The following is a 115,343-nucleotide window of genomic DNA, read 5'->3' as shown; positions in this document are numbered from 1 at the left end:
AGCCGCAGTCTCTCATCGATACGCTGCACGAATCCATCGATGCCCCCGTGGTGGAAGTGGCCGATGCTGCCTCCACCCGCGGTGCCACTCTCGTGCCGCTGGTAGAAGATGTCTCGCTCGAGGCAATTTGGCTGGGCCTGCGTATCAGCGGCGCACAACAGCGCTCTTCTGGAGTGGATTTCCGCATGGTCTCTGCCGACGGACCAGGTAACGCCGCGGCCTATGTGGTCTCTACCTTCGGCACCCCGGAGGTCCTTTTTAACTCGGCCGATGGCATCGATGAAAAAGAAGACTCAGTGACCCTGCCGGCCAACGCCCACACGCACGTCTCTTGGGGGTTTTCCCAGCCAGGCATCTATCACCTCGGGTTCCAAGCAGAGGGCACCGACGTCCAACACCTCACTGTGGCCGTGGGAGTAAACCCACCTAAAGGCATGCAAGTGATAGATTCCGGACACCTGGATATTGCAGGTGACCTAGCCAAGCACAGCATTGACTTGCGCGATCAGGACAAGCGTTTCGACCCTGCCACCACCGTGGTGTCCATCCCCTCTTCAGTGCTGCAGCCCATTCCGCCTGATCCTGCCTACCGCTTCCTGGGCAGGCCGGGCGCGGATACCTACCTATTGCCGCAGGCGGTCCTAGGTAAGCACATCCACGGCGAGGTGGACCCGCACCTATGGCACAACGTGGACAACGCCATCGCCTACGTCGATGTCATTGCCGAGGAAATGGCGCAAGCAGATCCTTCCCACGGGGCGTCCTACCGCCAACGGGCGGAGGCCTACACCCAGCGCTTGCGGAATACGGATACCTATGTTGACCGCGCCATTTCTTCTATCCCTAAAGAAAACCGGCACCTCGTGACGACCCACCACGGCTACGCCTATCTGGAGCAAGGATATGACATGTCGGTGGCCGGCTTCGTCACTCCCAATCCGGCCATCGAGCCTTCCCCACGCGAAGTCATTTCCTTGCGCCGCACGCTGGAGAACCTACATCTGCCAGCGGTGTTTGTAGAACCCGTGCAGCAGGCAAGCGCCGAGACATTGAAGCAGGCTGCCGCGGAGCAAGGCGTGGAGCTGTGCCCCATCTACGGCGACACGTTCGATGACACCGTCAGCTCCTACATCGAACTTATGAAATTTAACGCTGATTCCCTTCAGCGCTGCCTCACCCCCACCCCCACCGATGGAGATAAAAATGCTTAAATTCGCTACTCGTACCGCCACCCGCACCGCCGCCTGCGTCCTTACTGCAGGCCTGGCATTTTCTACCAGTCCTGCTTGGGCGGGCGACCTCGCCCAGGTAGTCGGTGCCGATGAACACGTTGCCCCACAAGGCCAGGAAAAGGTCATCGATACCGGTCACGTAGACGTTGGTGCCCTGCTTGATGGCACGGATTCTGAGCTTATGGCCCGCGATGATGCCGGCGATAAGCCAGTCTGGCGTCACCTGGATGACCTCGTGTTTTCCGTGGGCGATAAGGCACAACAAACCCTTCCCGATACAGATGACTTTGGCTTCGTTGGCGCTGAATCCGGCGATAAGGTCTGGGTAGTTCCCCAAACCGAACAAGTCGGTGTTCCCTGGCTGGGGTGGAATACCCAGGCGCCCTCACTTGTCGACGCCGCCGATCGTGGAGTCACCATGGAATTTCTCGGCCATTCCGGGCCAGGCGATTTCTCCCTCTTCCTGCAAAACGGCGGCTTCGAAGCGCCACAGCTCTTGTGGTCCACCGCGCAGAAGAGCGACGAGGACTTCTGGGTAGACCTCAATACCCACACCCACGCCAACTGGACGTTTACGGAGCCAGGCACCCATCAGGTAGGCATCAGGGTAAAGGGCAAGACCAAGGACGGTGCCGATTTCAGCACCGATGGCGTACTCACCTTCGCCGTGGGCGATGATGCCGACGTCCAAGCGGCCCAGGACACCACCTGGAATCCAGACGATGCCCAGACCGCGGGCTCCTCTATTCCCACCTGGGTCTTTGTCCTCGCCGGTGTCGGCGCCGTAGTACTGCTACTGGCCCTGGGACTCGCCCTGCGTTCAGCCAAGCGGGGCGATAACCGTGGCTAAACCGCTTATTTCCGTTGCTGATCTCAACGTCTCGCTCTCGCACCGCAGCGTCATCACCGATGCCAACCTCACTGTCTGCCCGGGCGAATTCATCGGGCTCCTCGGGCCCAATGGTGCTGGTAAGACCACCCTCATGCGCGCGATTTTAGGGCTCATTCCTTCCTCCGGAACTCGCAGCATCTCCGGCACTGTGGGGTATGTTCCCCAGCGCCACGAGGTGGAATGGGGCTTTCCCATCAATGTCTATCGCACCGTTCTCAGCGGCCGCACCGGCCTTATCGGCTGGCTCAAGCGACCGCGCGCCACGGACCACGCCGCGGCGGCAGAGGCGCTTCGTTTGGTTCACATGGAAGAGTTTTCTACCCGCCCCATCGAAGAACTCTCCGGTGGTCAACGCCAGCGCGTGCTCATCGCCCGGGCACTCGCCACACAACCACACGTGCTGCTGCTCGATGAGCCCTTTACCGGGCTAGATGCGCCCAATACCGAATCACTCCTCGAGCTTTTTGAAGAGCTTTCCCACCGCGGCACCTCCATCATTATGTCCACTCATAACCTTTCTGAAGCCGCACATTCCTGCCACCGCCTCATTCTTTTTAACGGCACCGTGGTAGCCGATGATTCCGCTTCGCGCCTTCTTCGCCAGACGGATCCGTGGACGCACACCTTTGGCGTGCGTGCCGGTTCGCCTTTGCTTTCTTCCATTGGAGTCTCCGCATGATAGAAATTTCCTTCCTCGATTTCCTGCGCGACCTGGTTAATCCCCACCTTGACTTCCTCGCTCGCGCGGTAGGCATCTCCTTGCTGGCGGCCATCGTGTGCGGCGTCATCGGCTGCTATGTCGTGCTGCGCGGCATGGCCTTTATTGGCGATGCCGTCTCCCACGCGGTATTTCCTGGCCTAGCCATTGCCTTCGCCCTGCAAGCCTCGGTGCTCGTGGGTGGCGCAGTCGCCGGTGCGGTTGTGGCCTTGCTCATCGCCGCCTTTTCGCAGCGTCGCCACGTACGAGCGGATTCCATCATCGGTATCTTCTTCGCCGCGGCCTTCGCCTTGGGCATGGTGATCATCTCGCGCACCGATGGCTATAGTGCCTCGTTGACAAGCTTCCTCTTCGGCTCACTCACCGGCGTATCCCGCACCGATATCATCATCGCGGCCTGCGTATGTGCCGTGGTTATCGCCATCGTTATAGCCTTTGGCCCCCAGCTCAACGCCACGTGCTTGGACCGGGAAACCGCTCGCGCGATGGGCTTGCCCGTCTTTGTGCTGGATATCATTTTGTACCTGTGCGTCACGGCCGCAGTGGTCATTTCCGTAAGCACGATCGGCAATATCTTGGTCCTCGCACTGCTTATCACTCCGGCCGCGACGGCACGCCTACTTAGCGCAAACCTCACGACCATGATGTGGCTATCCGCCCTCATTGGCGCGCTATCTAGCTTCCTCGGTATCTACCTAGCATGGGCCATTGACCTGCCAGCCGGCGCCACCATCGTGCTCACCCTTACCATAATTTTCTTGGGCGTTTGGGCCATCCACCCACTGCTCGGCGCCCGCAAGCACGCAGGTGCCTCGCTTTCCGACGCCCCACACCCCACCCCACGAAAGGAATCCGTCTCCTCATGAAACCTGTCTGCCGCACCGCGGTGGCCCTTGGCGCCGCCGGACTTATTAGCCTCGGCGCCCTTCCGGGAGCGGGAGTAGAACCCTTCGAGCCCGCCACCGCATATGCCGAAGAATCCACCGAGGAATGCTCTTCCAGCGACTTCGACCTCATCACCAAGGGCCACCAGGACATGGCGCTCAGCGGCGATTCCGGTGATCTCAGCTTCACGGTGAAAGATGATGACAAGGGCATCAAGCATGACTCTGAGTCCTTTGCCATTGAGGTATCTGATGACCTTAAACAACCGCTATCGGAGCTCGGTGATTCTTCCCTGCCCGATGAAGGTTGGATTCTGCCGCAAACGCAAGACCCCGATGCTCCTTGGCTAGGTTTTAATACCCAAGAGCTGTCTCAGGATCTCCTCGCCACTGGAGATACCGCTAACTTGAGCATGGCTATCGCACAGGGCCCCGAAGATGGCCGCATCCTGGCCTACCAGGTGAATCTTGGTGACCCCAAGGTGCTTATGGACACTGCCGATGGCTCTGCCTGGGACTACCCCGGCAACTCCCATTCCCACCCGGCCTTTGCCTTTACCGAGCCGGGTACTTACGCGGTGAGCTTTACCTTCGAGCTTCCCGACGGCTCCCGCCATCACCTCCATGCTGGCTTCCTCGTCGGCGAGCAGGCAGATGCGAAAGATCTATGCGGCGTGGACTATACCGATGCGGACGCTGCTACCGGCAACGGTGGCGACTCAAATAGCCGCCCCAAGCAACTGGAAAAAGACATCAAAGACGTAGACAAAGCCATCGCCGGGCTAGACAAAGAACTCGACAATACCCTGCAGGAGGGCCAGAAATTCCTAGAAGGTGGCAAGCCACAAGAAGACAAGAAGGGTTCTGACGAGGACAGCGCGGGCAAGCGCCAGCAGCCCTCCCGCACCAAGGAAAAAGACGCTGGGAAGGATGGAGCGCCACATAAGACGCCGTCCACGGGTTCGGCTCACGCCTCTGGTACTACGCGAAAGTCTGGTGCTGGTTCTGGGGCTACGACCCACCATTCGGCTAGCCGTGTCAATGATTCTGCCTCCACTGCGAAATCCGGAAAAAGCGGAGGCGCTGGCACGGGCTCACACCGTTCTGCTTCCACCAGCGGTTCTTCCCACTCGACGGCCAAAAAGTCCACCGGCTCTCGGGACGCAAAGTCCGCAAAGCGTACCAAGGGCAAGGCCGCAGGCACCGCTGGTGCAGAGAGGGTGCCGGATGCCGGCGCTGCGGAAGGCAAAAACACTGGAAATGTACTGACTAATGCCGCTGCGTATACCGCCACCCTGGCTAAAAGCAGCTTCTGGGCGGGCCTTTTAGCCGGACTAGGCGCATTCGCTCTGGTGCTCGGAATCGGCCTGCTGGTCTATGTCCGGTTCTTCCGCAAGAAGAAGGCCCCAGCGCAGCAGCCGGCCGATGATGCCACGGCCCACTTGCCGCGCGTCGACTAGCGCAGTGCTAGTTATCGGCCAACCATAGAACGAGGCCCAGAGGATCTCTCCTCTGGGCCTCATCCGTGGCTAAGAGCCGCTGTTTTTATACCCTGGTCTTGGACGAGAGGAAGTCCCAGACCACCTTTGGAGTATCTGGCTGCCAGAACCAGGTGTGGTCCTGCGGAACCTTGACCAGCTGTACGTCCTTCTGGCAACCATTGAAGTTCAGGCGTTCGGAACCGCCAGCCTCTGGAGTCGCCTGGAAGGTCATGTCGCATCGATTGCGTTTCAGGTAGCCGCCAAGCACCGTGCGCACCGGTAAGTAGCCAGCCTCGTGCCGGTCACCGCCTTCATAGGTCATCATCTTGTCATTGACGCCATGCATGATGAGGGTATTCATCGGCGCATCGGCACAGTTAACCTCCACCGGGTTATAAAAAGCACCCGAGACCATGGCTACAGCGGCAAAGGTGTCCTGCGCGTGGCAGCCCAGCACTGAGGTAAAGCCGCCACCATTGGACATACCCATGGCATAGACGCGGTTGCGGTCAACGTGGTAGTCCTTGTCCACAGAGTCAAGAATGCGTTTGATGAAGCGGATGTCCTCACCATCGTGCGTCTTGGCATAAGGTGCTGCCTCCCAAGCACGCTCAAAACCCTCCGGGTAGACGATGATTGCCTCATTATTAGCTTCAGTAGTCTGCATACGTGCGTAGCTGGAATAGTTTTCCGGGGAATCTCCCCATCCACCGAAGCCGAAAAGAACAGGCGCAGCCTTTTCCGGCGAATAGTTATTGGGAATGCGCAATAGATACCTGCGGGTCTTTCCCTCGTGCTCCATAGTGAGCGACTGTATAGAGCCCGGCTTAAATGGCGGGTGGGGGTTGATGCTGGTATCTACCATCGCTGGCCGCGGTGCCGGCTCCGGAAGCGATGATCCCTCAGGAGCAGGTGCCGGGTTGTTTTGGTCAGCACCTTTATCTGCTGGTGCCGGGGTGGATTCTTTCACGCCTTCTGGAACGAGGTGGGATCCATCTGGCTGCGGAATAACCGGCTTCGCGTTTTCGGGTGCCGGCCCCGGTGCAGGTGCAGGTGCAGGTGCAGGCGCTTCTTGCGCGTGGGCAGGAGACACGCTCAGCAGCGCCCCGCAAGCCAGCACACCAACAACAATCAGGTAAAGGAAATAGCGAAGAAAATTAGTAACATTAGCCACAAGGTTAAAACTAACCACATTTTTCACTAGAGACACTGTTTACACGCCCAGTGCACACTCAATTCTGTAAGAAAAGCCCAAGGCATTAAGCTATATTTTCATGCACGAAGACAGACCAAGCACCGCCCCCGATTTTTTGCTCTCACGGGCAACGGGGTCTGTCCGTACCCAAGGGGCGCGCCACACTTTTAATGACGCCGATGCGGCAATTTCCGCTCTCCGCAGCAAGGATGTAGAGATGGTCGTCGGTGCGATCCCCTTCGATTCGGACACCCCCGCGGCACTAACCGTACCGGAGGCCATCATCCGCGAAGAGGGCCCGCTGGAACCGCACGCTTATTATCGCAACCAGAGTTTAAGCTCCCGCGTAGTTGGCTTCGATCCAGAACCTGAGGAACACCTTCGCCGCGTGGAGGCAGCCATCGGCACGATTGAAACCTCCAAACTAGAAAAGGTAGTTCTAGCCCGCGCGGTAGACATCGAATTCCCTGAAGCCATCGATCCGCGCCTCGTGGCGGCGCGCCTTATCGATCTCTCCGCCAACCGTGACGGGTTCATTGCTGATCTCTCTCCCGCTGGAAGGCCGGGCGCGATGCTTGTCGGCTCCTCCCCGGAGGTTCTAGTCAAGCGCCAAGGCTTGACTGTGTCAGCCTTTCCCTTGGCGGGTTCGTCTCCGCGCCGCGCCTTGGCGGCCGAGGATCACCTCGCAGGACAGGACCTCTTGCATTCTTCCAAGGATCTCCACGAACACGCTTTTGTGGTCGACCACCTGCGCCGGGCGCTCACCCCATTGTGCGAGCGACTAGATATTCCGGACGTCCCACAACTGATAAGCACAAATGAAATGTGGCACCTTGGCACGCCGATTTCCGGAACGCTCAAGGATAAAGACTTGACTGCGCTCGAGCTTGCCCTAGCGGTCCATCCCACACCGGCTATCTGTGGCACCCCGGCCGAAGCCGCCCAAGCCCTTATTGAGACTGCGGAGACTGACCGTGGTTTCTATGCCGGCGCGGTCGGCTGGTGCGATAGTTCAGGTGACGGCGAATATATGGTAGCCATTCGCTGCGCAGAGGTTGCCGGCGATGGACTCTCCGCACGCGCTTGGGCTGGTGGAGGCATCGTCGGCGATTCTGATGCCCAAGCGGAGTTGGAAGAAACCACCGCTAAGCTGCGCACCATTTTGAAGGCGCTAAGCCTCTAGCCCACGCGCTTGGCGACGAGCACGACGTCGGTGCGGTGGTGCGCACCTGCACTTTCAGCCAAGTGGCGCTCCCGGCGGGCTAGGGTGACAGTTTCCAATTCGCGCAGGTTGTGCGGCAACCATTCCGGCATCGCCAGTTCTGTGGACTCCATATCGTGGTGAACAAAAAGCAGTGTTCCCCCTGGAGCTACCAAGTGCTCAAGCTTTTCGACCTCTTCCGACGTTGCGCGTATCCCACCGTAGTGGACGCTTACCAAGTCAAAGGGCTCATGGCTAAAGCCACTAAACATAGCAACCTGTGCGGCAACGCCGAGGGCGCGAGTGCGGGCTACGGCCGTCGGGGCGAAGTCAATGCCCAACACATCCTAGCCGTGGTTTTAAGCCAGAGCGCGTCCGCGCCTTCTCCGCAGCCAATGTCCAGGGCAGAGCCAGGCGCAAGCTCCGCAGCATAATCGACAAGGGTGGAGTTCGGCTTTCCTGACCACACGCGATCAGTGCTGCGGTACCGCTCCTCCATTTCCGCGGGAGTGGGAACGTAGGGGCGATGCTCGCTCTGGTGGGAGTTATGCACGGTCGATGGAATTGCGTAGGGTTCCCAGGCCTGGGATCTCGATTTCGATGGTATCCCCCGGGACCATCGGAGCGGTGCCGGCCGGTGAACCAGTAGTAATGACATCGCCGGGAAGCAAGGTATAGGCGGCGGAAATCTCTTCCAATATGCCGCCCATCTTCACAATCATCTGGTCCGTATTGGAATCCTGCTTTTGTTCACGAGAGCCCTCGTGCGTCAGGTAGGCATTAATCTTCTGGTCATCCAGATTCAAGCTATCCAGATCCGTCTCAATCCATGGGCCGAGCGGACAGAAAGTATCGATCCCCTTGGCACGAGCCCATTGTCCGTCCTTGAACTGCAGGTCACGGGAGGAAACATCATTGCAAATGGTGTAGCCCAGTACGTGGTCTTGCCAGTTCTCGGCCTTGATATTCTTCGACGGTTTGGAAATGACTACGGCAAGCTCGCCCTCAAACTCTACATTGGTGGCATAGTCTGGGATCTTGATCGCGGCATCCGGGCCGATGACCGCGGTGGACGGCTTAATGAAGATGGTGGGCGGCAAGCTATCGGCAGATTTCTTGAAGACTTCCGCAACGTGGTCCGCATAGTTGCGGCCCAGCGCCACAACCTTGGTAGGCAGGGTCGGCGCCAAGAGGCGAACCTCGTTAAGCTTCCACTCGCGCCCGGTTGGCTCCGGCGGAGTGAAAGGCGTGCCAGCAATTTCTTTTGCTACTAGCTCTTGCATCGGGGCGTCTTTCGGCCCATCGATAATGGCGAAACAGATTCCTTCTGGGTGTGCAATTCGTCCTAAACGCATAGCGGTAATCCTACTCAATCGCTCCCTTTACATGTGTGCAAAGGTTACGGTGTTAATTAGTTAATTTGAGTAAATTGCGGTGTTCTTTCAAACGCCATTGCAAGCCCCTGGAAGAGGGGATGAAAGCAACCGTTCAGATCCGGGGGCGTCGGCAAGCGCATCGTGCAGGGCAGGTTTGCTCCTATGTAGCTAGGGCGCGCGAAATTCGGTCGCCGACGTCAGTGGTATTCACCGGCCCATCGCCGCGTTGGGCAACGTCTTGCGCCACCGCATCCTCTATCCGTTGCGCATTGGCTTCATCGCCTACGTGTCTAAGGAGCATGGCCGCCGACAAAATAGCAGCCGTCGGATCCGCAATTCCCTTCCCAGCGATATCCGGCGCAGAACCATGGACCGGCTCGAACATCGAGGGATTCGCTCCTGAAGCATCAATATTTCCGGAGGCAGCAAGGCCAATGCCACCCACTACGGCACCGGCAAGATCGGTAAGAATGTCTCCAAAAAGGTTATCGGTGACTATTACGTCATATCGCGCCGGATCCGTAACCATATAAATGGTCGCAGCATCAATATGTTGGTAATCCACCTGAACCTCTGGAAACTCAGCGGCGATGTCATCGACAGTGCGCTGCCACAGCCCACCCGCATTGACCAATACATTGGTTTTGTGCACCAAGGTCAGGTGCTTGCGACGCTGCTCAGCCCGCGCAAAGGCATCGCGCACTACGCGCTCCACGCCAAAGCGGGTGTTTTGTGATACCTCACTAGCCACCTCATGCTCAGTGCCCTCGCGCAAGGTACCACCGTTTCCGCAGTACAGCCCCTCGGTGCCCTCGCGCACCACCACAAAATCAATGTCTCCAGGATCGGCCAACGGCGAAGAAGCAGTGGGATACAGCTTGGAAGGACGGAGGTTTACGTAATGATCCAGCGCAAATCGCATCTTGAGCAATAGCCCTCGCTCCAATACGCCAGGAGGCACTTTACCCGGGGCACCAATAGCCCCCAATAAGATGGCATCGTGTTCGCGGAGACTAGCTAAATCCGCATCCGTGAGAAGCTCCCCGTTGCGTAGGTAGCGCCGGGCACCGAGGTCATACTCGGTGGTGTCAATATCGGAGCGAACGGCATGCAGCACCTTGAGAGCCTCAGTCGTCACCTCGGGCCCAATACCATCCCCACCAATTACCGCAAGTTTCATTATGTAGGATTCCCTTCTCATAGAGTGGATTTAACCAACTCTATCAAAAAGGACCCGCGCAGCGCAGGAAGTTACCTGACACTACGCGGGATATGCTCCACGGATTCTGCACCAGCAGCTTTATGCGTCCATATCTAACTGTTCGCACTCTGCACCCAATGCCGCATTAATCTCAGCAATGACCGACTCCGGCACCTCGGTATCCACGCGCAAAATAAGGACAGCGTCAGACTCTTGCTTAGCGTGAGTAAGCGCCGCCGCCACGATATTAATTCCAGCAGCACCTAGCTTGGTGCCCACCGTTCCCAACGCGCCCGGAGCATCTGCATAGCGGAAGAAAAGATTGCGACCAGTAGCGCGCATATCGACGCCACGACCGTTAATACGAATAAACTTTTCGGTTCCATCGATACCAATAAGCGCACCGGTCAGCGAGGAAGTTTCTCCATCAGCCCCGATAACCTTCACCTGCAAGGAGGAGCGGTGCCCCTTGGATTCCGCGTTGGTAGATACCTCCACCTCTACCCCACGGCTCTGCGCAATCTGCATAGCATTGACAAATGTCACCGGTTCCGATGTCACGCCACTAAACAGACCCCGCACGGCAGATAGACCTAGTACTTCTACGTCTTCGGTGGACAACTCGCCGCAGACTTCTACCTCCACAGCGACGGGTGCCTGCCCCAACAGACGCCCAGCTGTAAGTCCTAGCTTGCGTGCGAGATCCAGCCAGCCAGCAACTTCTTCTCCTACAGCACCACCGGAGACGTTTACCGCATCTGGGACAAACTCACCGGCGAGAGCTTTGAGCACCGAAGCCGCCACATCGGTTCCTGCTCGGTCCTGGGCCTCTACAGTGGAGGCTCCCAAGTGTGGGGAAACGGTGACCTGCGGCAGCTTAAAGAGCGGAGAATCAGTGCATGGTTCCGTACCAAAAACATCGAATCCCGCACCTCGGTGATGCCCCTGTTCGATAGACTCAGCCAAGGCCCCCTCATCCACCAAACCGCCGCGAGCCGCATTAATGAGAATCTGCCCCTTCTTCGCCTTAGCCAAGAGCTCTTTATCAAACATTCCGGCAGTCTCTGGGGTCTTCGGAAGGTGAATGGTCACAAAATCAGAACGAGAAATAAGCTCTTCCAATTCGACCAGTTCCACGCCCAGTGCCGCCGCACGAGCCGGGTTGGCATAGGGGTCGTGGGCAATGATGGTCGTTTCAAAAGACTTCAGACGCTGTGCGAAGAGCTGACCAATGTGTCCAAAACCAACAATACCGATGGTCTTTCCATATACCTCCACGCCCTTGAAAGAAGAACGCTTCCATTCCCCCTCGCGCAGCGACTGGTCGGCTGCTGGTACCTGGCGCGCCGTCGCCAAGAGCAACGCAATGGCCTGTTCGCACGCCGAGTGAATATTAGACGTAGGTGCATTTACCACCATGACGCCCTTTTCCGTTGCCGCCGGAATATCAACGTTATCTAGGCCTACTCCTGCACGGCCCACAATTTTTAGCTTTGGAGCTGCTTCTAAAACCTCTGCATCAACAGTAGTTGCAGAACGCACCAGCAAAGCCTCTGCATCCGGAACTGCGGCGAGCAACTCCGCACGATTTGGACCGTCGACCCAACGAACCTCAACTGAATCCCCCAAGGCCGTAACTGTGGATTGAGCTAATTTATCGGCAATAAGGACTACCGGCTTCGACATATCTTCCTTCGCTTAAGTGTGATGCGGTGCACGCGGAATTCCCGCGTGTCAAGGAAGTGTAGTTCAGGAAGGAGTGCCCTGCTTGATTTTTGCCTTAAATTCTTTCACTCGACCGAATTCCGGTCCAAGGGCTACTAAAGCACCGTCTGCAAGGCCTGCAACAGCGGCCATGCTGTGCTTATCCTCCAATGGATCAACAGTCGGCACCACCAACACCTTGCCGCCATAGGCTGCCGCCGTAATGACGTTCGCGATGGGACTGTCTTTTGTCGCGATGATATTCGGCGCCATCTGGGCATCCCTGCGGGACTGTGCTGGGACAGGTTTCTTCTTTTTCCCATCAGCCTCAGGTTCGCCTTCATACGGCACCCATGCGGGCCGCAGCTCCACTTGGGGAGTCTTGTCCAATCGCGCAATATCTTTGACCATTTGCTCGGGGGAAGCTACCACCTTGGAGCCGTATTGGAATGCTGTAAACTCTCCCAGCGCTTTGTGCGTACCTGGATCCTTGATCACCTCAAAGTCCCCAGATGTTTGTGTCCACGGCACATCGCCGACAATCACCAAGCGTCGTACTCCCAGGTCCGTGAGTAGCTTATGGATTTCCAAACGCCTAGCGTCGTCATACTGCACCGCAGGCAAATGCTGGTTTACCGCCAACGTTGCTGCGCGCAGAATAGATTTATCATCCGCGGTAAAGAGGACGAGCGAATCGGAATCTTCAAAAAATAGGCGGCTAGCCTCGATGCCTATGGGGTCATTGACGATGACAAACCTGCCGTCAAATTTCGGGTCAATCAGCCGGTTTTGGTTCTCCGCTTTGGCCTTATTGAGGTCAATTTCTGACTCATCCAAATCAGACAATCCCCGCCTGACCAGTTTGGTCTCAGTAACTGGTGTGCCACAGGCAGCTAATGCGAGCGATGCGACAAGCACTGTGGCAGTCAGGCGCACAGAATTAGCGATCAAAAGCTTGCGGGCCTTCCTCTCCACCAAACAGGTTTGCTTCATCCACATCACGGATGACAGGTTTACCTAAAGCATATTCCACGATGTCAAGGAACCGTTGACGACGGTCTGCTAGGAATTCTCGCGGCTGTGACGCCCGCAGGTAATTCAAATTCATATCGTGGGACGCTAGTACCTCATCAAATTGCCTGTCTTCCATGATGGACTTGGACTGAACGCGCGGCAGGTAGCGATCGGGAGCGAAGCCATCGAGTACTACCTCAGTTCGCTTGCCCATTGGGGTGTAGTTCATCACGGACTCCGCCAAAACGGGGTCCACTCCGTGGCGCTTGCACCAATTCAGCGGGAACACCGGGAAAAAGCCCGGCTTAAGCTCTTCAAATGTGCGCCTATTAAACGCCTTTCCTGTGCGCCAATCCTTTGCGCCGCGCGCCATAAGGAGGGCATAGAGACCATGCCAAACACCGTCCTTATCATCTACAGAGAGCAAACGGGATTCCCGGAAGGTGGCATCGGTGACAGTCTTCGGGGCCTCATCCGTTGCGCCCGCTACCCACTCGGTGACCTCATCCACGTCGCGAGCGGCGCGCAGCTGCACTGCAGACGAGCCATAAAGCTCGCCGAAGACGCCGCACCAGAACCATTGGTTCATGCGGTCCCACGATTGCTGGGTAGACAGCGCTCCCCCGCGTTTAGCCAGGCGGGCAATGATGACGGCTAGAGGAACAATCTGTTCATTAAACGGAACCTGATCCGTATTAAGGATGCATCGTTCCGCCAAAAACTCAGATACCTCACGGAAAGTAATGCGTAAATCATTGGCCGCCGCCTTATACTCCGTTAGGGACAGCTTTAAGATGTCCTCGCGCTGCCCACCAGCACGGCCCTTTTCTCCGGAGACTAAAAGCGATACTGCAGAAAGAAATTCTGTGCGCCCAATTCCGTCCAAAGCTGGGGACTTACGCAGATCCTTTTCCACTTCTTGCCAATCAGTGGCCAGGTGGAACGTGGGATCCTCGGAAGCAAATACTGCGGTGAGTAAATCGAATACGTCCATTTGCAGGCCTGCCGAATTTGCCTGCGCGAAAATCGACCCGATGCCGGCTCGCTCTGTTTCTCGGGAAAGCCGAATCATCGGCAGGTCATAGCCGGACAATGGCCTAACGATGCGGTTATTAAACGCTGCTAGCTCCGCGCTGTATTCCTGTTTGGTCGCTGCAAGCTCAAAGAGCATGCCAACGCCAACTTCACTCAATAGTGAAGCAACAGGAATGCACATATTCTCTAGGGCGTCTTCCCGCGAAAGAATGTCCCCCTCAATCGTCGGTGCGAAGTGCGATCGAATTTTTCCTTTGTGATCGACTGCAAAGATGGCGTCATCCGGCATAATCTCGCCCCGCACGGCAGCTCGAATATCAATGAAGAAACGGCGATGAACTTTCTTCTTGCGGAAGTCAGTTGTGTCTACAAAGCCCTCGCCGTTGAAGCAGTGATACAGCGTGGTCAAACGCTGCTGTCCATCTAAAAGGAGCAAGCCGGGGTCAACGCCGGTATCCGGCGCGCCGGCGAGGGCACGGGGGCGAAAGCGCATCTTTTCGTTTCGAGTATCAAGTGCCATAAGCGCCCCGATGGGATAGCCGCGCAGCACAGAAACAATGAGTGAACGGATGCGATCTTCATCCCAAGCATAGCTGCGTTGGAAATCAGGTAGCTGGATGTCCCCGCGATTAATCCGTGCAAAAAGGTCTTTGAGATCATAACTTGGCGTCGTAAAGCCCATGCCCGACATCCTACCCCCAAGGATTAATTCTTTCCTGCCGAAAATTCAGGAAAACCCACGGTGAACACCCCTAATTCACCGTGGGTTTGGCGCTATTCGCGCGGCCTTATGTGCTAGGCCGTAGCATCCAGTGGATTCTTTACCCAGCTCATCAAATCGCGCAGCTTAGCGCCGGTCTTTTCAATTTCGTGCTGTGCAAATTCCTCGCGCAGGTCCTCCAATTCCTTGTTGCCGCCCTCAATATTGGCCAGCAGGCGCTTGGTGAAGGTGCCATCCTGAATATCAGACAAGATGTCTTTCATGCGCTGCTTGGTATCGGCATTGATAACGCGGGGACCGGAAATGTAGCCGCCAAACTCTGCGGTATCAGATACCGAGTAGTTCATATTGGCAACGCCACCTTCAAACATCAGGTCCACAATCAGCTTCATCTCGTGCAGAACCTCAAAGTAGGCCATTTCTGGCTCGTAGCCAGCCTCAGTCAGAACCTCAAAGCCGGTACGAATCAGGTATTCCACACCGCCACACAAGACAGCCTGCTCACCGAAGAGGTCAGTAACCGTCTCTGCCTCGAAGGTGGTCGGGATAACGCCGGCACGCGCGCCACCGATGGCTGCGGCATAGGACAAGGTCAAATCATGTCCTTCACCCTTCGGATCCTGCTCAGTAGCGATGAGGCACGGAACTCCCTTGCCATCTACAAACTGTCGGCGAACCAAGTGACCAGGTCCCTTAGGAGCAACCATTCCGACGGTGACATTGGCCTGCGGCTCAATCAGCTTGAAGTGAATATTCAAACCGTGACCAAACAGCAGTGCATTGCCATCTTCCAGGTTAGGGGCGATTTCCTCTTCAAAGATCTGCTTCTGAGAGGTATCTGGCGCCAGCAGCATAATGACGTCTGCCCACTTAGCAGCCTCTGCCACGGTCTTAACCTCAAAGCCTGCTTCCTCAGCCTTGTCCGCCGACTTGGAACCCTCGCGCAGGCCGATAACAACCTCAACGCCGGAGTCACGCAGGTTTTGCGAGTGTGCATGACCTTGGGAACCGTAGCCGATGACGGCTACCTTGCGGTTTTGAATGATGGACAGATCCGCATCATCGTCATAAAAGGTCTCAATTGCCATGTCCTAATCCTCAATTCTGTAGTGATTAAAAGTTCAATGAATCAACGTCCCACCCACTATTGTATCAGCGTGTGGGATTTAATGCCCACCTAGTGAGACATTAATTTCGGGGTGGAGCTAATGCTTTGGGCCCACGCCCTAAGGCCACGTCACCCGACTGCACCAGCTCGAGTACACCAAAAGGTTCTAATACATCCAGTAGCGCCGCCAGCTTTCCCGGGGTACCAGTAGCCTCTACCACCACGGATTCTTGCGCCACATCTACCACGCGAGCGCGGAAGATATTGACGGCATCGACAACCTGGGGCCGGTTGGTATTATTTGCAGCCACCTTGACCATCATCAGAGCTCGCGCCACGGTTGCGTCAGCCTCAAGGTCAACTATCTTGATGACCGGAACAATTTTATTGAGCTGCTTAGTTACCTGTTCCATAATTGTCTCGGATGCATCAACCACGATAGTCAGCCGGTTGATACCCGGATTTTCCGTTTGGGCGGAAACCAGGGAAATGATGCTATAACCGCGCCGCGAAAACATTCCGGTCACCCGCGACAGGATTCCCTCTACGTCTTCCACCAGGACCGACAAGGTATGCCGGGAAACGTCAGTGGGTGCCATGCCTATACCTCCTGGATGGTCTCGTCGATATCGGCAGGACTTTCTGCTGCCGATTCAGTTTCATCGAATAGCGGGCGCAAACCGCGGGCGTATTGAATCTCTTCGTTAGACGCCCCACCGCCAATCATCGGCCACACCTGGGCATCTTCTCCAACGATGAAGTCAATAACCACAGGGCGGTCATTGATTGCACGGGCCCGTTCAATCGCTGGCACCACTTCTTCCTCGCAGGTGACCCGGATGGCTTCACACCCCAATGCTTCTGCCAAGCGGACAAAGTCCGGGGTATAGACATCGCGCTCTCGCAGCTTGGTATGGGAGTAGTTCTCATTAAAGAACAGGGTTTGCCACTGGCGGACCATGCCTAGGTTGCCGTTATTAATAACGGCAACCTTGAATGGAAAGCCCTCCAAAGCTGCGGTGGTTAGCTCCTGGTTGGTCATCTGGAAGCAGCCATCACCGTCAATCGCCCATACCTCTTTATCTGGGCATGCTGCTTTGGCGCCAAGGGCTGCTGGTACCGCGTAGCCCATGGTTCCAGCTCCGCCGGAGTTAATCCAGGAACGCGGCTGTTCAAAGTCAATAAACTGTGCCGACCACATCTGGTGCTGCCCCACTCCGGCACAATAAATTGCCTCGGGGCCTACGGTTTCACTGAGCTTCTCCAAGACAAATTGAGGATTTAGCTGCCCATCCGGAGTGGGAACATAACCACGGGGAAACCGCTCTTTGAGTCCGTCAAGGTAGTCCCGCCATGGACCTGTCTGCGGCAGATCCAGAGAGGAGTTTTTACGGTATTCCTTTAAAAGTCCCGCTAGTACCTTTTGCGCATCACCCACGATAGGCACGTCCACCTCACGGATTTTGCCGATTTCAGCAGGATCGATATCCGCATGAATCACCTGGGCCTCAGGGGCAAAGGTTGAGATATCCCCAGTTACTCGATCATCGAAGCGCGCGCCGATGGCAATGAGCAGATCCGCACGCTGCATCGCCGCGACCGCCGGAACGGTGCCGTGCATGCCCGGCATGCCCATATGCAGCGGATGAGACTCTGGAAAGGACCCCAAGGCCGTGAGTGTGGTCACGACTGGAATTCCGGTACATTCCGCAAATGCACGCAGCTCCCGTGCCGCCTCTGCCTTGATGACACCACCTCCGGCATAAATAACCGGCTTTTCTGCTTGCGCGATGAGTTCAACCGCTTGCGCGATTTGACGGTGGTGTGGCTTGGTCGTTGGCTTATATCCGGGCAAATCGAATTCGGTTGGGAAAGAGTAGTCCAAGTGGCCATTTTGAACGTCTTTCGGAATATCCACTAGGACCGGTCCTGGGCGCCCTGTAGAAGCCAAATGGAATGCTGCAGCAATAGCAGCGGGAATCTGGCTAGGCTCCGTCACGATGTAGTTGTGCTTGGTGATCGGCATTGTCACGCCACGGATATCAGCCTCCTGGAAGGCATCGGTTCCCAAAAGATTGCTTCCCACTTGGCCGGTGATAGCGACGATGGGGACGGAGTCCAGGTTGGCGTCGGCAAGCGCTGTCACCAAGTTAGTCGCACCCGGCCCCGAGGTGACAATGCACACCCCCACCTTGCCAGAAGCCTGCGCATAGCCTTCCGCAGCATGTCCAGCTCCCTGTTCATGACGGGTGAGCACATGCCGCAGCTTGGTCGAGGTATGCAAAGCATCGTAGAGCGGAAGCACGGCACCGCCTGGAATGCCGAAGACAAGATCGGTTCCCAAATCTTCAAGAGTGCGGACAATGGCGTGGGCACCACTCATCCGCTCCGGAGCGTGGGCGCGTGAGGCTGCAGCCACCGAAGCGGGCGTGGGCGAAGTTGTCGTAACCACGGTTAATGTGCTCCTTGGATTGCTCTAATACTGGTCGTGATCATCATCGTTAACGCCTTTAGATATGAACAAAGCCCCCGCGGGCTGGTGTGTCTGCGGGGGCGAAAAGCGTCGACGTCATGAGCGCCGCGGTCACCGCCGCATTGGTACTACCTGAAGTCGAATAATGATCATGAGCATGACTATACACCGATAGGTATTACGGTTATGACAGTTACCCCCATTTGGGATCGGTTTCCCACATGGTGAGACATACCTGAAAATAGGTTAGCCCTCACCCACCCCTGTGAATTAGGCTTGCACACTATGACTCCACCACCTAAGGACAATAAACCTCATCAGTCCACCACCCAGGCAGAGGTTTTCAAGCCATCCCGTGACCACATCTTGGGCATCCTTATCCTGTCCACCATTGCGCTATTGAGCATTGGGTGGGCCCCCAAATACCTCGCATGGCTGTTCATCATCCCCATCCTCGGATTGTGGTGGGTCATAAAATCCCGCACCAAGGTCTCAGAATCCGGGATCGACATTTCCTATGCTTTCCGGAAAAAGGTACAGATCCCTTGGGACGATTTTGCCGGTATCGGCTTCCAACGCTCCCGCGCCTTTGCTCGTACGAGAAGCGGCGCGGAGCACAGCCTGCCCGGTATCACCTTTAACTCGCTCCCACGCCTTTCGGAGGGCTCCCGCGGCCGCATCCCGGACGCCCTTACCCAGGGCCGTGAAGCGGCAGATGAAAAGGTGGTTATCGTCCACCGCGACGGCCAGCAAGTCCTGCTCAGCAAAGAAGAGTATGCGGACTACCTTGAGCGCCACCCCGAGCTCAAGCCCTCGGCCGAAAACTAAATACGCCACCGACGCTCTCCCCCACATCCCTTGAAGGAATGGTGACTTTAAACCATGTTCCCGCTGCGCTCAAAAGTAACTACCGTCGGCCGCCAGGCCTCTGGCGCCCGGGCCCTGTGGCGCGCAACCGGCACCAAGGAAAATGACTTTGGTAAACCGATCGTGGCCATCGCCAACTCCTATACCCAATTCGTCCCCGGCCACGTGCACCTCAAAAACGTCGGCGATATTGTCGCCGATGCCGTACGTGAGGCCGGCGGAGTGCCCAAGGAATTCAACACCATCGCAGTCGATGATGGCATTGCCATGGGCCATAGCGGCATGCTGTACTCGCTTCCCTCCCGCGAAATCATCTCCGATTCCATCGAGTACATGGCCAATGCCCACACTGCCGACGCCCTGGTATGCATCTCCAACTGCGATAAAATCACCCCCGGCATGCTCAATGCTGCCCTGCGCTTGAATATCCCCACCATCTTTGTCTCCGGTGGGCCAATGGAGGCAGGAAAGGCGGTCGTTGTAGATGGCGTAGCCCACGCCCCAACCGACCTCATTACGGCGATTACGGCCTCCGCCAATGATGAGGTCTCGGATGAAGGACTGACCCAGGTCGAAGCATCTGCCTGCCCCACCTGTGGTTCCTGCTCCGGCATGTTTACCGCCAACTCTATGAACTGCCTGACCGAGGCCCTCGGCCTTGCACTGCCCGGCAACGGTACCACCTTGGCCACCCACACGGCCCGCCGCGGCCTATTCGAAAAGGCCGGCACCACCATCGTCGATATGTGCCGTCGCTATTACGGCGAAGAAGACGAATCGGTCCTTCCGCGCAACATCGCCACCAAGGAAGCTTTCACTAACGCCATGGCCCTAGACATGGCCATGGGCGGCTCCACCAATACCATCCTGCACACCTTGGCGGCCGCGCAGGAAGGCGAGGTGGATTTCACCCTGAATGACATCAACGACATCTCCTACCGCGTGCCGTGTTTGTCCAAGGTAGCGCCCAACGGGACCTACCACATTGAAGATGTTCACCGCGCCGGCGGCATTCCCGCCATCTTGGGCGAGCTTCGCCGCGCCGGGCACCTCAATCTCAAGGTACATACAGCGCTATATGACAACGCCGAACAGTGGCTCGATGACTGGGATATCCGCAACCCTCACGCCACCGATGAGGCCCGCGAACTCTACTACGCCGCCCCCGGCGGCGTGCGCACCACGGAGCCCTTCTCCCAATCCAACCGCTGGGACGAGCTCGATACCGACGCCGCCAATGGCTGCATCCACGACGCCGAGCATGCCTTTTCTTCCGACGGTGGCCTCGTTGTACTGCGCGGCAACCTCGCTCCCGACGGGGCCATCGTCAAGGCAGCGGGCGTCGAAGAGGAGCTGTGGACCTTCTCCGGCCCTGCACGAGTCGTAGAGTCCCAGGAGGAAGCGGTATCTATCATCCTCAATAAGGAGGTTCAGCCGGGCGATGTCGTGGTCATCCGCTATGAAGGCCCGGCCGGTGGCCCTGGCATGCAAGAGATGCTCCACCCGACTTCCTTCCTCAAGGGCGCCGGTTTGGGCAAGGCATGTGCCTTGATTACCGACGGCCGCTTCTCCGGCGGTACTTCCGGCCTATCCATTGGCCACATCTCCCCCGAGGCAGCCCACCAAGGACTTATCGGGCTCATCGAAAACGGCGACACCATCTCTATTAATATCCACGAGCGCGAGCTCACCCTAGACGTGGATGAGGAAGTACTGAAGCGCCGCCGCGCCGCCCAAGAACAGCGCGAATCCCCTTGGACCCCAGTAAGCCGCAACCGCCCGATCACTAAGGCACTGCGTGCATATGCGGCAATGGCAACCTCAGCTGACCGCGGCGCGGTTCGCGTGGTTGACGGTTATGTGAATTAGCAGGAGATAGCTGCTAAATTGCTGTGCTTCGGTGGGGTGCGCGCCTTTTGCCTGCAAATCGCATAAGATATCCTGCGATGAAATTCGCGCGTACCCCGTTATTCCGCTATGCCCTGACCTTACTGGGGCTCATTCTTGGCGCTCGGAAGATCGTCCAAGATATCCACATTACGGACTTCCCCATCGATATGGTGGTCTACCGCGAAGGCGTCAAGGCCTTCCTTGAACACCGCTCTGTCTACAGCGAACCCATGCTGGCCGGCGATATTCAATTGCCCTTTATTTATCCACCCTTTGGCGCGTTGGTCATGGTCCCCTTGACGGCCTTCGACGGTATTGACCACGATATGGCAGGCGACATCGTGGTCGTCCTCTCTGATCTTCTCGTGCTCCTATGCCTCTACCTTGTATTCAAGGCAGTGCTGAAAAAGCCAGAGTTCCTCCTGCCCGTCACCGCCATTACTTGGGCAATTGTATTGCGCTTTGAGCCGGTTGACCTCAATAACGGCTTTGCCCAGATCAACATCGTGGTCATGACGCTCGTTGTCCTCGACCTCGTTCCGCGCCGGCGCTTCCTACCGCAAGGAATCCTGATCGGTCTGGCGGCCGCCATCAAAATAACCCCGCTGGCCATGCTGCTTTATTTCCTCGTGCGCAAGGAGTGGAAGCAGATTGCCACAGCGCTCCTTTCCGCTGTTGCGGCCACCCTCCTTGCCGCAGCCTTCCGCTGGGACGCATTCGTGGAGTTCTTCAGTTCCAAATTGCTCGATATGGGCTCTGGCGGCGACTTCGGCGTGGGGACTGATTACCAGTCCAATAGTTCTATCAAGGGCGCCATTCAGCGCATGTATTCTTCTTCGGAGGCCATGGATGCCAATGGTCTGGCTATCAACATTGCTTGGATCGCCGCCTCCCTCGTGGTCATTGCATTCGCGGCGTGGCTTATTAAGCGCCTGTGCGAAGAGCATTTGCTTGTCGACGCCCAGTTGGTCCCCGCCCTCACCCTCCTGCTCATCTCCCCCGTTTCCTGGTCACACCACTGGGTCTGGCTCACGCTCATCATCCCAGTCTTTCTTTACCGCGCCTGGAGCTGGCTTTCTACGGGATGGGCCGCGGGCAGCCTTCTTACCGTTCTCGTTGCCTGGGCAGGCATGCTTCTGACTGTCCCGCCCAAGTGGTGGTGGGGCGACCAAGTCGATGTCCACGCCATGGAGCGCTACCAAAAGTTTTGGGTAGATGACTTCGTCTGGCTAACCATACTGACCGTCGCACTTTTCGCAGCCGCTTTCTATGCTTCCCAGCGCAATAACCGGAACGCGAATACCGCTACTCCTGCCCCGCTAGCGTCTTAAGCGCTACAAGGTGCGAATCGAATGCGGCCTTACCTTTAGTTGTGAGCATTACCCATACCGTGTCCTTGCCACGTGAGGATCCATACTCACGAAAGCGACTGACATACCCCTCTTTTTCCAGTGCGCTTAGCTGCTTAGACAGCGTGGCATCGGATTGATTCACCTTGTCTCGAATCGCGGCAAAGCGCATCTCTTTGTTGATGGCGCCTTCCACTGCCCCAGCCGCGTTGAGCACCGCACAAATCTTAAACCGGTTAAGCGGGTGAATTACTGGATCAAGCTCACTCATCACCGCTCGCCTGCTTGTCGTCTCTTTGGCCACGCGTGGACATATCCATTGCTCCCGAATTGAGAGCCCAAAACACACCCAAGCCCCACAGCGTGAATACGATGGCCGCAATCACCATGTGCCCTTCGAGAAAGGTCTGGAAAAACGTAGGGGCAAACATTAGAAAAAATCCGAGATAGTATTTCCAGTCCGGCTGCGGCTGGTCAAAAGGATTTTGTCTATAGCCTGCACGTACGTCACGCTTTTTAGCGCCTACCCAAAGGCCTACACCCACGCAGGCAATTGTGACTCCGAGAGATATCCATAGCGGCATACCTTCCCCAAATTGGCTCAGGCCAAACCACAGTCCTGCTAACGCCGCAGCAAACAATGCATTAAGCGCGGTCTTCCGGCCAGCGCTCTGGTCCTGCTCCATTTCTTCATTAAATGCCAGTGCCTCGTGCACGCTGTCTTCCATCGTCTCTATCCCTTTCGCCTTCGATTCTCCTTTGTTTTCCACTTTAGAAAGTATCATACTTTCCCTCCCGGAAAGCAAGGGGTAAAAGAAAATCCGCCGCGCGTGCGACGGATAATCTATTGGCGATTAGTTCAGCGGATTAACTCCCGCACCGAAGAACCACAGTGCTACGAGAATCGCTACGCCGATAAGCACAAAGACCCAGGAGGTGCCCAGCGGGCGGCGCGCCCAGGAGCGCTTGAAGTCTAGGGAAATAAAGCCCGGGCCAGTAAACTGCAGGCCCACGGCGATAACGAAGAGGACCAAAGAAAGCCAGACGGAATCTGGCCAGCTAAAGACGTCCAAACCGGCGCCGGCTTGCGCCAATTCGTGCACGGCAGTAAAGCCGGTCACCACCAAGCCCAGCATGGCAGCCAGCGGCGTGATGAGACCGAGCAGCAAGAATACGCCGGCAATTAGCTGCATGGTCGGAACCGCAATCGACAGCGCGGTATCCCAAGCATAGTTCGCAAAATCACCCTCTAGACCGGACAAGCCCTGGCTATCGCCGAGCTCGAAGAAGGTTTTTGCACCGGCAATGATTAGGTAGGCGCTCAGTGCGATGCGAATGAATAGCAGACCAAAGTCGATAGTGCCGCGGCGCCCATAGCGGTGGTAGCCTTCTTTTTCTTCCTGTTCCGCCTGCAAGCGGGCCTCGCGCTCCTCTGCGGTTTCTGCGCTGGCGGCACCTTCTTCAGGGGCGTCGGCAGTAGCAAGTGCCGATTCCTCCTCGGCACTAACCGGCGTGGCCGACTCCGGTTGCGCAAACGCTACAGTTTCCTCGCTGGCGCCGCTTTGCTGACGCGCGGCTTCATTCGCGCTGGAGTAGGACATTACCTCAGTTTCAGGGTGGTCTTGCCGCGCCTGGAAAGGCTTGATCTCCTGCGGCTCAGCGCGGCCGGCGCGCTCGAAGAGGCCAGGCTTCGAGTTCTTCTCGCTGGAAACGGAATCTTTGCTCGCGGGCTTGGCGTTGTAGGTAGGCACGCCCATGTCTTCATCTAACGGTGTGGCTTTATCCGGCTGTTTATCGCTCATAGCTCCAATTTAAGGCACGGGCCTGCGCTTTTGTGGTACCCGCCACGGCGCGCCGTTGCAGCAAACTGGCTAGAGTGCTTCCAAGCCGCTTGCGGCCTCAATCACCGAACGCGTGAGCTCACCCAAAACCTCCGATTCCAAACGCCAACGCTGCCAATAGAGGTCGATATCGAGCGGGGAGCCGTCGAGAAGCACCAGCTCTTTCGCCTCCAAAAGCGGCAGTGCCTGGGCTTGGGGCAGCAATCCCCACCCTAGGCCGACCCGAACCGCCTCGAGGTAGCCCTCGGAAGAGGGAATCTGCGACACCCGGGCACGCACCACGGCCGAATCAATGAAGCGCTCGCGCATGGCATCATCCAATACCTGATCGTTGGGACCATATCCCACCAAAGGCATGGTTTCCCAGGTCAGCCGACCGCTATGGAAGCTTTCTGCAATATGTGGCGCCGCGACTGGAAAGTAGCGCATAGTGCCCAAAAAGCTAGACTCGCAACCCGAAACTGGTGTGGCCTCCCTCGTTACTGCGCCCAGCACATCGCCACGCCGCAACATGGCTAAGGTGCGTGCTTCATCCTCAATCCGGATGCGCAAGGCGACGTCACCCCGCCGCGCGGTATCGCTTAGAACCCTCCTAAACCACGTCGCCAAAGAATCCGAATTTACTGCGACAGACAGCGGGACCCGAGCTAGGCGATGGCCGAGGCGGGCATCCGTTTCTGCCTGCACTAACGCCATGCGGCGCGCGGACTGAACAAGGATCTCGCCCGCTTCCGTGGCGGTTACCGGGGTGGCACGGCGAAGGAGTACTCGTCCGGTGCTCGATTCCAAGGCCTTGATACGCTGACTCACCGCAGACGGCGATATACCGAGCACGGCTGCGGCAATATCGAAGCTGCCTTCGTCCACGATCGCAAGCAAGGTTTCTAGGTGCACCGGATTCATGAAGCCATTCTAAACCAACTGAAGAAGCATTAACTGGACTAATCCAGCCTAAGAAATCACACTAGAAGGCATGTCCATCGTGCTTGCTGGTTTCTTTCTGGGATTATCGCTCATCGTGGCCGTCGGCCCGCAAAATGCCATGCTGCTTAAATTCGGCATCCGCCGTGATCACATCGGTTTAATCATTGCCGTCTGCGCGCTTTCCGACGTCATCCTGATTACCTCCGGCACAGCCGGCGTGGGCTACCTGGTCGAAAAGTTTCCCAACGCCCTGCAAGTCCTGAAATACGTTGGCGCGGCTTACCTGGCCTATTTTACTTTTACCTGCTTCCGCGATGCGTTAAAGACCAAGGGCGAGGCCATTGAGGTCGAATCCACACAGCCTAAGGTCCCGCAGGAAGTAGCCACCTTCGATGGTTCCACGTCACGCAGCACGACGAAGACTAAAACTCGGGTGGAGATAAAGCGCTCCCCCTCCTGGGTTAAGCCACTATTGACCGCCCTGGCCTTAACGTGGCTCAATCCAGGCGCCTACGTAGACGTGGTGGTCATGCTCGGCAGCATCGCCAACCAATACGGCGAATCAGGGCGCTGGCTTTTCGCCGTGGGTGCTATCTGCGCCAGCTTCACTTGGTTCCCCTTCATCGGCTTTGGCGCTGCACGTTTTTCCCATGTGTTGTCCCGACCCACGGTATGGCGTTGGATCAACTTCGGTATCGGCGTCATCATGATTGGCCTAACGCTCAAGTTGCTCCTGCTCTAGGGGCCGGGTTCAAAGGGCCGCCTAATTGCCGCGAACGCGCGACGCGGTCGCACCGGCCCACCGGTTGATTCCGGCGTCGTGGGCGACGTCGTCAATCGCGCCCAGCTCCTCTGCACTGAAGTCGAGGTTGTCCAGTGCCCCTAGGTTATGCTCGAGCTGCTCCACCGAAGAAGCGCCCAACAGCGCCGAGGTTAGCGTGCGATCGCCTTGGTCGCGCAGTACCCACGAAATAGCCATCTGAGCTAGAGACTGTCCACGCTTACGCGCAATATCGTTGAGGTCGCGAATCATGGACAGGTTCTCCTCGTTGAGCCAGCCCTTTTCCAAGGTCTTATCTTGTGCCGCGCGAGAGTCTGCGGGAATGCCATCGATATAGCGATCGGTCAGCATGCCCTGTGCCAGCGGCCCGAAACCGATAACTCCCAATCCGCTACGCCCGGTGACGTCAAGCAACGACTCGCCATCTTCGCCCGGACGCTCAATCCAGCGGTTGAGAATGGAATAGCTTGGCTGATGAATCAGCAATGGGCAGCCTTCGTCTTCCATGAATTCCACGGCCTCCGCGGTAAGCTCCGGACCGTAGGAAGAAATGCCCACGTAGAGGGCCTTGCCGGAAGCTACGATATCGCGCAGTGCATAAAGGGTTTCTTCCAGCGGGGTATCTGGATCCGGGCGGTGGTGATAAAAAATGTCCACGTAGTCCAAGCCCATGCGCTCGAGAGACGCGTCCAAGGAACTCACCAGATACTTGCGGGAGCCACCAAAGCCATAAGGGGAATCATTCATCACCCAGCCGGCCTTGGAAGAGATGATCATTTCATCACGGAAGGGACGGAAATCGCGGGCGAAGATGCGGCCGAAGTTGTCTTCGGCGGCGCCAGGTTCTGGGCCATAGTTATTGGCCAAATCGAAATGAGTAATCCCCCGGTCATACGCTGCACGTAGAATCTCGCGCTGCGTGGCCAGGGGACGATCGTCACCGAAGTTCTGCCATAGGCCAAGGGAAATGGCCGGCAGCTTCAGCCCAGAGTTGCCTACTCGGCGGTACTCCATCGAATCATAACGGTCAGATGCGGGTGCATAGATACTCATGGCACCCATTGTCCGCTTAATTCTTCGGTTTGTCAGTCTGCGGAAGCTCCTCATCTTCCTCGGGGTCGCCGGATGCCCCGGTTTCTTCGACCCACTTTTCAATTTCCTCCGGGGTGCGGTCGGTTTCTACCGCATCGCGCTCGGTGTAGTAGGAGTAATCGTGGCGCTTTTCTTCGTACTTTTCCTTGTCAAAGTCCACGTCATCGTCGCCGTCGAGCTCTTCGGTGACTTCCTCCACCAGCTCATCGTAGAGGGCCTCGTTGTCCATATTGGAGTCCTCGATGTGCTGGCCAATTTCATCGTCGTAACGCTCGGCGTCGTAATCCTTGTCTGGGTGCAGCTTCAGGTGCATGAGGGCTCGTACGCGCTCGCGACGCACTGCCTCGTCCTGGATCTGGGACTGGCTACGGAACCACGCAAAAACCAAGATGGCGACCATGAGGATTCCCATGTAGCCAATGATTGGATAGATGTAGTTCATCAAGGTCTTAAAGCCGGCAAAGGAAACAGCGAAACCAGCCAAGCAGCCGATGACGAAGATGACCGGGTAGCGCTTCTCATGGCCGGCAGACAGGCGCTTACCCAGCGCGTAGAACATGCCGATGGCGGTATTGAAGATCATCAAGTAAATGATGACCGCCATGACAGCGCCCAATGTGGGATTGACGTCATCGACCAGAGACAACATCGGAATATCGGAGCCTTGTGCCTTATCCGAGTTCATCAGCAAAGAGAAACCGGCAAGACCCATCATGACGGAGTAGATAATGCCGCCCACGACGCCGCCCCAGCCGGCCTCGCGCGGGCTAATATTATCGCCGCCGATAACCAGGGACATAGATACGGCTAGCATCAGAGCAAGGCCGTTGTAGTTCAGTGCGGAAATCAGCCAGTTGCCAATCGGAGTATCGATCTGACTCGAAGCGTCTAGGGCCGCCCCAATGTCATCCGGCATATTGAGTCCGGTGTAGATGGCTACGCCAATGACCGCAATGATGATGGACGGTGTGACCGTACCGATAACCTTGGAAACCTTATCCACGTCGAGCATGCCGACGAGCAAGACCAAGACCAGCATGAGCGTGGAACCAATCCACGTCTTCCAGCCAAATTGCTGTTCCATGTTAGAGCCGGCACCGGCCAGCATCACAAAACCAATGGCAAAGAGGGTGATGATGACCGCCACATCCAGCAATTTGGAGACGATCGGGTGGGTGACATTGCGGAAAACAGTATTGTGTTCCGAGGCGTGGAAATAGCTTCCCAGCTGCAAGAACACTGTACCCGCGAGGGTCATGACGAGTGCGGCGATAATGATGCCAGGAATGCCCCAGGTGCCAAAGGCAGTGAAGTACTGCACCACCTCTTGTCCCGTGGCAAAGCCTGCGCCGACCAACAAGCCCACGAAGGACATTGCAATGGCGATAATGTTTTTAGAAGACACAGTTGCCTAACTTTTGTAGCGAATATCTCTCGCATACTGGTGCGCGCGGCCCCTTTGTCCCCCGCTCCCCAGCACGTGGGCTACGCAACACCGATATGCGTTCCTTAAGGAATGGTACGTAAGTGACCCGCCAAACACCTACTGATGCATACCGATGTTGTGCTAAATCACATATGGGGATTCAGCGAAATCAACCAAACGCCTTAGTCTTCGAAGGTCGCGGTATCAATCACAAAGCGGAATTTCACGTCCCCGGCTACCACGCGCTCATAGGCAGCATCGACATCGTTGACGCCGATCTTCTCAATGACGGCACCAATGCCGTACTCGGCACAAAAGTCCAGCATCTCCTGGGTCTCAGCGATACCGCCGATATTATTGCCCGTCAGCACCTTACCGCCGCCGACGAGGCTGCCCATATGGATTCCCAGCTCCTCTGGTGGCAGCCCTACCACGGACATGATGCCGCGCGGCTTGAGCAGCTGCAGGTAATCATCGAGAGAGTACTGGGCAGAAATGGTGGACAGGATGACATCGAATTCGCCGCGGTGGTTGGCAAAGAAGTCCTCGTCTTCACCGGTGGCCAAAATGTGCTTCGCACCAAGCTCGTAGGCCTCCTTCTCCTTGCGCAAGGAGCGGGAAATCACGGTCACTTCCGCACCCTTTGCCGCCGCGATTTGGACACCCATGTGGCCCAATCCGCCTAAGCCCACTACAGCGACCTTGTCACCTTCCTTGACCTGCCAGCGTGCCAGCGGCGAATAGGTGGTAATTCCCGCGCACAGCAGCGGGGCCGCTTCGTCAAAATCGATGTCCTCTGGGATGGTGCATACAAATCCTTCGTTGACGACTACCTTCTGAGCGTAGCCACCTTGGGTAATGGTGCCGTCCACGTCCTCGGAGTTATAGGTTCCTACATTGCCGTTAAGGCAGTTCTGCTCCTGTCCATTGCGGCATTGCTCGCACTCGCCACAGGAATTTACTAAGCATCCCACGCCAACGCGGTCGCCGACCTTGAATTTAGTGACCTTATCGCCCACGGCTTCTACAACACCGGCGATCTCATGGCCCACCGTCAGTGGGAAGTGGGCTTCGCCCCACTCGTTTTGAATGGTGTGGATATCGGAGTGGCAAATGCCCGCAGCTTTGATATCAATGACCACGTCATCCTCGCGCGGATCGCGGCGCTCGATTTCTACGACCTTAAAGGGAGCTTCAGGACTTTCCTTTTGCAATACTTTGCTCTTAATTGACATGCCCACAACCCTACGCCCACCCCTACTGACCTCGCCTAACGAAAATAATCACCAATTTTGACAGGAAATGAGGGCACAAAAGCCAGCCACGCGTCCTGTTCGAGGAAGTGCGAGCGCGGCTGGCTTAACGTGGTGCTTAGTTAAGCTTTTCTGCGATGAGCTTATTGACCTGACCAGGATCGGCCTTACCCTGGGTGGCCTTCATGACCGCACCCACAATGGCACCGGTTACCTTCTTATTGCCGGCACGGTACTTCTCCACGATGTCCGGGTTAGCTGCCAGCGCATCATCCACGGCCTTTTCAATGGCTCCATCGTCGCGCACGACCTCCAAGCCGCGCTTTTCGACGACCTCATCGACGTCGCCTTCGCCCGCCAACACGCCATCTACCGCCTTACGCGCCAGCTTGGTAGTCAGCTTCCCTTCATTGACGAGCGCGATAACGCGCGCCACCTGCTGCGGGGTAATGGACAAACCTGCAAGGTCGGTTTCCTTCTCGTTGGCCTTGCCTGCTAGATAGGAAACCCACCAAGAGCGCGCCTCGTCCGGCTTCGCGCCGGCCTCAACGGTATCCACGATGAGGTCGAGTGCGCCGGCGTTGACCAAGTCGCGCATCTCTTCATCCTTGATGCCCCACTCTTCCTGAATGCGCGCACGGCGAACCCATGGCAGCTCCGGAAGGGTCTGGCGCAGTTCTTCTACCCACTCGCGTGGGGCGATGACCGGTGGAAGATCCGGGTCATTGAAGTAACGGTAATCCTCCGCGGTCTCCTTCGGACGCCCCTTGGAGGTAGTGCCGTCGGTCTCTTGGTAGTGGCGGGTTTCCTGATCGATGGTGCCGCCATCTTCAAGTACCTGTGCCTGGCGCTGCATCTCGAAGCGAACCGCCTGTTCCACAGAACGCAGGGAGTTGATGTTCTTGGTCTCGGTACGGGTGCCGAATTCTTCCTGCCCCACTGGGCGCAGAGACAGGTTGGAGTCCACACGCATCGAGCCCTGATCCATACGGGCATCGGAAACGCCTAGGGCTGCCACAAGCTCACGCAGAGCGGAAACATAGGCCTTAGCCACCTCCGGTGCACGCTCGCCGGCGCCGACGATCGGCTTGGTGACAATTTCAATGAGAGGAATGCCCGCACGGTTGCAATCCACCAAGGAAGCCGTAGCACCGTGAATACGGCCGTCCACGCCGCCCAAGTGGGTCAGCTTGCCGGTGTCTTCCTCCATGTGCGCGCGCTCAATTTCCACCCGCCACTCGGTGCCGTCCTCCAGTACTACGTCCAAGTAGCCGTCGTAGGCAATCGGCTCGTCATACTGGGAAATCTGGTAGTTCTTTGGCTGGTCCGGGTAAAAATAATTCTTGCGGGCAAAGCGAGAGGACTCGGCAATGGAGCAATTAAGCGCCAAGCCAATCTTGATGGCGCCCTCCACGCCCTTGGAATTTACTACCGGCAGCGCACCGGGCAGACCCAGTGAGACCGGGTCAACGTTGGAGTTAGGCGCTGCGTTGAAGTTCGTAGGAGAGGTAGAAAACATCTTGGTTTCCGTATCCAGCTCTACGTGGACTTCCATGCCCATTACCGGCTCGAACTTTTCTAGGACCTCATCAAAGTCCATCAGGTCATACATCGCAGCAGTCATGCGTGCCATCTTAATACGTCCATGCACCCGCGCGCTCACGCCCCTAAGCTGAATATTATGACTACACCACATAGCGTTGATGCTCAGCTTATCGATGCCCCTTTGATCAACATCGCAGTCTTTCGCACTGCCCCCACGCCCGAGGAGGTAAGCGAGCGTTTGACCACCACTTTTGCCGATCGCTTGGGAGACATCACTCCGGGCAAGAATCCCGGTAGCCTCATGGCCGAGCTCGATGATTCATTCTTATTGCACTACCAAGCCATCGATACCCCTCCCACCCGCGATAGTTATGGTCTCCACCCCATTTTGAGCGCGGACGCACGCGGTCTCGATTCTGCCACCGCACAAATCCTCGTCTCCGTACTTCCCCGGGATGCAGAAGACAACCGTGCCAAGCAGTTTCGTGAGGCTCGCCGCGAGCACCTAGAGCTGCTCTCTAAAGCCACCGCTGTGGTAGCCGAACACCCAGAATGCCTCATCGTCCACAACCCCAGAGGCAACGTATCTATCGCTCCGAATACGTTCCTCGAGGCCGTTCGGGACAACCTTGCCCCGATGCACATTGCGCCAGTATGGCTCACCCAAAAGGGAAACAAGATTCTGGGTTATACCGTGGGGCTAGTCCAAGCAGGTCACCCCGAAGTCCAGGCGGCCACCGAATCGATGGATCCCACCGATCTCTATTACAAGCTGGCTAATATCGCAGACCACGTTCTCCAAGGCGCCACCGTCAAGGACGGCGACACCTTAAGCTTCGAAGAAGGTCAGCCGCCCCTGACCGCACAGGAAGAACCCTGGTTTGTAGACGAGTCTCTTCCAGCGGTCACGATTGGTTTCTAGCTAGTACTCTCCTTCCTACGGGAATCCACATAGCGGCAGATGGCAGCCAGCACCGCACCGGAAAGGTTGTGCCACACGGAAAAGACGGCTCCTGGCAGAGCAGCCAATGGGTTCATATACGTCGATGCCAAGGAGGTGGCCAAGCCGGAGTTTTGCATGCCCACCTCGACGGCCATCGTGCGCCGAGCAGCGACTGGCTGCTTGGTTATCAATCCGGCTAGGTAGCCCAGACCGTAGCCACACCCGTTGTGGATAATCACGGCGGCAAAGACCAGCGCACCGGCGCTGGCGATGGTGTCGTGCGCTCCGCCCACCACGATGCACACGATGGCGGAAATCGCCGCAACCGAAATCCAAGGCAATGCCGAGTTAATCCTTGCCACCACCCGCGGCGCCAGCATGCCTATGAGGATGCCGGCGACGACAGGAATGAGCACCACCTTCACAATGGACCATGCCATAGACGAAGCGGAAACCGGCATATACTCCCCTGCCAGCCACAAGGTCAGCAACGGGGTAAACACCGGTGCCAATAGGGTGGAAATCGAGGTCATGGTCACCGACAGGGCTACATCGCCACGCGCTAAATAGGACACCACATTAGAGCTCGTTCCACCGGGAGCGCAGCCTACAAGAATGACCCCGGCCGCTACCGCTTCTGGGAGGTCCATGATTGCTACCACCGCCAATGCCACCATCGGCATGATGACAAACTGCGCAACTACTCCGATGAGCACGGGAAGCGGCCGGCGGGCCACCAAGGCAAAGTCCACCGGCTTGAGGGTAAGGCCCATACCAAACATGACAATGCCCAGCAGCGGGGTGACCTGCGGGGCAAAGGATGCCGCGGTATTCGGTGCAAAGTATCCAATCACGCCGCCGATAATCACGAGCACCGGAAAGCCTAGCGCTGCGATAAATGCTTGGCGGTCTTGAGCTGCGGAGGGCACAGTAGCCGCCGCCATCCGATTATCTGTCATGCTATCGATACTCATAGACAAAAGAATAGGCTCCCACCCAGTGGGAGCGCTATCCTAATATTCGAAATGTGCGTGGTCTCTACCCAAAGAGCGCTTGTGCATTGCGGTAACGCGATTCCGGCACTGTCTTAAGGGTTCCCACGGCCTCCTCCAACGGAACTAGATCAATATCCTCGCCATGGAGAGCTACACACATACCTGACTTGCCTTCATGGGTAGCACGGGCTGCGTGCACGCCGTATCGAGTTGCCAGAACGCGGTCATAGGCAGTCGGTGTACCGCCGCGCTGGATGTGTCCCAGCACCGTCGTTCGCACGTCATATCCAGTGCGCGCCTTGATCTCATCCCCAATAACCTGGCCAATACCGTTGAAAGTCTGGTGTCCGAATTGATCCACGCCGCCGGCTTCGAAGTCCATCGTCCCCTCCTTGGGGAGGGCGCCTTCTGCAACGCAAATAATGCCGTATTTTTCACCCATTTGGAAGCGGCGCTCCATCGCCTTGGTGATTTCTGCGATATCGAAGGGCTCCTCGGGCACCACCGTGTAATGCGCGCCACCAGCCATGCCCGCGTGCAAGGCAATCCACCCCACATGGCGGCCCATTACCTCCACAATCAGAATACGGTTATGAGATTCCGCGGTGGTATGTAAGCGGTCAATAGCATCGGTAGCTACAGATACTGCGGTATCAAAACCAAAGGTGTAGTCGGTGGCATTGACGTCGTTGTCAATGGTCTTTGGAACACCTACTACCGGCACCCCATTATCGGATAGCCACTTTGCCCCCTTGAGGGTGCCCTCGCCTCCGATGGCAATGAGGGCATCCACTTCGGCATCGGCCATATTGGATTTAATCTGATCAAGACCCGCCTTAAACTTATCCGGATGCAGGCGGCCAGTGCCTAGGATGGTGCCACCGCGCAACAAAATGCGGTCGATTTCTGCATCATCATAGAGGTCGCGGCGGCGGTCCTCCATCAGGCCCACCCAACCGTCTTCATAACCTACGACGGTATCTCCAAATTCATTGGATGCGGTACGCACAACCGCACGAATTACAGCATTGAGGCCGGGGCAATCGCCACCGGACGTTAAAACACCTAGACGCATACCTACCAATCTAGCGCGCTATTTTTAGCCCTGCAGAGTGTCCCGAAAGCAGAGAGCAGAAACCAAGCCCACCACCAGCGCAACCACGATGACAAGGAGCGAATTAATAAGTGCCACTGCTGGGTCACCTGTTTGCATAACGGCAGACACTAAGGCGACGCCCACTACGGAACCCACTTGGCGGGAGGTGTTATACACGCCAGAAGCAGCACCCATGAGGACCGGCGGCACATCGCGCAGGGTGGTCGCTGCGTTGGACCCCCAGATGAAAGACTGCCCCACACCAAGGCCTGCAATGGGCAGCCCGAGCACCCACGGCAGGGCGTCTACATGCATCACCCACCATGCCGCAAGCAGCGAAAGAATAAGGATGGAAAATCCCACCACCCCAAGAATTCGAGGATTCACATAATCCGCCATAATTCCCGCGAGCGGAGATATCAGTAGAGAAACCAGAGCCATTGGCGCCACGATAATGCCAGCCTCGCCTGCTGGAATGCCCTGCATGGTCTGCAGCCACAACATGATGGGTAGCATCACTGCAGCCGCCATAAACCCCATGGCAATAATGCCCACCGAGCCGGCAAGGTAATTGCGGTCGCGAAAGAGCGTCAGCGGCACCAGCGGGCTCGCCCCGCGGGCATCGGCGGTAGCCTGCAATCGAATAAAACCTGCGCTAGCGATTGCTCCGGCGAGCAGAATAAGCCAAATGGTCCAGCCCCACCCCAGTACTGGTCCCTGTTGGATGCCAAAGACAATCGCCGCCAACGCGATCAGAGAAACAACGGCCGATGGCGCATCGATAGACTGCGCGGTAGTAGGCAACTCGGGCACCCACCACAGCGCCAGCACGATGGCCAGCACCACGAAAGGAATGTGTACCCAAAAGGCGGCCTGCCAACCGAAGTTTCCCACTAAGAAGCCTCCGGCGAGTGGACCGACAAGTGCTGCAATCGAGCCGATTACACCCCACACGCCCAACGCACGTCCACGGCGCTCGCGTGCGAAGATTCGGTTGATGACGGACATACTTTGCGGCATCTGGAGAGATGCCCCTACGCCTTGCACGGCACGCGCGGCAATGAGTACTTCTACTTGGGGAGCTATGGCACAAACCATCGCACCGACCCCGAAGATAGCCACGCCCAGACAAAACATCCGGCGTTGGCCCAAAACGTCGCCCAGACGGCCGGCGAAGAGCAACGGCACCACTGCAGCCAATAAATAGGACGCGGATACCCACATGGCCTGGTTTACACCCGCGTCTAGATCACGTTGCAGGTTCGGCAGCGCGACCGCCACCATGGATTGGTCCAGAAGAGACACAAAGAATCCCAGGGACAGTGCAAACATGGCGCGCCATGCTTGGCGCTCAGGCGGCAAGTGCGTCTCCACAGTCATAGCCATAAAGTCTAGCGGGGCCAGAATTATCGGCCTAGACTGGCCGCATGTCCATGATTGATATCAAAAAGCCCCAAGACGTATCTACCGCCACTACTGTCACCCTCGGCCTTATCGGCGGGTGGGTGACCGCCCGCGAGACCGGAATCCGCCCGCTCGGCGGCGTTATCCTCGCCGCCGCTGGCGTGTGGGCAGGCCGCTCTTGGGCAAAGAAAACCACTCCGGCTACCACTGCTGGCCTGTGTGCACTCTACGTGGGCGCATTCGGCGCCTCCCACCCGTTGGCGAAGAAGATTGGCGCCTGGCCAGCCGTCCTTAGCGTGACCGCGGCCTCGGCGGGCGCAGCCTATGCGCTTTCCGACGCCAAGTAATCCCCCCCCCACACACAAAATGCGCACCATGCCCGAAGACATGGTGCGCATTTTTAGTTTTAGTGTGCTGCGAGTTTTTACTTGGCAACACTAAACTCGGCCGCAGCTTCCTCGCTGCCCAAGGCGACGGTGCCGCCAGGGAGGTTAAAGAAGGAAGGCTTGGACTCAAGGAGGCCGAGCAGGGCGTCGGAAAGCTGCTGCGTATGCTCATCGCACGCCGCGCGGGTGGAGTTAAACTCGCCGACGCTGATGGTGCCATCCGCAGCCACCTTGTAGGTGGTGGTGTAAGTATTGCAGCCATCATTCATCACCAAGGAGTGGTCCTTGGCAAATTCGACGCTAAACTTTCCTTCTTCCTTAATGGAGTGGAGAGTTCCAGTGATGGTCTGCCCCTCGATGTGAGGCTCCAGCTTCTCCGCGCCCTTCGGCAGCGGGGCAATAAGCCCAGAGTTGGTCGGCGCGGTCATGCTGAACCCCGGATCGATGGAGGGCACCTGCGCGGCATTGGCAACGCCCACGCCCATGAGTGCAGCGGCGGACAGCGAAAAAATTGCGGTCTTCTTGAAATGCATACCCGATAATTTTACCCCCGCCGAATATAAATTCAACGGGGGCAGATAAACCTTTATGGAATTGCCAGGGACCTCACAGGAAGTCGCTTATTTATTGCGGCCAGCTTCATAGGCAGCGCCGACCTTGTACAGGCGGTCATCTTGGAAGGCTGGCGCCATGATCTGCAGACCGGTGGGCAAATTGGTATCGCTTGCCATACCGGATGGCACAGACATGCCGCACAGGCCAGCCAGGTTCAGCGGCAGAGTGCACAGGTCAAAGTTGTACATTGCCATCGGATCCTCGGCCTTCTCCCCCAGCTTAAACGCGGTAGTCGGGGTGGTCGGGGAAACAATTACGTCAACCTGCTCGAAGGCGCGAGCAAAGTCCTGGGCAATGAGCGTACGCACGCGCTGCGCCTGCAGATAGTAGGCATCGTAGTAGCCCACGGACAGTGCATAAGTACCCAGCATGATGCGGCGCTTGACCTCTGGGCCAAAGCCTTCTGCACGAGACTGGGACATGACCTGCTCGGCAGAGTGGGAGCCGTCATCTCCCGCACGCAGGCCGTAGCGCATGCCATCGAAACGCGCCAGGTTAGAGGACACCTCGCACGGCATGATCAGGTAGTACGCAGCCAGTGCGTCATCGAAGTGCGGGCAATCTACCTCGACAATCTCCGCACCCTGCTCGCGCAACTGCTCAACGGCGGCATGGTAGTTCTCCATCACGCCTTCCTGCCAGCCATCGCGCTCAAATTGCTTAATCAGGCCGACCTTGACTCCAGAGAGGTCCCCCTTAGCACCCTCGCGTGCAGCGGCGACAATCGGCGCTACCGGCTTATCAACGGAAGTAGCATCGAAAGCATCGTGGCCAGCGATGACCTCGTGCAGGAGCGCGGTATCGAGGACAGTGCGGCCGCACGGGCCCGCTTGGTCGAGGGACGAGGCAGCAGCGATAAGACCGTAGCGGGACACGGTGCCGTAGGTCGGCTTTACGCCAACGGTGTTGGTCAGTGCAGCTGGCTGGCGGATGGAACCGCCAGTATCAGTACCGATGCCAAGCGGCGCCTGACCAGAGGCGAGTGCGGCAGCGGTGCCACCGCCGGAGCCGCCTGGGGTGCGCTCCGTGTCATAAGGGTTATGCGCTGGGCCAAAAGCAGAGTTCTCATTGGAAGAACCCATAGCAAACTCATCCAGGTTGGTCTTGCCTAAGATGGGGATTCCAGCCTCGCGCAGGCGCTTGGTCACGGTGGCGTCATAGGGAGAAACGTATCCCTCCAGCATCTTGGAAGCGGCGGTTGTCGGCGCATCGGTGGTAACCAGCAAGTCCTTCAGAGCCAGCGGCACGCCGGCCAGACCGGAAGCAGGCTCTTCGCCGGCATCGAGTGCCTTATCCACGGCGTCGGCAGCCGCGAGGGCTTCTTCCGCGCCCACGTGTAGGAAGGAGTTGAGCTCCTCGTTGGTCTCTGCAATGCGGTCTAGGAATGCCTGGGTTACCTCGCGGGAAGTAATTTCACGGGCGTGAATCTTTTCCGCCAGCTCGGCAGCAGTCAGGGAGGTCAGGCCCTCCGCGGGAACGGTCAGGTTAGACATTTATTCTCCTCCCAGAATTTGTGGCACAACGAAGCGCTCTTCTTCTACGGCCGGTGCTTGGTCCAAGGCCTGTTCTGCAGTAAGGGTGCGCACAATAACGTCCTCGCGCATCGGGGCGTCCACGGAGTGCGGGTGGCTCATCGGCTCTACGCCCTCGGTATCAACGTTTCCCACCGCGGAAACCGAATCAACAATTTCATCAATCTGCGTTGCGAACTGGGCTAGCTCTTCCTCACTCAGGGCCAGGCGGGAAAGCTTGGCGAGGTGGGCTACCTCATCACGCGAAATCTCAGACACGCGAACTCCATCCTTTTTCTGCATAATTGACACGCGGGTGAAAAATATTCACCGACAGCATGTACTATGTGAATTGCTAACGACCCATGGTACTGCACCGACCACGACGGTTGCCGCGTCACCCCAAATTTGCGTTGCTTGAAGCCCGCATTGTGACGCACGTATCATGTCTGGGACTACAAACTACCGAAAGCGTGCAAGACCATGTCCTTTTTGATCCGCGTACTGCTCCCCGATGCTCCTGGCAGCTTGGGCCAGCTTGCCGACGCCTTTGGACTCGTCGACGGCAATATCCAATCGGTCGATATCGTAGAAAACTTTCCCGATGGAACGGTCATGGATGACATTGTCATTGAGTTGCCGCAAGGCACCATGGCCGATGTCCTCATTACCGCCGCTTCCTCTGTCGAGGGCGTGGAGGTCGACTCCATCCGCCCATTCAGCGGCCGCGTAGACCGCCGCGGGCAAATCGAGCTGCTTGCACGCGTTGCCCATGCCACGAATGTCACTGCCGCTATGGAAGAGGTAGTAGCCGCGATCCCAAGGGCGCTGACCTCCACATGGTGCATCGTCATTGACAATAACGAGCCCATCCACCGCGTAGCTTCTTCCAATGCCGCCCCCGAAGATGATGGAACCGTACCCCACGATATTGAGGTGGAAAGCGCCCGCGTGCTCAGTCCTGATCGTGATGAATGGATCCCGGAAAGTTGGTCGCTACTCGATTCCGCCTTGGCCGCCGCCCCGCTCGGCGATACCGGCCTAGTTATAGCCATGGGCCGCACCGGCGGCCCTGACTACCTAGCCTCCGAGGTGGAGCACCTAGGTCACATCGGCACCATCTTAGGCAGCTTCCTCAAGTAGCCGGACCGATTTAGGCCTCACCTGTTTCTAATAGCTGCTGAAATTCCGCTTCATTGAGAATCGGGATTTCCAGCTCACGGGCTTTATCCTCCTTCGAACCGGCGTTTTCGCCAGCCACGACATAGGAGGTCTTCTTCGAGACCGAACCGGTAGCCTTTCCGCCGCGAGAAACAATAGCTTCTTTCGCGGAATCACGGGTGAAGTTCTCCAAGCTACCGGTCACCACGATGGTCAGACCCTCTAGAGTCTGCTCCTTGTGGTCTTCCACCGCTACCTCCATAGCCACCCCTGCGGCAGCCCATTTGTCCACGATAGTGCGATGCCAGTCCACTTCGAACCAATCGTGGAAAGATTGCGCGATGGTCATGCCCACGCCATCGACTTCTGCCAGCTCCTCCGTCTTGGCGGCGCGTAGCTTTTCCATGGATCCATAGCGAGAGGCCAGTGCCCGAGCGGCAATTGGCCCCACGTGGCGAATAGACAGCGCGACCAGGACGCGCCAGAAGTCACGGCCTTTGACCTCATCCAGATTCTTTAACAAGTTCTGTCCGGCCGTATTGACCTTGACATTTCCTTCTTTTTTGGTGCGCTTGTCCTTTGTATCCTTCTTCGCCGTGTAGACGTCCGAGGCCAGGAGCTTTTCCTCGGTGAGCTCGAAAAGCTCTGATTCGTCGACGAGAATGCCATTTTCAATTAAGTCCATTGCCCCCTTCTCGCCCAGGGCCTCAATGTCCAGTGCCTTGCGCGAGGCCAAATACTCCAAGCGCGCGGAAAGCTGTGCTGGGCACGATTGGGTATTGGGGCACCGCCAATCCGCGTCGCCGTCTTTTTGTGGGGCCAACTTCGTGCCGCATGCCGGGCAGTTCTCCGGGAATGCCCACTCATACTCGCTACCATCGCGCTGCTCGCGCACTGGTCCGAGCACCTCCGGGATAATCTCGCCCGCCTTGCGAATGATGACGGTATCCCCGATAAGCACGCCCTTGCGCTTTACCTCTGACTGATTATGCAAGGTAGCCATGGACACTGTGGAACCGGAGACAAAGACCGGCTCCATGATGGCAAACGGGGTCACTCGCCCGGTACGCCCAACACCCACCTCAATGCCCTTGAGCTTTGTAGTCACCTCTTCCGGTGGGTACTTATAGGCAATGGCCCAGCGCGGGGCGCGGGAAGTCGCACCCAGTGCGCGCTGCGAACCCAAATCATCTACCTTGACGACGAGTCCATCCATCTCAAAGATGGCATCGTGGCGGTGTTCTGCCCAATGTGCCACCTCGTCCTGGACCTGCTCGGCCGAGTGAACCTGCTTGGTATATGGGGAAACGGGCAGCCCCCAAGCCGCAATTGCCTTATAGGCATCATGTTGGGAGGTGGGTGAAAATCCCTCGCGCGCGCCTAGGCCGTGACACACCATTTTCAGGCGGCGCTTTTTCACCTCGGCGGGATCCTTCATGCGCAGTCCACCTGCCGCGGCATTGCGCGGATTAGCAAACTTTTCCTTGCCATCGGCCGCGCGCTCCTCATTGATTTCTTCAAAATCCTCGGGGCGCATATAGACTTCGCCGCGAATCTCGATCAGCTCTGGGACCGGGTATTCATCTGTCCCCTTGAGCTCATGCGGAATGTCTTCAATCACGCGTGCATTAGCAGTGATGTCTTCGCCCACCGTGCCATCGCCACGGGTCGCGGCGGTGGTCAGGCGCCCATTGCGATAGACCAAATCGATAGACAAGCCATCAATCTTGAGCTCAGTGAGATAAGTCTTTGCTGGGGTTCTTTCGAGCCAATCCTGCATCTCGCCAGCGCTAAAGACATTGTCCAAGCTCATCATGCGCTCAAGGTGTTCAATATCCTCACCGGCGCTCGGTGCAGCACCCACCTGCTGGGTAGGTGAATCAGGCACGGCAAGCTCAGGATGTTCTTCTTCGAGTGCAAGAAGGCGTTGGAAGAGGGCATCAAAGTCGGCGTCGGGAATAGCCGGCTCACCGTTGTAGTACAGGTTGCGGTGGCGGCGCACTTCCTGCGCAAGGTCATTCCATTCACGGTGCAGATCAACTGGATTAGTCACGCTGCTCAAGTGTAGCTATCCCTCGTGTCGGGGCTAGCTACTAAGGTATTGATCATGACTTTCGACGCCTCCCACATGCTCGCCTTCGACCTTGAGACCACCTCGGCCAATCCCAAAGAAGCCCGCATCGTCACCTCTGCCTTAGTCCGCATTGATGGCCGCGATGTACAAAAGGTGGAGCACCTCGCCGATCCCGGAATCGAGATCCCGGAGGAAGCGACCAACGTGCATGGCATCACTACCGAAAAGGCCCGCGCCGAGGGCCGACCGCACGAAGAGGTTCTGAAAGATACAGTCGAGGCCATCAAGGCCGCCTGGGAGGATGGTCTAACGCTCATTGTCTACAACGCTGCTTTTGATCTCACCGTGCTGCGGAGCCTCACCGGCGATTTCACGGTCACCGGCCCAGTCTATGACCCCTATGTAATCGACCGCGTCAGTGATAAGTGGCGCAAGGGCAAGCGCACCCTTGGCGCCGTGTGCGAGCACTACGGCGTCGAGTTGGGCAACGCCCACGAAGCTACTGCCGACGCCCTCGCAGCCGCCCGCGTCGCTTGGAAACAGGTACGCCAGCACTACCCCAACTTGGCGCAGATGGATGAAAACGAGCTCATGGAATTCCAGGCGGTCAAGTGGTACGAGGATCGGACTGCATTTAAGAAATACCTAGAGGGCAAGGGCCGCGATGCCTCGGATGTCTCGACTGCATGGCCCCTCATCGGATAAAGTCTCCCAAATCTCCTAAATCTCCAAGTACGGCTAAAAGTCTCCCAAATCTCCGATAACAAGGGTTACACTAGCGTTATGGAAAATCCGTTCCGCCCTACATTCGGCGCTCCTCCCCTGTTCTGGGTCGGGCGCGGTATCGTGCTCGATAGCTTCCGAACTGCGCTCGATGGCTCGGCAGGCAATGCTTCCCGCTCCATGGTGCTCAGCGGTGCAAGGGGCATCGGCAAGACTGTTCTCATCAACGAGTTGGAGGACATCGCCGAGGCCCGGGGGTGGGTAACGCTACGCGCCTCAGGGCGCTCCACCATGGTCGAGGAACTGGTCAATACCACCATCCCCAGGCTGCTTGAACAACTCTCGCCGAGCGACAAGAAGAAGGTCAGCCGCATCGGCATCGGCGGCGTGGGATCAATCGGCTTCGACCATCAAAAGGAAGATCGCTTCACCCCCACGCTGAATACTCGCCTGCGTGAGCTTTCCACAGAGCTAAAAGGCACCGGAATCCTGCTTACCATCGACGAGGTGCAAGACGCCGATGTCGATGAACTCACCACCATCGCCGTGGCCTACCAAGACCTGGTGCGCGATGAAATTGATATCGCTTTGGTAGCCGCCGGCCTTCCCCAAGGGGTCAACCACCTATTGGATTTGCCCGGGGTGACGTTTCTGCGCCGGGCCCAGAAGTTCGTCTTAGGACCGCTGTCTCCGGCCAATTCGCAGCAGGCTCTAGAGCACACAGCGTCTGGCTCGGGGTTAGAGTTTAGCCCCGAGGCGACTAGGGACGCCGCAGCGCTTACGCGCGGCTACCCGTACCTCGTGCAATTGGTTGGCTCGCTGGCATGGGAGCGCAGTCGCCAGAACCAAGAAAGTGGCATTTCTCAGGAGACGATTGCCTCGATAGCTCCAGATGCGATTTCAATTATGGGCGCGCAGGTACACCAGCCTGCGACGTTGACCTTGCCACCGGCACAGCGGGAGTTTTTGGAAGCAATGGCCGCAGTGGAGCTAGACGGCGTGGCCACCATCGCCGACATAGCAGGACACATGGACCGCACTGTACGATCCTTGTCCGCCACTCGCCAGCGGCTTATCGACGCCGACCTGATCGAACCCACCGCACACGGCAAACTGCGCTACGTCATCCCTTATATGGGCGAATACTTCACCGCCACGGATAGCCGCGGGCGTGTCGATTAAAGATCGCCGGCGTCCCGGACGAGGATGTCGGCGGTCTCAGTGACAGAACGAAGCGAACTAGCCGAAGCCGCACTGGGAAAAACATCGAAGTGGTCGACCAATAGCTCGCGCGGCATACCTATGCGATCAAGGTGGGAAGCTAGGGCGATTGCTTCCTCCCTCGCATCTTTGCCGAGAATGCCCAAGCCGATGCGGTAGCCCGCACTGAGGTGCTCGCCCAATCCGTCATAGTGCTGTGGGGTGGAAAGCTGCTGGCGAAAGCGCGAATCAACCAAAAAAGTCTTCGCTGCGCGCGCCACCGACCAAATAGGCGCAGCATGCACATAGTCGACCTCAAACGCTAAAAGGCTTTCTAGGACGACTTCCTCTGGGACCGCTGGTATCGAGTCAAAATCAGTAGTCCCGGGAATCCGGCCAGCAATGATATCTGCCAGTAGCGGTTCATCGAGTTGTACGTGCACCTCGCCGTGGAAACGGCTTGCCACATCGTGGGCATGGGTGTGGAGGCCGTGTAAGAGGGCATCGGAAAGCTCTGCGAAAGCGCTAGAGTCAGTGAACACGCGGTGGCCATCGGAGAGCTCGATGCTCGCCGCCAAAGACCAGGGCCCCAAGGCTTGCACCTTAATGTGGGAAACCGTCTCGCCCCAGACCCCCTGAACCTCATCGAGGTCGCGTTCTAAGCGATCCCAGGTCCGCCGCGTCAAAAGCTGCGGACGCGCAGTCATGCGCCACGACCACGGACCACGATCGATATTGATGGCTTCGAGCATGCTGGCCGTACGCCCAACCGCATCGGAGCCGAGTCCCCTATCAGGAAGCTGCGGGATAGCGGGAAGGTCAGTCTCACTGATTATGATGTCCGCCGCCTCCGCTACGGAAGTGCCGGGCATGGGGCCAAGTGCAAAGCCGGCCATCTAGGCCGTCCCGCAAATGGTGCCGGACCCGATAACGATATCGCCAAGCTCGTCTGGCGACGGCAAATACAGCACCGCCGCCTGGCCACGAGCCACGCCGGAAAGCGGTTCCTTAAGCTCAAGGCGCATCTCATCCGCATCGCGGTCGACGTGCGCGACACAAGGCACCACGGAACCATGCGCACGCACCTGAACCTCGCACTCGAAGTCCCCATCCATGGCTGGGTGAAGGTACTTCAGGCGGTCAGCTTGAATTGAGGTCACGGCCAAGTCCTCGCGGGCACCGACGGTCACCGTGCCCGTAGAAGCATCGATGTCGGTGACGTAGCGGGGACAGCCGTCGGCAGCCGGCGCCTTGATGTCTAGGCCCTTTCGCTGACCGATGGTGTAGTTCCATGCACCATCGTGCTCTTTAAGCTCCGTGCCCTCCTGATCCACGATCAGGCCAGGGCGAAGCCCGATGCGAGCGCCCAAAAATGCCTGAGTGTTGCCGTCGGGAATGAAGCAAATATCATAGGAATCCGGCTTCTTCGCGGTGGAAAAGCCATGCGCCGCGGCCTCTTCACGGATCTGCGGCTTAGGAGTATCGCCAATGGGGAAAAAGCAGTGCTCCAGCTCTTCGGCCGAGATGACGCCCAAGACATAAGACTGGTCCTTATTCTCATCCAAAGAACGGCGCATGTAGCCGTTTTCGTCAATGGTGGCATAGTGACCCGTCGCCACAGCATCGAAGCCGAGCGCCATGCCCTTTTGTAGCAGTGCCCGGAACTTAATCTTCTCGTTGCAGCGCAAGCAAGGATTAGGTGTCTCGCCGCGAGCATAGGAATCCACGAAGTCCGTGATGACTTCTTCTCTAAATTCCTCCGAAAAATCCCACACATAGAAGGGGATGCCCAACTTATCGCAGATGCGGCGAGCATCGGCTGAATCCTCCAGCGAGCAGCAACCGCGCGCTTTCTCTCTGGTTTGCTGCGCGTCCTTGTGCAGGGCGAGGTGAACGCCAATCACCTCATGGCCAGCTTCTACCGCCCGGGCGGCGGCAACAGATGAGTCCACGCCGCCGGACATGGCAACCAATACTCGCATCTCGCTCCCCAATTCACCTTGACTACAGGCCCGAAAGTCTACTCCCTAGCCCCAACGCGGTTTAAATCGAATCCATTCCCTAAGCTTGTGTCACATGGGAAGAAAGCGAGCCTCCACCGAACAAGGAATCACCGGCACCTACGAAATCTCGACCGGAACAGCCGAGGTTGTGGCGGATGAGTTCCGCGATGGAGCCTATATCCTCAACGTTAACGGCGTGCCGAGTAGCCACATCGTGCTGGGCGAGCCAGAAGAATTGGAGTTCGAATACATGCGCTGGATTGCAGCGGCCGTCGAACACCTCAATACTCGGCCAGCGAATAAGCTGCGTGTCACCCACCTAGGTGGCGCAGGCTGCTCCCTTCCACGCTATTTTGCCAGCAAGCTCCCGGGTAGCCGCCACACGGTGGTCGAACTCGACGCCAAACTGGGGGAATTGGTGCGTACGCTTTTCGACGTCCCCCGTTCCCCTACCGTGAAGATCCGCGCCGGCGAAGCACGCAAAGAAACCGAGGGGTTCCTGCCCGCCAGCCGTGACATCATCATCCGTGATGTATTTGCTGGCGATAAGACTCCGGCTAGCCTCACCACCGTGGAGTTCTTCCAGGCTGCAAAGCAGGCACTAGAGCCAGGTGGACTCTATATTGCCAATTGCGGAGACCATTCTGATCTGCAGCTAGCAAAAAGCGAACTGGCCGGACTAAGCAAGGTTTTTGACCACCTCGCGGTCATCGCGGACCCACCAATGCTTAAAGGCCGGCGCTACGGAAACATCATCCTTATAGCCTCGGATACAGAAATGCCAGCCGAGGGCTCCATTGAAGCCGCTCAGCTGGCTAAGGCACTCCTTGGCGGGGCGGTGCCTGCCCACTACAAGGACGAGGCGTGGACCCGCGCGTTTTTCGCTGGTGCTACTGCAGCACGCGATTAAGTAGCGTGGCTACTTGGCCCGCATCGAAATCGGGAACATCAGCGCCAGCCTTCTTGGCCGCGTTCTTAGCCTCCGAAACTTCGGACTCGGAGACATTGCCAGACTTAACGTTGTTCACGTGACCGGCATTGTCCAACAGGATTGCTAGGTCACTGACAGAGAAGTTCCCCTTTGCCATATCACCCAGATCTTCTACTGGGAGGGCATCCTTGTCCTGCAAGGTCTTCACGAAGCCTGCTAGGCCTTGCGCTGCTTGGGGGTCAAGGCCGGACTTTTCGGCGGCGTCGACAAGCTGTGGTATCGCAATCAGTCCTGCTGCGAGGGCTAGGATAGCGCCGATAAGCGGCGTGCTGTCCGAGCTTAGGTCAACGCCATCGCCCACCACGAGCTGTTCGAGCGCGCCGCCGACATCCACATAATTTCCATCGCTAAAGGACTGCAGCTGCTGCTTGGAACCATTAAAAAGGTTCATATCAACGTCGGTAGGAATTCCTGCCACCTTGCCGGAGCCAGAACGCTGCCAGAAGGATAGCTTCTTCCAGCCACCCACGGCCTCGGGCGCCTGATCCTGATAGGCCGCAAGCCACAACGGCATATCCGAGAACTTCTGGGAGTTATTCATCTGCCCCATCCAGAAGTACTTGTAGGTGTAGATCATGGGAGTGCGGCCGGTAAGGCGCTTGAGCTCGCTGGTGAATTCTTCGATCCACTGCTCCAACTGGGCCGCGGATTTACCTTCATCCACCTCGATATCGAGTGCGGGAGGCAATGTCTGATCTGGCGCCAGCGCAATCTGCGCGGCAAAGTTCGCCGCTTGCGTTTTGGCGTCAGTCGATGGACGAGCGTAGTGATATGCGCCTGTCTTAAGGCCGGCAGCGTGGGCGGCCTGAACATCTTCGACGTAGTGCGGATTTACCCAATCCCCACCCTCAGTTGCTTTTACAAATGCAAAAGACTGACCGTCAGTACGTACCTTAGACCAATCGATGGGCGTGCCGCCCGGGTGCTGGTGTGCCGCAACGTCCACGCCCTTAGGGGCGCCAAAGCTCACCGCCTGGGCAACAGCGGTACCACTAATAGCTAGTGCAGCCACGGTAACTACCGCAGTAATACTCTTTCGGAGTGCCTTCTTTGAAGTCATGCGCGTGAGTCTAACAATGGTTTCACTCTATCAACATCTTTAACACGCGCCACTTGAGATAATTTTCTTTTCTTCTATTTCTGTCACCGTAGGCAATTTCACCATTTAGAACATATTTTTGCCCCCTCTTGTGGCGGGCGCACCCACAGCGTAAGATAGACACCGTGAAGATTAGTTCAGCAGTTCTAATATTCGGGGGAAATAATTTTGGAAGCCTATTACATAGTCAATGATCCTAAAGATCCATTAGCAGTTAAAGCTACCGAAATCAGAAAGCAAGATTACCTTTTCTGGAAAGATGCCAAACCAGACTTAGAAGACGATTTCGACATTACTTGCCATACCCTTGCCACCCGTACGGGATTGAGTGAGCGGCGCACGCGCGATATAACCATGGCGCTCTACCGGCTGGCTGAGTTACCTCTAACAATGGCCCTGCAGGAAACCTACTACTTCCTGGATTTCTCTCGCCTCATTACTATCGACGCCGTACTTAGCAAGCTCGGTGATGTCCCTGCGGAAACCCTCGAGAGGATAGACCAAGAACTATCTCGTTATTTGACCCCCTCGAAGCCGAGACAGGTACTGCCCTCCAACACGAATTTACGGCGAAAACTCAATGGCCTCATTGCTATTGAAAACCCATCCACCGAAGAAAACAAAGAGGCTCCCACGAAGAATAACTCCTATTTCACCTACTCCAGCTTTAGTGGCAAAGCCGGGCTAGCAGTTGAATTTGACGAAGCTACCCTTATAGCTATCGACGAACACATCAGCAAAGCCGCCGAGGAACATGGCCTTTCCAAGGCAGAAGCACTGGCCAAATTGATTCTGGGTGAAATTGAGTCTCGGACTAAGGTAGTTCTGCATATGTATCGCGCCCATGATCAGGAGTCTGCACCCGCGTTTATCCGGGGATTCGGATGGGTAAGCCCAGAGACCGCGGATAACCTGCGCCCAGCTCAGACGCGAGACATGGACTTAGCCAAAGAAATGGAAAGCGAAAGCTACGTTACTCCCCCGCTCATAGGCGCCTATGTGGAAGGCCGCGATGGGGTGTGCCGCTGGCCGGGGTGCTACCGCCCTGCGGAAAGCTGCCAGAAAGACCACCGCATTGACCATGCTCGGGGAGGGAAAACTGCAGGGAGCAATTTGGCTTCACTATGCCAGCACCACCATAACGTCAAGACTGACGGCGGTGCTTTTTATATCATGGATCCGCACACTGGGGACATTGTGTGGCTGTTTGATGATGGGCGCTGGGAATATGACGAGCCCCAAGGACCGCTAGCACCCAAGAACAAGAACTGGGCGCTAACGGTGGGCCAAGCTATCGCCGCCCGACGGGCAGCGGCGAAGGAAAGGAATGAAAGCTAGACGGATCGGGCTCGGGAGATTACCTCGGGAAGATGAGCCAACACGTAATCGACATCTTCTTCCGAAGTAAGCCGGCCTAGCGTAAAGCGCAAGGAACCGATTCCTTCAGCCTCGCTTACTCCCATCGCTTCCAGAACGTGAGACATGCGGTTTACACCTGCGCTACAGGCGCTGCCGGTTGAGGCCTCAATCTGCAGGGAATCTAGCAGCATGAGGAGGCTATCGCCGTCTGCACCAGGGAAAGAGACGTGCAAGTGAGAAGGCAAACACGGTTCAGTGGAATTGATGACTGCATTATCAATGGTGGCGAGAATTCCATCGCGGAGCTTATTGCGAAGCGCGGAAATCCGCTCACCTTGAGTAGAAATTTCCGCGACGGATTCCTCCAAAGCCGCAGCTAGACCGGAAGCACCAGCGACGTCGACAGTTCCAGGACGAATTCCGCGCTCCTGCCCACCGCCATAGGCAATGGGTTGGGGTGCGGGACTCCGCTTGGCTAGAAGTAGGCCAATGCCGCGGGGACCGCCGAACTTGTGGGCGCTAGCTGCAAGGCTGGTGATCCCTAGGTGGGAAAAGTCGATGGGAACCTTTCCTACCGCTTGCACGGCATCAACGTGTACCGGTGTACCCACTGCGCTGGCACGGGCGGCAATATCTTCGATGGGTTGAATGGCGCCGGTTTCGTTATTGGCCCACATGCAGGTAGCGACGTCGGCAAGCGTGTCTAGAGCCGACAGGTCTGCTATGTGTCCGGAGCGATCGACAGGAAGAATCTCGACGGTAGCACCCGAATTGTGCAGCTTAGCCACGGTATCGCGCACGGCGGGATGCTCAATATCGGTGGAAACTATGCGGTTTGTTTTACCGGCCGCATAAAGTCCCTGAATGGCGATATTGTCTGCCTCTGTGCCAGAAGAAGTGAAAATCACCTCGATTGGCTCGCAGCCGAGGAGTGAAGCAACCTTCTCGCGGGCATCATCGAGCACAGACCGAGCCTTGCGGCCGGAACCATACTGCGCGCCGGAGTTCAGGGAGCCAGCCGCAGCTACCCACGCGTCAATCGCGCTCTGGCGCATCGGCTGGGTAGCAGCGTAGTCAAAATAATGCGGCATTACTGACGTGCCTTCAGTTCCTCGGTCAAGGCTGGGGCGATTTCATGGAGGTCGCCCACAACGCCAAGGTCCGCGATCTGGAAAAATGGCTCATCCTGGTCCTGGTTGACCACCACAATAGTGCCAGAGGTCTGCATGCCGGAGGTGTGTTGGATAGCGCCGGAGATGCCCAAACCGATGTAGAGCTCAGGCGAAACGGTAACGCCAGTCTGGCCGATCTGATAGGCAGCGTCATAGAAGCCTTCGTCTACCGCATCGCGGGTAGCGCCGACTGCGGCGCCGAGGGCGTCGGCAAGCGGCTCGACAACATCACCGAATTCATCACCCACGCCCCGGCCGCCAGCGACGACCACCTTGGCTTCGGTAATTTCCGGACGTGCAGATTTCTGGGCAGGGGTAAAGGAAGTTACCTTGACATCTTTGCCAGTAGCGGCCGGCAACGGCATCGGGGCTGGTTGCGCTTCCACCTGCTGTGGTGCGGCCTCTACCGCGCCTGGGCGCAGCGTATAGATCGGGCACTGGCCGGTAGCGGTAGAGGTAGTCTCATAGGAGCCACCAAAAATGGTCATCTGGGCGGAACCATCAGCGGCGATGCCGCTGACATTGACCAGTGCGCCGGAAGCGAGGCGGGCAGCTAGGCGGCCGGCAATCTCGTTATTGGCGGGAGTTGCGGCCAGCACGATAGGTGCGGGGTTCGCGGCGCCGAGAGCATGCAAGGCATCGACTTCTGGAATCAGGAGGCGCTGGTCATAGTCTTCGGCCGTTGCTTGGACCACCTGCGCGGCGCCAAGGGCGGCAAGGTCAGCATCGAACTTATCTGCCTGCTTGCCGACGACCACTGCAGACACCGTACCCAATTCGCGCGCGGCCGTAATCAGTTCTCCGGTAACGGGAAGGACTTTTTCCGCATCGTGCTCAACTAATACGTAAACGTGAGACATATCGACTCCTAAATCAAGTTCTTTGCGGCTAGGAAGTCAGCGATCTTCTTCGCTGCGTCTTGCGGGTTGGGCTCAGAAATAACCTCGCCAGCGGTGCGCGGTGGGCGCTTTTCGGCGGCCGAAACGGAGGTAGTGGGCGCAATTGCCTCAATTCCCAAATCAGCTAAGGAGAAAGTAGTGATTTCCGCCTTCTTAGCGGCCATCAATCCCTTGAAGTTAGGGAAGCGCGGCTTGTCGCTCTTATCGTTCACAGAAACAATTGCAGGCAGCGGCGCTTCTAGTTCCCAGGTGCCACGCGCATCATCTCGCGTGCCACGCAGCGTGCCGCCCGCCAGCTCTACCTTGTGCAGCCCGGTAAGGGCAGGCAGCTGGCGGTATTCGGCGAGCAATCCAGTAAGTAGGCCGGTCGAGGCATCGGAGGCCTCGGTGCCAGCGGTGATCAATTGGACGTCGTCAAGCTTGTTCAGCGCAGCGTTAAGAGTCCATGCGGTCGACAGCGCATCCGCTCCCGCCAGCGAATCATCGGAGACAAGCACCGCGTCATCGGCACCCATAGCCAGTGCCTTGCGCAATGCTTCGTCTGCCTGGGCCGGCCCCATGGTCAGCGCTACTACCTTATAACCCGCATCCGGGTTGTCGTCGCGCAGGCGCAGGGCTTGTTCCACGGAATACTCATTAACCTCATCAATGACGTTATCCACGGAGGTGCGATCCAGGGTGTGGTCATCTTCCAAAGACTTGGTAGACCACGTATCCGGCACGTGTTTGACCAGAGCCACGATAGTTGGCATTGGGCACTCACCTTTCCGATATATTTATGTTGCGTAATTATCCTCGGACGATGATACTCGGGGTTTGCACAGCAAGGCGATTCCTTGTGCGCCAATTCGCGTAATGATTACCGCAAAAGGCTTCTTCCCCTTGAGCTTCATCTTCTTCCGCAGCTGGTCAGGGTCCACTTCTACCCCGCGCACGAGGATTTCCAAGCTCCCCGCGTCATAGGATTTAAGTACGGATTTTAATCTCTTTAGGGGTACTTTTTCTATGAATGGAAATCCCGAGGCTCCCTCCGGAATCCTCTCCCCTGTCAGGTACGCGATGCGCTCATCGATTTGGTGCAGCCCTTCCCGTGCCGCGTAATGCCGCACCAAGCCGGAGCGCACAATGGCACCGTCCGGGTCAATGAGGTAGCTACCAATGTCTCCGGCCTCGGGCAGGTTTGTTTCTTGATCATCGAGGACGTCTAGCTTGTGTCCACGAATCATTACTGCCCTTCGGCCGGTTCCTAGGCCTGGGGTATAAAGGCAGGCTTCTTTTACTCCGCCGTCGACGCTTGCGACGGTAACAAGGCCGTTCCATTCGCTGAAATCAAGGCCGGGTGCACACTTAATGGCCAATTCCTTGTCTCGATGCTTGTCGACGACCTCTGGAAGCGGTGGCACGAGATCCTCCGGCCGGGTGATTCTTCTACCTCCGGCGCGACGGGCGGGATCTGCAAGGAGGACATCGGCAGTCGTTGTAGTGGTGAGCGCATCAGCGCGAAAGATCTTGGTCGAAGAAAGATTGTGCCTCGCCATTCTCACGCGCGACTCGTCCAAGTCTGAGCCAAAGTAGTCGAGCGGAGAATTTAGACCTTCCGTACCGATGGAGCAGGTGATGTCGTGGACGCTGCCCACCCCCTGCTCTGCAAGAAATGCCGCCCGGTATGCCGCAACCTCGACGGGGGTTGCTTGTTGGGCTGAGTCGGCGTCCATCAGCCAATCACTGGGAAGCTTGCCCGAACTACGTGCGGTCACCAGCTCCATGACTGCGCGGCCATAGTCGCCGAACTTCTCTTTCAAGACTTCGGTGTCTTTAAGCCGAGAAGCCTTGGTCAAGGTGAGATCGAGGTGAGCAATTTCCTCGTGGTGCTCAATCAAGAAGCTGACTTCTGCGGGGGTATAACTCATATGCGGTCTAAAGGGGTGGTGGAAAAGAATTCGCGGTAACGAGGGTCCTCGCGCGGATCCCCGATAACAGGGCGCAGGTCAGAAAAGGACGCATCATCGAGGACTTCTTGAACCGAGGAGTATCTGCTCAGCCTCTGCATCTGCGCCCAAGTAGGAATGACTAGGCGCACCAGCCCGGCGCGCCAGCCGTCCAGGATGAGCTGGGGAGAAAACCATCCGGCATCGTCCGCCTCGTCGGTATCCCCATCGGGTTCTTGGCCAGAGGGCAGCACCCCGACGAAAAAGAAGGTGTCGAACCAGTGGCTTTTTCCCTTTCCTACCCACCGTGCCCAGGGAAGGAGCATATCGGCGTCGACACGCATGCCGTTATTGCTGAGGAATTCGGTAAAGGAAATGGTGTGGCTCTCGAGTAGTTTTCGCTCCTTGTGATACCGCCGTGCATTGGAGACAATTCCGTCTTCGCGGATGGCAAAGAGGGTGCCGGCTTCCTCAAAGAGCTCCCGGGCAGCGGCGAATACTAGCGCGTGGGCTTTGTACTTTGTTACGCCCATCCGTCGGGCCATGGAGATGACGGATTTTCCGGCCCATAGTTCGCCCGAGTCCCAGGAACGCGGCGGAAAGTCGCGTGGGTCTACGCCGCCGCCGGGAAAGACCGAATGCCCCGGGTAATTGTGCATGGTGTGCACGCGCTCTTGTACCCACACTTCAAGACCGTCGGTGCCGTCCCGTAGAAGCAGGACGGTTGCCGCCAAGCGCCCACCGTTAAAGCCGGTGGTATCACTGGCGTCAACGGCATCGATACGGTCATGAAAAGGGTTGGTCATAGAGAAGCTCGGCGGGCGAAGTATCGCTGTCCAATGCGGTCCACCTGAATGGGCTGGTGGAAGGCGCGAGTCAGGTTTTCTGAGGTGAGGACTGAATTAATCAGACCTTTTGCCACTACCTTACCCTCATCCAGCAGCATGGCGTGGGTAAATCCGTATGGGATCTCCTCCACGTGGTGGGTGATCATGATGATGGCTGGGGCATCTGGATCCATGGCTAGATCGCCGAGGTATCCCACCAGGTCTTCGCGGCCTCCCAGGTCCATTCCGGCGGAAGGCTCGTCTAGGATGAGCAGCTCTGGGTTAGTCATGAGTGCGCGGGCGAGGACGACGCGCTTCTTTTCGCCCTCTGATAATGTTCCCCAGGTGCGCTCTTTCAGGTGGGTTGCACCTACCTGGGCCAAAATCTCATCAGCGCGGGAGAAGTCCATGTCCTGATATTCCTCCCGCCAGCGGCCCAGCACTGCATAGCCTGCGGAGACGACGAGATCGTCCACGCGCTCATTTTCGGGGATTCGCGATTGCACTGCAGCGGAGGAGATGCCGATGAGCGCGCGCAGATCGCGCATATCAGTTTTGCCGATCTGCTCCCCCATCAAAAAGGCGGTGCCCTTTGAAGGGAATTCTTCGGCCGCGGCCATGCGCACTAGCGAGGTCTTACCCGCGCCATTGGGGCCAATAATGACCCAGCGCTCATCGAGTTCCACCTGCCAGTCCACAGGACCAACGAGGGTCTTGCCGCCGCGGCGCAACTCGACGCCGCGAAAATCTACGAGCCAATCTTGATCTGTAGGAGTTACGTCGTTCACGCCCTCCATTGTGACTGATTTATTCTTTGCCCGGTGAAATTGACACAGCTGCATTAGTCTTATGGGCATGACTACTCGCCTTGGTATTGACGATGTCCGCCCGCTTATCTCCGCCGGTTCTGTAGCTTCTAAAGCCGTTGTGGGCGAGGTAATTCCTGTCACCGCACTGGTCTGGCGCGAAGGCCACGACGCGGTCTCAGCCACTTTGTCTGCCTGGGCGGCGCGGTCCACGGCTACGTCCTCTGTCACCATGCAGGTAGACCCCAAAGACCAAGATCGAGTGCACGGCGTCTTTACCCCAGGTACCCAAGGCACTTGGTACTTCCGCGTCGATGCCTGGTCCGATCCCATTGCTACGTGGAAGAACGCGGTTACTAAAAAGATGGCGGCTGGGCAATCCGCTGCCGAGTTGGCCAATGACCTCCAGCATGGTGCGGATCTATTTTCTCGGGCGGCCTTGCAAACCCCCTCGGATATTGTGGCGCCCCTCTTTGCTGCTGCACGGGACTTGGAGGATGAGTCTTTGGACGTCGATAAGCGCGTGCAGGTGGCGCTCTCGGACGAGGCCGCAGACATCCTGCACTCCCATCCCCTGCGTGATCTCCTAGTAGAAGGCGCCATTCACGAGGTCTACGTGGAGCGCCCGGCCGCGCTTTATAACTCGTGGTATGAGCTCTTCCCCCGTTCCACGGGTGACTGGGACAAAGAGGGAAATCCTGTGCACGGCACCTTCGACACTACTGCCCAAGCACTAGAGCGCGTGGCCGATATGGGCTTCGATACGGTGTATTTTCCCCCCATTCATCCCATTGGCAAGGTGCATCGGAAGGGAAAAAATAACTCGGTCGTTGCTGAGCCCGGTGATGTGGGAAGTCCGTGGGCCATCCAGGACCACTCCACCACCCACCCCGAATTGGGCACAATAGAAGACTTCAAGAAGCTGGTCTCTCGCGCCCAGGAACTTGGCCTGGAAGTAGCGCTTGATTTCGCGCTGCAGGCATCGCCCGATCACCCGTGGGCCACCAGCCACCCAGAATTTTTCACTGTCCTTCCAGATGGCACCATCGCCTACGCTGAGAACCCACCGAAGAAGTATCAGGATATCTATCCACTCAACTTCGATAACGCGCAGGATGCCATCTATCACGAAATCTATGAAACGCTCATGATTTGGGTCGAAGCCGGAGTGAGCACTTTCCGCGTAGATAACCCACACACCAAGCCCGCCAACTTCTGGGATTGGCTGATTACCCGCGTACACGCCACCCACCCAGACGTCATCTTCTTGGCAGAGGCCTTTACCCGCGCCCCTCGCCTTTTCGGGCTAGCAAAAGCAGGGTTTTCCCAGTCCTATACCTACTTCACTTGGCAGACCACGAAGCATGAGCTCACCCAATTTGGCCAGATGCACGTAGAGCAGGCGGATATTTGCCGGCCTAATCTTTTTGTCAATACCCCGGATATCCTGCATGAATCTTTACAAACCGGGGGGCGCGCCATGTTCGCCATACGCGCTGTCCTCGCTGCCACCATGTCTCCGCTATGGGGCGTGTACTCCGGTTTTGAGCTCTATGAGCACACCCCGGTAGCCCCAGGGTCCGAGGAATACCTCGACTCGGAGAAGTACGAACTGCGGCCACGCGACTTTGCTGCTGCGGTTGCGTCAGGAGACTCTTTAGAGTCCTATATCCGGCTGCTCAATCAGATTCGCCGCGATAACCCCGCATTGCAACAACTGCGTACCCTCCGCTTCCATGACACCGACAATGACGCCATCATTGCCTATTCCAAGGCCGATCCAGCCACCGGCAATGTGGTTCTCGTCGTGGTCAACCTGGATCCGCGCAATGCGCAAGAAGCGACCGTTACGGTAGATATGCGCGCTATCGGCCGCCATCCCGGCGAGTCCTATTCCGTCCAAGACACGATTACCGGCTCTGCCTATCACTGGTCCGAGCGCAATTTTGTGCGCTTAGAGCCGCTTCGCGACGTCGCCCATGTCTTCGTCCTTCCCCCTGCCGACCATGCCCTTCAGGAGCAGCTCACCTGGCGCGAGGTCACCGACTATCGCCCGTAAACATTTGTCCACCGGAACGCACCCAATCTAGGTACCCTGATTATATGAACATCCCGGCCGCTGACCTCGCTCGTCTCAATGACTGCCGCCACCATGACCCACACGGATTCTACGGCTGGCATGAAGGTACCGTCCGTACCCGCCAGCCTGGCGCCACCGCGGTACAACTTCATACCCCCACACAATCCTTGTCTATGAATTTGGTGGGCGACGATATCTGGGAAGCGGAAGTAGGCGAGAACTGCGACTACCGCCTCGAAATCTCCTACCCCGGCGCCCCTACCCGCACCGTGGCAGACGGATATCATTTCCTGCCCACCATCGGCTCTCTAGATCTGCACCTTATCGGCGAAGGTCGCCACGAGCGCCTTTGGGATGTCCTCGGCGCCAACCTACGCTCTTATGACACAGAGATGGGCCCCGTAAGCGGTGTGTCCTTTGCCGTATGGGCCCCCAATGCCCAAGGTGTTGCCGTCGTGGGCGATTTCTGCGGCTGGAATCCTACCCAGTACCCCATGCGTTCGCTCGGTTCTACCGGCGTATGGGAGGTCTTTGTCCCAGGCATCGGTGCTGGCGAGCACTATAAGTTCGCCATCTTTAGCCAGGAAGGCCGCCAAGACAAGGCCGACCCATTGGCCAAGCGCACCACCTGTCCGCCGGAAACGGACTCGATCGTGGATTCCACCAGCTTCGGCTGGTCTGATTCCGCGTGGATGGACAAGCGCACCGGCAACCTCGATGTCCCGATGAGCATCTATGAGGTCCACGTTGGCTCGTGGAAGGTCGGGGCGAATTATAACCGACTTCGCGAGGAGCTCATCCCTTATCTCAAGGAGCATGGTTTTACCCACGTCGAGCTCTTGCCCGTGGCCGAGCACCCCTTCGGCGGCTCTTGGGGCTACCAAGTCTCTGGCTATTACTCGCCTTCAGCGCGGTGGGGCTCGCCGGATGAGTTCCGCGCATTAGTCAATGCACTGCACGAAAACGGCATCGGGGTCATCGTGGACTGGGTGCCAGCCCACTTCCCCAAAGATGACTGGGCCTTAGGCCGCTTCGATGGTCAAGCGCTTTATGAGCACCCCGATCCCCGCCGCGGCGAGCAAGCCGACTGGGGTACCTATGTTTTTGACTTTGGCCGCAATGAGGTGCGCAATTTCCTCGTAGCCAACGCCCTGTATTGGGCTGAAGAATTCCACATTGACGGCCTGCGCGTAGACGCCGTCGCTTCCATGCTTTACCTGGACTACTCCCGCGATGAATGGCTACCCAATCAGTTTGGCGGGCGCGAGAATTTAGAAGCCGTCCAATTCCTGCAGGAAACCAACGCCACCCTCAACCGCACCCATCCTGGCGTACTCACCATCGCCGAGGAATCCACCTCCTGGCCGGGCGTTACCGCTCCTACTTCCGAGAACGGGCTGGGCTTTTCCCTGAAGTGGAATATGGGATGGATGAATGACACCCTGGAGTACTTCAAGCACGAGCCCATCCACCGCTCCTATCACCATGGCGAGCTCACCTTCTCCATGGTGTATGCCTATTCTGAGCGCTACGTGTTGCCGTTTAGCCACGACGAAGTAGTCCACGGCAAGGGTTCACTGTGGCAGCGCATGCCTGGCGACGACTGGAATAAGGCCGCCGGATTGCGCGCTTTGTATGGCTACATGTTCTCCCACCCTGGCAAGAATCTGCTCTTCATGGGCCAGGAATTTGGACAAACCACCGAGTGGTCCGAGGAGCATTCCGTGGATTGGGGCAACCTCGATGGTTGGGGCAATGAGTGGCACCGGGGCATTAAGCGCCTCGTGCGCGATATCAACCTCATTTACCGCGACACCCCAGCTTTGTGGAGCCAGGATTTTAGCCAAGACGGCTTCCAATGGGTCAAGGCCGATGACTCGAACAATAACGTGCTGGGTTACGTCCGCTATGGCGCGGACGGGTCTGCCTTGCTCGCTGTGTGCAACCTGTCGGGTTCTTCCATTCCCAACTACGGCCTCTGGGTTCCACGTGATGGTGCTTGGAAAATGGTACTTAACACCGATGATGCCGTTTATGAGGGCGCTGGGAACCCGCTTCCTCAGCATATTCACGTGGCGGATAATTCCGCCACGCTTCACCTACCGGCCAACTCGGTGCAGTGGTACGTACTGGAGCAATAAAACGCCTATCGCTGCGTGCGTAGGAACTCCACCACGCGCGCTTCGATATCATCGCGAAGCGCATCCATGCGCTCTTCACCTTCCAGACCACGCAACGAGGGATCCTCGATGGCCCACCTCTGCGCTGGCCCGTCATATTCCGCATCACCTACCACGATGACGTGGTCGACAGCGGCAGCAAGGTGGGGATCCACTAGAGCAGGAGTACCAGTCATTTCTGCCCCCACCTTCGCGAGGGAAGCTTTGGCCTCTTGATTGATGCCCTGCTGGATATGTTCCGGGGAAGTTTGCACCCCAGCCGAGTAAATATCCCACTCAGGCGCATGCTTGGCGGCAAGCGCCGCAGCCATCTGCGACTTGCCGCGATTTGTATTGCACAGGAAAAGCACTGAAGTCATGCTTTCCCATCCTACCCAAGCTAGTACAGGGCACTCGCCAGCTTGGTGCGAGCTTCCATCACGCGCGGGTCATTGCCCTCAAAGAGCCCGAAGAGCTCCAGCAAGCGCTCGCGCACGCGAGCTTTCTCATCACCGGCCGTTGCCTTCATCGTCTCGATGAGGCGATCAAAGGCCTTTTCTGGGGCGCCGGCAACCACTTCGGCGTCGGCAGCACGCATCTGCTTATCGACGTCCCCCTTGTCCCCTTCCGCAGCCGCAATCGGATCCTCGGTCTGGTTGGCAGGATCAAGGCGCTTGAGCAGTACGGTTGTATCGCGGGCCTGCTTAATCTGCACGTTTTCGGGCTCAGCCTCCAAGATGGAGTTATAGACCTTAAGAGCACCATCAAAATCGCCAGCATTTAAGAAGCCCTCTGCTTCTTGGAGGCGCGGATCCTCTTCTTCCTCTTGGGTCTGGGGCTCTCCCGCATCGCTCTGTAGGCCCTTCAACTGTGGGCCAACATTCTGCACCAAGGCATCTACCCATTGTTTTAGCGCATCTAGTGGTTGTGCACCCTCGAAATTCGTCAGCGGCTGCCCAGCGCCCAGGGCCACCACAGTGGGGAGGTTCTTCACGCCAAAGGCCTGCGCAACCTGTGGGGTAGTATCTGCATCCACGTAGGCAACTAGGAAACTGCGGTTTCCTTGCGCGGCCAACCCCTGTAGGTCGGTCTTTAGCTGCTCCGACTGCGTGGAACGGGCGGTGCCAATGAGAACAATCACCGGAACTTCCGTAGAACGGCGCACCACGTCCTGGTCGAAGTTAGCTTCCGTCACAGTGAAGAAGGGTTGGATCCCGCCAGCAGTGGTCTGCGGAGATTCCTGTGCCTTCTGCCGTGCCTCGGCCCGCGCCTTTACTTGGCTGAGGTCGAGCGCGCCTCCTACATAAGCATTATTTGCTGAAGTCATCTAGTCCTCCTTTGCAAGGCGGCGGTTAACCGCATCTACCTTGTCAGTCAGTTGATTGGTTACGCCCTCGCGAATATCAGCCTTGACCACCAAAGATGTGCGCGGGGATACCGCACGCACCGCGTCAGTGGCCTTCTTAATAGTTCCAAAGACCTCGTCCCACTCGCCTTCAAGCAGGGTGAACATGGCATTGGTCTCGTTAGGAAGGCCGGATTCGCGGACTACGCGCACGGCCTCAGCGACGGCGTCAGCCATTTCTTGGGAATCATTATTAACTACTGCAGGGGCTACAGAGAATGCAACAATCATGCCCGCTAGTCTACCTACGCTCCCAGCAGTGGCGGTGCCAGTGCCGACGATCATCGCCCTGGCGGCCCACGTCGCGCGGCCACGCCACGATATGAGCCACCCCGGGAGGAATATTTTGATTACACCCTGGGCACACATAGTACTTTTGGGCACGCGCAGAACCGATATGCCGCATAACATAGGGTTCACCGTGCGTCCAGCTAGGCCCCTCGACCGTCTGCGAGCCGAGAAAAGTCGACCCATCTTTAGGCAAGGATCGAAGCTCGAGCGGTTTGCGTCTATTCCGCCGTGGCATTAGAACAATCGCAATTCGTTCGACTCAAGTCCGCGGAGTTCCTGATAGTCCAGTACGACGCACCGAATGCCTCGGTCCTCTGCTAGCGTGCGGGCCTGCGGTTTGATTTCCTGGGCCGCGAATACACCAGATACTGGGGCCAGAAGCTCATCACGGTTAAGCAACTCCAGATACCTCGTCAGCTGCTCCACGCCATCAATCCCACCACGGCGCTTCACCTCGATGGCAACATTTTTGTTGTTTTCATCTTTCGCCATAATGTCTACCGGGCCTATCGCCGTTGGGTATTCGCGGCGTACCAGCGTATAGCTATCGCCCAAGGTATCGATCTGGTCTGCCAAAAGCTCTTGCAAGTGAGCCTCCACGCCGTCTTTGACTAGGCCTGGGTCTTCACCCATGTCATAGGAGATTTCCTCATGGATCTCAGCAATTGTAATGCGCAACTGCTCGCCTTTAGGATTTTCCACCAGCCACAAAACCTCGCCGGTATCGTCACCGTCTAGGTCCTCAATGGCGGATTCTTTTAACGTGCACGGAGGGGTCATCCAATTAAGCGGCTTATACGCGCGGTCATCAGCATGCACGGATACAGAGCCGTCAGCCTTGACGATGAGTAGACGGTCTGCCATGGGAAGGTGGGCATCCAAACGGCCCACGTAATCTACGGAGCATCGGGCGATTACTAAACGCATGCCCTCTACCCTAGCGGGTAACCTTATCGCTTGGATTGACGGGTAGCGCGCTGGCGAAGTTGCCGGAAGTCGAAGCGCTGCTGACGTTTGGATGGTGCGGCCTCTACCCACGCCCCGAAGGCCATAATGCCGTGGGCATCAGATGCCAACTCATATTCCCGGCCCTTGACCCGAAAGCGCACAACCTCGGTGGCGGCAGACATAAAAGAAGCCTCGGCATCATCGAGCGAGCGGGTGCTTACTACTTCGATGTCGAGGCGGTTGATACGCAGATCGCAGCGCGGAGAAACGGAGCGGAGCTTGAAATACTCCACAAATTCGCCTTCATAACGCAGCGAACCATGGCGCCAAGAAAGGGAATTTCTAGCGGGTACTCGGCGTAGCAAGACGGCAGTGCCGCGGGCACGCACGGTAAAAAAGCGAAGCGCAGCCAGAAAAATAACCAGCAATAGGGCCACGCCAAGGGCCCACAGAAGCACTGTAACCACCGTTGAATTCATGGGCCTTCACGCCATCCTCGCTTTGTGGAGAAACTGATTCTTGAATTGTAGCGCTTGGCAGGACCTATACGCCAATAAGAAAAGGCAAAGAAAACGCAAAAAGGCGCCCCGGTTTAAACCGGGGCGCCTTTAGAGAGCAGGAAGGGCGGCTATTGCTGCCCTCTCCTATCAATCCAAGGTACTAAGCCTTGGCGCGGCGGACAGCACGCTGTGCGGCCTCGCCACGGGACTTGGCGAGCTCGTGCTCAGAAGCAAAGTCCTTCTGAGCCTTCTCCTCATCCACCTCATCGGACCAGATGGCCCAATCAGCGAGGACGGTGATCTTGTCCTGGGTAACGGAGAGGAAACCACCCTGCACGGCGGCGACGCGGCGCTCGCCGTCCACTGGGTGGATGGTCACCACGCCATTATCGATCAACTGACCGATCATTGGCTCGTGACCGGGAAGCACGCCGATCTCACCCTCGGTGGTCTCAGCCGTGACCATGGAGGCCTGTCCAGACCACAGCAGGCGCTCGACGGAAACCAATTCGGCGGTGATGTCAGCCATGTGCCTCTCCCTACTTCTCGTTCAACTTCTTGTATGCAGCCTCGACGTCGTCAAGGCCGCCCAAGCCGTTGAAAGCCTGCTCTGGGTAGTGGTCAAACTCGCCATCGCAGATGCGCTCGAAGGCGTCGATGGTCTCGGACAGCGGTACGTAGGAGCCCGGCAGGCCGGTGAACTTCTGCGCAACGAAGAAGTTCTGGCCCAAGAAGCGCTCGATACGACGGGCACGCTGAACGGTGACCTTGTCTTCCTCAGACAGCTCGTCCATACCAAGGATGGCGATGATGTCCTGGAGTTCCTTGTTCTTCTGCAGAATACCGATGACGCGCTGTGCAACCTCGTAGTGCTTCTCGCCGACGATACCTGGCTCGAGAATACGAGAGGTAGAAGTCAGCGGGTTCACTGCCGGGTAAATACCCTTGGAGGCAATAGCACGGTCCAGCTCGGTGGTGGCGTCCAAGTGAGCGAACGTCGTAGCCGGAGCCGGGTCGGTGTAGTCATCGGCAGGAACGTAAACGGCCTGCAGGGACGTAATGGAACGGCCCTTGGTCGAGGTAATGCGCTCCTGCAAAACACCCATCTCATCAGCCAAGGTCGGCTGGTAGCCCACGGCGGAAGGCATACGACCCAGCAGGGTCGAAACCTCAGAGCCGGCCTGGGTGAAACGGAAGATGTTGTCAATGAACAGCAGCACGTCCTGGTTCTGCACATCGCGGAAGTACTCCGCCATGGTCAGGCCGGACAGAGCCACACGCATACGGACTCCTGGCGGCTCATCCATCTGGCCGAAGACAAGGGCGGTATCTTGCAGCACGCCCATTTCTTCCATTTCCAGGAAGAGGTCGGTGCCCTCACGGGTACGCTCGCCGACGCCGGCGAAGACGGAGGTACCGGAGAACTCGCGGGCGATACGGGTAATCATCTCCTGAATCAGAACGGTCTTACCCACACCTGCACCGCCGAACAGGCCGATCTTGCCGCCCTTGACGTACGGGGTCAGCAGGTCGATGACCTTAATGCCGGTCTCCAGAATCTCGGTCTTACCCTCGAGCTGGTCGAACGCTGGCGGCTCGCGGTGGATTCCCCACTGCTCGCCATCGCGGCCGAGACCCGGCTCATCGAGGCAATCACCGAGGGCGTTGAAGACGTGGCCCTTGACGACGTCGCCGACCGGCACGGAAATTGGCTTTCCGGAGTCGATGACCTCGGCACCGCGGACGAGGCCGTCGGTCGGTGCCATAGACACGGTACGGACAAGGTTGTCACCGAGGTGCTGAGCGACCTCGAGGGTGACGGTCTTTGCAACAGCTTCGAGCTTGATGTCGACGTGCAGTGCGTTGTACAGGGCCGGCAGTGCCTCACGTGGGAACTCCACGTCCACAACCGGACCGATGACGCGCACGACACGACCGGCGACTGCCGAAGACTGTGCATTCTGCTCTTGCAGAGCTGTAGTCATAATCTAGTCACTTTCTGCGCTGTCAGATAGCGCGCCAGCGCCACCGACGATCTCTGAAATTTCCTGGGTAATCTGTGCCTGACGGGCCTGGTTAGCCACGCGGGAGAGGTCTTCGACCATCTCGGTTGCGTTGTCAGTAGCAGACTTCATAGCTGTACGGCGTGCAGCGGACTCGGAGGCAGAAGCCTCCAAGAACATAGCAAACAGGATACGCGAGACGTACTGCGGAAGCAGAGCTTCCATCAGCGTATCTGCGTCCGGCTCGAATTCGAATCCGGCGGCAACATCCTCCGCAGATTCGGCGTCGGACAGAGCGGAGTCACCGAGGTGGTACTCCTCATCCTGAATAACCGGCTCAACTGGCAACAGCTGCTGTGCGCGCGCAGTCTGGGTCAACATGGACTCAAACTCGGTGTAGACAACGTGTACCTGGTCAAAGCCACGTACACCTACGCCCTCACCCTGCGCATGCAGGCCGTCGCGGCCCTTGGTAGTGCCGTTGGAACCAGCAATAAAGCCATCAATCAGGTGACGGCGCACATCGTGGGTGGCCTCCCAGGTTGGGTCCTGAGAGAAACCGCCCCAGCTGCCAACTACCTCGTCCTCGCGGAACTTGTAGTGGCCGATGCCCTTGTTGCCGGTAACGTACCGAACTACCTCGTAGCCCTTGCTTTCCAGGAGAGCTTGCAGCTGTGCGGCCTTCTTGAAGACGTTGTTGTTGTAGCCGCCACACATACCGCGGTCAGAAGTGACCACGAGAATGGCTGCGACGTTTCCGTCTTCGCGCTCACGCAGCATGTCATGCTCCAACGTAGAGGCGGAAGCCAGCTTATTCATGATGCTGGTCATCTCAGTCGCATAAGGCTGAGATGCTTCTACCCTGGCCTGCGCCTTGGTAATGCGCGAGGTAGCAATAAGCTCCTGGGCCTTGGTGATCTTCTTAGTCGAATTAACGGACCGGATGCGGTCACGTAGTTCGCGAAGATTAGCCATCGTTTCTCCTCCCTTCTTTAATCTAGACGGTTAGTTATGAGTTCTGAACTCTACTTAGCCGTCTTGCGGGAGACGTTGAGCTCGGTGTTCTTTACGTCGCTTTCATCCAAAGGCTCTACCGGTGCCTCAGAGCCCAAGTTATGGCCTTCGGAGGTGCGGAAGGTCGGCTGGAAATCCTTAGCTGCCGCAACCAATGCGTCCTTGGACTCATCGGTTAGCGGCTTGCCGCCGGAAATCTGCTCAAAGACCTCTGGGGTGTTGGCGTTGAGGTATTCGTGTACCTCGTCCTCGAAGCGGCGGACGTCTTCAACGGGAACGACGTCGAAGATGCCAGCCTCGGCGAGGTAGATGGATACCATCTGGTACTCCACCGGCTGCGGGGAGGACTCGGACTGCTTCAGCAGCTCAACCAGACGGGAACCGCGCTCCAGCTGAGCCTTGGAGGCAGCATCCAGGTCAGATGCGAATGCCGCGAAGGCCTGCAGATCACGGTAGGAGGCTAGGTCCAGACGCAGGTTACCGGCAACCTTCTTCATGCCCTTGGTCTGTGCAGCGCCACCGACACGGGAGACGGAAACACCGACGTTAATAGCCGGACGAACACCCTGGTTGAACAGGTCGGACTCCAGGAAGACCTGGCCGTCAGTAATAGAAATGACGTTGGTCGGAATGAAGGCGCCGACGTCGTTTGCCTTGGTCTCGATGATCGGCAGTGCGGTCATGGAGCCAGCACCCATGTCGTCGGAAAGCTTGGCAGCACGCTCCAGCAGGCGGGAGTGCAGGTAGAACACATCGCCCGGGTATGCCTCGCGTCCCGGGGGACGGCGCAGCAGCAAGGAAATGGCACGGTAGGCCTCAGCCTGCTTGGTCAGATCATCGTAGATAACCAGGACGTGGTTGCCCTGGTACATCCAGTGCTGGCCCAGCGCTGCACCGGAGAACGGTGCCAACCACTTGAAGCCGGCGGAATCGGAAGCCGGTGCGGCCACGATGGTGGTGTAATCGAGTGCGCCGTGCTCCTCAAGGGTGCGGCGCACACCAGCGATGGTCGAGCCCTTCTGGCCAATTGCGACGTAGATGCAGCGTACCTGCTTATCCTTGTCGCCGGACTCCCAGTTAGCCTTCTGGTTCAAAATGGTATCGATGCACACCGCGGTCTTACCGGTCTTACGGTCACCGATGACCAGCTGACGCTGGCCACGGCCGATCGGGGTCATTGCGTCGATAGCCTTGATGCCGGTCTGCATTGGCTCTTCAACCGGCTGGCGCTGCAGCACGGACGGTGCCTGCAGCTCGAGGACGCGCTCCTCTTCAGCGTTGATTGGGCCCATGCCGTCAATCGGCTGACCCAAAGGGTTAATTACGCGGCCGAGGAATTCCTCGCCCACTGGGATGGAGAGAACCTCGCCGGTCCTCTTAACCTCGTCGCCCTCCTTGAGGGACTCGAAGTTGCCCAGGACCACGACACCGATGGAGTTAGTGTCAAGGTTCTGTGCGACGCCAATCACGCCGCCTGGGAACTCGAGCAGCTCATTCGCCATAACGGACGGCAGGCCAGAAACCTGCGCAATACCGTCAGCTGCCGAAATGACCACGCCGACCTCCTCACGGGAGGCCTCCGCGGAGTAGCTCGAGGTGTAGTTCGCAATCGCACTACGGATCTCGTCGGAGGAGATCGTCAGCTCCGCCATGTTCTTCCTGCTCTCGGTAGTATCTTCCAGCACTTACTTAAATCGTTTCTGTCGTTTCGGCTACGCCATCTGGGCACGCAGGCGAGCAATCTTGCCTGCCGTAGAACCGTCAATGACTTCATCGCCGACGCGGATGCGCATGCCACCGAGGAGGCTGGTGTCAACCTCAGAGTGAATGGACATCGCACGACCATAAATTTTGCCCAGCTTCTCAGCGAGTACTGCTTGCTGGCCTTCGTTTAGTTCACCCGCTGCGGTAACACGCGCAATGGTGCGGTCCTGCAGGTCTGCTGCAGAATCAGCCAAAGCGGCCACATCATCGATCGGGTTCTGCTCTGGGCGGGAGATGGCCTGAAGCACCAGTGCCTCAGTAAACATCGTGACCTTGCCATAGAGCACGTTTGCCAGCAATCCGCGCTTGCGGGCGGAATCAGCAGTTCGGTCGGAAAGCAGCTGGGTGAGCTCGCCCTCGCGGTCAAGCATCTGGGAAAGGCGGAAGAGTTCGTCTTCTACCTGGCCCAGCTGGCCCTGCGCCTCAGCGCCACGCAGCAGTGCGCGGCGGCCCAAGGAAACCAATCCCTTGACAAAGTCCTTCGGAGTGGACCACTGTACGGCCGCAGCTTCCTGAATGATGCGCAGCGCACCACCAGAAATCTTGGAGCCAAAAAGGTTCTCTGCTAGGGACTTACGTGCCTCGCTCGGGGCGGCGATATCGGTGAATGCAACGCGCAGTTCGCGGTCATCATCCAAGACATCGACAACCTCAAAGATGTCCAAGCCCGCCTGTGCGGCGGTGGCGACGTTATTCTCGCCAGCAAGGATTTCATCCAAGCGAGATTGCGAGGTTGCGAGTGCTTCGCGGCTAGCTGCCTTCATAGTTGCCTACTTTCCGGCCGGTGCCACAGAGTCGAGCTCGGACAAGAAGCCATCAATGGTGGAGGACTTCTTAGAGGCGTCGGAAAGCTCGCCGCCCAGAATCTTCTCCGCCAGGTTGATGGAGTTCTGGCCCATTTCGGAACGCAGCTCAGTAACAACCTGCGAACGGGAAGCCTCCAGCTGCTTCTCGCCATTGGCGACGATGCGGCGGGACTCTTCTTCCGCGTTGGTCTTGGCCTCGGCCTCGATCTGCTTGCCGCGCTCGCGCGCCTGCTCGCGGATCTCGGCTGCCTCTGCACGGGCATCAGCCAGCTGAGCATTGTACTTTTCCAGAGCAGCCTTGGCCTCGGCCTGCTGAGCCTTGGCACGCTTCAAGCCGCCCTCGATCCGGTCTTCACGCTCTGCCAACATCTTGCTGTACATAGGAATTACAAACTTCCAGAACAGCAACAGAATTACGATGAAGCACAGCAAAGACCAGAAAATGTCATAGTTCTTGGGCAGAAGAACAGAGAAACTACCCGAACCTGGGTTATCTCCGCCCTCTGCTGCAAGCAAGTAAACGACGTTATTCATTGGTCTCCCGTCTTAAAAGATTCGGTGTGAAAACTCGAGCTCTTAGAACAGGAAGCCGGCAACGAGACCGATAAGTGCCAAGGCCTCAGTAAAGGCGATACCCAGGAACATGGTGGTACGCAGCTGACCAGCCATTTCTGGCTGACGGGCCATAGCTTCAACGGTCTTGCCGGCAACGATACCGATACCGATGCCTGGACCGATAGCCGCCAGGCCATAACCAATGGTGCCCAGTCCTTCAAACTTCGAAGCGGCATCCGCTGCCAGAATGATTTCGTTCATGGTGAAAGTCGTTCCCTTTCGTAGAATTTCAGTCTGTCTCAAGACTGAATGTCGATGGTTTAAATTAGGTGGTTTACTCGGTCGCGCTCGTCGACCTCGTCCTTAGTGCGAATCAGCGTGCAAGGACAGCTCAATGTACACCGCCGTCAAAAGAGCGAAGATGTACGCCTGTAGGAAGATAACCAGAATCTCGAACAGGCTCATAGCCAAGCCCAGAATAATGGTTAGTCCAGACAGTGCGGTCCAACCATTCAGCTGCCAGAAGAAGAAGTTCGTAGCAGAGAAGAGAAGAACCAGAATGATGTGTCCAGCAAGGAAGTTCGCCATGAGACGAATAGCAAGGGTAACCGGCCGCAAGATGAACGTAGAGAAAAACTCAATCGGTACCACCAAAAGATGCAATAGCGGTGGCAAGTTCGGAATCACTACCGAGGAGCGAATGAACTTACCAAGGCCATACCTCTTGGCACCCGCGTAAATCATCACAATGTACGAAACCGCGGCCAAGACAATTGGCATACCAATACGTCCGTTCGGCGAGACATTAAGCCCCGGAATAACGGTCGCAACGTTCATGAATAGAACCGCGAAGAAGATGCTAGCGATAATTGGCAGAAATCGCTTTCCCTCCTTCTTACCCAAAATGTCCTCAGCGATATGAATACGGACAAAGTCGACCGCATTCTCGCCCACATTCTGAATGCCAGAAGGAACCAACTTAGGGTTCTTAAAGGCGGCCCAGAAAAGGATCACCACAATTAGCGTCATCAAGATTCGAATCAGCATCAGGCGATCAAGCGCGAACCATCCGCCGGCGAAGTCACCGAAAAAAAGATGGTCGGCATCAATTTGCCCCGGGAAGAATTCTTCACCTAGATCGGGCGTGTGGAAGTGCCCTTTCATAGCCAATGTTGTAACGCTCAGCGTTCTCTCCCGTGTTCGGGCCACACAGCTTGTAAAAGCTTTTGTGGTGCGATGGACGTCTCAAACTTTCTGTCCTGTTCACGGACTCCGTCGCACATCAGCATGAACAAGACAGGGATTTACCAATACCGGAAGAGAGCACGTGCCTACTTCCACGGTAACCCGAAGTGAATCGTATCAGCTGGATCCTGAGTTTTTGCACGTGGGGGCCCCATAGAAGCTACTCTTCAATTCCAAAGTAAGTAATTAAGCTATAAACCTGCGATTTGCTGGCCAAACTCATAAGCGTGGAATTCATCACACCACATCTCACCCGCCCCTCGTCGGGGGTATAAATCTCTCATAACCGCAAGTAACAGATGAAATAGAGCTGCTCGGTATCCCCCATGATGCTGAGCTGCCCCAAGCTTTTGGCAGCATTCTTTGGACGCCGATTAAGCCACGTACGTCACTTTAGAAGTAACTATCCCCCAGACTTCAGTTCCGAGGGTTACAACAAGAGCTGCAACTACGCTAAGAAACAAGGCCCACGTGTCATAGAAATCCATTTCCCTAATTACTGCCAAAACCCCCAAGAGCAAAACTAGCTTAAGCAGCCACCCACCGAGCACCACTGCAATTGTTGTCGAGGGGGTTGACTTGGCTGTAAATAGGACTGAAAGAGCCGTGCACAATACGAATCCTCCGCCTAGAGCTGCACCAATTAAGACGCCCCAAATTCCGGGAAGGCCTTTCAATCCCCCCCAAATGGCAAGTGATACCAACATAATGACAAGCAACGCTTTGACACCTAGCTGCACGGCGCGTTTGAGGGGCAGACGCGGATCATCAAAATCAGAGTTTACTTTAGGATCATTCACGGAGACCGAGCCTACCTCACGAGGGCTCGGTTTCCGCCACCACGACGGTCTCTCGAGCAGCAGGGCCAATCTTTCCTTGCCGCAAGGGCACGAGAGTAGCTGCAAACGCGAGAAGCAGGGCCACAATAGTCACGCCAATGGCCTCCGGCGCGGGAACGATGGAAAAGGACACCGCACCAAATGCCACTGCGGAAACCCACAAGTAGAGCACTAGCACGGTACGCCTATGAGTATGCCCAAGCTTGAGGAGGCGGTGATGAATGTGCGCCTTGTCCGCAGAAAACGGTGAACGGCCGTGCGATAGGCGGCGAATAACAGCCCAGACAAGGTCGAGGACTGGAATAAATACCGCTGCGGCGACCACGATAATGGGTGACATCAACGCGACAATATCCACCGTGCCATACAGAGACATGTTGATCTTGCCGGACGCAGAAGTTGAGGCCGCAGCGAGCAAAAGGCCGATAAGCATGGAGCCGGAGTCGCCCATAAAAATGCGGGATGGTTCGAAGTTATGGGGTAAGAAGCCGGCGCACATTCCCACCAGTGCGGCACTAATAATGGCTGGCGGATAGGCCGATACAGCGCCGCCCTGGTCATGGAGGACGGTCAAGGAAAAAACTAAAATTGCCCCTCCTGCAATCATTCCAAGGCCTGCTGCCAGGCCATCAAGCCCGTCTACAAAGTTGATGGCATTGATAAGCAAGACGGTAAAGAATGCGGTGAGCAGGGTGCTTTGCAATTGGTCCAGCACAACGGTGGTGCCGCCGCCAAACGGAATGAAAAGTAGTGTCCAGGTAAGGCCCAACCCACTCATGAGCGTGGCAGCGAAAAGCTGGCCAAAAAGCTTCACGACGGCGCTGAGTTCTACTAGGTCATCGACCACGCCAACGAGCACCAGCGCCAAGGCCGCCCATAGCACCGCATTCATTTCCGGAGTGACGGGCATAAAGCCGCGAGTCAAGGCTGGAAGCTGGGCTGCGAGGAATATTGCCGCCGCGAAGCCAGTAAACATGGCCACACCACCCATGCGGGGAGTGGGCTGAGTGTGGGCGTCGCGCAGGCGAATTTCCGCCACCCGGCCGGTGCGCACTAAAAAGGAGCGCACCACACCGGTGGTCAGATACGTAAATGCTGCTGCGACGAGGATGACAAGGGCCAACTCGCGCAGCGGGACACCACTGCCGCTCACGCGAATACCTCCTTAAGCCTGGGGGCGGGTGCGCAGGGTTTGGGCATCGAGGCCGATGACCTTGCCGATTTCCTCGGCCGAGAGCGCGCCTTCACGGAGTAGATACGGGCGCTCACCGGAGAGATCGATGATGGTGGAAGGCTTACCGACGGCCGTCTCTCCCCCATCCAAGTAAACCGTTACGGCTTTACCCAGCTGTTGTTTAGCCATAAGCGCGGTGGTTGGTGGCTGGTGGCCAGAAATATTGGCGGAAGACACAGCCATCGGACCAACCTCGCGCAAAAGCTCAATTGCAATGGGGTGCAGCGGCATGCGCAGCATTACCGTGCCGCGGGTATCACCGAGGTTCCACGGCAAGGATGGCGCCTGAGGAACAACGATAGACAGGCCACCCGGCCAAAAGGCCTCGACCAAATCACGCGCAGTATCGGTATAGGAAGCCACGAGACCGCGAACGGTATCCCAGGAACCAACCAAAACCGGTACCGGCATATCCGGACCGCGCTGCTTGGTAGCCAAGAGATTGGCTACGGCATCATTATCAAAGGCATCGCAGCCAAGGCCATACAGCGTATCGGTGGGCATGACCACGAGGCGACCGGATTGTGCAGCCTTGACCGCAATGTTCAGGCCCTCTTCGCGCTCGGCCTCATCGGCACAGTTAAAAATCTTTCCTTGCATAGTCTTTCCCCTTCTTGCCCTAAGTGGTGTCTTAGTCTACCGCGCGCACCGCAGTGACAAAGCGGGGCGTTCCCGTCATGTCCTGCAGCGCCGAAATTCTTTCAAAGCCGCCGTGGCGGGCCATTGCGGCTTGTACGGCTTCGCTCGTGGAGTCATCGTGCTCGATGGCCACCTTGCCGTCCGGGCGCAAAAGGCGGGCGAACGTCGGGATGAGGCCGGTGATGACGTCCATCCCATCCTCACCGGCAAAGACCGCGTCGTGTGGATCATGGTAGACCTCCGGATCGAGGTTCGGCGTCTCCGGTACATACGGCGGGTTGGTCACGATAAGGTCCACGGTCCCGTTCCACTCCGCCAAGGTAGTGGCATCCGTAGCATCGGCCTGAATGACCTCTACCCCGCTGCCGCGGGTATTGGCAGTGGTGTAGGCCAAGGCGGCGTCGGCAAGCTCAACTGCCCGCACCTGCGCCTCAGGTAAGTAGTGGTGCAGATATAGTGCCAACGCCCCTGTGCCAGTGCACAAGTCCACCAGCCGCGGGCCGTCCGCATTGCGCACCGCCCAGTCCGCCAACACCTCGGTTTCCGGCCGCGGGATAAATACGCCAGGGCCCACCTTGAGCTCCAGCGGACCGAACCAGGCGCTGCCTAGCACGTACTGTAGGGGCTCGCGGGACTCGCGGCGACGTAGCAGCGCATCATAGGCCATATCGAAACCGGGCATAGGAGCTTGGTCCAGCGGGATATCCATGTGGCCGCAATGAATAAGGTGCGTGGCAATGATGCGCGCATCCCACTCGGGGCTTGGTACCCCGGCAGCACGAAGGCGCTGCACCCCACGGCGCAGCGCCTGTCCATACGTGTTATCCACGCCCGTTTAGCCCTCAGCCTCGAGGCGCTCGGCACGCTCCTGGTCCTGCAGGGCCTTAATAAGGTCATGCATATCGCCGTTCAAAACAGAGTCCAGGTTATTAGCCTTGTAGCCAATGCGGTGATCCGTGATGCGGTTCTCCGGCCAGTTATAGGTGCGGATGCGCTCCGAACGGTCCATGGTGCGCACCTGGGAGGCGCGCTGCTCGCCGGCCTCAGCCTCGCGAGCTTCACGCTCCATCTGGTCCAAGCGGGCCTGCAAGACCTGCAGTGCACGCGCCTTGTTCTGAATCTGGGAACGTTCCTTCTGACAGGTAACGATAAGCCCAGTTGGCAGGTGGGTAATGCGCACCGCGGAGTCGGTGGTATTCACGCCCTGGCCGCCCTTACCCGAAGAACGGTAAACGTCAACGCGAATATCCTTGTCATCAATATTGACGGACTCCACCTCTTCTGGCTCTGGGTAGACCAGCACGCCGGCGGCAGAAGTCTGAATACGGCCCTGGGACTCGGTGACCGGGACACGTTGCACGCGGTGCACACCGCCCTCGAACTTGAAGACGGACCAGGCACCATCGCGCGAAGGAGACTTGGAGCGGAAGGAAATGGTCATATCCTTCACACCTCCCAGATCCGACTCGTTGAGGCCCAGGACCTCCCAGTTAAAGCCGGTCTTATCCGCGTAGCGCTCGTACATCCGGGCCAAGTCACCGGCGAAGAGGGCCGCCTCCTCGCCTCCCGCGCCGGCCTTGATTTCCATAATGATGTCCTCGGAGTCCTGCTCATCGCGCGGCGCGAGCAGATCAGCGAGCTTTTCTTCCAAGCTCTCCACGGACTTTTCGAGGCGGTCCGCTTCTTCTTGGAAGTCATGGTCCTCGTAGGCCATCTCCTTGGCGTCCGCGAGATCCTCGCGGGCCTGGGTTAATTCATCATTAACCATGATGATGGGGCGCAGTTCCGCATAGCGCTTGGAGAGCTTGCGGAATTGCTTCTGGTCGCCGGCCACCTCCGGATCGCCCATCTGCATCTCAATGCCCTGGTATTCGGACACAATGTCATCAACGAGGGAAACCTGATTAGACATAATCTTCTTCATCCTTATCCGCAGCCATCGGGGCCGAGGAGGCCACCTGCATCAAGAACTCGCCATTGGAGCGGGTCTTCTTTAGCTGCTTAATGAGCAGGTCAATGGCCTGGTGGGAATCCAGGGCAGAAAGGATGCGACGCAGCTTGGTCATGATGCGCGCCTCCTCTGGTACGAGCAGCAATTCATCCTTACGGGTGCCGGACGGGTTAACGTCCACGGCCGGGAATACACGGCGCTCGGAAATGCCACGGTCCAATTTCAGCTCGGCATTGCCGGTGCCCTTGAATTCCTCGAAGATGACGGTATCGCCGGTAGAACCGGTCTCCACCATGGCGGTGGCGATGATTGTCAGCGAGCCGCCCTCTTCGATATTGCGGGCGGCGCCGAGGAAGCGCTTTGGCGGGTAGAGCGCGTTGGAGTCCACACCGCCAGAGAGGATGCGGCCGGATGCCGGGGAGGAATTATTGTAGGCGCGGCCCAGGCGGGTAATGGAGTCGAGCAAAACAACGACGTCCTTGCCCTGCTCCACAAGGCGCTTGGCACGCTCGATAGCCAGCTCGGCTACGGAGGTGTGCTCTGATGGCGGGCGATCAAAGGTGGAAGCAATAACCTCACCGTTGACGGAACGCTGCATATCCGTAACTTCCTCAGGGCGCTCATCTACGAGGACAACCATGAGGTAGCACTCCGGGTTATTGGTAGAAATCGCATTGGCGATATTCTGCAAAATCGTCGTCTTACCGGCCTTTGGCGGGGAGACGATAAGCGCGCGCTGGCCCTTACCAATGGGCATGATGAGGTCAATCACGCGGGTGGTGAGGATCTTCGGGTCCGTTTCCAAACGCAGGCGCTTATTCGGATACAGCGGGGTCAGCTTATTAAAGTGTGGACGCTGCTTTGCGTTTTCCGGATCGATGCCATTGACGGTATCGACCTGAACCAGCTGGTTGTACTTGCGGCGGTTACGACCGTTGCCATGCGTATGCGTCGGGCCGGAGACCTTAACCTGGCCGGTAATGGCGTCGCCGGAGCGCAGGCCCAGGCGGCGGACAATGCCGTTGTTGACAAAGACGTCGGAAGCCGCGGCGCGGTAACCGGTGGTGCGCAGGAAGGCGACGTTATTGTCTACCACGTCCAAAATGCCACCGACGGCCTGCAGCTCATCGCCCTCGCGGACCTGCAAATCGTTGCCGCCGTTATTGTCATTATTGTTTCCGCGGCCACGGCGGTTGCGGCGATTGCGGCGCCCACGACGGTTGCCGCGCTCGTGATTATTGTTGTCATCGTGGCGATTGCCGCGCTGCTTATTATCGCCGCGGTCATTCTTATCGCCCTGATTATCGGAGCCATCCTGGGAGTTATTCTCGCGGTTGTCTTTATTGCCGCCCTGCTCCTCGTTGTGGCTGCGTTCCTCGCGCTCTTGACGTTCCTGCCGCTCCTGGCGTTCTTGCCGGCGGGCGCGGTTGCGGCGAGCGCGGCGTGCCTGAGAACGCGACTCATAGCGCTGCTCGTCGCCAGAGTTCTGCTGGCGGTTATCCTGCTTCTCGCCGGATTCTTCCTGCTTTTCCGCCTTCTGCGGCGCATCGTCCTGCGCCTGCGCGCGTGGCTTTTCTGGTTTATCAGATTTCTCTGCCTTTTCCGCCTTTTCTACCCGAGCGGCCTTTTCCACCTTGGCCTTGGCCTTTGGCGGAACTTGACCAGTCTTGATGGCGGTGATGAGATCCCCCTTGCGCAGGGCAGAGACACCACGTAGGCCGCGCTCTGCGGCCATTTTGCGCAATTCCGGCAGCTTCAGGGATGCAAGATCCTGTGCTGCGGTGTTGTCCGTTTCGCTCACGGATATCCTTTCGTTGCTTGACCAGGTCCGATGATGCGGGAGCCGCCGTAGCCTAGGCTCACGGCGTTCCACTGGAAGCCAATGTGTATTTTTCTAGGACTTCTCGCCCTCGTGCCAAGGCGCATGCGCGTCCTGCCGGGCAATAAGTATGAGGCCTCTTCCATGTTCTCAAGGAGAATTCGCACAGCGGGTGCACGAACCGGAAGAAATCAAGAAACGACTGCGGGCAAAACTTCTCTGGGCCCGAATCCATAGGAAAGGGGAGCTAAAAATTCCGGTTTCCTACCAGTCGCGAACAAGTATAACGCATAGACCGCAACGCCCGCACCATGACACCGCTACAGTAGAGGCATGCTTTCCACGATGATGGATATCCCCCTCTCCCTGACCCGCATTTTGGAATACGGCGCCTCGGTGCACGGCAGCACCACGGTGACAACCTGGCACGGTGAGGGCACCGGCTCTGAATTTGATCCGGCCGAAGAAGTTACCTTCCGCGATATCGCCGCTCGCGCAGCCGCCTTCGCCCACGCTATTCATGATGATTTGGGTATTACCGGCGATGAGCGGGTGGGCAGTTTTATGTGGAACTGCGCCGAACACCTCGAGGTCATGTTTGGCACTGCTTGCAAGGGCGCGATTTTTGCGCCGCTGAATAAGCAGCTGATGAATGACCAGATTCGCCATATTATTAATCACGCGGAAATATCTGCCATCGTGTGCGATCCCCGGCTGGCGCAGCAACTAGGCAAGGTGCTTGTGGGTACCGACTCCGTGAAAAGCGTCATCATTACCGGCGCACAGCCTGCGCAGCAGTTTGCCCATCTCTTCCCCCGTGGGATTGAAGTGTATTCCTATGAAGCTTTAATTGATGGCCGCTCCACCGTCTATGACTGGCCGGAACTAGATGAGCGCACGGCCGCGGCACTGTGCTATTCCACAGGCACCACGGGTGCCCCCAAGGGCGTACTGTATTCGCACCGTTCGCTGTATCTGGAGGCCATGCAGCTGCGCTCCTCGGACTCGCTGTGCATCACCCACGGCGAGACTTTCCTGTGCTGCATCCCCATCTGTCACGTGCTGAGCTGGGGCGTTCCCTTTACCTGCTTCATGACGGGCACCCCGCTCGTGCTTCCCGACGCCGACGTATCCGCCCCCACCCTTGCCAAGGCCATTGCCGCTACTTCTCCGCGCGTGGCCCACGGCGTTCCCACCATCTGGATCCAACTCTTTGTGCACTACATGCACCACCCGCCGGAGCGCATGACCCTCACGGAGATCTATGCCGGCGGCTCCCCTGTTCCCCCAACTCTTATCAAGATGTGGGAGGAACGCTACGGTGTCGACGTTGTTCACGTGTGGGGCATGGTAGAAACCTCCACCGTCGGCAGCGTCGCCCGCCCTCCTCAGGGCGCTTCGGGCGATACCCGGTGGGCCTACCGCATTTCTCAAGGTCGCATCCCCGCCTCGCTGGAATACCGCGTGGTCAATGACGGCCAAGTTGTGGCCCGAACCGACCGCAACGCGGGCGAGCTGCAGGTACGCGGCAACCTGGTCACCGGTTCTTACTACCACTCGCCTACCGCTGAGCCGGGCGAAATCGCCTCCGAATTTCGCGGCAAGCAGGTCGAGGCTGCAGAGGGCAAGTTCACCGCGGATGGCTGGCTGCGCACTGGCGATGTCGGCTCGGTCACCAAGGACGGCTTCCTTACCGTAGAGGACCGCGCCCGAGACGTCATCCGCTCCGGCGGCGAGTGGATCTATTCCGTCCAGCTCGAAAACCTCATCATGTCTGACCCACTCGTCGTCGAAGCCGCCGTTATCGGCTATCCCGATAAGCAATGGGTCGAGCGCCCACTGGCCGTTACCGTCTTGGCAGAAGGTGCTTCTCCCACCATCGAAACCGCAGAGCGCCTGCGCGCCAGCATGCGCAAGGAGCTGCCGAGTTGGATGCTGCCGGAGTACTGGACCTTTGTAAAGTCCATCGATAAAACTTCCGTGGGCAAATTCGATAAGAAGGATTTGCGCACCCACCTGGCAGAAGGCGAGTACAACATCATCCGGCTCAAGGGTCCAGGCGAATCGCAGCGCCTCGCTGCCACCGAAGCCACCGATTTAAGCCGGGAAAACTAGGAATAATATCCTTCTCTAAGCCGTTGCAGCTTGGTGTACCTCATCCCCTCTCTTAGACTGGCACCGATGACCTCTTCCACGCAGCGACCCGTAGTTTCCCTGCCCCTGCCCACCGTGGTCCGGGCGCAGTCGCCAGCGGATCTGCCCGCCCCGGCTGCTGATGGCACGCGCGCACTGCTGGATCGCTATGGCCGCCAAGCCCGCGACCTGCGCGTCTCCCTCACGGATCGCTGCAACTTGCGCTGCACCTATTGCATGCCGGCCGAAGGCTTAGAGTGGATGCCCACAGAGAAGACCTTGAGCGATGAGGAAACCATCCGACTGATTCGAATTGGCGTCGGCAAGCTGGGCATCCGCCAAGTGCGTTTTACCGGCGGCGAACCCTTGCTGCGTAAGTCGCTGGAAAAGATTATTGCCGCCACTAAAGAGCTGCGCACCGACCAGGGGAGATCCCCGTCCACCGCGCTAACCACCAACGGGCTTGGCCTAGAAAAGCGCGCCGGCGCCCTCGCCGCAGCCGGACTCGATCGCATCAATATCTCGCTCGATACCATCGACCGCGAGCGCTACGCCGCGCTCACCCGCCGCGACCGCCTTGATCACGTGCTCCAGGCCATCGCCGCTGCGGATGCCGCAGGCCTCCACCCCATCAAAATCAACGCCGTGGTCATGCCCGGGGTCAACGAAGAAGACATCGTCCCGCTAGCGGACTATGCCGTCCGCCACGGTGCTCAGCTGCGCTTCATCGAACAGATGCCGCTTGGGCCCCGCGAGCAATGGCGCCGCGAGGACATGGTAACGGCCGAAGATATCCTTGGCCGCCTGCGCACCCACTTCTCCATGGAGCCCGCCCACGAACCGCGGGGATCTGCCCCCGCCGCCCTGTGGGAGGCCACTGCTCCGGATGGAACGCGCGGCACACTGGGCATCATTGCCTCGGTCACCCACCCCTTCTGCGGCGACTGCGATCGTACGCGGCTGACTACCGACGGCGCCGTGCGCAACTGCCTCTTTGGCAATTCCGAAACCCCGCTGCGGGAACTATTGCGCTCTGGGGCCAGCGATGAGGAGATCATGGAGGCCTGGGCTGAGGAAATGTGGAGCAAAAAGCCTGGCCATGGCATCGATGACGAAGGCTTTCTGCAACCGGACCGTCCGATGTCTGCCATCGGCGGCTAACCTTATTTTTATGTCCACGCCCCGCAGCATCTCCGCGCACCTCGATGCCGTCCTCACCCTGGCATCCCCCCTGCCGGCCGAGTCAGCCGCCGTCGATGCCTCCCTCATCGGCCGCGTCCTCGCCGCCGATGCCACCGCGCGCTTTCCCGTGCCGCCCCACGCCAACTCGGCGATGGATGGCTTCCTCGTCCACGCCGCGGATCTTCCCTCCCCCGGCCCATGGACCCTCCCCGTCGCCGGCGATGTACCAGCCGGTGCCGCCCCTACCGAGGTCCCCGCGGGACACGCGGTGCGCATCATGACCGGCGCACCGGTAGCTGATACCGCAGGAATGCTTGTCGTGCCCGTGGAAAATACCACCACCCCGGCCGGCCCCGTAGCGCTTCCAGACGAGGTGACCATCACCGATGCTCCCACCAAGTCACATATCCGCGCCGCCGGGGAGGATATCCAGTCCGGCGCGCCAGTGGCCACAGCAGGCACGCTTGTCGACGCCGCCGTAATCGCCGCTCTCACCTCCGCTGGCGTTTATTCCGTCTCGGTCCACCGCCGCCCGCGCATAGCGATCATTTCTTCTGGCGAAGAACTCGTCTCTTCCCCAACAGAACTCGCTCCCGGCCAGCTGCCGGATTCCAACGGCCCCATGCTCGCCGCGCTCGCGGGCGCACACACGCGCCTCCATGTTGGCGATTCCCCCGCAGACTTGGCCTCTGCACTGGATGAGCTTGCCTCCTCCCACGACCTCATCATCACCTCCGGTGGCGTGTCAGCCGGCGCCTTCGATGTGGTCCACACTGTGCTGGGGCGCACGGATTCCGCGTGGTTCGGGCACGTCGACCAGCGCCCGGGCGCCCCACAGGGCTACTCCAATTGGAAAGGCACCCCGGTACTATGCTTGCCTGGCAACCCCGTGGCTGCCTTCGTGGATTTCCAGCTTTATGCTCGTCCCCTCATCGCCGCACTTTCCGGGCACCCTGCGCCACGGGAGCGGGTCAACCTGCGCGCCCGTGTAGACTCGCCTCTTCCTGCCTCCCGCGGCCGGCCGACCATTGTCCCCGTGACCGTAGACTTTCAGCCGGAGCCCGCCATTACTTCGCACCTGCCCCACGGCAGCCATCGCGTTGTATCGCTCGCCGGTACCAATGGCTTTTGTCTCATCTACTCCGAACCGCCCGCCGTGGGCGAGGACATCACCGTTTATCTGTATTAAGGAGCAGCCATGAAATTTACCCACCTTGACTCTGACGGCGCCGCCTACATGGTCGATGTCACCGAGAAGCAACCGACCGTGCGCTCCGCCACGGCCGAGGGCGAAGTCGCTTGCTCTCCCGAGGTCATGACCGCTTTGCGCGACGGCACGGTGCCCAAGGGCGATGTCCTAGCTGTAGCCCGCATCGCCGGCATTTCCGCTGCCAAGAAGGTCCCCGAGCTGCTTCCACTAGCGCATACCATCGGCGTGCACGGCTGCGCTGTGGAGCTCACGCTTGACGACGACCACGTATTCATCTCCGCCACCGTCCGCACCGCCGACCGCACTGGCGTGGAGATGGAAGCGCTTACGGCCGTGAATGTTTCCGCGCTCGCCATCATCGACATGGTCAAGGGCGTGGACCGCTCCGCCTATATCCGCCGTTGCGGCATCGTGGCGAAATCCGGCGGCCGCTCCGGAGACTGGTCCCGCACCCTGCCGGAGGCCTAATGCTCGGCGCGATAATCCTCGCCGGTGGCCACGGCCGACGCATGGGTGGCACAGATAAAGCCTCTCTTTCCGCCCACGGAACACGTTTTATAGACCGCCTGCTCGCCCAGCTCCCCTACGGCACCCCGGCCGTGGCCGTCTCACCGCATTATCTCGGCCTACCCCAGGTGTGCGAGTCCCCGCTCTACGGTGGTCCCGTCGCTGGCATCGCGGCCGGCGCACAAGCGTTATCCCACTGCACCGAACTTGCCCTCTTCGCCGTGGATGCCCCCGATTCGCCGCTACTGCTTCCCCGTCTGCGCTCGACCCTCGCCTCCTCCACAGCCGATGCCGTACTCACCCGCGCCGCCGACGGCTACCTCCAGCCGCTGTGTTCCCTCTGGCACGCCCCCGCGCTCCACACTCAGCTCGAATCCCTTCCTACGGCTAGGAACGTCTCCGTCCGCCGCCTCATCCGCGGTGTGAATTTTGTCGAGGTCCCTGGCACCGGCGCCGAACGCGACTACGACACACACGCGGAATTGCGCGAGCTCCCCCTGCTCCGCTTCCCGGACCCTGCCCTCCCCCTTCGCGCTCACCGCAGCTCGCTGAACTAGGCCACGGCACCGCACTGGTGAGCGGCAAGGGTAAGGGTCTTCTTCCCACAACCCTTCGCGCTCACTAGCAGCCGCGGGTAGCACGAAATCACCGTCCCGGTGAGCGCGAAGGGGAAGCTGCAGAACTACCCCGCTCTTCGCGATCACCGTGAAGCCGCGGATTTATGAAACTTGTTTCATGGTGAGCGCGAAGGGTGTATCGAGCGAGGCTGGCCTACTCCGTGACGATGAACTTGCCGTGCTGCCCCTTCTCGGCGTTAGTCATGATGTGATTGACAAAGGAATAAGTACCGGGCTCGTTGAAGGTCATCTCGACGAATCCGCCTTGCGCCGGGAGGAGGTCCAGGGCTTGCGAGCCGGTCGAGTCCTCATTCTTGATGAGGTAAGCGCCTTCTTTGTAGGCGGTATCGAATTGTTCGCCCACAACGTGGAAGCTCAGCGGCTGGTCGGGGCCTAGATTAGTCAGCCACAGGCGAACGGTATCGCCCACCTTGGCCTTGATGGGTTCTGCGTCGTACTGGCCGGGATAATAGTTAAAGGCCATGAGGTCGAAGCGGCCGTCGGCTACGCGCTGGGCATCGGCACCAGTGTTTTCCTCACCGAGGAACACGTCGGTCGCCATGAAGTTGTATTCCGCGTCCACGGGCTTCAGGTTCGGCGGATCGATGATGACGTTGCCGGCCATGCCATTAGCGATGTGGAGGGACATGGGCATCGTAGAGCAGTGATACATCCAAATGCCGGAGCGATGCGCGGTGAATTTATAGGTCAATTCCTCACCCGGTTGGATGGATTTCATGGTCTCATCAGGGTTGACCTCGCCGGCGTGGAAGTCGATGGAGTGGGCCATGGAGCCCTCGTTTTTGATGGTGATTTCGAATTTATCGCCCACTTTTCCGCGCAGGGTCGGGCCTGGGGCTTGGCCGTTGAAGAGCCAACGCATTTGCTTGATGCCGGGGGCGACCTCTACGACTTCTTCGGTCATCGTCCAGGTCTCTTTGTGGGTCTTCGTTTCGGCGGCAGGTTGCACAGAGGCGTCGAAGGCAGAAAAGCCATCGCGCTGGGTGCCGAGTTCGGCGGCGGTGGGCACGTCTACGTGGGGGTTGCTTGCAGAAGCCACCGTGTGATCATGCCCTGCGGCGGCGCCATCTCCGACGTTGACCTTAAAAGTCATGCCCTGCATCTTGTGGCCGGCGATGGTGCAATAGCCTTCCTCGGAGGAGTCGATGACTCCGGCATCAAGTTGGACGGTCTCGCCGGGATCGACGCGGCCGGTCTCGGCATCACCTATCTTCAGGTCATGGACTTGGTCACCCGAGTTGGTGAAGTTGACCACCAGATGGGTTCCAGGGTCGATATCGATAGACGAGGGCGTAAAGGCCATGCCATCCACACCAACGTCAATGGTCTGCGTTTCACCAGAGGCTACAGGCGTAGCGGACTGAGAGCTCTTGCCAGTGGAATTGACCACCGCGAGTGCGATAACTGCCGCTAACGCGATACCGATGAGTAGCCACGAAGCCCAAGATGAGTCCTTGGAGGCGGGCTTGTCCGCGGGTTGCGAGGAAGAAACGCTCAGCATTTAGTTCTCCAGTCTTTTCTGTAAGTAGAGGGCGCGGCCGACGGCGAAGATATTGGCGGCAATCCCTATCCCCATCATGATAAGCCCGGCCGCAGTAGCGTCGAGCAAGCTAAGTAGTCCGCCTACGTTGATAAGCAGCAGGCGGGCGTAACCGGTGCGCTCGGCGGTATTGGGGCGCGCCCCGGTGAGTATGGGCAGCAGGTGGTGTAGGACACCGGTCACCAGCTGCAAGAGGCCAGCACCGAGGAAGGCGGGAAGCACAACCAAGGTGATGGTGCGCGGGTAGGCTCCGACGGCTGCGGAGATGGCATCACCGGCGCACAACGCCAGCATCCACAGCAGGCCGGCGATGACGGCAACGGTGGCGGTGGTCAGCCGTGGTGAGCGCCCCATGACGGTAGCGAGTACCGGCTGGATGATGAGCAGGGCTGCCAAGACCACGAGCAGCTGGGCCACGCCTGCAGCTCGGGTGAGGCCTACCGCGTATAGTGCCATCGCACATCCCAGCCCCACGCAATGCACGATGAGCGCACGGGTACATCTTGCACGGGCGGTGGAGGAAATCGCAGTGGCAGACAACGTGGGAAGCAGCGTGACCACCGTGCCGATGACGGTCAGCCAGGCAAATCCCCAGACCATACCGCGCGAGTGCGCGCCGATGAGGAGGGAGTACTCGCCTACCCTGTTGCCGCTGAGGATGACGAGTACTACGGAGACAATCATGAACACGCTAGCGGCGATATAAAAGGGCACGGTCACGGCAAAAGAACCAGACAATGAGCCGCGTAGGCGCCGCGCGACGAACCACAGATGCCAGGCGAGGGCGGCGATGATGAGGGTTGAGGCGACGTCGGCAAGCGGGCCCCAGTCATACCCCGCCCTATCGATGAGCAACAAGATAAGCCCGATCTGGACTAGTGCCACGCGACTGCCGACGTCCCGGTAGTCCCCACCCGCAGTCCTAGTCAAGGCCTCGGTGAAGTGGGTGGAAAAGACGATAATCGCCGTGGTCAGCGCGCCAATGGTGAAGGGGTGGATGATATCCCACCACACCACGGGTGCGCCCAAGGAGCTAGCGATGAGCAGGCCGAGGCCGACAAGGATCCAGCCTGCGATAAGGACTGCGGTCAAGATATGCCAACGGCCGCGAGCTGCCAGGGAAATGTCATGCACGCGCACGTCGCGCCTCCTTGCTGGTCAAGGTAATGCCGCAGGCAAGAAAGACTATTACCGCACTAATGTTAACCACCCCGCCGCTTTGAAGCGCCGCGGTGTGCTCGGCACAATCTGCAAGGACTCGCAGTGCAAGACCACCGTGCAAGAGTCCCATCGGTACATAGAGCACTTTGTGGTATGGCAAGCGGCGGCGAATTACAGAGGTGAAGATGATGGGCGCGTGCGCGAAAATCATGGACATGACAAAACCCAGGAAAATGGTGTGCACCGAGGCATCATAGACAAAGCCGGTGGTCTCACCATAGATCAGCCACAAGTACCCGCCGAGCGCGAGCCAGGCGTAGCCGGCCAGCATGCATGCCGCCGAATAGCGCGGCAACCCCTGTGAGCGCACCAAGTTCTTGGCCACATCCACCCGCGCGGTCGCCACGGCGATGGCAATCAACATCAGCCCCATTGCGCGATAGCCCACCGCCGGGGAAAGCACATAGATAACGCTGGCTGCTGCCAGCCCCAATGCTAAGAGGGTGAGATGATTTTCGGCGCGAGTTCCGGCCATGGTTATGCGCGCTAATTCCATGCGCTCGCCGATGATGGTGGCCACGGCATAAAGCGCGCACAGCGGCATCGCAGTAGCAAACCCTGGCCCCATGGCCCAGAGGGCGGCGGCGACTACTCCCCCAATGACGCCGACTGCCTGCACCAGAATCGCGAGGCTAGCCTGACGGCGGTAGATAGTGGCATAGATGCAGCCAAGGACAAGGAAGCCGGCGGCAAAGAACATGGCTGCGACCCCACGCGGTAGGCCGGCGAGAATGCTGAGCACGCCAGCGACGTGGCATACAGGCCCCACCCAGGCCCACGTGGTGCGCACGGCGACGGCGCGTTCGAGACCTATGGCCCCGCCTACGAAACCAAAGACCATTAGCGGCCCGTGGTCGGCGGCAAAGGATGCTCCCGGGGTGGTGTTCAAACCCAGGAGGGAGGCGCCTGCACCCAGCCCAACCAGCAGGGATAGACCTGCACAGGCGAGAAAGATAAGGCGATGCGCCACGCTATTATTTTGCACGAGTTTTATCGTACTAATATTGGGGTCAGAGCGAAACTCGCACCCCAGTAGAAAGGACTTCTTGCCATGCAGCTGCCCATTTCCGACGCTAATAGGCCGCATTCCATCCCCACCCTCAACGCCTCCGAAATTCCGCACGCAGTTCGCCACGGTGCCATCCATGGCGCGCTGGGCACCCTTAATGTAGGCGAATCAATGATCCTCATCGCCCCACACAACCCCGTCCCACTGCTCAAAGAGGTCGAGTCCCGCGAGGAGAAGTTCGAGCTTGACTACCTCCAGGAGGAAGAAAACGACTTCCACATCAAGTTCACCCGCGTGAGCTAAACCTTTGTTCGGTGGAGGGCTATTCTAGGTAGGTCATACTCACCGCCAAAGAAGCCGAAAAGGAGCTCTCCGCAGATGCACAGACGCGTCACCGCACTCCTCGTTGCCTTGGGAATCGCTCTTTCAGGCTGCGCTCCACACACGTCAGTAACGTCGTCACAGGATACGGCGGATACCACGCTCACTGTACTGGCGGCCTCATCCACCCGCGTTATCAATGATGAACTTACCGAACGCGCCGGCCAGCTCGAATCTCCGGTGAATTTGAGCTTTGAAAATGGCGGCTCTTCCGATCTGGTGAGCAAGCTGCGCGAGGGTGCCCCGGCCGATCTTCTCCTCACGGCTTCCAAAAAGACCATGGATAAGGCGGTCCAGGATGGAACCGTGACCGCCCCCGAGGTGCTCGCCACGAATGTCATGGTCATGGTGGTACCTAAAGGAAACCCGGCGGGAATCCATTCCGTGCAAGATCTATCCCACTCCCATCACTTCGTACTCTGCGATCCGCAAGTACCCTGCGGCGATATTTCCTCCCAGATCATCGATGACCAGCATTTGGACGTGCACCCCTCCTCCCAGGAGCGCCAGGTAGCGGATGTTTTAGGAAAGGTGGCCTCGGGTGAAGCCGATGCTGGATGGGTCTACTCCACCGATGCCGCCGCGGCCGGCAATGATGTTGAGGTGATTGATATTCCTGGGGCGGAGAAATTCTCTAATCAGATCCTGGGCGCCGTTGCCACGGACGCCTCTCATCCCGACCAGGCCCGCGCGGTGCTCAATTTGTTGGCCAGCGACTTTGATTCCACCTGGCGCGACCTTGGCTTCAGCCCAGCGAAGTAGTCTATGTCCGCCCCTCAACCCGTCCGCCCCAAGGCCCCGCTGCTTGTCGGCCTCATTGGTCTCATTGCGGTAGCTACCATCATTGTTCCCGTGGCAGCTCTCGGGCTGCGGGTACCGTGGGCGCGCATCGGCGATTACCTTGGCCGCGAAGAGATTCGAGACATGCTGCTCATCTCCGTGGCGGCGGCTTTCCAATCCATGCTGCTCGCGCTCGTAATGGGCTTGGGCCTGGCATTATGGGTCCAGCAGCTCGGTCGCGGTAGCACCATTATCCGTCTTTTGGTCTACCTTCCTCTGGCTATGCCACCGGTGGTCGGCGGTTTGGCCCTTACCGCAGCCTTAGGGCGCAAGGGCTACCTCTCCCCGCTTCTCAACGCCCTGGGGATCCACCTCGCCTTCGCCTTCCCCGGAGTCGTGGTGGCGCAAACCTTCGTGGCACTGCCCTTTGTGGTGGTAGCGGTCGATTCGGCACTGCGCCAACTAGACCAGGAAATCCTCGCTTCGGCGCGGGGCGTGGGCTTGGGGCGTTGGGAGATACTCGGCAAGATCACCCTTCCTTCTATCGCGCCGGCTGTAGCTACCGGCGCGGCGCTGGCCTTCGCGCGCTCATTGGGCGAATTTGGCACGACACTGACCTTTGCCGGCTCTCAGCCAGGGGTTACCCGCACGATGCCGCTGGGCATCTACTTAGAGCGCGAGGTCGACGCGGACGGCGCCTACGTGCTCTCCGCCCTGCTTATCGGGCTGGCCTTGGTCTGCCTGGCGCTTGCGGGCTTGCCGGCCCTGCGCAGGCGGCGCTACCAGCCGCAGGCAAGGCAGCTGCATTCACTGGACGTGGACAAGCTCCGCGAGCTCACCCAGCCCACGAATGCGCAGGCGGTATCCGTGACGGTCGATGGCGTGCGCACGGCTTTGTCTCCGCGAGCCATTACGGCCGTGGTGGGCCCGAACGGCTCCGGCAAGACCACTTTTATGGGACGCATTGCTGGGCGCCTGAGCGGCGGTGAGGTTTCTCCAGACGGAACCGGCATCGTCTTACTCACCCAGCGGCCGGGCTTGCCGCCGCGCTCGACGGCCCAGCAAGCGGTCGCCATGGTTACCCGCGATAGGACCCGTGCGCAGGAGCTTCTCGCGGCAGCAGGATTGCACGAGCTTGCCGACGTCCCAGTAACAGCCCTCTCCGGCGGCCAGGCCGCCCACGTGGCCCTGGTGCGCGCGCTAGCCGCACGACCAGCCGTTCTCATATTGGACGAGCCACTAGCCGCAGTCGACGTGAAATCGGCTGAGAGGTGGCGCCACTTTCTGCACGCTGCCCGCGAGGATAGGACCACCCTGCTCGTTACCCATAACGCGCTCGACATTGCGAACCTGGCGCAGGACATGCTGGTCATGGAAGCCGGACAGGTGCGAGCGCACGGCGCTACCGCGCGGCTCCTTGATGCCCCGCCGACTGGCTTCGTTGCGGCACTCGCGGGGCTTAACCGCATTGAAGGAACGGTGACCGCCACAGATGCCTCCACTGTGGAGGTCGCCTGCGGGGAGATTACTATTTTGGCAACGACGGAATACGCGCCTGTTCAGCCCGGGCAGGAGGTGGCGGTGACATTCGATCCGCATGCGGCCATCATCGGCGCCGTGCCGGAAGCCTGTAACCAGTGGGCTGTGCGAGTCCTAGCGGTCGAGGCCACCAGCCTCGCAGCCGCTCAGCTGCGCGTAGACCTAGGCGGTTACGAGGCCACCGTACCGGTAGACCGCGAGTCTGCTTTAGGTTTTGCGGTGGGTAGCACCGTATCCTTGGCAATATCTACAGCAAACGTTTTTGTCCACTCCAAATAGAATCTCTGTTATGCAGATCCCAAGGCGGATTTCCTACCATGCCTGACTCACTACCCCAGCCCACCACCGAACTCTTCCCCGAGGCCCTCAATCTCTCGCCAAAGCAGCGCGAGGTACTCGCAGCCTTACAACGCCACCCCAATGGCGCCAAAGCTGGCACCGTGGCCGAGGAGCTTGGCATGCACGTCAACACCGCCCGCGGCCACATCGATGAGCTGGTCAACGCCGGAGCCATAAACGTGCTATCCGCGCCGAGTAAGGGCCGGGGACGCCCTTCCCTGATTTTCCAAGTCCGCGTCCCCGATAATAAGACGGTGGCCGAGGAATACATCACCCTGGTAGAAGTGCTGACCACCATGCTGACGAGCAAGGAAGAGCTTGACGACGCCGCGTCTGCCAAGGCCATCGAGATCGGGCGCCGCTGGGCACGCGCCGCAGGCGCGGAGGGCTCCGATCGCGCACTCGATACGCTCTTTTCCACGCTGCGCGATATGGGCTTTGACCCCGCCATGCAGCCGGACTCTACCGACATGGAGCTCCGTGCCTGCCCGTTTGTGTCTTCGGGACTCCAGCCTTCACCATTCCTCTGCGCGGTACACGCTGGCTTCCTGCAAGAAACTACCGATGAAGGCACCACCATTAACCTAGTGCCGCGCCAGCCTCACAACGTATGCAGGCTGGAAATTAAGCCTGCGTAAGCTCCACGCTGACAGGGCCGGCGATGGCGAGGTCGAGGACGCGGAGGTTTTGCTCGCGGGCGTCGGCAAGAATGCTCTCATCGATGTCCTCGGTGTGCAGCACCATTACGGTCGGGCCGGCGCCGGAGAGGTAAGCTGCGTATCCTCGGTTGCGCAGACGGTTGACCCACTCCGCGGTCACAGGAAGCACATCCGCTCGGTACGGCTGGTGCAGGCGATCTCGGGTGCCTTCCCATAAAAGGTCCGGATAGTTTTGCAATGCAGCCACTTGCACCGCGGTGCGCGAGACGTTAAACGCCGCATCCGAATGAGTCACGTGCGACGGCAATACGCGACGCACCGCCTGGGTAGACGCGTGGAAATCCGGCACGAGCGCGGTGGCACGAATATCTTTATGCACCTTGATGGAAGCAGCGCGATAGTCCGGCAAGGAGTGACCATCGACGGGGACATTGGTCCACGACACCACGGCATCACCCAGCACGGAGGCGGCCGCATTATCGGGGTGCCCTTCAAAAGCGGAAGAAAGCTGCACCACCTGGTCTTGGGTGAGGGGGCTTCCCGCCAGTGCATTGCCAGCGGCCACGCCCGCCACAGCGGCAGAGGCGGAAGAGCCTAAGCCCCGCGACTGCGGAATATTATTATGCGAAACCACCCGCAGGCCCGGCACGGTAGCATCGGCTGTCGAAAGCGCGGAGCGAATCGCCTTAACCACTAGGTGGGAGCCATCGCGCGGCAGGTCCTCTGCGCCCTCACCAAAAATCTCTACCTCCAGCCCAGAGGTGGTGACCTCTACCTCGACGGTGTCATAAAGGCTTAGCGCCATGCCCAAGGTGTCGTAACCGGGGCCAAGATTCGCCGTAGAAGCGGGAACGGTCACGATTGCTTTGGTGCCGACTTCAACTTCGATACTCATAGCTATTCAGTCTATTGCGTCGGGCTAGCTGCCGAGGCGGATTACGGAATGGACGGCCTTGACCTCATCTAGCTCATCCAAGTCAGCCACGATCTTGTCCAGGGTGGCTTCCTTGGCAGCATGGGTGACCACGATGAGGCGAGCAGTATCTTCGCCGTCCTCTTGGCGTACCGTGCGCAGGGATACGCCATTATTTGCAAAGGCCGCAGAGATGGCCGCGAGCACACCGGTGCGGTCTTGGACCTCCATATCGATGTGATAGCGGGTTTCCACCTCACCAAAGTCGGCGATAGGTAGATTGGCGTAGGTATTTTCACCCGGTGCGCGGCCGCCGTGGACGATATTGCGGGCTGCACCGACGACGTCGCCAAGCACGGCAGAAGCAGTAGGATTACCACCTGCGCCATTGCCGTAGAACATCAGGGAACCTGCGGCCTCGGCTTCGACGAAGATGGCATTATAGGACTCGCTGACAGAGGCCAACGGGTGCTCCTTGGGCACCAAAGTGGGGTGTACGCGGGCGTTGACGGCTTCGGATCCGTCCTCCCGCTGAAGGCGTTCGCAGATGGCCAACAGCTTGATGGAATAGCCGGCATCATTGGCCGCCGCGATATCCGCGGCCGTGACCTTGGTAATGCCCTCGCAGTGCACGTCTTCAAACTTCACGCGGGTGTGAAATCCCAAAGATGCCATAATAGCGGCCTTGGAAGCGGCGTCGTGGCCCTCAACATCCGCGGTGGGATCAGCCTCGGCATAGCCCAGGCGGGTGGCCTCGGCCAGTGCCTCATCATAAGAGGCACCCGTGGACTCCATGGCATCCAAGATGAAGTTTGTGGTGCCGTTGACGATGCCGGAGATGCGCTCTACCTGATCACCGGCCAGAGAGCGGCGCAGCATACCTACCACTGGGATGGCGGCGGCCACGGCAGCCTCAAAGTAAAGGTCCACTCCGGCGCGGTCGGCGGCTTCTGCCAGCTCATCCGCATGCGCGGCTACCAACGCCTTATTAGCAGTAACCACGGACTTGCCGGAATTGAGAGCGGCGAGGACCAGCTCGCGCGGAAAATCAATGCCGCCGATAACCTCGACTACAAGGTCGATATCGTCGCGGGCGACAAGTGCCTTGGCATCATCGGTCAATAGCTCCTGGGGTACCCCTGGGCGCAGCTTATTCTTATTCTGGATGGCGATGCCGCGAATCTCGGCTGGGCCGCCAATGCGGTGAGCAAAGGCATCAGCATTCTCTCCCAGCAAGCGGAAGACCTCAGCACCAACGGTGCCAAAGCCCAGCAGCGCGATACCAACGGTCTCACCCTCGCCCTTGCCGGAATGCTTTTGTGCCTGAAGCTCGCTAGTCGATGCAGCCATAGTCCGTCTCCATATTGAAGTTGGGGTTAACGTGTCGTTCCCGCTCAGTGCGGATACAGGACACTATACAGAACAAGCTGTCTACTTTCGCCCTAAATAGACCCATAGATAGAAAAAGCCCCGCCACAAGGCCTGAATTAAAATAGGTTTTGTGGCGGGGCTCGCGTGCCAGCTAGTCCACTTCGAGGGAGAGAAGATCCTCGATGGTCTCGCGCCGCAGCATTGGCTTGGTATGTCCCACGCGCGTGGCGACGACCGCTGGGCGCACCGCACCGTTATAGCGTGAGGACATCATGTACTGGTAGCCGCCGGTAGCCGCAAAGGCGATCAAGTCTCCCGGCTGGATATCATTGGGTAGCTCGCCATCCTCAAGTAGGATATCTCCGGATTCGCAGTGGAAACCCACCACGCGCGAGGGCACCTCTTCCCCATCGCTAAAGCGGTTGACCACGCGTACGTCATACGCCGAGCCGTAAAGGGCCGGACGTATATTGTCCGACATTCCGCCATCGACAGAGATATAGCGGCGCAGGGGCAGATCGGACTTGCCGGTTTCTACATCCTTGACGGTACCCACTCGGTAGACGGTCACCGCAGAGCCGGCGACCAAGGAACGGCCAGGCTCGACTAGGAGGAAGGGCGCCTCGATGCCCAACTCCTCTGCGGTGTGCTTGACCGCACCGAGCATATCGCTGGCCACGCGCTCGATATCCAGTGCCTCCTCATAGGGCATATAGGGAATGCCGAAGCCACCGCCCAAATCGAGCTCTGCCAGAGTCACGTTCAGTTCGGTGTAGATCTGACGGTACAGGCCCATGACGCGCTCGGCAGCAAGCTTAAAGCCCTCCGCATTAAAGACCTGGGAGCCCACATGGCAGTGCAGGCCGCTCAAGTGCAGGTTCTCTGCCTCCAAACATCGCTTGGCCGCGGCGAAGGCGGCACCGGTGGCTAGCGAAATGCCGAACTTTTGATCCTCATGCGCTGTCGCGATGAATTCATGCGTATGCGCATCCACGCCCGGCTTGACGCGAATCATGACCGGCTGCACCTTGCCCGCTTCCCCAGCGATGCGATTGAGTTCTTCGAGTTCGTGCTCATTATCGATGACGACGTGACCCACGCCGGCATCTACACACAGCCGCAGGTACTCTTCGTCCTTATTATTGCCATGCGTGGTAATGCGCTCGGCCGGGAATTCTGCCGCCAGTGCAATCTTGAGCTCGTTGAGGGAGGCCGCATCCAAGCACAGGCCTTCCTCATTGACCCAATTGACAATCTTCTTGGAAATGAATGCCTTGGAGGCATAGTGCACATGCTCCGGGCCGCCAAAGGCACGCGCCATGTCCTGGCAGCGGGACCGGAAGTCATCTTCATCGAAAACGTAGAGCGGGGTGTGGAATTCCTCCGCCAAGTCCGGCAACGGAACGCCGGCGATGGTAACTACGCCGTCTTCCTCGCGCTGCGCATTGCGCGGCCAGACATGGGCGGGCAACTCATTAAAATCCGCCATTTACATCTTCTCCGGGGTGCTTACGCCCACCATGGTCAAGGCATTAGCCAGGACCACGCGGGCTGCCTGCGCCAATGCCAGGCGGGCGCCATGGATAGGAGCCTTTTCCTCGCCGGCCTTGGGCAGGACCTGGCAAGAGTCATAGAAACGGTGGAATACCGCAGCGAGGTCCTCGGCGTAGCGGGCAATGCGGTGCGGTTCGCGCAACTGCGCTGCCTCTTCCACTACGGCCGGGAATTCACCCAGCGTACGGATGAGATCTCCCTCGCGTTCATGGGTGAGCAGGGAAAGGTCCGCACCTTCGGCATCAACGCCCAGCTCGGCTGCCTTGCGGCCGATAGAGCACAGGCGGGCGTGGCCGTACTGCACGTAATAGACCGGGTTATCGGAGGACTGGGATTCCCACAGACCGAGGTCGATATCGATGCTCTGGTCCACAGAGGAACGCACCAGGGAGTAACGGGAGGCGTCCACGCCGATGGCGGCCACGAGGTCCTCCATGGTGATAACTGTGCCCGCACGCTTGGACATGCGCACCGGCTTGCCATCGCGCAAAAGGTTGACTAGCTGGCCAATTAGTACCTCGACAGCATCGGCATCGTAGCCCAAGGCGGCAGCTGCCGCCTTCAAGCGCGGCACATAGCCGTGGTGGTCCGCACCCAGCATGTAGATATTCAGATCATGGCCGCGGTCGAACTTATCAGCCACGTATGCGATATCGCCTGCGATATAGGCCGCATTGCCATCGGACTTAACCACCACGCGGTCCTTCGAATCGCCGTAGTCGGTGGATTTGAGCCACCACGCATTCTCGGCCTCATACATATTGCCTTCAGCCTTGAGCTTGTCCAGCGCAGCGTCGACCGCACCGGACTCAAAGAGGGAGTTCTCGTGGAAGTAGACATCAAAGTCCACGCCAAACTCATGCAGAGATTGCTTAATCTGCGCAAACATCATCTCTACACCGTCTGCACGGAAGGCTTCCTGCACTTCTTCATCGCTGCCCTCCAGGGCGGATGGATTCTTCTCCACCACGGCCGCAGCGATGTCTTGGATATAGGCTCCGCCATAGCCATCCTCCGGAGTTGGCTCGCCCTTCGCGGCCGCCACGAGGGAGCGGGAGAAACGGTCAATCTGGCCGCCATGGTCATTGAAGTAATACTCGCGGGTAACCTCCGCGCCGGATGCCTCCAGCACGCGACCCAAGGAATCTCCCACTGCGGCCCAACGAGTACCACCAAGGTGGATCGGACCGGTGGGGTTAGCGGAGACGAATTCTAGATTCACCTTCTTGCCTGCAAAGGAATCATTAGAGCCATACTCCTTGCCGGCGCGGAGAATCTGCGCGACGATCTCCCCCTGGGCATCGGCAGCAAGGCGAATATTAAGGAAACCAGGCCCGGCAATGTCGGCCTCCGCAATGGCGTCATTTTCCGCCAGGGACTCTGCCAACCAGCCTCCTAGCTCGCGCGGGTTAGTTCCGGCCTTTTTGGCCACCTGCAGTGCCACGTTGGTGGCATAATCGCCGTGTTCAGGATTGCGAGGGCGTTCGACGGTTACCGTTTCGGGCAAGACGGAGGAGTCAAGGTCATGGCTTTCCATGACCTTGGTGGCAGTTTCTTTAATCAGTGTGGCCAAATCAGCTGGTGTCATGTCGCACGATTCTAGTGGACTGAAAAGTCAAGTGTGAAAAGGGCCGTGCCCTAAAAGTCCCCTTTACTGCACAAACGGCTGATAGAGACTTTCTGCAACACTAATATTGCAAAATAATCGCTGGTCAACGAGGAGACGCATTACGCACGTACTGCTTAAAGGGAGTAAGGTTGTGGCTACCCCATGTCAAAAATCAACGAGGAGCACCGTATGCGCATTGCGCTATTTTCCACTTGCATTGGTGACGCCCTTTTCCCGGACGTACAAAAGGCAACGGCACTGGTTCTCTCCCGCTTGGGCCACGAAGTGGTCTTCCCGGAAGAACAGACCTGCTGCGGCCAGATGCACATCAATACCGGCTACCAGAAGGAAACCCTCGGCATGATCCGCTCTTATGCGGATGCCTTCGCAGATCCCTCTATTGACTACGTAGTTGCGGCCTCCGGTTCCTGCGTGGGCGCCGTTCGTGAACAGCACGAGCGCATCGCCGACCGTTTCGGCAACTCCGCCGACGTCGACGGCGCCCGCAAGACCACCCAAAAGACCCTGGATTTACCCGAATTCTTGGTCGACGTTGCCGGCGTGACCAATGTGGGCGCATTCTTCCCGCACCGCGTGACCTACCACCCCTCCTGCCACGGCTTGCGCTTCCTGAAACTGGGCGACCGCCCGCTGCAGCTGCTCCAAGAAGTAGAGGGCATCGACCTGGTCACCCTTCCTAATAAGGAAGAATGCTGTGGCTTCGGCGGTACCTTCGCAATCAAGAATGCGGAAGTATCCCGCGCGATGGTCACGGATAAGACCCGCCACGTTAAGGAAACCGAAGCAGAATTCGTCACCGGCGGTGACTCCTCCTGCCTGATGAACATCGGTGGTGCCCTGAGCCGCCAGCGTTCCGGTGTCCGCGCCGTTCACATGGCTGAGATCTTGGCTTCCACCAAGGAGCACCCATGGACTCCTACCTCCGCCGCCTACTCCAAGGAGACGATGCTCTAATGACCTCTTTCCTCGATACCACCCCACCGCGTGCGCCGGAAGGCTACGGTAACCTGCGCGGCAGCAAGGCCTTTGTTCCCCTCGCACACGTTGGCCTAAACAACGCCACCCAGCGCCACAACCTGCAGCATGCCACTACCTCCATTCGTGAGAAGCGCTCTGGCGCTGTAGAAGAGCTGGATGATTGGCAGGAGCTGCGCGCCGCTGGTTCCGCAATTAAGGAAGATGTCGCCGCCCGCATGCCAGAACTGCTCGAGCAGTTCGAAGAGGCAGTTAAGGCGCGCGGTGGCACTGTCCACTGGGCACGCGATGCCAAGGAAGCTAACCAGATCATCGAGGGTCTGATTCGCGCCACCGGCGAGACCGATGTGGTCAAGGTTAAGTCCATGGCCACCCAGGAAATCGGCATGAACGAGCACCTGGAGGCAGCGGGCATCAACGCTCGCGAGACTGACCTGGCAGAGCTCATCGTGCAGCTGGGTGAGGATAAGCCATCCCACATTCTGGTTCCGGCTATCCACCGCAACCGCGCGGAGATTCGCGATATCTTCGTCAACAAGATGCCGAACACCGATGACTCCCTGCAGGCAGAGCCGGCCGAGCTGGCAGAGGCATCCCGCCAGTTCCTGCGCGAGCAGTTCATGAAGGCCAAGGTTGCCATCTCTGGCGCCAACTTCGGCGTAGCAGAAACCGGCACCATCAACATCGTGGAGTCCGAGGGCAATGGCCGCATGTGCCTGACCCTGCCGGAGACCCTCATTACCGTCATGGGCATTGAAAAGCTGGTTCCTACCTTCCAGGACCTGGAAGTCTTCCTACAGCTGCTGCCGCGTTCTTCCACCGCGGAGCGTATGAACCCATACACCTCCATGTGGTCCGGCGTTACTGAGGGCGATGGCCCGCAGAACTTCCACTTGGTGCTGCTGGATAACGGCCGTACCGCGGCCCTGTCCTCCCCGATTGGCCACCAGGCCCTCAAGTGTATCCGTTGCTCGGCCTGCCTGAATGTTTGCCCAGTCTACGAACGCGCCGGCGGCCACGCCTACGGCTCGGTCTACCCTGGCCCAATTGGCATTTCCCTGACGCCACAGCTCACCGGCATGAAGGACCACAACGATCCTTCCGCCAGCCTGCCTTATGCTTGCTCGCTGTGTGGCCGCTGCGACGAGGTTTGCCCGGTTAAGATTCCGCTTTCTGACGTCATTTTGGAAAACCGTCACCAGAAGGTCACCCACGCCACCCCACCAATCGAGCCGAAGCTCTTCAAGACCATCCAGCTGCTGTGGAGCAACCCGAAGCTGTGGAACAAGGCAACCCACATGGTCGCCTTGGGCCGCATTTTGGGTGGCACCAACAAGACCATCGAATCCCTGCCACTGTTTATGTCCGGTTGGTCCGAAGGCCGCGATACCGCGGTTCCGCCGAAGAAGTCCTTCCGCCAGTGGTTTGAATCCGAAGAAGGCAAGGAACTTCTTGCCGAGGCCCGTGAGGAGTCCAAAAAGTGAACGCAAAGCAGGAAATCCTAAGCCGCATCCGCTCCGCCCAAAAGCAGGCTGGTCTTCCCGACCACGTTGATGCCCCGCGCGACTACCAGCGCGAAGGCACCCTGAACGCGGACGAACTGCGCGATATGCTCATTGACCGACTCGAGGACTACAAGGCCGAGGTACACGTCACCGAGGAAGGCGAGCTCAAGCAGGCCATCGCCAAGATCCTCAAGGACCGCAAGTGCAACGACATCCGCTATGCCGAGGGCATGGATGCCAGCCTATTCGAAGGCTTCGACGCGAAGCCGGACGATAAGAGTGTCGATCCGCGCACCCTCAATGAGACCGACGCAGTGGTCACTTATTCCCACGTCACCTCCGCCCAGACCGGCACCATCGTGCTCGAGTCTGATGAACGTTGCGGTCGTCGCGCGCTCACCCTGGTTCCGGATCGCCACCTGTGCATCGTCCACCAAGATGAGATCGTCTACGGCATCCCCGAGGTCATTTCCCGCATGGATCCAGAGAAGCCTGCAACCTGGATTTCCGGCCCTTCCGCCACCTCTGATATCGAGCTCACTCGTGTCGAGGGCGTACACGGCCCGCGCGATCTCATCGTCCTCATCGTCAAGTAGGTGCATAGCCCTCGCCCCGGCCGGTGAGGGCACCCACCTACTGTGAATATGATGCCAAAAGCATCAAAAAAGCATAGGCTAGGTCTACCAATAATTCTTATTCTGGAGACCTAACCTATGCTTTCTTTTTCTTCGAAGCTGGCGGCCACGCTTGGTGCTGCCGCACTGACCATGGGCATCACTGCACCGATTGCCACGGCCGCGCCTGCACCTGCACCACAGGCAGCCAAGCCCACCATTTCCTGGGAAGACTGCCCTGAACAGGTAGACATCGACAACGCCGAATGCGGACGCATCGAGGTTCCTACGTACTACGACAACCCAGAGGCCGGCACCATTAGCGTCGGCTTCGTGCGCGTTCCCGCCGCCAACCCAGGCGCCCGCCGTGGCGCGCTGTTTACTAACCCCGGTGGACCAAGCGGCGATGCCTATGAATGGGCCGGCAATAGCGCTGCTCCTTGGCCTCAGGCCGTGCGCGATGAATGGGACACCATCGGTGTACAACCACGTGGTCTGCCTGGCTCCACTCCAGTCAAGTGCGATGCTTCGGCTGCTAGTGACCCACTCCGAGATAGCCTGCAGATAGGAAAACTCACTCGCGATGCTTGCGAGAAGAACACCCCGGGCTATACCAATTCTTTAACCACCGCCAATACCTTGGAAGATTGGGAGATGGTTCGCCGCGCCTTGGGCGAGGACAAGATTGACATCGCTGGTACTTCTTATGGCACCTACCTCGGTTCCGCTTATGCCACCAAATATCCGGAGCACACCGGCAAGGTCTTGTTGGATTCCGGAATGAGCCCCAAGCTGGCGTGGAATGGCATCTTTGCTTCGCAACAACGCGGCTATGAAAAGGCACTGCACGATCTCTTCGGGTTCATTGCCAAAAATGATGCCAAGTACCACCTCGGCACCACCCCGCTGCAGGTCTATGAAAAGTGGTCTCAAAAGGTAGCTCGTGAGGCAGGTGTACGCCCTACCGTATTGCCACCGAACGCCAAGATTGGTGACCTACCTCCAGGACTCGAGTTTGCCGGTCAGCCTGGTGCGAACATCATGACTGCCACCGGCCCGTTGCGCGTGCAGGCGGAGTTCCTCAGCCAGAAGATTCACAACCCCAACGCCGTGCAGGCAGCCTCCCCGTTACTGAACATGACGCGCCTCCTTGTTGTACCGACCCCTTCACGATGGGATGCCTTTGCCAAGCACCTCAACGGTAGCGAACCTATCGATGCGGAGCAGGCCGATCCGGACGCCGTGCAGAAACAACAGGAGTCCTTCGCGCAAGCAATAAATATGCAAAACCTCATCGTTTGCAATGAAAACACCGTGCCCGGAAATCCGCTGCTGTACCCGAGCTACCTGTGGTCCAACTTCGTCAGCTTTGATCCCTTCACCCAAGTCAACTCTCTCTACGGCTCCGGCGCAGGCTGTGGTGGACGTGCGCCGGTCACGGGCCAGGCGCCTCTCGACGGCTCCAAGCTCGCCACCAAGCCCCTCCAGATTCAAGCAACCGGCGACCCACAAACGCCGTACCAATACCACACGAGCCTCTCCAAGCCGATGCAGTCCCGTGTGGTCACCGTCCATGGCCCCGGCCATGCGCACTTTGCCTCTGGGAATAAGGTTGTCGATGACATCGGCGTGCACTACTTGCGCACCGGTGAAGTCACTACCACCGACGCCCCCGGGTTGATTTAGTCCCCCACTACCCCATGCGCTAAAATCACATCGTTGGGAATTTTCCTAGCGATGTCTCCGTAGCTCAGCGGATTAGAGCATCGGTTTCCGGTACCGAAGGTCGCAGGTTCGATCCCTGTCGGGGACACGGTTACCGCTGGCCACCAGTACTTTCCGGTGGCCAGCGGTTTATTTATCTTCCGGCCCGCTAGCTATTTCCACTCCGGATTGGCGGTATCCACCCCTTGTGCCTTAGCCGCATGCTCAATCGCGTCCGCCAACCACTGGGCCGGCCCTTCCTGCTGCGCCTCATAGTGCGCACGGAAGCGCTCATCGGCAACGTAGCCGCGGGAGATTAAGAAGTGCTTTGCCGGCGTTACAGGAAAGAAGGCGCTGAGTGCTGCGCGGTGCTTTTCGACGAGCCCCTGGGCCTCCTCCGAGTCCGGTGCCACTCCACTGGCTACAGCCTGGGCCAGCTCCTTTTCCACCTCAGCAACTGCCGCCTGAGCTTCGCTCCAGTTCTGCTTCGACCAGTCGGCAGTGCGTTGCTGATACATTGCCCAGTCCTCGCTCGATCCATAGGCCTCTTCCGCCTCTTGCTGATATGCGGCGAAATTTCCATCACCGACAATTTCTCCAATTTCTTCCACAGTGAGCTTTCGTTTATTCATTGCATCCTCCATCAAGGTGTCAATCGCTGCCAGCATTTCAGTGAGGTTGTCGCGCTGGGCAAGCAAGCTTTCCCTCTGCCTCTGCAAATGTTCTATATCGGAGGCAGCGCCATCTAGCAGCTGTTTAATATCGGTCAATTTCATACCAGTAGCGCGGTAGATCAGAATCTTCTGCACCCGGGCACAGTCCTCCTCGGTATATAGCCGGTAGTTGGACCAGCTGCGCCACGTGGGTGACAGCAAACCTTGCGCCTCCCAGTGATGCAGCGTGCGCACCGTAATACGGAAGAGCGCAGCTACCTCGCCAACGGTATAAAGAACTTCATCGATGTCGTCCATGATTTTATTGTCGCGCCTTACGCTACGTCAGGGTCAACCCAGAGAAAATCTGCAGAATCTCTTGCCAGAGTGTTGGGTTTATGCAACACTTGGGTGCATGACAGCAAACGACAACCCTGTTTCTACAAAGGTCCGTGCCGAGCGGTTCCGCCGACCAGGCCCCACCCGTGGATTAATCGCGTCTATGTATCTGTGCGTAGCCATTTCCGCGATTTCCCTCATCTGCGCACTAGCGTTTTCCTCCTACTGGTCTCTCTTGGCCATGTCTGTAGCAATGGTCCTCTCGTGCGTCCCGTGGACCATTCTGCGCATAACCATCGATTCCAAGGACAGCAAGCCGCTGTCTTTTCTCGATGAATATGAAGCCCAGGTCCTGGATGAGTGGCGCCGCAGGGCCTTCAAGCTGTCTACTTCCCTGCTATTTGTCGGCGGTTTCGCCACGCTCCTCGTGGGAAATTGGTTCCTCGGAGGAGGGATTACCGGCACTATTGGTACCAAATACTTACTTGGGGCCGGCTATTTTCTGCTTTTTAGCTTCTTCATCTCTACCACCCTGCCCGCCGTCGGCTACGCACTAACCTTCAACCAGAACACGGAGCACTAATATGCCCACCTTGACCATTGACCACCTCAATAAGTCCTTCGGGGAGACGCAAGCCCTGCGGGATATGACCTTTAGCGTTGGCGAGGGCGAAATCTTCGGGTTTGTCGGCTCCAACGGCGCCGGAAAGTCCACCACCATGCGCATTGCACTAGGTGTGCTGGCGAAAGACTCCGGCGAAGTCTACTTTGATGACGCCCCGATTAATGACGATAACCGCCGCCGCATTGGTTATATGCCAGAAGAGCGCGGCCTCTACGGGAAAGAACCGCTGCTCAGCCAGTTGGTATTCCTTGGCACGCTGCACGGTATGGACAAGTCTGCCGCCAAGCGCGCCGGCGCTGAGCTCCTTGAACAGCTGGGCCTAGGCGAGCGCATGGACGATAAGCTCGATGACCTCTCCTTGGGCAACCAGCAGCGAGTACAGCTCGCGGCCTCCCTTATCCACGACCCAGACATGCTGATTCTGGACGAGCCCTTTTCCGGGCTGGACCCAGTTGCGGTCAACGTCATGTCAGAAATGCTGCGCGAGCGCGCCAACCGTGGCGTTCCCGTCATTTTCTCCTCGCACCAGTTGGACTTGGTGCAGCGCTTATGTGACCGCGTGGGCATTGTGACGAAGGGGCACATGGTGGCCGAAGGGGGCGTCGATAAGCTGCGCAGCCAGGGCCCGCCGCGCTTTGAGGTCGCTACCCCAGCACGCGGCTGGTACCCGGAGGGCACGGAGCTGGTGGCCGAAACTCCCGACGCCGTGGTAATCCAAGCAGATCCCAGCGTTGATGACCAGACGATCCTGCAGGCTGCCCTAGCCGCTGGCCCAGTGCATTCCTTCGGTCGCAAGATCCCAGACCTGACCGAGCTTTTCCAGGACGTCGTCACTAGCAACCAGAATGAGGAGGCCTAAGCCATGCAGTATTCCGCAATGAAGACCATCGGAGTTGTAGCCAAGCGCGAAATGGCAGTCGCACTGAAGTCGAAGATGGTAGTGGGCACAATGCTGCTGCTCATTCTCGGCGCCATTATCGCCCCGATTGCTATCAGCTTCTTCAGCGGCGATGATGAACCTGATTCCGTAGCCGTCGTGGGGATGGAAGCAACTGCCTTCAAAGATTCCGGCATCGATGCCACCGCGGCGAAAGACCGCGCGGAAGCCCAGCAATTGGTAGAAAATGACGAGGCCGATGCCGCGCTCGTTCCGGCAGAAAACGACGGCTGGGATCTTTTGAGCAAGGGTGATACGCCTGCCACGGTAACGACCACCGTCAACCAAATCGTTTCTTCTCAAGCACAAGCAACGGCGCTGGATAAGCTCAATATTGACCCGCAAGAGCTAGAAAAGGCTACCCCTTCTACCGCTGTAAATCAGGTGAACCTAGAAGAAGAGGATGGCACTGAACAAAAGATGGCCGGCGTGGCCACGGTCCTCATTGGCGCAATGGCGGTGGTCTTTTCCATCATGACTTTCGCTGGCCTGATTGGCGGCCGCGTCACGGAGGAAAAGTCCTCCCGCGTGGTGGAAATTATCTTGTCCTCCGTGCGCCCAGTAGACTTCCTGGCCGGCAAGATTTTGGGCAATACCATCATCGGTTTCTTGGCTACCCTCCTCATTCTGGGCGGTGGCGCAATCTCGCTTACTGCATCCGGCCTGGCTAGTGATTTCGAGCTAGATTATGGCTTGGTAGCCGTCCTCCTTGTGGGCGAGATTCTAGGCCTGCTTTTCTTTGGCAGCCTTTACGCTGCAGCCGGCTCCATGGTGCAGCGCACCGAGGATCTCCAGTCCACGCAGGCACCTATTTTATTCCTTGTCTTTGCCACCATGTATGTACCAATGTTCGGCTGGATGCATCTGGATGCCACGTGGATGCAGGTCATGACCTGGTTGCCGCCGGTTTCCATGCTGGTCGCTCCGATGCAGGTGGCCGGAGGAAACCTCAGCTGGCTAGGCTTGCTGGCTAGCTACGTGCTCATGGCTGTGGTGACCGCACTGATTATCGTGCTAGTCGGTCGCATCTACCGCCGCGCCATTTTGAATAATGGACGCAAGATGACCTGGCGCCAGGCGGTGGGCAAATAAAAATAATCCGGCTCCCCTGCCGTGTGCAAGGGGGAGCCGGATTCTTCTATGAGCCGAAGCTACTGAGTAATGAACTCGTTGGTGATCGGCTGGGTGATGTCCAAGGTGCCGTGCTCGATGTAGTACATACCGAAGAACATGGCTGCCAGCATCACTACGGCTAGCAGCATGGAAGGAATCCACTGAAGGAATACGGGAACCCAGCCCTTGCCCTTATCGCGAGCTGCTGCTTCGCGCTGTTCCTGAGCCTCACGCTCGTTCATAATGATAAAACCTTTCGATCCACCGAGGATTAACTACGGATATCTTAACAGTTAAGTGCTTATAAGGCCGCATTCCTCGCACTTTTGATTGACGCCGAAATTTCGCCCTTAGATTCCGGGGTCCTCGTTATTGAGCAGTGCCTCTACGAAAGACTCGCGGTCCGCGAGCATGCGCTCGATGTCCTCTTCCGCGCCGACAATCCATAGCTCGGTGTCTTGGTCATAGGTCAACACGGAGTCTGGGTAGGCCTCTAGGGCCTCTTCCATAGCGGAGACTTGTTCCTCGCTGGCGGCATCATCCAGGTGCGCTTCGGGGTCACCGATGCGTGGACTAAGCTCCTCCAACGCGGTGATTCCGTAGGTCTTATATTGTTTCTTTGGGTGCTCAAAGAGCTCTTGTCCCATCATGGAGCTTAATCCCTTCCGTGTAGTAGCGAATCTGGCACGTATCCCTCATAGCCTGGGAGGTTTTTGGCCTGCAAAACGCCGTTAAAAAAGCGCCGCAGCGCAGGCACGTCCTCGGGCTGCAGGTGGTCAAAAACCATGCGGCGGACTGATTCCACATGTTCGGGGGCGGCGCGCCGCAAGTGTTCTAGGCCCACGTGAGTAACGCACACATTGATCCCACGGGCATCTACCGCGTCTGGTTCTTTATAAAGCAGGCCGCGCTTTTCCATGCGGGTTACTTGGTGGGAGGCGCGGGAGCGATCCCACTCTAGCTGCGTGCACAACTCGTGCAGGCGCAGGTGCTGCTCCGGTGCCTCAGACAAGGCAACGAGGACAGCAAACTCGGAGGCAGATACCTCGCCGCCGGCCTTGAGCGTTTCATCCATTCCCCTATTAATCTTGCGCACAGCGCCAAGGAGCAGGCGCCATAGTTCCTGCTCCTCGTCGTCTAACCAGCGAGTTTGAGAAGGCATGGCACTAGATTACCCCTTTGAGGGAAGCAATGGCGCGCTCGCTGCGCCCCGGCACGCGAGAATAGCGCTCCGGCATGCAGGTAAAGACCAATACCTGGTTATCCCGTCCCACGTGGGAAAAGAGCGTAGCCATGAGTTGCAGGCGGTGCGCGTCGGTAGAACCCAGCGCATCGTCCACGATGACCGGCACCGACTCCGCCCCTACCAATTGCGCAATGGCAAAGCGGGTGAGGATGGCCAACTGCTCGCGAGCACCGCCGGACAAGCTGGCCAGGTTCACCGTCTCTTTATCCTGGGTACGGGCGGTCACGCGGAGATCTTCATCGAGCTCGAAGGTGATATCGCCACCATAAACGGTGCGAGCCAGCTGTGAGAGTGCGTCCACGAAGGGCGCGGCATAGCGCTGGCGGGCGGCATCGCGGTGCTTGAGTAAAAGTTCGCGCAGATAGCAGGCTGCTTGCGCGCGCTTGTCTACGCTCTCGTACACCGCGCGAGCCATCTCTACCGCTGCGGTGGCCTGCTGGGCGCGCTCTGCGGCACCAGAGTGGAAGTTGATTTCGCTCGACAGCCTGCCAAGGTCCACCTCACTACGCTGGATGCGTCCGGTGAGGTATTCCAGGTGGGACTGTGCGCCTTCTACCAGCGAATTGGCGGTATCAAGATCAACCGCTTCCATCTGCTCCAGCTGCCCGCGCAGCTCCGCCACGACGGTCTCCAAACGGGTGACCTCGGCATGGAGCGCCTCGTCGGCGGCATGCTCGCGCGCGGAGGAGAGCTCCCTGGTCACGCGCTGTGTATTCTCGCGGGCGGCGGTCAGTTCGGCGTTTAAGCGCACTACCTCGTGGGCAAGACGGCTTTCGCGATACGGCACCAGCTCGCGGTCGAGCGCATTGACCTTTTCGCTGGCTTCTTCCTCCGCGGCTTCGGCGGCAGCAAGATCTACCTCGCCCGCATCCGCAAGGTCCGCCACCTTCTCGGACAAAGCGGAATGCTGGGCGCGGAGGTCGCCTAAATCATCCGGCCCCAGTTCCACGGCAAGAGCCCGGGTGGCGGCATCCAGAGTGTCGTTGAGCGCGCGGTGCTCCTCATGGGTCTTTTCGGCCGCTTCGACAGAATCCACGCCAAGGGTATCGAGCAGGTCCTGCAGTCGCGTGCGGGCCTGCTCCACATCGCGCAGGGTGTCTTCGGCCGAGTAGGCCCCAGCGGAAAAGCGGGCGGTGATATCACCAATGGTGATAACTCGGGCGTCGACAAGCTCGATGGCGGTGTCCTCGCCTATCTCGACGTCCTCCCCATCAACACGGATCCTAGAACCATCCGGACCCGAAAAGTGCACCTTGGCGGCCGCAGCCTCGTGCAGGCGCGTGGCCACAGACAGCGCCGAGTCCGCCTTATGCAGGCTGCTGATATCGGCCGCGGTGATCTCGCGTCCGCGCTGGGCAATGGCCGCGCGGGCTTGGTCTACCTCGGCGGCGAGGGCGTCGAGTGATTCCAACCGGGCGCTTAACTGTTCAAATCTCTGCCTATCTTGCAGGCGGCGAGCCTGTTTGAGAGTGCTGCGGGCCGCGGCATAGTCCTCTTTTGCCTCTGCCAGGCGCTTGTCCAGTGACTCCTTTTCCGCAGCTTCTTCTTGAGCTCTTTCTTGCGCGCCGGTGAGCTTCTGCTCGGCGTCCTTGGCAGCCGTGGCAGATTCATCGGCTGTGGCGACGAGCCCGGCGCGCTCGGTAACCGCTGCTTGGGCGCGGGCGAGGTCCTCGATGGCGCGCTCAAGCGTGGCTTTGTGGGAATCCAGCGTGGCCTGCGCGGTTGCGGCTTCCTCCGCCTGGGTCTGCTTTTCGCTGAGATCGGCTCGGGCGGCGGGAAGCTCGGCTTCGGCGGCGGATTGCTCGCGCTGGAGTTGCTCGTAGCGCTCGACCACGGAGTCCAGCTCCCGCAGCACGCGGGTGGCCTCGGTGTATTCTTCTTCGGCGTGTGCGAGGGCTGCGGCGGACTCCTTATATTCACCGGCTGGGTTGCCCTTCGCGGCGGTGAAGTAGCGCTGGTATTCCTTATCGACGCGGGCAAGGAGCGCGGAATCATCGCCGGAGACCTCTTCCTCTGCCAGGCCAGATTCGCGCTCCAATGCGCGGGTGAGGCTAGGAATGCCGACGGCCGAGATGGCCTCGCCGGTGTCGTCTTGGCGCATAAAGAGGGCGTCGACAAGCGAGCGGTCCAAGTGCTCCGAGAGGATGCGCTCCAACTCATCATCGGCCTGACTGCCGGTAAATTGCGCCGGCCGCGGGGAAGAAATGTGCAGCTCGCAGGATTTCTTGGAAAGCCAGCGCTTGGCAATGCGAAAGCGGTAGTCGCCTACGCTAAGTTCAGCCGTGATTTCCGGGGCCACGTCCTTGCCCACCGGTTGCAAGGCACGAATGCGTTTGGACCGGCCGCTGTGCTTTTCGGTGAGCACCACGTCGAGCGCCTCCACGATGGTGGATTTGCCGGCCTCGTTTTCGCCGTGGATGACCACGACGCCGGACTCGGGCAGATCATCGAGGACCAAGTGCTCGATGCCCCGGACGTTATTAAGTTCTAGGCGGTGGATGCGCATTAGGACTGTCCCTCCAGGCGGAATAGCAGGTTGGCAGCGTCGCGGGCGACGGGATCCTCGCGGTTATCCAGAAGCTCCTGCAGGGCCTCGGCCGCGTAGCCGGAAATATCAAGGCTAGCTAGTTCTTCCTCGCTGGGCTCGAGGTAGAGATCCATGGTGCGCTCGCGGGGGCGAAGGGAGGCAAATAAAGCCTCGTACTCATCTAGGCGGCGCTGAAGGCGGGCGTGGGCCTCGACGCCGAGCGTGCCGCGCAGGCTATATTTCACGGCCGCGCGCACCTTATCCGGGTACTCGTCCAAGCGTGCCAAGAACAGGTCCACGTCTTCGGCGGAATCCACGGCGGCATCGACTGCCTCAAAAGTCCAGCGTCCGATGCGGCGCTTCTCGACGTCCACCTCATCCCCCACGCGATCCCCCACACGCACCACCAGCGCATTGCCAGAATCTGACTCGCCGCCGCCGGTGCTCGTTTCCTTAAAATCCGTGGTCTCCGGGCTGCCGGAGAACCACACCCGGCCGGTGGTGCCGAGGCTGGCAGTGGAGTGAGTATCGCCGAGCGCAAGGTAGTCAATCACCCCGCGGTCCAGGCAGTCTTCAACGAAGGCTAGATCGATGGTATCGGCGTCATCCTCGCCAGAGCGGGAATCCACCTGCCCGTGACCAACGGCGATGCGAATGCCCTCGGCCGGCTCCAGCGGCTCGAGAGCGTGGCGGACTAAGTCGTGGTTCGCGCGCTTGGACAGATAAGGCGCGCCAACCAGCTCCACGCCGGGGGCCACCTCAATCGGCTGGGAGTCCGCAATAACGTGAACATTATCGGCGCTGGTCTTATAAAAGACCGAGTCCGCCACCAGCGGGTCATGATTGCCGGGCAGGACGTAGACCGGTACAGGTAGGCGCTTAAACATTTCCGTGGCGCGGGCGAGGATTTCGCGGGAGAGGGAATTGTGCTCAAAGACATCGCCGGCTACGACGATGAAATCCGCCCCGGTGTCCTCGGCCAGCTCGCCCAGCCGCATGATCGCGGCCTCGCGGTCATCATTAAATCGGCCCTGGGCCTCGCCCTTCAAGAACCAGCGGGTCATGCCCAGCTGAAAATCGGAGGTATGGATAAACGTGGTAGCAGTCATTAGTGCGTGAGGTGGTAGTAGAGGTCTTCAATATCGGATACCGCGCGCAAGAGATCCAGGTTGGTATGAGAAACCGAACGCATGGCCTTGCGCAAGAGGTCCGGATCGGAGTCATCGATGGCCGGGGCGACCTTGGGCTGCGGCAGTTTGGGCAGCTCGCGGCCGTTCCAGAAGATCTCATTCTTTTCTTCCTCGGACAGCCCGCTTGGGGTAAAGCTTTCGCGGCTGACTGTCTTAGCCTGTTCGAGGACCATGCGCTCCAGGCGGGCAAAGTCCAAGCCACGCATATTAAAAATGACAGCCGGGTCCGCATCCGCCCGGGTGGCGAGCTTATCGCCCACCGCCACGATGTGCTTGCACACGTACTCGCCGTCCGGGCAGTCACAGGTCAGGCGCAGGTCTTCGGCCTCGGGGGCGAAAAGGGTGTCTAGGGCGGCGTCGGCAAGCAGGCCTTTGCGTGCATTGGCAATGGAGTTGGGGGTGCGGGCGAATTCGGTGGCCAGCTGGGCAATATCGTCATTATTGCGGTAGGGCAACTGGATGAGCACCGCGAAGGGCTCATTCTGGGAGCCGGCCACGCGGCCGTGGATGGCGCCGTTGCGCACCTCCAACCCCACGACGTGGCCGCCCTCGGCATACTGGCGGCCGCGGGTAATCCGGCCGCGATCCGCACCGTGGGAGGTAAAGGCCGCGATACGCGAGGCCGTCGTGGATAGGATGCGCCCGCTGCGGTCGACGTGATTGACCTCAGCCGGGGTGCTTACCCGCTTGCGGGTACCAAAATTGGCATAGATGACGTTGTCATCGCCTTTAACAGTCATGGATTATTCCCTCCCCCGGTAGCTCATGAGTGCGGCCAGCTGATCTGGGTCTAGCTCGGTAAGCCAGCCCTCGCCCTCGCCCACGACGGCGCCGGCCAGCTGCGTCTTACCGTCCAAAATGTCCTGGATGGATTCCTCCAGCGTACCCGCGGTGATCATCTTATATACCTGCACATTGCGGCGCTGGCCAATGCGGAAGGCGCGGTCCGTCGCCTGGTTTTCCACCGCCGGGTTCCACCAGCGGTCCATGTGGACGACGATGGAAGCAGCCGTCAGGTTCAGGCCGGTACCGCCGGCCTTGAGCGAAAGGATCATCGCCGGCGGACCATCCTCGGACTGGAAGTCTTCCACCATCTGGTCGCGCTTATTTTTGCTCACCCCGCCGTGGAGGAAGGGGATCTCCCGGCCGAGCTGATCGCTAAGGTATGGCTGCAGGATATCGCCAAAGGCCTTGTATTGGGTAAAGACCAAGAGGCGCTCGCCGGATTCAGTGGCCTCGTCCACGATGCGCATGAGTTCTTTAACCTTGCCGGAGCGATGCTTGCCCTTGAGCGTCACCGGCGAGCTATCGCCCAGGTAATGCGCGGGGTGATTACAAATCTGCTTGATACGGGTGAGCGAGGACAACACCAGCCCACGCTTATTCATTCCCGTAGCTTCCTGCAGGTCTTTTTTCACCTGGTTGACCAGTGCTTTATACAGGGCGGCCTGCTCGGTGGTCATGGACACGGTAAGGATTTGCTCGGACTTTTCAGGCAGATCGTCGATAATATTCGGATCCGTCTTCACACGGCGAAGGATAAACGGCGCGGTGAGCTGGCGCAGGCGTTCAGACATCTCTTCGTCATCATTGCGCTCGATGGCCTTAGCAAAGTGATTGCGGAAGAACGAGGCGGAGCCCAATACTCCGGGATTACAAAAGTCCAGGATGGAGCGCATCTCCGAGAGGCGATTTTCCACCGGGGTACCGGTCAGCGCCACGCGGTGCTCCGAGGGCAGCGAGCGCACGGCCTTGGATGATTGCGTCGCGGAGTTCTTGATGGCCTGGGCCTCATCTAGAACAACGCGCTGCCAGCCTACCTCGCCCATGTCCTTAAAATCGCGGCCCACGGTGCCATATGTGGTGATAACCAGGTCGCACTCAGTAGCGGCTTGAGCGAAGTCTTCGCCCCGCGGGCGGCTTGGACCATGTTGCACCATAACCTTGAAATCCGGGACGAAGCGCTGCGCCTCGCGCGCCCAGTTTCCTACCACGGAGGTTGGCGCCACGACGAGCGTGGGGCCAGTCTGCTCACCGCGCTCCTTTTCCACCGCGAGAAGGGACAGTAGTTGGAGGGTTTTGCCGAGCCCCATGTCGTCGGCAAGCACGGCGCCTATGCCATTGCGAGACATCCAATACAGCCAGTCGACGCCGCGACGCTGGTACTCGCGCAGCTCCGCATGGACAGTTTTGGGAATGTCCACGCGCTCTGGGGCGACCTTGTCCACCCCGCCGAGCAGGGCCGTATGCCAGGTACTGCCAGTGAACTCGATGGGTTCTTGGGTCATGGACTCGAGCGCCAGCTCGCGCAGCTCAGCCACGGTAACCTGCTCGTGTTCTTCGCCACCCTCGTTGAACTCTTGGCGGCGCTGCTCCACGTCCGCCATTAAGGCTTCCCAACCGGGTTCGCCGAGCTGCTTGGCTATCTCCGCGGTAGCGGCCAGCTGCTCAAGTTCCTTCTTCTTGCGCGCCAGGGACTTCTCCCGCAGCGCATCCATGTATCCGGAGACCTGGGAGACAACCTGCTTATCGGCCATGACCCACTTGCCGCGTAACTGGATAAGTCCGGACTTGGAATTGACCAAGTCCTCCATTTCTTCCTCGGTCAACTCCACATCGCCCACGGACATGCGCCAGTTATAGTCCACCAGCTTATTCATGCCAATGTGCTTTTTAGTGGCGGCCTCGGCCGGATCGCGGGCCTCGTGGGTTTCCAGCTTGGCCTTCGTTTCCATCTGCGCCCAGGCCTTGGGCAGCATGACAGTCACGCCACTGGCCTTGAGCTTGTCCACCTCGTGCGTAACAAAATGGGTAAGTTGGTGGGTTTCTAGGTAGACATCCCAGTCGCCGTCGCCGGGCTGCGGCAGCTGTGCGGTCTCCCCCAGCGTGGGCGCGATGCGCACAGCCTTGCGGTGGGCTTCCCGCAGCTTTTCGACGCTCGCCCTATCCAGACTCTGCGCTGACACCGGCCGCGGAGCATCCGTGCCCGAGCGCACCCGCACGCGCACCGGCCACTTGGCCGCATCCGGGTCATCTTCTGCCGGTTCTTCCACGATGTAGACCAATTGGAGTTCCACCTCGTAGATGGAATTCTTCCACTCATTGAGCCCGCGCAAAAGCTGCGCGCGCCCACGCCGGATCGGCCGCGTATCGAGCAGGGCGCGGGCGAACTCGTGCCACGGCATCGGCCGCGGTGCTTCCGCCACGGGCCGCAGCTCTCGAAACGCGATCCAGTGCGTGAGCTCATCGGCCATGTCATCCGACAGTGCCCGATTATTAACATGCAAGATGCCGGGCGCGGCTGCCATCATCTCTGCAAGCCACCCGCGCTCCCCCAAGCCGGAGGCCAGCTGCCACATGGGGAACCACTCATTGGCCTGGTAGGCCAGCCGGAACGTCACGCGCCCGGCGCGCACGAATTTGCATAGGCCACTGTAGGCATGGAGCAGCCACTGGAGGTCAGGGGCGATGGTGGCAGGCGGCTTGTGATTCAGGTGTTCCATCTGAGTAAGCGCCGCGACGGCCTCTTCTGGGCCGAACATTGCCATCGGCACCATCAAGGACACGTCCTTGCCCTTGGGCGTGCGCAGCGAGACCCGCGCCCGGTTGCGGAAAGATTTCTTCCCCAGGATGGACTCTACCGCCGGCGGGAAGGTGCCTTCAGGAACGGCATTGGGCATGACAATCTTGTGCCCTTCTACCTGTTCAATCCACAGACCAAGCCCCGTAACGGGGAGCCACAGTCCATGCACGAGGTAAGAAGCCATAACCGCCAGCATAGCAGCCCTTCCAAGTTTGTTACACGCTCGTTATATTTCCCTCTTTCCCCAGTTGAACGATAGAAAATCCAAACGGAGACATGCGTCACACCTGTATTTTCGCTTGGGTTAACCTTGTGACCCCGTTAACGTGAATATGTCCTACATATCACTACAAGGAGTAAAACGTGCAAGATTCAACTTGGTACGTCATTGCGATGATCGTGTATCTCCTCGCAATGGCAGCCATTGGCTACTGGAGCTACAAACAAACCGACCAATATGACGATTATGTTTTGGGCGGCCGTGGCCTGCACCCATTCGTAGCGGCTCTTTCCGCTGGCGCATCCGATATGTCCGGCTGGCTACTCATGGGCCTGCCCGGAGCTCTATTCCTTTCCGGCATGTCCGAGCTGTGGATGGCCATCGGCCTGCTCGTCGGCTGCTGGGCTAACTGGAAGTGGGTCGCACCGCGCCTGCGTTCTTACTCGGAAATCGCGGCCAACTCCATTACCGTGCCGTCCTTCTTTGAAAACCGCCTGCACGATAAGTCCCGCCTGCTGCGCATCATCTCCGCAGCCATCATTATTTTCTTCTTTACCTTCTACGTCTCCTCCGGCATGGTTTCCGGTGGCCGCTACTTCGAGTCCACCTTCGGTGGCGACTACCTCACCGGCATGCTCGTCATCGCTGCGGTGACCATCTTCTACACTTTCGTCGGCGGCTTTTTGGCGGTGTCTTACACGGACGTCGTCCAGGGCGTTCTTATGTTCGTCGCCCTGATGATCGTGCCGATCATGGCCATTGTCTCTCTCAGCGATCCATCCTCGATCTTCTCGTTTGCCGCCAATAATCCCTATGGCACCGATGGCGTAGTAGAAAATGACAGCTACTTCTCCATGTTCGCAGGCGTATCCGCCGGCGTTATCATCGGCAACCTGGCCTGGGGCTTGGGCTACTTTGGCCAGCCGCACATCGTTGTCCGTTTCATGGCGCTGCGTAAGCCTTCCGACGCCAGCCAAGGCCGCTTCTACGGCGTGACTTGGATGGGCCTGTCCGTCATCGGCGCAATCTTCGTCGCGCTCTCTGGCACCGTTTACTTCACCCAAACCGGCCACAGCATCACCGACCAGGACAATTTCGAAACCATCTTCCTGGACATGGCACAGGCCATGATGCACCCGTTGCCCGCAGGCTTCGTCCTGACCGCGGTTCTAGCCGCCATCATGTCCACCATGTCTTCCCAGATGCTCGTCGTCTCTACTTCCCTCATCGAGGACCTCTTCCTCATCTTTGCCAAGAAGAAGCCAGGCGAACAGGTCCTCATCAACCTCTCCCGCACCGCAATCGTTGCCATCGCGGTCATTGCCGCCCTCTTGGCGATCAACCCGTCTGACTCCATCCTTGGCCTTGTGGGCTTTGCGTGGGCAGGCTTCGGTTCCGCTTTCGGCCCAATCATCTTGCTGTCCCTGTACTGGAAGCGTTTCAACGCCACCGGCGCGATTGCCGGCATGCTCACCGGCGCCATCGTAGCCATCGGCTGGGGCATGTCTCCGCTTTCCGATACCCTCTACGAGATGGTTCCTGGCTTCTTCCTGGCCCTCATTGTGGCGGTCATCGTCACCAAGCTCACCAAGGAGCCAGCACCGGAAGTTGTTAGCGAGTTTGAAGAGGCCACCAAGCTGGCCAAGCTCGTGGAAAATGACTCCAGCCTCGACTTCGAGGAGGCCGCGGAAAAGGTCACCGATAAATAATCGGAACCATCACGGACTCCACGCAGTCCAATAGGACATGAAGTCCTATTATCTGGCCGCGCTATCATGCGTCACCGTCCTTATCGGCGCATGGTATGCGTGGCCTTTTCCACGTTTTGAGGTCGATACCGTAGCTGCACGCCCTAACGCCGCTGGTTACAATCGCGATGATTTCGGCATCTGGCAGCCCCACGGTGCCTGTAGCACCCGCGAGGCCATTCTGGAAAGCCAGGCCAGCGATCCCCTCCACGATTGCCATGCCCGCAGTGGGACCGTCTATGACCCTTATAGTGGCACCACCATTCCTGCCACTTCACCCATAGAGATCGACCACATCTTTCCGCTCTCCGCGGCCTATGACATGGGCGCTTCCGAGTGGGACCGCGAGACCAAAGTGCGCTTTGGCAACGATCCGCTCAATCTCGTAGCCACCAGCCGCAAGCTCAACCAAGAAAAGTCAGATGCTCTTCCTGCCGAATGGCTTCCGCCGACCAACCGCTGCGAATATTCTCGCCGCCTCGCAGACATCGCCCGCAAGTACTCGCTTCCGCTCCCTTCCGCGGACGTGCGCGCCATGCAAAGGCAATGTCGGATAGCCCTACTCACCGGAAATTGATTAGGGTAAATGTGGCAACTTTCCGCGATTGAAGGGTTCTTTCAATGACTACTTTCCTTGTATTCCTCCACGTGGCTGCAGCTATTCTCTTAATCGGTCCAGTCTGCGTATCTACCTCCAGCTTCCAGACGCAGATGGCAAAGGCAGCACAAGGTGAGCACGCAGCACTAGGCTCCGCCCGCGTTCTGCATAACATAACCAATACCTATGGCTACATTTCCGCTATTGTGCCTATCCTCGGGCTCGGCGTATTTCTCTCCGATATCAGCGCCTACAAGTCCGAGGTAAACTTCCACATCGCCATCTTGGTTGCCATCGTCGCGTGGTGCTTGCTCTTCTTCGTCATCATCCCTAAGCAGAAGAAGGCAATGGCCTCCCTCGAGTCAAACGAAACCTTTGACTACGCGGCGGCAAAGAAGCCACTGTCCGCGTTCGGTGGCGTATTTAACCTCCTATGGATCATCTGCCTAATCCTGATGTACGTCCACTTCTAATTGGTCTTCTAGAAGGCCATCTACTCTTCCGGGACAGTTTCTTCGCTGTCCCGTTTCTCGTTTTCCAGCTCTTCTTTCAATCTCTGTGCATCCTCGTGCGCATTGTGCCGACGCCGCTGTGTCGCCTGCGCCACCGTCTGCGCCCACCTCCGATTTTTCGCTGCGAGTGGCCCGCTAGCTTCGTCATAGACCCACGTGGAATCCTCAAAAAGCCAGACTATGTCCCCACTAATCGGATCCTTTATATAAAAGGCCCGCCCATCAGTCTTGATGTTGTGGTGATGTTGGCATAGGCACGCAAGATTGCTAATTGGTGGATTAGTGTAAACCCTTTAGGGGGTAGCACCTACCCGGCCCGTCCCCACCGCCAAAGGGTGCAAACATGCAGGTGGGAAATGCGATTTAAGGCGTTGAACCACCGCCGGTGGTACGTGGGTAGGGGCTAACGCCTCTATGCTTGCCCTATGGACATTCTTTGGGACTATGTTATTCCGTTTTTGGGCGCAGTCTTATCCCCGATTGTTTCCATTTTTATCGTGCGCTGTAGCAATAAACGACGTGACTGGGAACGGTTGGAACAAGTGCGACGTGAGGATTACGCGAGCCAACGCCGGGCTGTGTCCGAGTGCATCAGAAAGATGCGTGAAGCCGAGACAGAAATAGAAGATGCTGGAAAGACCCTAAAATTGTACAGTCAATTTTTTGATAGGTACAGAGCTTATCTAGAAAATCTGGACTTAGAAGTCACGCACCCTACGGTGAGTGAATGCCTTAAAGAATGGCAGAACAGAATTGATGATATTAGGAGCGCGCTCCAGGAGCGACTCTACCATTGCGGTGAAAAGGGGTCTCCTGACCAAAAAACTATAGATGCTATAAAAAATTGTCCAGAGGATTTGCAGCGCTCCGCTAAGAAACATTTACATATTCTGTACGACTACAACCAATTAGATAAAAGACATAGGGTTAAGGGTCAAAAAGTGTGTCCGGAATCGCGGATTTTCACGGATTGACCTGTAGGTTTCCGGAAAGTATATGCT

The 115,343-nt window shown here is 58.3% G+C and carries 108 protein-coding genes, 1 tRNA gene and 2 pseudogenes (1 of these 111 running past the window's edge); 42 read left to right on the top strand and 69 right to left on the bottom strand.

The window, feature by feature from the left end:
• The 5 genes in view from QP904_RS06730 to QP904_RS06710 are tightly spaced (each overlapping or abutting the next) and all read left to right on the top strand, a layout consistent with a single transcriptional unit that may run on beyond the window.
• Positions 1–1,211, top strand: partial view of an anchored repeat ABC transporter, substrate-binding protein gene (locus tag QP904_RS06730; protein ID WP_284835776.1) — the 3' portion only. It extends 301 nt beyond the left edge of the window; 1,211 of the gene's 1,512 nt are visible here — the last part of the coding sequence; its start codon lies beyond the left edge, outside the window; it ends in the stop codon at positions 1,209–1,211.
• Complete coding sequence (locus QP904_RS06725) at positions 1,204–2,082, top strand: choice-of-anchor M domain-containing protein (protein WP_023021690.1); 879 nt, start codon at positions 1,204–1,206, stop codon at positions 2,080–2,082. Before QP904_RS06730 ends, QP904_RS06725 begins: the two co-directional genes overlap by 8 nt.
• Positions 2,075–2,803, top strand: coding sequence for an anchored repeat-type ABC transporter ATP-binding subunit (locus QP904_RS06720; RefSeq protein WP_284835775.1), 729 nt, complete (start codon positions 2,075–2,077; stop codon positions 2,801–2,803). The genes QP904_RS06725 and QP904_RS06720 overlap by 8 nt, the downstream gene beginning before the upstream one ends.
• Positions 2,800–3,708, top strand: a complete 909-nt coding sequence (locus QP904_RS06715; RefSeq protein ID WP_284835774.1) for an anchored repeat-type ABC transporter permease subunit — start codon at positions 2,800–2,802, stop codon at positions 3,706–3,708. Before QP904_RS06720 ends, QP904_RS06715 begins: the two co-directional genes overlap by 4 nt.
• Positions 3,705–5,186, top strand: coding sequence for a choice-of-anchor M domain-containing protein (locus tag QP904_RS06710; RefSeq protein WP_284835773.1), 1,482 nt, complete (start codon positions 3,705–3,707; stop codon positions 5,184–5,186). Before QP904_RS06715 ends, QP904_RS06710 begins: the two co-directional genes overlap by 4 nt.
• A gap of 85 nt (positions 5,187–5,271) precedes the next feature.
• Here QP904_RS06710 and QP904_RS06705 read toward each other — a convergent pair whose 3' ends face one another.
• Positions 5,272–6,381 (bottom strand): alpha/beta hydrolase-fold protein, encoded by a 1,110-nt coding sequence (locus QP904_RS06705; protein WP_284835772.1) that lies wholly within the window; start codon positions 6,379–6,381, stop codon positions 5,272–5,274.
• Between the two features lie 100 nt (positions 6,382–6,481).
• Between QP904_RS06705 and QP904_RS06700 the strand changes: the two genes are divergently transcribed.
• Positions 6,482–7,585: an isochorismate synthase gene (locus QP904_RS06700; protein ID WP_284835771.1), complete on the top strand. Its 1,104-nt coding sequence runs from the start codon at positions 6,482–6,484 to the stop codon at positions 7,583–7,585.
• On the opposite strand, the gene QP904_RS06695 is transcribed toward QP904_RS06700, so the two are convergent.
• The 9 genes from QP904_RS06695 to QP904_RS06655 all read right to left on the bottom strand — a co-directional run bounded on the left by QP904_RS06695 (position 7,582) and on the right by QP904_RS06655 (position 18,214).
• Positions 7,582–7,947: a class I SAM-dependent methyltransferase gene (locus tag QP904_RS06695; RefSeq protein ID WP_396130064.1), complete on the bottom strand. Its 366-nt coding sequence runs from the start codon at positions 7,945–7,947 to the stop codon at positions 7,582–7,584. The genes QP904_RS06700 and QP904_RS06695 overlap by 4 nt on opposite strands.
• Positions 7,948–8,148: 201 nt before the next feature.
• A complete protein-coding gene (locus QP904_RS06690; RefSeq protein ID WP_049360951.1) occupies positions 8,149–8,958 on the bottom strand; it encodes a fumarylacetoacetate hydrolase family protein in 810 nt (269 codons plus the stop codon).
• A 181-nt stretch (positions 8,959–9,139) separates the two neighbouring features.
• Positions 9,140–10,159 carry a 3-isopropylmalate dehydrogenase gene (locus QP904_RS06685; protein WP_284835770.1) on the bottom strand — a complete coding sequence of 340 codons (1,020 nt, stop codon included), beginning with the start codon at positions 10,157–10,159 and terminating at the stop codon, positions 9,140–9,142.
• Between the two features lie 120 nt (positions 10,160–10,279).
• Positions 10,280–11,866: a phosphoglycerate dehydrogenase gene (gene serA / locus QP904_RS06680; RefSeq protein ID WP_284835769.1), complete on the bottom strand. Its 1,587-nt coding sequence runs from the start codon at positions 11,864–11,866 to the stop codon at positions 10,280–10,282.
• Positions 11,867–11,929: 63 nt separating this feature from the next.
• On the bottom strand, positions 11,930–12,730 hold the full coding sequence (locus tag QP904_RS06675; RefSeq protein WP_284835768.1) for a hypothetical protein: 801 nt from the start codon (positions 12,728–12,730) through the stop codon (positions 11,930–11,932).
• Between the two features lie 94 nt (positions 12,731–12,824).
• Positions 12,825–14,615 (bottom strand): GmrSD restriction endonuclease domain-containing protein, encoded by a 1,791-nt coding sequence (locus QP904_RS06670; RefSeq protein WP_284835767.1) that lies wholly within the window; start codon positions 14,613–14,615, stop codon positions 12,825–12,827.
• A gap of 113 nt (positions 14,616–14,728) precedes the next feature.
• Positions 14,729–15,742, bottom strand: coding sequence for a ketol-acid reductoisomerase (gene ilvC / locus QP904_RS06665; protein WP_284835766.1), 1,014 nt, complete (start codon positions 15,740–15,742; stop codon positions 14,729–14,731).
• A 100-nt stretch (positions 15,743–15,842) separates the two neighbouring features.
• Positions 15,843–16,361, bottom strand: coding sequence for an acetolactate synthase small subunit (ilvN, locus tag QP904_RS06660; RefSeq protein ID WP_284835765.1), 519 nt, complete (start codon positions 16,359–16,361; stop codon positions 15,843–15,845).
• Positions 16,362–16,363: 2 nt separating this feature from the next.
• Entirely contained in the window at positions 16,364–18,214 is a 1,851-nt protein-coding gene (locus tag QP904_RS06655; RefSeq protein ID WP_284835764.1) for an acetolactate synthase large subunit, read from the bottom strand.
• A gap of 306 nt (positions 18,215–18,520) precedes the next feature.
• Between QP904_RS06655 and QP904_RS06650 the strand changes: the two genes are divergently transcribed.
• The 3 genes from QP904_RS06650 (at position 18,521) to QP904_RS06640 (ending at position 22,323) form a co-directional block, all read left to right on the top strand.
• Positions 18,521–19,063, top strand: a complete 543-nt coding sequence (locus QP904_RS06650; RefSeq protein ID WP_284835763.1) for a PH domain-containing protein — start codon at positions 18,521–18,523, stop codon at positions 19,061–19,063.
• A gap of 54 nt (positions 19,064–19,117) precedes the next feature.
• The gene (gene ilvD / locus QP904_RS06645; RefSeq protein ID WP_023021706.1) at positions 19,118–20,971 is read left to right on the top strand and encodes a dihydroxy-acid dehydratase; all 1,854 of its coding nucleotides are present in this window, start codon (positions 19,118–19,120) and stop codon (positions 20,969–20,971) included.
• Positions 20,972–21,048: 77 nt separating this feature from the next.
• Positions 21,049–22,323, top strand: a complete 1,275-nt coding sequence (locus tag QP904_RS06640; RefSeq protein ID WP_284835762.1) for a glycosyltransferase 87 family protein — start codon at positions 21,049–21,051, stop codon at positions 22,321–22,323.
• Here the strand turns inward: QP904_RS06640 and QP904_RS06635 are convergent.
• The 4 genes from QP904_RS06635 to QP904_RS06620 form a co-directional block, all read right to left on the bottom strand.
• On the bottom strand, positions 22,298–22,612 hold the full coding sequence (locus QP904_RS06635; RefSeq protein WP_284835761.1) for a transcriptional regulator: 315 nt from the start codon (positions 22,610–22,612) through the stop codon (positions 22,298–22,300). The two genes, QP904_RS06640 and QP904_RS06635, sit on opposite strands and share 26 nt — an antisense overlap.
• Entirely contained in the window at positions 22,605–23,111 is a 507-nt protein-coding gene (locus QP904_RS06630; protein WP_284835760.1) for a hypothetical protein, read from the bottom strand. The genes QP904_RS06635 and QP904_RS06630 overlap by 8 nt, the downstream gene beginning before the upstream one ends.
• Positions 23,112–23,195: 84 nt before the next feature.
• The gene (locus QP904_RS06625; protein ID WP_284835759.1) at positions 23,196–24,143 is read right to left on the bottom strand and encodes a DoxX family membrane protein; all 948 of its coding nucleotides are present in this window, start codon (positions 24,141–24,143) and stop codon (positions 23,196–23,198) included.
• Between the two features lie 69 nt (positions 24,144–24,212).
• Entirely contained in the window at positions 24,213–25,085 is an 873-nt protein-coding gene (locus tag QP904_RS06620) for a LysR family transcriptional regulator ArgP (protein ID WP_284835758.1), read from the bottom strand.
• A gap of 70 nt (positions 25,086–25,155) precedes the next feature.
• Between QP904_RS06620 and QP904_RS06615 the strand changes: the two genes are divergently transcribed.
• On the top strand, positions 25,156–25,848 hold the full coding sequence (locus QP904_RS06615; RefSeq protein WP_239208419.1) for a LysE/ArgO family amino acid transporter: 693 nt from the start codon (positions 25,156–25,158) through the stop codon (positions 25,846–25,848).
• A 21-nt stretch (positions 25,849–25,869) separates the two neighbouring features.
• Here the strand turns inward: QP904_RS06615 and QP904_RS06610 are convergent, their stop codons facing one another.
• From QP904_RS06610 to gatB, 4 genes are all read right to left on the bottom strand, one after another.
• Positions 25,870–26,940, bottom strand: a complete 1,071-nt coding sequence (locus tag QP904_RS06610) for an aldo/keto reductase (protein WP_284835757.1) — start codon at positions 26,938–26,940, stop codon at positions 25,870–25,872.
• A 16-nt stretch (positions 26,941–26,956) separates the two neighbouring features.
• Positions 26,957–28,384 carry a YkvI family membrane protein gene (locus QP904_RS06605; RefSeq protein ID WP_239208417.1) on the bottom strand — a complete coding sequence of 476 codons (1,428 nt, stop codon included), beginning with the start codon at positions 28,382–28,384 and terminating at the stop codon, positions 26,957–26,959.
• Positions 28,385–28,587: 203 nt separating this feature from the next.
• On the bottom strand, positions 28,588–29,640 hold the full coding sequence (locus tag QP904_RS06600; RefSeq protein ID WP_284835756.1) for an NAD(P)-dependent alcohol dehydrogenase: 1,053 nt from the start codon (positions 29,638–29,640) through the stop codon (positions 28,588–28,590).
• A gap of 136 nt (positions 29,641–29,776) precedes the next feature.
• A complete protein-coding gene (gatB, locus tag QP904_RS06595) occupies positions 29,777–31,282 on the bottom strand; it encodes an Asp-tRNA(Asn)/Glu-tRNA(Gln) amidotransferase subunit GatB (RefSeq protein WP_234288100.1) in 1,506 nt (501 codons plus the stop codon).
• Between the two features lie 57 nt (positions 31,283–31,339).
• Between gatB and QP904_RS06590 the strand changes: the two genes are divergently transcribed.
• A complete protein-coding gene (locus QP904_RS06590; protein WP_239208887.1) occupies positions 31,340–32,125 on the top strand; it encodes a DUF4261 domain-containing protein in 786 nt (261 codons plus the stop codon).
• Here QP904_RS06590 and QP904_RS06585 read toward each other — a convergent pair.
• From QP904_RS06585 to QP904_RS06575, 3 genes are all read right to left on the bottom strand, one after another.
• On the bottom strand, positions 32,122–33,105 hold the full coding sequence (locus tag QP904_RS06585; protein WP_396130080.1) for a bile acid:sodium symporter family protein: 984 nt from the start codon (positions 33,103–33,105) through the stop codon (positions 32,122–32,124). The two genes, QP904_RS06590 and QP904_RS06585, sit on opposite strands and share 4 nt — an antisense overlap.
• Before the next feature lie 79 nt (positions 33,106–33,184).
• Positions 33,185–34,216: an ATP-dependent 6-phosphofructokinase gene (locus QP904_RS06580; protein ID WP_023021719.1), complete on the bottom strand. Its 1,032-nt coding sequence runs from the start codon at positions 34,214–34,216 to the stop codon at positions 33,185–33,187.
• Positions 34,217–34,240: 24 nt separating this feature from the next.
• Positions 34,241–35,617: an MFS transporter gene (locus QP904_RS06575; RefSeq protein WP_284835755.1), complete on the bottom strand. Its 1,377-nt coding sequence runs from the start codon at positions 35,615–35,617 to the stop codon at positions 34,241–34,243.
• 47 nt (positions 35,618–35,664) lie between these two features.
• Here QP904_RS06575 and QP904_RS06570 point away from each other — a divergent pair, with 47 nt between their 5' ends.
• Positions 35,665–35,988 (top strand): hypothetical protein, encoded by a 324-nt coding sequence (locus tag QP904_RS06570; protein WP_005323344.1) that lies wholly within the window; start codon positions 35,665–35,667, stop codon positions 35,986–35,988.
• 77 nt (positions 35,989–36,065) lie between these two features.
• Here QP904_RS06570 and QP904_RS06565 read toward each other — a convergent pair whose 3' ends face one another.
• The 3 genes from QP904_RS06565 to gatC form a co-directional block, all read right to left on the bottom strand.
• Complete coding sequence (locus tag QP904_RS06565; protein ID WP_239208881.1) at positions 36,066–36,560, bottom strand: META domain-containing protein; 495 nt, start codon at positions 36,558–36,560, stop codon at positions 36,066–36,068.
• 87 nt (positions 36,561–36,647) lie between these two features.
• Positions 36,648–38,135, bottom strand: coding sequence for an Asp-tRNA(Asn)/Glu-tRNA(Gln) amidotransferase subunit GatA (gene gatA / locus QP904_RS06560; RefSeq protein WP_284835754.1), 1,488 nt, complete (start codon positions 38,133–38,135; stop codon positions 36,648–36,650).
• Positions 38,136–38,432, bottom strand: a complete 297-nt coding sequence (gene gatC, locus QP904_RS06555) for an Asp-tRNA(Asn)/Glu-tRNA(Gln) amidotransferase subunit GatC (RefSeq protein ID WP_034656449.1) — start codon at positions 38,430–38,432, stop codon at positions 38,136–38,138.
• A gap of 204 nt (positions 38,433–38,636) precedes the next feature.
• Between gatC and QP904_RS06550 the strand changes: the two genes are divergently transcribed.
• Entirely contained in the window at positions 38,637–39,296 is a 660-nt protein-coding gene (locus tag QP904_RS06550; RefSeq protein ID WP_023021725.1) for an ACT domain-containing protein, read from the top strand.
• 10 nt (positions 39,297–39,306) lie between these two features.
• Here the strand turns inward: QP904_RS06550 and ligA are convergent, their stop codons facing one another.
• Entirely contained in the window at positions 39,307–41,376 is a 2,070-nt protein-coding gene (gene ligA / locus QP904_RS06545) for an NAD-dependent DNA ligase LigA (protein ID WP_396130056.1), read from the bottom strand.
• Positions 41,377–41,421: 45 nt separating this feature from the next.
• On the opposite strand from ligA, the gene QP904_RS06540 reads away from it, so the two are divergent.
• Positions 41,422–42,093, top strand: a complete 672-nt coding sequence (locus tag QP904_RS06540) for a 3'-5' exonuclease (RefSeq protein WP_023021727.1) — start codon at positions 41,422–41,424, stop codon at positions 42,091–42,093.
• A 78-nt stretch (positions 42,094–42,171) separates the two neighbouring features.
• Positions 42,172–43,293 (top strand): ATP-binding protein, encoded by a 1,122-nt coding sequence (locus tag QP904_RS06535; RefSeq protein WP_023021728.1) that lies wholly within the window; start codon positions 42,172–42,174, stop codon positions 43,291–43,293.
• On the opposite strand, the gene QP904_RS06530 is transcribed toward QP904_RS06535, so the two are convergent.
• Together QP904_RS06530 and mnmA are read right to left on the bottom strand one after the other, a co-directional pair.
• Positions 43,290–44,183, bottom strand: coding sequence for a uroporphyrinogen decarboxylase/cobalamine-independent methonine synthase family protein (locus QP904_RS06530; RefSeq protein ID WP_396130054.1), 894 nt, complete (start codon positions 44,181–44,183; stop codon positions 43,290–43,292). The two genes, QP904_RS06535 and QP904_RS06530, sit on opposite strands and share 4 nt — an antisense overlap.
• Positions 44,184–44,207: 24 nt before the next feature.
• Positions 44,208–45,293, bottom strand: a complete 1,086-nt coding sequence (gene mnmA / locus QP904_RS06525; RefSeq protein WP_284835751.1) for a tRNA 2-thiouridine(34) synthase MnmA — start codon at positions 45,291–45,293, stop codon at positions 44,208–44,210.
• 94 nt (positions 45,294–45,387) lie between these two features.
• Here mnmA and QP904_RS06520 point away from each other — a divergent pair, with 94 nt between their 5' ends.
• Positions 45,388–46,224 (top strand): spermidine synthase, encoded by an 837-nt coding sequence (locus QP904_RS06520; RefSeq protein ID WP_239205686.1) that lies wholly within the window; start codon positions 45,388–45,390, stop codon positions 46,222–46,224.
• Here QP904_RS06520 and QP904_RS06515 read toward each other — a convergent pair.
• The gene (locus QP904_RS06515) at positions 46,205–47,365 is read right to left on the bottom strand and encodes a glycoside hydrolase family 25 protein (protein WP_023021732.1); all 1,161 of its coding nucleotides are present in this window, start codon (positions 47,363–47,365) and stop codon (positions 46,205–46,207) included. The genes QP904_RS06520 and QP904_RS06515 overlap by 20 nt on opposite strands.
• 429 nt (positions 47,366–47,794) lie before the next feature.
• On the opposite strand from QP904_RS06515, the gene QP904_RS06510 reads away from it, so the two are divergent.
• On the top strand, positions 47,795–48,742 hold the full coding sequence (locus QP904_RS06510; protein ID WP_284835750.1) for an HNH endonuclease signature motif containing protein: 948 nt from the start codon (positions 47,795–47,797) through the stop codon (positions 48,740–48,742).
• Here the strand turns inward: QP904_RS06510 and QP904_RS06505 are convergent.
• From QP904_RS06505 to QP904_RS06480, 6 genes are read right to left on the bottom strand one after another with little or no spacing between them, the layout of a single operon-like run.
• Positions 48,739–49,854: a cysteine desulfurase family protein gene (locus tag QP904_RS06505; protein ID WP_284835749.1), complete on the bottom strand. Its 1,116-nt coding sequence runs from the start codon at positions 49,852–49,854 to the stop codon at positions 48,739–48,741. The two genes, QP904_RS06510 and QP904_RS06505, sit on opposite strands and share 4 nt — an antisense overlap.
• Positions 49,854–50,795, bottom strand: a complete 942-nt coding sequence (locus QP904_RS06500; RefSeq protein ID WP_086588755.1) for an electron transfer flavoprotein subunit alpha/FixB family protein — start codon at positions 50,793–50,795, stop codon at positions 49,854–49,856. The genes QP904_RS06505 and QP904_RS06500 overlap by 1 nt, the downstream gene beginning before the upstream one ends.
• 8 nt (positions 50,796–50,803) lie before the next feature.
• On the bottom strand, positions 50,804–51,586 hold the full coding sequence (locus tag QP904_RS06495) for an electron transfer flavoprotein subunit beta/FixA family protein (protein WP_023021736.1): 783 nt from the start codon (positions 51,584–51,586) through the stop codon (positions 50,804–50,806).
• Positions 51,587–51,610: 24 nt separating this feature from the next.
• On the bottom strand, positions 51,611–52,744 hold the full coding sequence (locus QP904_RS06490; protein WP_200287682.1) for a THUMP-like domain-containing protein: 1,134 nt from the start codon (positions 52,742–52,744) through the stop codon (positions 51,611–51,613).
• Positions 52,741–53,568, bottom strand: coding sequence for an NUDIX hydrolase (locus QP904_RS06485; protein ID WP_049361369.1), 828 nt, complete (start codon positions 53,566–53,568; stop codon positions 52,741–52,743). The genes QP904_RS06490 and QP904_RS06485 overlap by 4 nt, the downstream gene beginning before the upstream one ends.
• Positions 53,565–54,386 carry an ABC transporter ATP-binding protein gene (locus QP904_RS06480; protein WP_023021739.1) on the bottom strand — a complete coding sequence of 274 codons (822 nt, stop codon included), beginning with the start codon at positions 54,384–54,386 and terminating at the stop codon, positions 53,565–53,567. Before QP904_RS06480 ends, QP904_RS06485 begins: the two co-directional genes overlap by 4 nt.
• 58 nt (positions 54,387–54,444) lie before the next feature.
• Between QP904_RS06480 and QP904_RS06475 the strand changes: the two genes are divergently transcribed.
• Positions 54,445–56,454, top strand: coding sequence for a maltotransferase domain-containing protein (locus tag QP904_RS06475; protein WP_034656479.1), 2,010 nt, complete (start codon positions 54,445–54,447; stop codon positions 56,452–56,454).
• Between the two features lie 44 nt (positions 56,455–56,498).
• Entirely contained in the window at positions 56,499–58,616 is a 2,118-nt protein-coding gene (glgB, locus tag QP904_RS06470; RefSeq protein WP_239205702.1) for a 1,4-alpha-glucan branching protein GlgB, read from the top strand.
• A gap of 5 nt (positions 58,617–58,621) precedes the next feature.
• Here glgB and QP904_RS06465 read toward each other — a convergent pair whose 3' ends face one another.
• The 20 genes from QP904_RS06465 to rho form a co-directional block, all read right to left on the bottom strand.
• On the bottom strand, positions 58,622–59,014 hold the full coding sequence (locus QP904_RS06465) for an arsenate reductase/protein-tyrosine-phosphatase family protein (RefSeq protein WP_259824359.1): 393 nt from the start codon (positions 59,012–59,014) through the stop codon (positions 58,622–58,624).
• Between the two features lie 20 nt (positions 59,015–59,034).
• Entirely contained in the window at positions 59,035–59,961 is a 927-nt protein-coding gene (locus QP904_RS06460; protein WP_239208306.1) for a tetratricopeptide repeat protein, read from the bottom strand.
• Positions 59,962–60,270 (bottom strand): thiamine-binding protein, encoded by a 309-nt coding sequence (locus QP904_RS06455; protein ID WP_034656448.1) that lies wholly within the window; start codon positions 60,268–60,270, stop codon positions 59,962–59,964.
• 10 nt (positions 60,271–60,280) lie between these two features.
• Positions 60,281–60,565, bottom strand: a complete 285-nt coding sequence (locus QP904_RS06450; protein ID WP_080971253.1) for an Rv1322 family protein — start codon at positions 60,563–60,565, stop codon at positions 60,281–60,283.
• The gene (gene nucS, locus QP904_RS06445) at positions 60,565–61,257 is read right to left on the bottom strand and encodes an endonuclease NucS (RefSeq protein WP_023021745.1); all 693 of its coding nucleotides are present in this window, start codon (positions 61,255–61,257) and stop codon (positions 60,565–60,567) included. The genes QP904_RS06450 and nucS overlap by 1 nt, the downstream gene beginning before the upstream one ends.
• A 23-nt stretch (positions 61,258–61,280) precedes the next feature.
• Positions 61,281–61,757 carry a DUF2550 domain-containing protein gene (locus QP904_RS06440; protein ID WP_023021746.1) on the bottom strand — a complete coding sequence of 159 codons (477 nt, stop codon included), beginning with the start codon at positions 61,755–61,757 and terminating at the stop codon, positions 61,281–61,283.
• 181 nt (positions 61,758–61,938) lie between these two features.
• Complete coding sequence (locus QP904_RS06435; protein WP_086588747.1) at positions 61,939–62,307, bottom strand: F0F1 ATP synthase subunit epsilon; 369 nt, start codon at positions 62,305–62,307, stop codon at positions 61,939–61,941.
• 10 nt (positions 62,308–62,317) lie between these two features.
• Positions 62,318–63,763 (bottom strand): F0F1 ATP synthase subunit beta, encoded by a 1,446-nt coding sequence (gene atpD / locus QP904_RS06430; RefSeq protein WP_049361377.1) that lies wholly within the window; start codon positions 63,761–63,763, stop codon positions 62,318–62,320.
• A 3-nt stretch (positions 63,764–63,766) separates the two neighbouring features.
• Positions 63,767–64,756, bottom strand: a complete 990-nt coding sequence (locus QP904_RS06425; RefSeq protein ID WP_023021749.1) for a F0F1 ATP synthase subunit gamma — start codon at positions 64,754–64,756, stop codon at positions 63,767–63,769.
• Between the two features lie 50 nt (positions 64,757–64,806).
• Positions 64,807–66,447 carry a F0F1 ATP synthase subunit alpha gene (atpA, locus tag QP904_RS06420; RefSeq protein ID WP_023021750.1) on the bottom strand — a complete coding sequence of 547 codons (1,641 nt, stop codon included), beginning with the start codon at positions 66,445–66,447 and terminating at the stop codon, positions 64,807–64,809.
• A 60-nt stretch (positions 66,448–66,507) separates the two neighbouring features.
• On the bottom strand, positions 66,508–67,323 hold the full coding sequence (locus QP904_RS06415) for a F0F1 ATP synthase subunit delta (RefSeq protein WP_284835748.1): 816 nt from the start codon (positions 67,321–67,323) through the stop codon (positions 66,508–66,510).
• Positions 67,324–67,329: 6 nt separating this feature from the next.
• A complete protein-coding gene (locus tag QP904_RS06410) occupies positions 67,330–67,899 on the bottom strand; it encodes a F0F1 ATP synthase subunit B (protein WP_023021752.1) in 570 nt (189 codons plus the stop codon).
• Positions 67,900–67,941: 42 nt separating this feature from the next.
• Positions 67,942–68,181, bottom strand: a complete 240-nt coding sequence (locus tag QP904_RS06405; protein ID WP_023021753.1) for an ATP synthase F0 subunit C — start codon at positions 68,179–68,181, stop codon at positions 67,942–67,944.
• 102 nt (positions 68,182–68,283) lie between these two features.
• A complete protein-coding gene (gene atpB, locus QP904_RS06400) occupies positions 68,284–69,084 on the bottom strand; it encodes a F0F1 ATP synthase subunit A (protein ID WP_023021754.1) in 801 nt (266 codons plus the stop codon).
• A 455-nt stretch (positions 69,085–69,539) separates the two neighbouring features.
• Positions 69,540–69,965 carry a Cg1360 family ATP-synthase-associated protein gene (locus QP904_RS06395; protein WP_023021755.1) on the bottom strand — a complete coding sequence of 142 codons (426 nt, stop codon included), beginning with the start codon at positions 69,963–69,965 and terminating at the stop codon, positions 69,540–69,542.
• 16 nt (positions 69,966–69,981) lie between these two features.
• Positions 69,982–71,157, bottom strand: coding sequence for a glycosyltransferase family 4 protein (locus tag QP904_RS06390; protein WP_023021756.1), 1,176 nt, complete (start codon positions 71,155–71,157; stop codon positions 69,982–69,984).
• A 12-nt stretch (positions 71,158–71,169) separates the two neighbouring features.
• Entirely contained in the window at positions 71,170–71,838 is a 669-nt protein-coding gene (locus QP904_RS06385) for an L-threonylcarbamoyladenylate synthase (protein ID WP_023027842.1), read from the bottom strand.
• A 31-nt stretch (positions 71,839–71,869) separates the two neighbouring features.
• The gene (prmC, locus tag QP904_RS06380; RefSeq protein WP_284835747.1) at positions 71,870–72,706 is read right to left on the bottom strand and encodes a peptide chain release factor N(5)-glutamine methyltransferase; all 837 of its coding nucleotides are present in this window, start codon (positions 72,704–72,706) and stop codon (positions 71,870–71,872) included.
• Positions 72,707–72,712: 6 nt separating this feature from the next.
• Positions 72,713–73,789 (bottom strand): peptide chain release factor 1, encoded by a 1,077-nt coding sequence (gene prfA, locus QP904_RS06375; protein WP_023021759.1) that lies wholly within the window; start codon positions 73,787–73,789, stop codon positions 72,713–72,715.
• On the bottom strand, positions 73,782–75,629 hold the full coding sequence (rho, locus tag QP904_RS06370; protein ID WP_023021760.1) for a transcription termination factor Rho: 1,848 nt from the start codon (positions 75,627–75,629) through the stop codon (positions 73,782–73,784). The genes prfA and rho overlap by 8 nt, the downstream gene beginning before the upstream one ends.
• Before the next feature lie 351 nt (positions 75,630–75,980).
• Between rho and QP904_RS06365 the strand changes: the two genes are divergently transcribed.
• The 5 genes from QP904_RS06365 to mobA all read left to right on the top strand — a co-directional run bounded on the left by QP904_RS06365 (position 75,981) and on the right by mobA (position 81,236).
• Entirely contained in the window at positions 75,981–77,762 is a 1,782-nt protein-coding gene (locus QP904_RS06365; protein WP_023021761.1) for a long-chain fatty-acid--CoA ligase, read from the top strand.
• Positions 77,763–77,828: 66 nt separating this feature from the next.
• On the top strand, positions 77,829–78,941 hold the full coding sequence (gene moaA, locus QP904_RS06360) for a GTP 3',8-cyclase MoaA (protein ID WP_034656447.1): 1,113 nt from the start codon (positions 77,829–77,831) through the stop codon (positions 78,939–78,941).
• A 10-nt stretch (positions 78,942–78,951) separates the two neighbouring features.
• On the top strand, positions 78,952–80,151 hold the full coding sequence (locus QP904_RS06355) for a molybdopterin molybdotransferase MoeA (protein ID WP_023021763.1): 1,200 nt from the start codon (positions 78,952–78,954) through the stop codon (positions 80,149–80,151).
• Positions 80,152–80,160: 9 nt separating this feature from the next.
• Positions 80,161–80,640: a cyclic pyranopterin monophosphate synthase MoaC gene (moaC, locus tag QP904_RS06350; RefSeq protein WP_023021764.1), complete on the top strand. Its 480-nt coding sequence runs from the start codon at positions 80,161–80,163 to the stop codon at positions 80,638–80,640.
• The gene (gene mobA, locus QP904_RS06345) at positions 80,640–81,236 is read left to right on the top strand and encodes a molybdenum cofactor guanylyltransferase (RefSeq protein ID WP_023021765.1); all 597 of its coding nucleotides are present in this window, start codon (positions 80,640–80,642) and stop codon (positions 81,234–81,236) included. Before moaC ends, mobA begins: the two co-directional genes overlap by 1 nt.
• A 214-nt stretch (positions 81,237–81,450) precedes the next feature.
• Here the strand turns inward: mobA and QP904_RS06340 are convergent, their stop codons facing one another.
• The 3 genes from QP904_RS06340 to QP904_RS06330 are packed head-to-tail and all read right to left on the bottom strand — an operon-like array spanning position 81,451 to position 85,063.
• The gene (locus tag QP904_RS06340) at positions 81,451–82,818 is read right to left on the bottom strand and encodes a multicopper oxidase domain-containing protein (RefSeq protein WP_239206805.1); all 1,368 of its coding nucleotides are present in this window, start codon (positions 82,816–82,818) and stop codon (positions 81,451–81,453) included.
• A complete protein-coding gene (locus QP904_RS06335) occupies positions 82,819–83,997 on the bottom strand; it encodes a beta-carotene 15,15'-monooxygenase (RefSeq protein ID WP_284835746.1) in 1,179 nt (392 codons plus the stop codon). It abuts the gene before it with no gap.
• Positions 83,984–85,063 carry a DUF8744 domain-containing protein gene (locus QP904_RS06330; protein WP_284835745.1) on the bottom strand — a complete coding sequence of 360 codons (1,080 nt, stop codon included), beginning with the start codon at positions 85,061–85,063 and terminating at the stop codon, positions 83,984–83,986. The genes QP904_RS06335 and QP904_RS06330 overlap by 14 nt, the downstream gene beginning before the upstream one ends.
• A 66-nt stretch (positions 85,064–85,129) precedes the next feature.
• Between QP904_RS06330 and QP904_RS06325 the strand changes: the two genes are divergently transcribed.
• From QP904_RS06325 to QP904_RS06310, 6 genes and pseudogenes are all read left to right on the top strand, one after another.
• Positions 85,130–85,390: a DUF2249 domain-containing protein gene (locus QP904_RS06325; RefSeq protein ID WP_284835744.1), complete on the top strand. Its 261-nt coding sequence runs from the start codon at positions 85,130–85,132 to the stop codon at positions 85,388–85,390.
• Between the two features lie 75 nt (positions 85,391–85,465).
• Positions 85,466–86,230, top strand: coding sequence for a molybdate ABC transporter substrate-binding protein (gene modA, locus QP904_RS06320; protein WP_284835743.1), 765 nt, complete (start codon positions 85,466–85,468; stop codon positions 86,228–86,230).
• A gap of 3 nt (positions 86,231–86,233) precedes the next feature.
• A pseudogene (locus QP904_RS11830) lies at positions 86,234–86,989 on the top strand (ABC transporter permease); the annotation flags it as partial.
• Between the two features lie 75 nt (positions 86,990–87,064).
• Positions 87,065–87,481 (top strand): annotated as a pseudogene (locus QP904_RS11825) (ABC transporter ATP-binding protein); the annotation flags it as partial.
• 129 nt (positions 87,482–87,610) lie between these two features.
• Positions 87,611–88,066: a TOBE domain-containing protein gene (locus QP904_RS11820; RefSeq protein WP_396127276.1), complete on the top strand. Its 456-nt coding sequence runs from the start codon at positions 87,611–87,613 to the stop codon at positions 88,064–88,066.
• 38 nt (positions 88,067–88,104) lie between these two features.
• Positions 88,105–88,764 carry a helix-turn-helix transcriptional regulator gene (locus QP904_RS06310; RefSeq protein WP_284798629.1) on the top strand — a complete coding sequence of 220 codons (660 nt, stop codon included), beginning with the start codon at positions 88,105–88,107 and terminating at the stop codon, positions 88,762–88,764.
• On the opposite strand, the gene thrB is transcribed toward QP904_RS06310, so the two are convergent.
• The 4 genes from thrB to argS form a co-directional block, all read right to left on the bottom strand.
• Positions 88,751–89,680 carry a homoserine kinase gene (thrB, locus tag QP904_RS06305; RefSeq protein ID WP_284798627.1) on the bottom strand — a complete coding sequence of 310 codons (930 nt, stop codon included), beginning with the start codon at positions 89,678–89,680 and terminating at the stop codon, positions 88,751–88,753. The genes QP904_RS06310 and thrB overlap by 14 nt on opposite strands.
• A 24-nt stretch (positions 89,681–89,704) precedes the next feature.
• Positions 89,705–91,048, bottom strand: coding sequence for a homoserine dehydrogenase (locus QP904_RS06300; RefSeq protein ID WP_023021774.1), 1,344 nt, complete (start codon positions 91,046–91,048; stop codon positions 89,705–89,707).
• A 172-nt stretch (positions 91,049–91,220) separates the two neighbouring features.
• Positions 91,221–92,558 (bottom strand): diaminopimelate decarboxylase, encoded by a 1,338-nt coding sequence (gene lysA / locus QP904_RS06295; RefSeq protein WP_023021776.1) that lies wholly within the window; start codon positions 92,556–92,558, stop codon positions 91,221–91,223.
• Complete coding sequence (gene argS, locus QP904_RS06290; protein WP_248098938.1) at positions 92,559–94,211, bottom strand: arginine--tRNA ligase; 1,653 nt, start codon at positions 94,209–94,211, stop codon at positions 92,559–92,561.
• 210 nt (positions 94,212–94,421) lie between these two features.
• Between argS and QP904_RS06285 the strand changes: the two genes are divergently transcribed.
• From QP904_RS06285 to QP904_RS06265, 5 genes are all read left to right on the top strand, one after another.
• Positions 94,422–95,207, top strand: coding sequence for a (Fe-S)-binding protein (locus tag QP904_RS06285; protein WP_049361528.1), 786 nt, complete (start codon positions 94,422–94,424; stop codon positions 95,205–95,207).
• Positions 95,207–96,712, top strand: a complete 1,506-nt coding sequence (locus QP904_RS06280; RefSeq protein WP_049361405.1) for a lactate utilization protein B — start codon at positions 95,207–95,209, stop codon at positions 96,710–96,712. The genes QP904_RS06285 and QP904_RS06280 overlap by 1 nt, the downstream gene beginning before the upstream one ends.
• Positions 96,709–97,329 carry a LutC/YkgG family protein gene (locus QP904_RS06275; RefSeq protein WP_023021780.1) on the top strand — a complete coding sequence of 207 codons (621 nt, stop codon included), beginning with the start codon at positions 96,709–96,711 and terminating at the stop codon, positions 97,327–97,329. The genes QP904_RS06280 and QP904_RS06275 overlap by 4 nt, the downstream gene beginning before the upstream one ends.
• 117 nt (positions 97,330–97,446) lie before the next feature.
• Entirely contained in the window at positions 97,447–99,033 is a 1,587-nt protein-coding gene (locus QP904_RS06270) for an alpha/beta fold hydrolase (RefSeq protein WP_284835741.1), read from the top strand.
• Positions 99,034–99,086: 53 nt separating this feature from the next.
• Positions 99,087–99,160: transfer RNA gene (locus QP904_RS06265), tRNA-Arg, on the top strand.
• Positions 99,161–99,224: 64 nt separating this feature from the next.
• Here QP904_RS06265 and QP904_RS06260 read toward each other — a convergent pair.
• Positions 99,225–100,022 (bottom strand): MerR family transcriptional regulator, encoded by a 798-nt coding sequence (locus tag QP904_RS06260; protein ID WP_284835740.1) that lies wholly within the window; start codon positions 100,020–100,022, stop codon positions 99,225–99,227.
• 97 nt (positions 100,023–100,119) lie between these two features.
• Between QP904_RS06260 and QP904_RS06255 the strand changes: the two genes are divergently transcribed.
• From QP904_RS06255 to QP904_RS06245, 3 genes are read left to right on the top strand one after another with little or no spacing between them, the layout of a single operon-like run.
• Positions 100,120–100,626, top strand: a complete 507-nt coding sequence (locus QP904_RS06255; protein ID WP_239208285.1) for a hypothetical protein — start codon at positions 100,120–100,122, stop codon at positions 100,624–100,626.
• Position 100,627: 1 nt separating this feature from the next.
• Entirely contained in the window at positions 100,628–101,527 is a 900-nt protein-coding gene (locus QP904_RS06250) for an ABC transporter ATP-binding protein (RefSeq protein ID WP_284835739.1), read from the top strand.
• Between the two features lie 3 nt (positions 101,528–101,530).
• Positions 101,531–102,697, top strand: coding sequence for an ABC transporter permease (locus QP904_RS06245; RefSeq protein ID WP_023021786.1), 1,167 nt, complete (start codon positions 101,531–101,533; stop codon positions 102,695–102,697).
• A gap of 59 nt (positions 102,698–102,756) precedes the next feature.
• Here the strand turns inward: QP904_RS06245 and QP904_RS06240 are convergent, their stop codons facing one another.
• The 7 genes from QP904_RS06240 to QP904_RS06210 form a co-directional block, all read right to left on the bottom strand.
• Positions 102,757–102,960 carry a hypothetical protein gene (locus QP904_RS06240; RefSeq protein WP_023021787.1) on the bottom strand — a complete coding sequence of 68 codons (204 nt, stop codon included), beginning with the start codon at positions 102,958–102,960 and terminating at the stop codon, positions 102,757–102,759.
• 108 nt (positions 102,961–103,068) lie between these two features.
• A complete protein-coding gene (locus QP904_RS06235; RefSeq protein ID WP_023021788.1) occupies positions 103,069–103,368 on the bottom strand; it encodes a hypothetical protein in 300 nt (99 codons plus the stop codon).
• A gap of 5 nt (positions 103,369–103,373) precedes the next feature.
• Positions 103,374–103,880, bottom strand: coding sequence for a MarR family winged helix-turn-helix transcriptional regulator (locus QP904_RS06230; RefSeq protein WP_200287721.1), 507 nt, complete (start codon positions 103,878–103,880; stop codon positions 103,374–103,376).
• Positions 103,881–103,884: 4 nt separating this feature from the next.
• Positions 103,885–106,470, bottom strand: a complete 2,586-nt coding sequence (locus QP904_RS06225; RefSeq protein ID WP_284835738.1) for an AAA family ATPase — start codon at positions 106,468–106,470, stop codon at positions 103,885–103,887.
• Complete coding sequence (locus QP904_RS06220) at positions 106,470–107,600, bottom strand: metallophosphoesterase family protein (RefSeq protein ID WP_284835737.1); 1,131 nt, start codon at positions 107,598–107,600, stop codon at positions 106,470–106,472. The genes QP904_RS06225 and QP904_RS06220 overlap by 1 nt, the downstream gene beginning before the upstream one ends.
• Complete coding sequence (locus QP904_RS06215) at positions 107,600–108,421, bottom strand: SWIM zinc finger family protein (protein ID WP_284835736.1); 822 nt, start codon at positions 108,419–108,421, stop codon at positions 107,600–107,602. The genes QP904_RS06220 and QP904_RS06215 overlap by 1 nt, the downstream gene beginning before the upstream one ends.
• A gap of 3 nt (positions 108,422–108,424) precedes the next feature.
• Positions 108,425–111,448 (bottom strand): DEAD/DEAH box helicase, encoded by a 3,024-nt coding sequence (locus QP904_RS06210; protein WP_524811226.1) that lies wholly within the window; start codon positions 111,446–111,448, stop codon positions 108,425–108,427.
• Between the two features lie 179 nt (positions 111,449–111,627).
• Here QP904_RS06210 and putP point away from each other — a divergent pair, with 179 nt between their 5' ends.
• The 4 genes from putP (at position 111,628) to QP904_RS06185 (ending at position 115,316) form a co-directional block, all read left to right on the top strand.
• Entirely contained in the window at positions 111,628–113,193 is a 1,566-nt protein-coding gene (gene putP / locus QP904_RS06205) for a sodium/proline symporter PutP (protein ID WP_023021794.1), read from the top strand.
• Between the two features lie 37 nt (positions 113,194–113,230).
• The gene (locus tag QP904_RS06200) at positions 113,231–113,809 is read left to right on the top strand and encodes an HNH endonuclease family protein (protein WP_023021795.1); all 579 of its coding nucleotides are present in this window, start codon (positions 113,231–113,233) and stop codon (positions 113,807–113,809) included.
• A 44-nt stretch (positions 113,810–113,853) separates the two neighbouring features.
• Positions 113,854–114,303 carry a hypothetical protein gene (locus QP904_RS06195; protein WP_023021796.1) on the top strand — a complete coding sequence of 150 codons (450 nt, stop codon included), beginning with the start codon at positions 113,854–113,856 and terminating at the stop codon, positions 114,301–114,303.
• Positions 114,304–114,767: 464 nt separating this feature from the next.
• Positions 114,768–115,316: a hypothetical protein gene (locus tag QP904_RS06185; protein ID WP_284835734.1), complete on the top strand. Its 549-nt coding sequence runs from the start codon at positions 114,768–114,770 to the stop codon at positions 115,314–115,316.
• The last annotated feature ends 27 nt before the right edge of the window (positions 115,317–115,343 follow it).

This window comes from Corynebacterium nasorum, from assembly GCF_030229765.1.
In the GTDB taxonomy this organism is placed as follows: domain Bacteria; phylum Actinomycetota; class Actinomycetes; order Mycobacteriales; family Mycobacteriaceae; genus Corynebacterium; species Corynebacterium kefirresidentii.
This window is presented reverse-complemented; position numbering and strand designations above follow the sequence as displayed.

Coding starts and splice junctions, on each gene's coding strand:
- thrB (WP_284798627.1), bottom strand. CDS start 89,680: ATGAGTATCGAAGTTGAAGTCGGCACCAAAGCAATCGTGACCGTTCCC.
- moaA (WP_034656447.1), top strand. CDS start 77,829: ATGACCTCTTCCACGCAGCGACCCGTAGTTTCCCTGCCCCTGCCCACC.
- QP904_RS06530 (WP_396130054.1), bottom strand. CDS start 44,183: ATGCCCGGCACTTCCGTAGCGGAGGCGGCGGACATCATAATCAGTGAG.
- QP904_RS06635 (WP_284835761.1), bottom strand. CDS start 22,612: ATGAGTGAGCTTGATCCAGTAATTCACCCGCTTAACCGGTTTAAGATT.
- QP904_RS06255 (WP_239208285.1), top strand. CDS start 100,120: ATGACAGCAAACGACAACCCTGTTTCTACAAAGGTCCGTGCCGAGCGG.
- QP904_RS06260 (WP_284835740.1), bottom strand. CDS start 100,022: ATGGACGACATCGATGAAGTTCTTTATACCGTTGGCGAGGTAGCTGCG.
- QP904_RS06240 (WP_023021787.1), bottom strand. CDS start 102,960: ATGAACGAGCGTGAGGCTCAGGAACAGCGCGAAGCAGCAGCTCGCGAT.
- QP904_RS06195 (WP_023021796.1), top strand. CDS start 113,854: ATGACTACTTTCCTTGTATTCCTCCACGTGGCTGCAGCTATTCTCTTA.
- QP904_RS06465 (WP_259824359.1), bottom strand. CDS start 59,014: ATGACTTCAGTGCTTTTCCTGTGCAATACAAATCGCGGCAAGTCGCAG.
- serA (WP_284835769.1), bottom strand. CDS start 11,866: ATGTCGAAGCCGGTAGTCCTTATTGCCGATAAATTAGCTCAATCCACA.
- QP904_RS06585 (WP_396130080.1), bottom strand. CDS start 33,105: ATGACAGATAATCGGATGGCGGCGGCTACTGTGCCCTCCGCAGCTCAA.
- QP904_RS06450 (WP_080971253.1), bottom strand. CDS start 60,565: ATGCCACGGCGGAATAGACGCAAACCGCTCGAGCTTCGATCCTTGCCT.
- atpA (WP_023021750.1), bottom strand. CDS start 66,447: ATGGCGGAGCTGACGATCTCCTCCGACGAGATCCGTAGTGCGATTGCG.
- gatB (WP_234288100.1), bottom strand. CDS start 31,282: ATGACTGCTGCGATGTATGACCTGATGGACTTTGATGAGGTCCTAGAA.
- QP904_RS06270 (WP_284835741.1), top strand. CDS start 97,447: ATGCTTTCTTTTTCTTCGAAGCTGGCGGCCACGCTTGGTGCTGCCGCA.
- QP904_RS06685 (WP_284835770.1), bottom strand. CDS start 10,159: ATGAAACTTGCGGTAATTGGTGGGGATGGTATTGGGCCCGAGGTGACG.
- QP904_RS06580 (WP_023021719.1), bottom strand. CDS start 34,216: ATGCGTCTAGGTGTTTTAACGTCCGGTGGCGATTGCCCCGGCCTCAAT.
- moaC (WP_023021764.1), top strand. CDS start 80,161: ATGAAATTTACCCACCTTGACTCTGACGGCGCCGCCTACATGGTCGAT.
- glgB (WP_239205702.1), top strand. CDS start 56,499: ATGAACATCCCGGCCGCTGACCTCGCTCGTCTCAATGACTGCCGCCAC.
- QP904_RS06615 (WP_239208419.1), top strand. CDS start 25,156: ATGTCCATCGTGCTTGCTGGTTTCTTTCTGGGATTATCGCTCATCGTG.
- QP904_RS06280 (WP_049361405.1), top strand. CDS start 95,207: ATGACCTCTTTCCTCGATACCACCCCACCGCGTGCGCCGGAAGGCTAC.
- QP904_RS06235 (WP_023021788.1), bottom strand. CDS start 103,368: ATGATGGGACAAGAGCTCTTTGAGCACCCAAAGAAACAATATAAGACC.
- QP904_RS06185 (WP_284835734.1), top strand. CDS start 114,768: ATGGACATTCTTTGGGACTATGTTATTCCGTTTTTGGGCGCAGTCTTA.
- atpD (WP_049361377.1), bottom strand. CDS start 63,763: ATGACTACAGCTCTGCAAGAGCAGAATGCACAGTCTTCGGCAGTCGCC.
- ilvC (WP_284835766.1), bottom strand. CDS start 15,742: ATGGCAATTGAGACCTTTTATGACGATGATGCGGATCTGTCCATCATT.
- QP904_RS06285 (WP_049361528.1), top strand. CDS start 94,422: ATGCGCATTGCGCTATTTTCCACTTGCATTGGTGACGCCCTTTTCCCG.
- QP904_RS06410 (WP_023021752.1), bottom strand. CDS start 67,899: ATGAATAACGTCGTTTACTTGCTTGCAGCAGAGGGCGGAGATAACCCA.
- QP904_RS06670 (WP_284835767.1), bottom strand. CDS start 14,615: ATGGGCTTTACGACGCCAAGTTATGATCTCAAAGACCTTTTTGCACGG.
- QP904_RS06230 (WP_200287721.1), bottom strand. CDS start 103,880: ATGCCTTCTCAAACTCGCTGGTTAGACGACGAGGAGCAGGAACTATGG.
- QP904_RS06600 (WP_284835756.1), bottom strand. CDS start 29,640: ATGTCAATTAAGAGCAAAGTATTGCAAAAGGAAAGTCCTGAAGCTCCC.
- QP904_RS06570 (WP_005323344.1), top strand. CDS start 35,665: ATGTCCATGATTGATATCAAAAAGCCCCAAGACGTATCTACCGCCACT.
- QP904_RS06460 (WP_239208306.1), bottom strand. CDS start 59,961: ATGACTTCAGCAAATAATGCTTATGTAGGAGGCGCGCTCGACCTCAGC.
- QP904_RS06475 (WP_034656479.1), top strand. CDS start 54,445: ATGACTACTCGCCTTGGTATTGACGATGTCCGCCCGCTTATCTCCGCC.
- QP904_RS06225 (WP_284835738.1), bottom strand. CDS start 106,470: ATGCGCATCCACCGCCTAGAACTTAATAACGTCCGGGGCATCGAGCAC.
- mnmA (WP_284835751.1), bottom strand. CDS start 45,293: ATGCGAGTATTGGTTGCCATGTCCGGCGGCGTGGACTCATCTGTTGCC.
- QP904_RS06355 (WP_023021763.1), top strand. CDS start 78,952: ATGTCCACGCCCCGCAGCATCTCCGCGCACCTCGATGCCGTCCTCACC.
- QP904_RS06535 (WP_023021728.1), top strand. CDS start 42,172: ATGGAAAATCCGTTCCGCCCTACATTCGGCGCTCCTCCCCTGTTCTGG.
- QP904_RS06710 (WP_284835773.1), top strand. CDS start 3,705: ATGAAACCTGTCTGCCGCACCGCGGTGGCCCTTGGCGCCGCCGGACTT.
- QP904_RS06210 (WP_524811226.1), bottom strand. CDS start 111,448: ATGGCTTCTTACCTCGTGCATGGACTGTGGCTCCCCGTTACGGGGCTT.
- QP904_RS06650 (WP_284835763.1), top strand. CDS start 18,521: ATGACTCCACCACCTAAGGACAATAAACCTCATCAGTCCACCACCCAG.
- QP904_RS06325 (WP_284835744.1), top strand. CDS start 85,130: ATGCAGCTGCCCATTTCCGACGCTAATAGGCCGCATTCCATCCCCACC.
- QP904_RS06590 (WP_239208887.1), top strand. CDS start 31,340: ATGACTACACCACATAGCGTTGATGCTCAGCTTATCGATGCCCCTTTG.
- QP904_RS06515 (WP_023021732.1), bottom strand. CDS start 47,365: ATGACTTCAAAGAAGGCACTCCGAAAGAGTATTACTGCGGTAGTTACC.
- QP904_RS06640 (WP_284835762.1), top strand. CDS start 21,049: ATGAAATTCGCGCGTACCCCGTTATTCCGCTATGCCCTGACCTTACTG.
- mobA (WP_023021765.1), top strand. CDS start 80,640: ATGCTCGGCGCGATAATCCTCGCCGGTGGCCACGGCCGACGCATGGGT.
- QP904_RS06610 (WP_284835757.1), bottom strand. CDS start 26,940: ATGAGTATCTATGCACCCGCATCTGACCGTTATGATTCGATGGAGTAC.
- QP904_RS06435 (WP_086588747.1), bottom strand. CDS start 62,307: ATGGCTGACATCACCGCCGAATTGGTTTCCGTCGAGCGCCTGCTGTGG.
- ilvN (WP_284835765.1), bottom strand. CDS start 16,361: ATGGCACCCACTGACGTTTCCCGGCATACCTTGTCGGTCCTGGTGGAA.
- QP904_RS06625 (WP_284835759.1), bottom strand. CDS start 24,143: ATGAGCGATAAACAGCCGGATAAAGCCACACCGTTAGATGAAGACATG.
- prfA (WP_023021759.1), bottom strand. CDS start 73,789: ATGTCTAATCAGGTTTCCCTCGTTGATGACATTGTGTCCGAATACCAG.
- QP904_RS06620 (WP_284835758.1), bottom strand. CDS start 25,085: ATGAATCCGGTGCACCTAGAAACCTTGCTTGCGATCGTGGACGAAGGC.
- QP904_RS06455 (WP_034656448.1), bottom strand. CDS start 60,270: ATGATTGTTGCATTCTCTGTAGCCCCTGCAGTAGTTAATAATGATTCC.
- QP904_RS06385 (WP_023027842.1), bottom strand. CDS start 71,838: ATGCAAGGAAAGATTTTTAACTGTGCCGATGAGGCCGAGCGCGAAGAG.
- QP904_RS06215 (WP_284835736.1), bottom strand. CDS start 108,421: ATGACTGTTAAAGGCGATGACAACGTCATCTATGCCAATTTTGGTACC.
- QP904_RS06200 (WP_023021795.1), top strand. CDS start 113,231: ATGAAGTCCTATTATCTGGCCGCGCTATCATGCGTCACCGTCCTTATC.
- QP904_RS06725 (WP_023021690.1), top strand. CDS start 1,204: ATGCTTAAATTCGCTACTCGTACCGCCACCCGCACCGCCGCCTGCGTC.
- QP904_RS06340 (WP_239206805.1), bottom strand. CDS start 82,818: ATGCTGAGCGTTTCTTCCTCGCAACCCGCGGACAAGCCCGCCTCCAAG.
- lysA (WP_023021776.1), bottom strand. CDS start 92,558: ATGGCGGATTTTAATGAGTTGCCCGCCCATGTCTGGCCGCGCAATGCG.
- QP904_RS06550 (WP_023021725.1), top strand. CDS start 38,637: ATGTCCTTTTTGATCCGCGTACTGCTCCCCGATGCTCCTGGCAGCTTG.
- QP904_RS06540 (WP_023021727.1), top strand. CDS start 41,422: ATGACTTTCGACGCCTCCCACATGCTCGCCTTCGACCTTGAGACCACC.
- QP904_RS06700 (WP_284835771.1), top strand. CDS start 6,482: ATGCACGAAGACAGACCAAGCACCGCCCCCGATTTTTTGCTCTCACGG.
- QP904_RS06415 (WP_284835748.1), bottom strand. CDS start 67,323: ATGAAGGCAGCTAGCCGCGAAGCACTCGCAACCTCGCAATCTCGCTTG.
- QP904_RS06715 (WP_284835774.1), top strand. CDS start 2,800: ATGATAGAAATTTCCTTCCTCGATTTCCTGCGCGACCTGGTTAATCCC.
- QP904_RS06510 (WP_284835750.1), top strand. CDS start 47,795: ATGGCCCTGCAGGAAACCTACTACTTCCTGGATTTCTCTCGCCTCATT.
- QP904_RS06405 (WP_023021753.1), bottom strand. CDS start 68,181: ATGAACGAAATCATTCTGGCAGCGGATGCCGCTTCGAAGTTTGAAGGA.
- QP904_RS06520 (WP_239205686.1), top strand. CDS start 45,388: ATGGGAAGAAAGCGAGCCTCCACCGAACAAGGAATCACCGGCACCTAC.
- QP904_RS06245 (WP_023021786.1), top strand. CDS start 101,531: ATGCAGTATTCCGCAATGAAGACCATCGGAGTTGTAGCCAAGCGCGAA.
- QP904_RS06220 (WP_284835737.1), bottom strand. CDS start 107,600: ATGACTGCTACCACGTTTATCCATACCTCCGATTTTCAGCTGGGCATG.
- QP904_RS06480 (WP_023021739.1), bottom strand. CDS start 54,386: ATGGAGGGCGTGAACGACGTAACTCCTACAGATCAAGATTGGCTCGTA.
- QP904_RS06500 (WP_086588755.1), bottom strand. CDS start 50,795: ATGTCTCACGTTTACGTATTAGTTGAGCACGATGCGGAAAAAGTCCTT.
- QP904_RS06575 (WP_284835755.1), bottom strand. CDS start 35,617: ATGACTGTGGAGACGCACTTGCCGCCTGAGCGCCAAGCATGGCGCGCC.
- argS (WP_248098938.1), bottom strand. CDS start 94,211: ATGACACCAGCTGATTTGGCCACACTGATTAAAGAAACTGCCACCAAG.
- atpB (WP_023021754.1), bottom strand. CDS start 69,084: ATGAAAGGGCACTTCCACACGCCCGATCTAGGTGAAGAATTCTTCCCG.
- gatA (WP_284835754.1), bottom strand. CDS start 38,135: ATGTCTAACCTGACCGTTCCCGCGGAGGGCCTGACCTCCCTGACTGCT.
- QP904_RS06565 (WP_239208881.1), bottom strand. CDS start 36,560: ATGCATTTCAAGAAGACCGCAATTTTTTCGCTGTCCGCCGCTGCACTC.
- ilvD (WP_023021706.1), top strand. CDS start 19,118: ATGTTCCCGCTGCGCTCAAAAGTAACTACCGTCGGCCGCCAGGCCTCT.
- QP904_RS11820 (WP_396127276.1), top strand. CDS start 87,611: ATGCTGGTCATGGAAGCCGGACAGGTGCGAGCGCACGGCGCTACCGCG.
- modA (WP_284835743.1), top strand. CDS start 85,466: ATGCACAGACGCGTCACCGCACTCCTCGTTGCCTTGGGAATCGCTCTT.
- QP904_RS06300 (WP_023021774.1), bottom strand. CDS start 91,048: ATGGCTGCATCGACTAGCGAGCTTCAGGCACAAAAGCATTCCGGCAAG.
- QP904_RS06485 (WP_049361369.1), bottom strand. CDS start 53,568: ATGACCAACCCTTTTCATGACCGTATCGATGCCGTTGACGCCAGTGAT.
- QP904_RS06505 (WP_284835749.1), bottom strand. CDS start 49,854: ATGCCGCATTATTTTGACTACGCTGCTACCCAGCCGATGCGCCAGAGC.
- QP904_RS06365 (WP_023021761.1), top strand. CDS start 75,981: ATGCTTTCCACGATGATGGATATCCCCCTCTCCCTGACCCGCATTTTG.
- QP904_RS06440 (WP_023021746.1), bottom strand. CDS start 61,757: ATGAATTCAACGGTGGTTACAGTGCTTCTGTGGGCCCTTGGCGTGGCC.
- QP904_RS06690 (WP_049360951.1), bottom strand. CDS start 8,958: ATGCGTTTAGGACGAATTGCACACCCAGAAGGAATCTGTTTCGCCATT.
- QP904_RS06425 (WP_023021749.1), bottom strand. CDS start 64,756: ATGGCTAATCTTCGCGAACTACGTGACCGCATCCGGTCCGTTAATTCG.
- QP904_RS06490 (WP_200287682.1), bottom strand. CDS start 52,744: ATGAGTTATACCCCCGCAGAAGTCAGCTTCTTGATTGAGCACCACGAG.
- QP904_RS06495 (WP_023021736.1), bottom strand. CDS start 51,586: ATGCCAACTATCGTGGCTCTGGTCAAACACGTGCCGGATACGTGGTCT.
- QP904_RS06250 (WP_284835739.1), top strand. CDS start 100,628: ATGCCCACCTTGACCATTGACCACCTCAATAAGTCCTTCGGGGAGACG.
- QP904_RS06310 (WP_284798629.1), top strand. CDS start 88,105: ATGCCTGACTCACTACCCCAGCCCACCACCGAACTCTTCCCCGAGGCC.
- nucS (WP_023021745.1), bottom strand. CDS start 61,257: ATGCGTTTAGTAATCGCCCGATGCTCCGTAGATTACGTGGGCCGTTTG.